This is a genomic window from Pseudomonas sp. DWP3-1-3b3 (genome assembly GCF_049896305.1).
GTDB classification, from domain to species: Bacteria; Pseudomonadota; Gammaproteobacteria; order Pseudomonadales; family Pseudomonadaceae; genus Aquipseudomonas; species Aquipseudomonas azotoformans_A.
The window spans coordinates 56,596-171,938 of sequence record NZ_JAFCUA010000006.1 but is presented as its reverse complement, the minus strand read 5'-3'; the positions used below and the strand labels follow the sequence as shown (position 1 = coordinate 171,938).

The 115,343-nt window shown below is 60.9% G+C and carries 102 protein-coding genes and 2 pseudogenes (2 of these 104 only partly in view); 46 read left to right on the top strand and 58 right to left on the bottom strand.

Annotated features, from left to right (window positions below):
- From ACP7BX_RS19875 to pilM, 9 genes and pseudogenes are all read right to left on the bottom strand, one after another.
- A protein-coding gene (locus ACP7BX_RS19875; RefSeq protein WP_177011634.1) for an FAD-dependent oxidoreductase crosses the window boundary here: on the bottom strand, positions 1-165 show its beginning. 1,254 nt of this gene lie to the left of the window's left edge; the window shows 165 of its 1,419 coding nt (coding positions 1-165); the start codon lies at positions 163-165; its stop codon lies off the left edge, out of view.
- Between the two features lie 32 nt (positions 166-197).
- The gene (gene gltB, locus ACP7BX_RS19870; RefSeq protein WP_038846427.1) at positions 198-4,643 is read right to left on the bottom strand and encodes a glutamate synthase large subunit; all 4,446 of its coding nucleotides are present in this window, start codon (positions 4,641-4,643) and stop codon (positions 198-200) included.
- Positions 4,644-4,996: 353 nt separating this feature from the next.
- Positions 4,997-6,562, bottom strand: coding sequence for an SPOR domain-containing protein (locus tag ACP7BX_RS19865; protein ID WP_426129364.1), 1,566 nt, complete (start codon positions 6,560-6,562; stop codon positions 4,997-4,999).
- 10 nt (positions 6,563-6,572) lie between these two features.
- Positions 6,573-7,673: a 3-dehydroquinate synthase gene (gene aroB / locus ACP7BX_RS19860; RefSeq protein ID WP_033897761.1), complete on the bottom strand. Its 1,101-nt coding sequence runs from the start codon at positions 7,671-7,673 to the stop codon at positions 6,573-6,575.
- Positions 7,674-7,798: 125 nt separating this feature from the next.
- Positions 7,799-8,317: a shikimate kinase AroK gene (aroK, locus tag ACP7BX_RS19855; RefSeq protein ID WP_016979191.1), complete on the bottom strand. Its 519-nt coding sequence runs from the start codon at positions 8,315-8,317 to the stop codon at positions 7,799-7,801.
- Between the two features lie 4 nt (positions 8,318-8,321).
- Positions 8,322-9,578, bottom strand: a pseudogene (locus ACP7BX_RS19850) (type IV pilus secretin PilQ); the annotation flags it as partial.
- A gap of 138 nt (positions 9,579-9,716) precedes the next feature.
- Entirely contained in the window at positions 9,717-10,676 is a 960-nt protein-coding gene (locus ACP7BX_RS19845) for a pilus assembly protein PilP (protein WP_426129366.1), read from the bottom strand.
- Positions 10,673-11,227 carry a PilN domain-containing protein gene (locus ACP7BX_RS19840; protein WP_177109920.1) on the bottom strand — a complete coding sequence of 185 codons (555 nt, stop codon included), beginning with the start codon at positions 11,225-11,227 and terminating at the stop codon, positions 10,673-10,675. The genes ACP7BX_RS19845 and ACP7BX_RS19840 overlap by 4 nt, the downstream gene beginning before the upstream one ends.
- A complete protein-coding gene (gene pilM, locus ACP7BX_RS19835; protein ID WP_426129368.1) occupies positions 11,224-11,877 on the bottom strand; it encodes a type IV pilus assembly protein PilM in 654 nt (217 codons plus the stop codon). The genes ACP7BX_RS19840 and pilM overlap by 4 nt, the downstream gene beginning before the upstream one ends.
- 221 nt (positions 11,878-12,098) lie before the next feature.
- On the opposite strand from pilM, the gene ACP7BX_RS19830 reads away from it, so the two are divergent.
- A complete protein-coding gene (locus ACP7BX_RS19830) occupies positions 12,099-14,558 on the top strand; it encodes a penicillin-binding protein 1A (RefSeq protein ID WP_426129511.1) in 2,460 nt (819 codons plus the stop codon).
- Between the two features lie 108 nt (positions 14,559-14,666).
- Here the strand turns inward: ACP7BX_RS19830 and ACP7BX_RS19825 are convergent, their stop codons facing one another.
- The 3 genes from ACP7BX_RS19825 to rpmE form a co-directional block, all read right to left on the bottom strand.
- On the bottom strand, positions 14,667-15,935 hold the full coding sequence (locus ACP7BX_RS19825; RefSeq protein ID WP_016979185.1) for a malic enzyme-like NAD(P)-binding protein: 1,269 nt from the start codon (positions 15,933-15,935) through the stop codon (positions 14,667-14,669).
- Between the two features lie 181 nt (positions 15,936-16,116).
- Positions 16,117-16,923 carry a thermonuclease family protein gene (locus ACP7BX_RS19820; RefSeq protein WP_426129371.1) on the bottom strand — a complete coding sequence of 269 codons (807 nt, stop codon included), beginning with the start codon at positions 16,921-16,923 and terminating at the stop codon, positions 16,117-16,119.
- Positions 16,924-16,937: 14 nt separating this feature from the next.
- Complete coding sequence (rpmE, locus tag ACP7BX_RS19815) at positions 16,938-17,168, bottom strand: 50S ribosomal protein L31 (protein WP_033897755.1); 231 nt, start codon at positions 17,166-17,168, stop codon at positions 16,938-16,940.
- Positions 17,169-17,383: 215 nt separating this feature from the next.
- Between rpmE and ACP7BX_RS19810 the strand changes: the two genes are divergently transcribed.
- The 10 genes from ACP7BX_RS19810 (at position 17,384) to ACP7BX_RS19765 (ending at position 29,978) form a co-directional block, all read left to right on the top strand.
- On the top strand, positions 17,384-19,603 hold the full coding sequence (locus tag ACP7BX_RS19810) for a primosomal protein N' (RefSeq protein WP_426129373.1): 2,220 nt from the start codon (positions 17,384-17,386) through the stop codon (positions 19,601-19,603).
- 110 nt (positions 19,604-19,713) lie between these two features.
- Positions 19,714-21,450 carry an arginine--tRNA ligase gene (gene argS, locus ACP7BX_RS19805; protein ID WP_038846408.1) on the top strand — a complete coding sequence of 579 codons (1,737 nt, stop codon included), beginning with the start codon at positions 19,714-19,716 and terminating at the stop codon, positions 21,448-21,450.
- 1 nt (position 21,451) lies between these two features.
- A complete protein-coding gene (locus tag ACP7BX_RS19800) occupies positions 21,452-22,153 on the top strand; it encodes an SPOR domain-containing protein (RefSeq protein ID WP_038846407.1) in 702 nt (233 codons plus the stop codon).
- A gap of 246 nt (positions 22,154-22,399) precedes the next feature.
- A complete protein-coding gene (gene hslV / locus ACP7BX_RS19795; RefSeq protein ID WP_003171209.1) occupies positions 22,400-22,930 on the top strand; it encodes an ATP-dependent protease subunit HslV in 531 nt (176 codons plus the stop codon).
- 36 nt (positions 22,931-22,966) lie between these two features.
- A complete protein-coding gene (gene hslU / locus ACP7BX_RS19790; RefSeq protein WP_095014380.1) occupies positions 22,967-24,304 on the top strand; it encodes an ATP-dependent protease ATPase subunit HslU in 1,338 nt (445 codons plus the stop codon).
- Between the two features lie 79 nt (positions 24,305-24,383).
- Complete coding sequence (locus ACP7BX_RS19785) at positions 24,384-24,761, top strand: gamma-butyrobetaine hydroxylase-like domain-containing protein (protein WP_177113902.1); 378 nt, start codon at positions 24,384-24,386, stop codon at positions 24,759-24,761.
- 249 nt (positions 24,762-25,010) lie between these two features.
- Complete coding sequence (gene phaC, locus ACP7BX_RS19780; protein ID WP_061434981.1) at positions 25,011-26,690, top strand: class II poly(R)-hydroxyalkanoic acid synthase; 1,680 nt, start codon at positions 25,011-25,013, stop codon at positions 26,688-26,690.
- A gap of 22 nt (positions 26,691-26,712) precedes the next feature.
- Complete coding sequence (phaZ, locus tag ACP7BX_RS19775; RefSeq protein ID WP_016979176.1) at positions 26,713-27,558, top strand: poly(3-hydroxyalkanoate) depolymerase; 846 nt, start codon at positions 26,713-26,715, stop codon at positions 27,556-27,558.
- An 89-nt stretch (positions 27,559-27,647) separates the two neighbouring features.
- Positions 27,648-29,330, top strand: a complete 1,683-nt coding sequence (phaC, locus tag ACP7BX_RS19770) for a class II poly(R)-hydroxyalkanoic acid synthase (protein WP_426129377.1) — start codon at positions 27,648-27,650, stop codon at positions 29,328-29,330.
- 27 nt (positions 29,331-29,357) lie between these two features.
- Positions 29,358-29,978, top strand: a complete 621-nt coding sequence (locus tag ACP7BX_RS19765; RefSeq protein ID WP_426129379.1) for a TetR/AcrR family transcriptional regulator — start codon at positions 29,358-29,360, stop codon at positions 29,976-29,978.
- A 13-nt stretch (positions 29,979-29,991) separates the two neighbouring features.
- Here ACP7BX_RS19765 and ACP7BX_RS19760 read toward each other — a convergent pair whose 3' ends face one another.
- Positions 29,992-30,666 (bottom strand): response regulator transcription factor, encoded by a 675-nt coding sequence (locus ACP7BX_RS19760; protein WP_256348950.1) that lies wholly within the window; start codon positions 30,664-30,666, stop codon positions 29,992-29,994.
- A 367-nt stretch (positions 30,667-31,033) separates the two neighbouring features.
- On the opposite strand from ACP7BX_RS19760, the gene ACP7BX_RS19755 reads away from it, so the two are divergent.
- From ACP7BX_RS19755 to ACP7BX_RS19730, 6 genes are all read left to right on the top strand, one after another.
- Positions 31,034-31,615 carry a fimbrial protein gene (locus ACP7BX_RS19755; RefSeq protein ID WP_426129381.1) on the top strand — a complete coding sequence of 194 codons (582 nt, stop codon included), beginning with the start codon at positions 31,034-31,036 and terminating at the stop codon, positions 31,613-31,615.
- A 63-nt stretch (positions 31,616-31,678) separates the two neighbouring features.
- Positions 31,679-32,455 carry a fimbrial biogenesis chaperone gene (locus tag ACP7BX_RS19750; RefSeq protein ID WP_426129383.1) on the top strand — a complete coding sequence of 259 codons (777 nt, stop codon included), beginning with the start codon at positions 31,679-31,681 and terminating at the stop codon, positions 32,453-32,455.
- 6 nt (positions 32,456-32,461) lie between these two features.
- Positions 32,462-33,217, top strand: coding sequence for a fimbrial biogenesis chaperone (locus tag ACP7BX_RS19745; RefSeq protein WP_426129385.1), 756 nt, complete (start codon positions 32,462-32,464; stop codon positions 33,215-33,217).
- A gap of 122 nt (positions 33,218-33,339) precedes the next feature.
- A complete protein-coding gene (locus ACP7BX_RS19740; protein ID WP_426129387.1) occupies positions 33,340-35,901 on the top strand; it encodes a fimbria/pilus outer membrane usher protein in 2,562 nt (853 codons plus the stop codon).
- Between the two features lie 43 nt (positions 35,902-35,944).
- Entirely contained in the window at positions 35,945-36,880 is a 936-nt protein-coding gene (locus tag ACP7BX_RS19735; RefSeq protein ID WP_426129389.1) for a fimbrial protein, read from the top strand.
- A 17-nt stretch (positions 36,881-36,897) separates the two neighbouring features.
- Complete coding sequence (locus ACP7BX_RS19730) at positions 36,898-37,425, top strand: fimbrial protein (RefSeq protein ID WP_033897742.1); 528 nt, start codon at positions 36,898-36,900, stop codon at positions 37,423-37,425.
- 62 nt (positions 37,426-37,487) lie between these two features.
- Here the strand turns inward: ACP7BX_RS19730 and ACP7BX_RS19725 are convergent, their stop codons facing one another.
- From ACP7BX_RS19725 to ACP7BX_RS19715, 3 genes are all read right to left on the bottom strand, one after another.
- On the bottom strand, positions 37,488-38,483 hold the full coding sequence (locus ACP7BX_RS19725) for a phasin family protein (RefSeq protein WP_426129392.1): 996 nt from the start codon (positions 38,481-38,483) through the stop codon (positions 37,488-37,490).
- A 12-nt stretch (positions 38,484-38,495) separates the two neighbouring features.
- Positions 38,496-38,918, bottom strand: a complete 423-nt coding sequence (locus ACP7BX_RS19720) for a phasin family protein (protein ID WP_095014374.1) — start codon at positions 38,916-38,918, stop codon at positions 38,496-38,498.
- 105 nt (positions 38,919-39,023) lie between these two features.
- Positions 39,024-39,299, bottom strand: a complete 276-nt coding sequence (locus tag ACP7BX_RS19715; protein WP_033897739.1) for a polyhydroxyalkanoic acid system family protein — start codon at positions 39,297-39,299, stop codon at positions 39,024-39,026.
- 144 nt (positions 39,300-39,443) lie between these two features.
- Between ACP7BX_RS19715 and ubiE the strand changes: the two genes are divergently transcribed.
- The 12 genes and pseudogenes from ubiE to ACP7BX_RS19655 all read left to right on the top strand — a co-directional run bounded on the left by ubiE (position 39,444) and on the right by ACP7BX_RS19655 (position 49,959).
- Positions 39,444-40,214 carry a bifunctional demethylmenaquinone methyltransferase/2-methoxy-6-polyprenyl-1,4-benzoquinol methylase UbiE gene (gene ubiE, locus ACP7BX_RS19710; protein WP_016972732.1) on the top strand — a complete coding sequence of 257 codons (771 nt, stop codon included), beginning with the start codon at positions 39,444-39,446 and terminating at the stop codon, positions 40,212-40,214.
- Positions 40,214-40,837, top strand: coding sequence for a ubiquinone biosynthesis accessory factor UbiJ (locus tag ACP7BX_RS19705; protein ID WP_426129394.1), 624 nt, complete (start codon positions 40,214-40,216; stop codon positions 40,835-40,837). Before ubiE ends, ACP7BX_RS19705 begins: the two co-directional genes overlap by 1 nt.
- Positions 40,834-42,438: a ubiquinone biosynthesis regulatory protein kinase UbiB gene (gene ubiB, locus ACP7BX_RS19700; protein WP_033897736.1), complete on the top strand. Its 1,605-nt coding sequence runs from the start codon at positions 40,834-40,836 to the stop codon at positions 42,436-42,438. The genes ACP7BX_RS19705 and ubiB overlap by 4 nt, the downstream gene beginning before the upstream one ends.
- Positions 42,439-42,479: 41 nt before the next feature.
- Positions 42,480-42,872 carry a phosphoribosyl-AMP cyclohydrolase gene (gene hisI, locus ACP7BX_RS19695; RefSeq protein WP_033897735.1) on the top strand — a complete coding sequence of 131 codons (393 nt, stop codon included), beginning with the start codon at positions 42,480-42,482 and terminating at the stop codon, positions 42,870-42,872.
- 2 nt (positions 42,873-42,874) lie between these two features.
- Positions 42,875-43,207: a phosphoribosyl-ATP diphosphatase gene (locus ACP7BX_RS19690; protein ID WP_003187881.1), complete on the top strand. Its 333-nt coding sequence runs from the start codon at positions 42,875-42,877 to the stop codon at positions 43,205-43,207.
- A gap of 26 nt (positions 43,208-43,233) precedes the next feature.
- Positions 43,234-43,512, top strand: a complete 279-nt coding sequence (locus ACP7BX_RS19685; protein ID WP_177113881.1) for a twin-arginine translocase TatA/TatE family subunit — start codon at positions 43,234-43,236, stop codon at positions 43,510-43,512.
- A gap of 10 nt (positions 43,513-43,522) precedes the next feature.
- The gene (gene tatB / locus ACP7BX_RS19680) at positions 43,523-43,927 is read left to right on the top strand and encodes a Sec-independent protein translocase protein TatB (protein WP_269132598.1); all 405 of its coding nucleotides are present in this window, start codon (positions 43,523-43,525) and stop codon (positions 43,925-43,927) included.
- The gene (tatC, locus tag ACP7BX_RS19675) at positions 43,924-44,712 is read left to right on the top strand and encodes a twin-arginine translocase subunit TatC (RefSeq protein WP_010213805.1); all 789 of its coding nucleotides are present in this window, start codon (positions 43,924-43,926) and stop codon (positions 44,710-44,712) included. Before tatB ends, tatC begins: the two co-directional genes overlap by 4 nt.
- A complete protein-coding gene (locus ACP7BX_RS19670; protein WP_426129397.1) occupies positions 44,709-45,416 on the top strand; it encodes a 16S rRNA (uracil(1498)-N(3))-methyltransferase in 708 nt (235 codons plus the stop codon). Before tatC ends, ACP7BX_RS19670 begins: the two co-directional genes overlap by 4 nt.
- A gap of 612 nt (positions 45,417-46,028) precedes the next feature.
- A pseudogene (locus ACP7BX_RS19665) lies at positions 46,029-47,087 on the top strand (methyl-accepting chemotaxis protein); the annotation flags it as partial.
- Positions 47,073-47,945, top strand: coding sequence for a methyl-accepting chemotaxis protein (locus ACP7BX_RS19660; protein WP_371317946.1), 873 nt, complete (start codon positions 47,073-47,075; stop codon positions 47,943-47,945). The pseudogene ACP7BX_RS19665 and the gene ACP7BX_RS19660, both read left to right, overlap by 15 nt.
- Before the next feature lie 106 nt (positions 47,946-48,051).
- Positions 48,052-49,959 (top strand): methyl-accepting chemotaxis protein, encoded by a 1,908-nt coding sequence (locus ACP7BX_RS19655; protein ID WP_426129399.1) that lies wholly within the window; start codon positions 48,052-48,054, stop codon positions 49,957-49,959.
- Here ACP7BX_RS19655 and ACP7BX_RS19650 read toward each other — a convergent pair.
- The 20 genes from ACP7BX_RS19650 to hutU all read right to left on the bottom strand — a co-directional run bounded on the left by ACP7BX_RS19650 (position 49,954) and on the right by hutU (position 74,685).
- Positions 49,954-50,688 carry an amino acid ABC transporter ATP-binding protein gene (locus tag ACP7BX_RS19650; RefSeq protein WP_038844774.1) on the bottom strand — a complete coding sequence of 245 codons (735 nt, stop codon included), beginning with the start codon at positions 50,686-50,688 and terminating at the stop codon, positions 49,954-49,956. The two genes, ACP7BX_RS19655 and ACP7BX_RS19650, sit on opposite strands and share 6 nt — an antisense overlap.
- Positions 50,681-51,640 (bottom strand): amino acid ABC transporter permease, encoded by a 960-nt coding sequence (locus ACP7BX_RS19645; RefSeq protein WP_061434965.1) that lies wholly within the window; start codon positions 51,638-51,640, stop codon positions 50,681-50,683. Before ACP7BX_RS19645 ends, ACP7BX_RS19650 begins: the two co-directional genes overlap by 8 nt.
- A 131-nt stretch (positions 51,641-51,771) precedes the next feature.
- Positions 51,772-52,569 (bottom strand): transporter substrate-binding domain-containing protein, encoded by a 798-nt coding sequence (locus tag ACP7BX_RS19640; protein WP_025999974.1) that lies wholly within the window; start codon positions 52,567-52,569, stop codon positions 51,772-51,774.
- Between the two features lie 219 nt (positions 52,570-52,788).
- A complete protein-coding gene (locus tag ACP7BX_RS19635; protein ID WP_426129402.1) occupies positions 52,789-53,589 on the bottom strand; it encodes a transporter substrate-binding domain-containing protein in 801 nt (266 codons plus the stop codon).
- 186 nt (positions 53,590-53,775) lie between these two features.
- On the bottom strand, positions 53,776-56,346 hold the full coding sequence (gene mdoH, locus ACP7BX_RS19630; protein WP_038844768.1) for a glucans biosynthesis glucosyltransferase MdoH: 2,571 nt from the start codon (positions 56,344-56,346) through the stop codon (positions 53,776-53,778).
- On the bottom strand, positions 56,339-58,075 hold the full coding sequence (locus tag ACP7BX_RS19625) for a glucan biosynthesis protein G (protein WP_314524565.1): 1,737 nt from the start codon (positions 58,073-58,075) through the stop codon (positions 56,339-56,341). The genes mdoH and ACP7BX_RS19625 overlap by 8 nt, the downstream gene beginning before the upstream one ends.
- Positions 58,076-58,342: 267 nt before the next feature.
- Positions 58,343-58,780 carry a D-aminoacyl-tRNA deacylase gene (gene dtd, locus ACP7BX_RS19620; protein WP_033897726.1) on the bottom strand — a complete coding sequence of 146 codons (438 nt, stop codon included), beginning with the start codon at positions 58,778-58,780 and terminating at the stop codon, positions 58,343-58,345.
- Entirely contained in the window at positions 58,777-59,748 is a 972-nt protein-coding gene (pip, locus tag ACP7BX_RS19615; RefSeq protein ID WP_033897725.1) for a prolyl aminopeptidase, read from the bottom strand. The genes dtd and pip overlap by 4 nt, the downstream gene beginning before the upstream one ends.
- A gap of 103 nt (positions 59,749-59,851) precedes the next feature.
- Complete coding sequence (locus tag ACP7BX_RS19610) at positions 59,852-60,787, bottom strand: alpha/beta hydrolase (RefSeq protein ID WP_426129405.1); 936 nt, start codon at positions 60,785-60,787, stop codon at positions 59,852-59,854.
- Positions 60,784-61,716 (bottom strand): choline ABC transporter substrate-binding protein, encoded by a 933-nt coding sequence (locus tag ACP7BX_RS19605; RefSeq protein WP_426129407.1) that lies wholly within the window; start codon positions 61,714-61,716, stop codon positions 60,784-60,786. The genes ACP7BX_RS19610 and ACP7BX_RS19605 overlap by 4 nt, the downstream gene beginning before the upstream one ends.
- A gap of 189 nt (positions 61,717-61,905) precedes the next feature.
- Positions 61,906-62,706, bottom strand: a complete 801-nt coding sequence (hutG, locus tag ACP7BX_RS19600) for an N-formylglutamate deformylase (protein WP_426129409.1) — start codon at positions 62,704-62,706, stop codon at positions 61,906-61,908.
- A gap of 12 nt (positions 62,707-62,718) precedes the next feature.
- Complete coding sequence (gene hutI / locus ACP7BX_RS19595) at positions 62,719-63,924, bottom strand: imidazolonepropionase (RefSeq protein WP_269132589.1); 1,206 nt, start codon at positions 63,922-63,924, stop codon at positions 62,719-62,721.
- A gap of 15 nt (positions 63,925-63,939) precedes the next feature.
- Positions 63,940-65,346: an amino acid permease gene (locus ACP7BX_RS19590; protein ID WP_314524557.1), complete on the bottom strand. Its 1,407-nt coding sequence runs from the start codon at positions 65,344-65,346 to the stop codon at positions 63,940-63,942.
- Positions 65,347-65,506: 160 nt separating this feature from the next.
- Positions 65,507-67,045, bottom strand: a complete 1,539-nt coding sequence (gene hutH, locus ACP7BX_RS19585) for a histidine ammonia-lyase (RefSeq protein ID WP_426129412.1) — start codon at positions 67,043-67,045, stop codon at positions 65,507-65,509.
- Between the two features lie 32 nt (positions 67,046-67,077).
- Positions 67,078-68,586 carry a histidine ammonia-lyase gene (gene hutH / locus ACP7BX_RS19580; RefSeq protein WP_426129414.1) on the bottom strand — a complete coding sequence of 503 codons (1,509 nt, stop codon included), beginning with the start codon at positions 68,584-68,586 and terminating at the stop codon, positions 67,078-67,080.
- Positions 68,587-68,731: 145 nt separating this feature from the next.
- Entirely contained in the window at positions 68,732-69,556 is an 825-nt protein-coding gene (locus ACP7BX_RS19575; protein WP_050572407.1) for a quaternary amine ABC transporter ATP-binding protein, read from the bottom strand.
- Complete coding sequence (locus tag ACP7BX_RS19570) at positions 69,553-70,404, bottom strand: ABC transporter permease (RefSeq protein ID WP_028615386.1); 852 nt, start codon at positions 70,402-70,404, stop codon at positions 69,553-69,555. Before ACP7BX_RS19570 ends, ACP7BX_RS19575 begins: the two co-directional genes overlap by 4 nt.
- A gap of 71 nt (positions 70,405-70,475) precedes the next feature.
- Positions 70,476-71,441, bottom strand: a complete 966-nt coding sequence (locus ACP7BX_RS19565; RefSeq protein WP_033897718.1) for an ABC transporter substrate-binding protein — start codon at positions 71,439-71,441, stop codon at positions 70,476-70,478.
- Between the two features lie 69 nt (positions 71,442-71,510).
- Entirely contained in the window at positions 71,511-72,956 is a 1,446-nt protein-coding gene (locus tag ACP7BX_RS19560; protein WP_314524550.1) for a cytosine permease, read from the bottom strand.
- Positions 72,957-72,999: 43 nt separating this feature from the next.
- A complete protein-coding gene (hutU, locus tag ACP7BX_RS19555) occupies positions 73,000-74,685 on the bottom strand; it encodes a urocanate hydratase (RefSeq protein ID WP_016979142.1) in 1,686 nt (561 codons plus the stop codon).
- Positions 74,686-75,138: 453 nt separating this feature from the next.
- On the opposite strand from hutU, the gene ACP7BX_RS19550 reads away from it, so the two are divergent.
- Complete coding sequence (locus ACP7BX_RS19550) at positions 75,139-75,537, top strand: hypothetical protein (protein WP_426129417.1); 399 nt, start codon at positions 75,139-75,141, stop codon at positions 75,535-75,537.
- Between the two features lie 42 nt (positions 75,538-75,579).
- Here the strand turns inward: ACP7BX_RS19550 and ACP7BX_RS19545 are convergent, their stop codons facing one another.
- A complete protein-coding gene (locus ACP7BX_RS19545) occupies positions 75,580-76,137 on the bottom strand; it encodes a HutD/Ves family protein (RefSeq protein WP_426129419.1) in 558 nt (185 codons plus the stop codon).
- A complete protein-coding gene (gene hutC / locus ACP7BX_RS19540; RefSeq protein ID WP_232920667.1) occupies positions 76,134-76,844 on the bottom strand; it encodes a histidine utilization repressor in 711 nt (236 codons plus the stop codon). The genes ACP7BX_RS19545 and hutC overlap by 4 nt, the downstream gene beginning before the upstream one ends.
- A gap of 147 nt (positions 76,845-76,991) precedes the next feature.
- On the opposite strand from hutC, the gene ACP7BX_RS19535 reads away from it, so the two are divergent.
- On the top strand, positions 76,992-78,356 hold the full coding sequence (locus ACP7BX_RS19535) for a formimidoylglutamate deiminase (protein WP_314524540.1): 1,365 nt from the start codon (positions 76,992-76,994) through the stop codon (positions 78,354-78,356).
- Between the two features lie 130 nt (positions 78,357-78,486).
- On the opposite strand, the gene ACP7BX_RS19530 is transcribed toward ACP7BX_RS19535, so the two are convergent.
- Complete coding sequence (locus ACP7BX_RS19530; RefSeq protein WP_038841684.1) at positions 78,487-79,056, bottom strand: lipocalin family protein; 570 nt, start codon at positions 79,054-79,056, stop codon at positions 78,487-78,489.
- 30 nt (positions 79,057-79,086) lie between these two features.
- Positions 79,087-79,341: a lipoprotein gene (locus ACP7BX_RS19525; RefSeq protein ID WP_033897714.1), complete on the bottom strand. Its 255-nt coding sequence runs from the start codon at positions 79,339-79,341 to the stop codon at positions 79,087-79,089.
- Between the two features lie 222 nt (positions 79,342-79,563).
- Between ACP7BX_RS19525 and ACP7BX_RS19520 the strand changes: the two genes are divergently transcribed.
- Complete coding sequence (locus tag ACP7BX_RS19520; protein WP_269132581.1) at positions 79,564-79,836, top strand: type II toxin-antitoxin system Phd/YefM family antitoxin; 273 nt, start codon at positions 79,564-79,566, stop codon at positions 79,834-79,836.
- Positions 79,833-80,156: a type II toxin-antitoxin system RelE/ParE family toxin gene (locus ACP7BX_RS19515; protein WP_426129422.1), complete on the top strand. Its 324-nt coding sequence runs from the start codon at positions 79,833-79,835 to the stop codon at positions 80,154-80,156. The genes ACP7BX_RS19520 and ACP7BX_RS19515 overlap by 4 nt, the downstream gene beginning before the upstream one ends.
- Positions 80,157-80,212: 56 nt before the next feature.
- Here ACP7BX_RS19515 and ACP7BX_RS19510 read toward each other — a convergent pair whose 3' ends face one another.
- The 4 genes from ACP7BX_RS19510 to ACP7BX_RS19495 form a co-directional block, all read right to left on the bottom strand.
- Complete coding sequence (locus ACP7BX_RS19510) at positions 80,213-81,223, bottom strand: class 1 fructose-bisphosphatase (RefSeq protein ID WP_133076478.1); 1,011 nt, start codon at positions 81,221-81,223, stop codon at positions 80,213-80,215.
- Positions 81,224-81,332: 109 nt separating this feature from the next.
- Entirely contained in the window at positions 81,333-82,688 is a 1,356-nt protein-coding gene (locus tag ACP7BX_RS19505) for a DUF3999 domain-containing protein (RefSeq protein WP_426129425.1), read from the bottom strand.
- Positions 82,688-85,738: a DUF2339 domain-containing protein gene (locus ACP7BX_RS19500; protein WP_426129427.1), complete on the bottom strand. Its 3,051-nt coding sequence runs from the start codon at positions 85,736-85,738 to the stop codon at positions 82,688-82,690. The genes ACP7BX_RS19505 and ACP7BX_RS19500 overlap by 1 nt, the downstream gene beginning before the upstream one ends.
- 84 nt (positions 85,739-85,822) lie before the next feature.
- Positions 85,823-88,273 (bottom strand): glycogen/starch/alpha-glucan phosphorylase, encoded by a 2,451-nt coding sequence (locus ACP7BX_RS19495; protein ID WP_314524533.1) that lies wholly within the window; start codon positions 88,271-88,273, stop codon positions 85,823-85,825.
- A gap of 240 nt (positions 88,274-88,513) precedes the next feature.
- On the opposite strand from ACP7BX_RS19495, the gene ACP7BX_RS19490 reads away from it, so the two are divergent.
- A complete protein-coding gene (locus ACP7BX_RS19490; RefSeq protein WP_017734855.1) occupies positions 88,514-88,948 on the top strand; it encodes a YkgJ family cysteine cluster protein in 435 nt (144 codons plus the stop codon).
- Between the two features lie 203 nt (positions 88,949-89,151).
- Here ACP7BX_RS19490 and typA read toward each other — a convergent pair whose 3' ends face one another.
- Positions 89,152-90,972, bottom strand: coding sequence for a translational GTPase TypA (typA, locus tag ACP7BX_RS19485; RefSeq protein ID WP_032890153.1), 1,821 nt, complete (start codon positions 90,970-90,972; stop codon positions 89,152-89,154).
- 139 nt (positions 90,973-91,111) lie between these two features.
- On the bottom strand, positions 91,112-92,566 hold the full coding sequence (gene thiI, locus ACP7BX_RS19480; protein ID WP_033897709.1) for a tRNA uracil 4-sulfurtransferase ThiI: 1,455 nt from the start codon (positions 92,564-92,566) through the stop codon (positions 91,112-91,114).
- Positions 92,567-92,900: 334 nt separating this feature from the next.
- Here thiI and glnA point away from each other — a divergent pair, with 334 nt between their 5' ends.
- The 5 genes from glnA to ntrC all read left to right on the top strand — a co-directional run bounded on the left by glnA (position 92,901) and on the right by ntrC (position 98,281).
- The gene (glnA, locus tag ACP7BX_RS19475; protein ID WP_016979133.1) at positions 92,901-94,307 is read left to right on the top strand and encodes a type I glutamate--ammonia ligase; all 1,407 of its coding nucleotides are present in this window, start codon (positions 92,901-92,903) and stop codon (positions 94,305-94,307) included.
- Positions 94,308-94,435: 128 nt separating this feature from the next.
- The gene (locus tag ACP7BX_RS19470) at positions 94,436-94,972 is read left to right on the top strand and encodes a chorismate mutase (protein WP_426129430.1); all 537 of its coding nucleotides are present in this window, start codon (positions 94,436-94,438) and stop codon (positions 94,970-94,972) included.
- Between the two features lie 77 nt (positions 94,973-95,049).
- Complete coding sequence (locus ACP7BX_RS19465; protein ID WP_426129432.1) at positions 95,050-95,475, top strand: cupin domain-containing protein; 426 nt, start codon at positions 95,050-95,052, stop codon at positions 95,473-95,475.
- Between the two features lie 287 nt (positions 95,476-95,762).
- A complete protein-coding gene (gene glnL, locus ACP7BX_RS19460) occupies positions 95,763-96,848 on the top strand; it encodes a nitrogen regulation protein NR(II) (protein ID WP_016979130.1) in 1,086 nt (361 codons plus the stop codon).
- On the top strand, positions 96,845-98,281 hold the full coding sequence (ntrC, locus tag ACP7BX_RS19455; RefSeq protein WP_071482613.1) for a nitrogen regulation protein NR(I): 1,437 nt from the start codon (positions 96,845-96,847) through the stop codon (positions 98,279-98,281). The genes glnL and ntrC overlap by 4 nt, the downstream gene beginning before the upstream one ends.
- Positions 98,282-98,676: 395 nt before the next feature.
- Here the strand turns inward: ntrC and ACP7BX_RS19450 are convergent, their stop codons facing one another.
- Positions 98,677-99,117, bottom strand: a complete 441-nt coding sequence (locus tag ACP7BX_RS19450) for a hypothetical protein (protein ID WP_426129435.1) — start codon at positions 99,115-99,117, stop codon at positions 98,677-98,679.
- On the opposite strand from ACP7BX_RS19450, the gene ACP7BX_RS19445 reads away from it, so the two are divergent.
- Positions 99,116-99,571 (top strand): tRNA (cytidine(34)-2'-O)-methyltransferase, encoded by a 456-nt coding sequence (locus tag ACP7BX_RS19445; protein ID WP_426129437.1) that lies wholly within the window; start codon positions 99,116-99,118, stop codon positions 99,569-99,571. The two genes, ACP7BX_RS19450 and ACP7BX_RS19445, sit on opposite strands and share 2 nt — an antisense overlap.
- Positions 99,572-99,692: 121 nt before the next feature.
- On the opposite strand, the gene secB is transcribed toward ACP7BX_RS19445, so the two are convergent.
- Genes secB through ACP7BX_RS19430 form a run of 3 tightly spaced genes read right to left on the bottom strand, consistent with a single transcriptional unit; the run spans position 99,693 to position 100,883 of the window.
- The gene (gene secB, locus ACP7BX_RS19440; protein WP_016979126.1) at positions 99,693-100,172 is read right to left on the bottom strand and encodes a protein-export chaperone SecB; all 480 of its coding nucleotides are present in this window, start codon (positions 100,170-100,172) and stop codon (positions 99,693-99,695) included.
- Between the two features lie 41 nt (positions 100,173-100,213).
- Positions 100,214-100,468: a glutaredoxin 3 gene (gene grxC / locus ACP7BX_RS19435; protein WP_033896917.1), complete on the bottom strand. Its 255-nt coding sequence runs from the start codon at positions 100,466-100,468 to the stop codon at positions 100,214-100,216.
- 1 nt (position 100,469) lies between these two features.
- Positions 100,470-100,883: a rhodanese-like domain-containing protein gene (locus ACP7BX_RS19430; protein WP_010213877.1), complete on the bottom strand. Its 414-nt coding sequence runs from the start codon at positions 100,881-100,883 to the stop codon at positions 100,470-100,472.
- A gap of 151 nt (positions 100,884-101,034) precedes the next feature.
- Here ACP7BX_RS19430 and gpmI point away from each other — a divergent pair, with 151 nt between their 5' ends.
- Positions 101,035-102,561, top strand: a complete 1,527-nt coding sequence (gene gpmI / locus ACP7BX_RS19425) for a 2,3-bisphosphoglycerate-independent phosphoglycerate mutase (RefSeq protein WP_426129439.1) — start codon at positions 101,035-101,037, stop codon at positions 102,559-102,561.
- Between the two features lie 215 nt (positions 102,562-102,776).
- Here the strand turns inward: gpmI and ACP7BX_RS19420 are convergent, their stop codons facing one another.
- Positions 102,777-103,289, bottom strand: coding sequence for a PBECR2 nuclease fold domain-containing protein (locus ACP7BX_RS19420; RefSeq protein WP_426129441.1), 513 nt, complete (start codon positions 103,287-103,289; stop codon positions 102,777-102,779).
- A 243-nt stretch (positions 103,290-103,532) separates the two neighbouring features.
- Between ACP7BX_RS19420 and ACP7BX_RS19415 the strand changes: the two genes are divergently transcribed.
- From ACP7BX_RS19415 to ACP7BX_RS19395, 5 genes are all read left to right on the top strand, one after another.
- On the top strand, positions 103,533-104,828 hold the full coding sequence (locus ACP7BX_RS19415) for a murein hydrolase activator EnvC family protein (protein ID WP_177111986.1): 1,296 nt from the start codon (positions 103,533-103,535) through the stop codon (positions 104,826-104,828).
- A gap of 30 nt (positions 104,829-104,858) precedes the next feature.
- Positions 104,859-106,175 (top strand): S41 family peptidase, encoded by a 1,317-nt coding sequence (locus ACP7BX_RS19410; protein ID WP_033896914.1) that lies wholly within the window; start codon positions 104,859-104,861, stop codon positions 106,173-106,175.
- 1 nt (position 106,176) lies between these two features.
- Complete coding sequence (locus tag ACP7BX_RS19405) at positions 106,177-106,962, top strand: divergent polysaccharide deacetylase family protein (protein WP_426129444.1); 786 nt, start codon at positions 106,177-106,179, stop codon at positions 106,960-106,962.
- A 66-nt stretch (positions 106,963-107,028) separates the two neighbouring features.
- Positions 107,029-108,615 (top strand): serine protease, encoded by a 1,587-nt coding sequence (locus ACP7BX_RS19400; RefSeq protein WP_426129446.1) that lies wholly within the window; start codon positions 107,029-107,031, stop codon positions 108,613-108,615.
- 87 nt (positions 108,616-108,702) lie between these two features.
- Positions 108,703-109,995 (top strand): Vps62-related protein, encoded by a 1,293-nt coding sequence (locus ACP7BX_RS19395; protein ID WP_426129448.1) that lies wholly within the window; start codon positions 108,703-108,705, stop codon positions 109,993-109,995.
- Here ACP7BX_RS19395 and ACP7BX_RS19390 read toward each other — a convergent pair.
- From ACP7BX_RS19390 to ACP7BX_RS19360, 7 genes are all read right to left on the bottom strand, one after another.
- Positions 109,948-110,703: a substrate-binding periplasmic protein gene (locus tag ACP7BX_RS19390; protein ID WP_426129450.1), complete on the bottom strand. Its 756-nt coding sequence runs from the start codon at positions 110,701-110,703 to the stop codon at positions 109,948-109,950. The two genes, ACP7BX_RS19395 and ACP7BX_RS19390, sit on opposite strands and share 48 nt — an antisense overlap.
- 67 nt (positions 110,704-110,770) lie before the next feature.
- Positions 110,771-111,541, bottom strand: coding sequence for an imidazole glycerol phosphate synthase subunit HisF (hisF, locus tag ACP7BX_RS19385; protein ID WP_003171107.1), 771 nt, complete (start codon positions 111,539-111,541; stop codon positions 110,771-110,773).
- A 9-nt stretch (positions 111,542-111,550) separates the two neighbouring features.
- Complete coding sequence (gene hisA / locus ACP7BX_RS19380; RefSeq protein ID WP_177001720.1) at positions 111,551-112,288, bottom strand: 1-(5-phosphoribosyl)-5-[(5-phosphoribosylamino)methylideneamino]imidazole-4-carboxamide isomerase; 738 nt, start codon at positions 112,286-112,288, stop codon at positions 111,551-111,553.
- A 39-nt stretch (positions 112,289-112,327) separates the two neighbouring features.
- Entirely contained in the window at positions 112,328-112,585 is a 258-nt protein-coding gene (locus ACP7BX_RS19375; protein ID WP_012721747.1) for a DUF2164 domain-containing protein, read from the bottom strand.
- Positions 112,586-113,224 carry an imidazole glycerol phosphate synthase subunit HisH gene (gene hisH / locus ACP7BX_RS19370; protein WP_314524518.1) on the bottom strand — a complete coding sequence of 213 codons (639 nt, stop codon included), beginning with the start codon at positions 113,222-113,224 and terminating at the stop codon, positions 112,586-112,588.
- Positions 113,224-113,817, bottom strand: coding sequence for an imidazoleglycerol-phosphate dehydratase HisB (gene hisB, locus ACP7BX_RS19365; protein WP_003218037.1), 594 nt, complete (start codon positions 113,815-113,817; stop codon positions 113,224-113,226). The genes hisH and hisB overlap by 1 nt, the downstream gene beginning before the upstream one ends.
- Before the next feature lie 248 nt (positions 113,818-114,065).
- Positions 114,066-115,343: the 3' portion of an OFA family MFS transporter gene (locus ACP7BX_RS19360; RefSeq protein ID WP_033896905.1), read on the bottom strand. 384 nt of this gene lie beyond the right edge of the window; only the last 1,278 of its 1,662 coding nucleotides appear in the window; the start codon falls outside the window, past its right edge; the stop codon is at positions 114,066-114,068.

The window sequence follows — 115,343 nt, the reverse complement described above, 5'->3', positions numbered from 1 at the left end:
GTTACCGCAACCCAGGCAGCGGTGGGCCTGGTCGGCCGAGTGCTGGGGTTTGAAGGGTTCGTAGATTTCCACGAACTCTTTCTTGCGTTGACGCAACAGTTTCTTCTTCGGATCTTTGCGCCCGACATCGATGAACTGGAAGTCGTTATTCAGACGTTCAGCCATGTTAAAACCTCATCAAACTCTTCAGGCGCATATCACTGCGGGTTGGCACGGATGCTGGAAAGCAACGATTTCAGGTTGGCAGCCTTGGGCTTGACCAGCCAGAAACGACGCAGGTAATCATCGAGGTTTTCGGCGAGGTTGCGGCCCCATTCGCTGCCGGTCTCCTCGACGTACTCGTCCAGCACGTGCTGCAAGTGGTTCCGGTAGGACTCCATGGCTTCGCCGCTGATCCGCTGGATCTCGACCAACTCGTGGTTGACCTTGTCGACGAAGGTATTGTCCTGGTCGAGCACGTAGGCGAAACCGCCGGTCATGCCCGAACCGAAGTTGTAACCGGTCTTGCCCAGTACCGCGACAAAGCCCCCGGTCATGTACTCGCAGCAGTGATCGCCAGTGCCTTCCACCACGGTATGGGCACCGGAGTTACGCACGGCGAAACGCTCACCGGCGGTGCCGGCGGCGAACAGCTTGCCACCGGTGGCGCCGTACAAGCAGGTGTTGCCGATGATGGCACTGTCCTGGGTCTTGTAGACGCTGCCTTTAGGCGGAACGATCACCAGCTTGCCGCCGGTCATGCCCTTGCCCACGTAGTCGTTGGCGTCACCTTCCAGGTACATGTGCAGGCCGCCGGCGTTCCACACGCCAAAGCTCTGGCCCGCAGTGCCTTTGAAGCGGAAGGTGATCGGCGCCTTGGCCATGCCCTGGTTGCCGTGCTTGCGCGCGATTTCGCCGGAGATGCGTGCGCCGATGGAACGGTCGCAGTTGCAGATATCCAGGGCGAATTCGCCACCGCTGGCATCGTTGATCGACGAACCGGCGATTTCCACCATCTTCTCGGCCAGCAGGCCTTTGTCGAAGGGCGGGTTGCGCTCGACGCCGCAGAACTGCGGTTTGTCGGCCGGAATGTGATCGCTGCCCAACAGCGGCGTCAGGTCCAGGTGATGTTGCTTGGCGGTCTGGCCTTCGAGGATTTCCAACAGGTCGGTGCGACCGATCAGCTCTTCGAGGGAACGCACGCCCAGCTTGGCCAGCCACTCACGGGTTTCTTCGGCGACGTAGGTGAAGAAGTTCACCACCATGTCGACGGTGCCGATGTAGTGATCCTTGCGCAGCTTCTCGTTCTGAGTGGCGACGCCGGTGGCGCAGTTGTTCAGGTGGCAGATGCGCAGGTATTTGCAGCCCAGGGCGATCATTGGCGCAGTGCCGAAGCCGAAGCTTTCGGCGCCGAGGATCGCGGCCTTGATCACGTCGAGGCCGGTTTTCAGGCCGCCGTCAGTCTGCACCCGCACTTTGCCGCGCAGGTCGTTGCCGCGCAGGGTCTGGTGGGTTTCGGCCAGGCCGAGTTCCCACGGTGCGCCCGCATACTTGATGGAGGTCAGCGGCGATGCGCCGGTGCCGCCGTCGTAACCGGAGATGGTGATCAGGTCGGCATAGGCCTTGGCCACGCCAGCGGCAATGGTGCCCACGCCGGCTTCTGCCACCAGCTTCACCGAGACCAGCGCCTGCGGGTTGACTTGTTTCAAGTCGAAAATCAGCTGCGACAAGTCTTCAATCGAGTAGATGTCGTGGTGCGGCGGAGGCGAGATCAGCGTCACGCCCGGCACTGCGTAACGCAGCTTGGCGATCAAACCATTGACCTTGCCGCCTGGCAGTTGACCGCCTTCGCCAGGCTTGGCGCCCTGGGCCACCTTGATCTGCAGCACTTCGGCGTTGACCAGGTATTCCGGGGTCACACCGAAACGGCCAGTGGCAACCTGCTTGATTTTCGAGCTCTTGATGGTGCCGTAGCGCGCCGGGTCTTCACCGCCTTCGCCGGAGTTGGAACGCGCACCCAGGCGGTTCATGGCTTCGGCCAGGGCTTCGTGAGCCTCAGGCGACAAGGCGCCCAGCGAGATACCGGCAGAGTCGAAGCGCTTGAGGATCGACTCCAGCGGCTCGACTTCGCTGATATCCATCGGCGTGTCCAGGGTCTTCACCTTGAACAAATCGCGGATCATCGACACCGGGCGGTTGTCCACCAGCGAGGTGTATTCCTTGAACTTGGCGTAGTCGCCCTGCTGCACGGCGGCTTGCAGGGTATTGACCACGTCCGGGTTGTAGGCGTGGTATTCGCCACCGTGCACGAACTTGAGCAGACCGCCTTGCTGGATCGGCTTGCGCGCGCTCCAGGCTTCGGCTGCCAGAGCTTTTTGCTCGGCTTCGATGTCGACGAAACGCGCACCCTTAATGCGGCTTGGCACGCCACGGAAGCTCAGGTCGCAGACTTCTTCAGACAGGCCAATGGCTTCGAACAGTTGCGCGCCGCGATAGGACGTGACGGTGGAGATGCCCATTTTCGACAGGATCTTCAGCAAGCCCTTGGTGATGCCCTTGCGGTAGTTCTTGAACACCTCGTAGAGGTCGCCCAGCACTTCACCTGTACGGATCAGGTCACCCAGCACTTCGTACGCGAGGAATGGGTACACCGCCGAGGCGCCGAAGCCGATCAGCACCGCGAAGTGATGCGGGTCGCGGGCGGTGGCGGTTTCCACAAGGATGTTGGAGTCGCAGCGCAGGCCTTTTTCGGTCAGGCGGTGGTGCACTGCGCCGGTCGCCAAGGAAGCGTGGATCGGCAGCTTGCCTGGGGCGATATGGCGGTCGGTCAACACAATCTGGGTACGACCGGCGCGCACGGCTTCTTCGGCCTGGTCAGCGACGTTGCGCACAGCGGCTTCAAGGCCGAGGCTTTCGTCGTAGTTCAGGTCGATGATCTGGCGGTCGAAGCCTGGGCGATCCAGGGTCATCAACGAGCGCCACTTGGCCGGGGACACGACCGGCGAGCTGAGGATCACGCGGGAGGCGTGCTCAGGCGATTCCTGGAAGATGTTGCGCTCGGCACCGAGGCACACTTCCAGGGACATCACGATGGCTTCGCGCAGCGGGTCGATCGGCGGGTTGGTCACCTGGGCGAACTGCTGGCGGAAGTAGTCATACGGCGTGCGCACGCGCTGGGACAGCACGGCCATCGGCGTGTCATCGCCCATGGAACCGACCGCCTCGTAGCCTTGCTCGCCGAGCGGACGCAGCACCTGGTCGCGCTCTTCGAACGTGACCTGATACATCTTCATGTATTGCTTGAGCTGGTCGACATCGTAGAAAGCCGAACCGTGGTCGTTGTCTTCCATGGTCGCCTGGATGCGCAGGGCGTTCTTGCGCAGCCATTGCTTGTACGGGTGACGCGACTTCAAGCGGTTGTCGATGGCGTCGGTGTCGAGGATCTGACCGGTTTCGGTGTCCACGGCCAAAATCTGGCCAGGGCCCACGCGGCCTTTTGCGATAACGTCTTCAGGCTTGTAGTCCCACACGCCGATTTCCGACGCGAGGGTGATGAAGCCGTTGGTGGTGGTGACCCAACGCGCCGGGCGCAGACCGTTACGGTCAAGCAGGCACACCGCGTAGCGGCCGTCGGTCATGACCACGCCGGCCGGGCCGTCCCACGGCTCCATGTGCATCGAGTTGTACTCGTAGAACGCACGCAGGTCCGGGTCCATGGTTTCGACGTTCTGCCACGCTGGCGGAATGATCATGCGCACGCCACGGAACAGGTCGATGCCGCCGGTGACCATCAGTTCGAGCATGTTGTCCATGCTGGAGGAGTCGGAGCCCACGCGGTTGACCAGCGGGCCGAGCTCTTCCAGGTCCATCAAGTCGTTGGCGAACTTGGTGCGACGGGCCACGGCCCAGTTGCGGTTGCCGGTGATGGTGTTGATTTCGCCGTTGTGGGCGAGGAAGCGGAATGGCTGGGCGAGCGGCCATTTCGGCAGGGTGTTGGTGGAGAAGCGCTGGTGGAACACGCAGATTGCGGTTTGCAGGCGCTCATCGCTCAGGTCTGGATAGAAGGCGGTGAGGTCCGCCGGCATCATCAGGCCTTTATAAATGATGGTCTTGTGCGAAAAGCTGCAGATGTAGTGGTCGGTGTCGGCGGCATTGGAAACCGACGAACGACGACGCGAGGTGAACAGCTTGATCGCCATGTCCTGGTCGCTCAGGCCTTCGCCTGCGATGAACACTTGTTCGATCTGCGGCAGGCGCTCGTTGGCCAGGCGGCCGAGTACGCTGGTGTCGATCGGCACTTTGCGCCAGCCGACGAGTTGCAGGCCGGCGGCCAGGATCTCGCGGTTCATGTTCTCGCGAGCGGCTTCGGCCTTGACCGGGTCCTGGTTGAAAAACACCATGCCCACGGCGTACTGCTTGGGCAGGTCGACCGCAAATTGCTCTTTTGCGACAGCGCGCAGGAACTGGTCGGGCTTTTGAATCAGCAAGCCACAACCGTCACCGGTCTTGCCGTCGGCGTTGATCCCACCGCGGTGGGTCATGCAGGTCAGGGCCTCGATGGCCGTTTGCAAAAGGGTATGACTGGGCTCGCCCTGCATATGGGCTATCAGGCCGAAACCGCAGTTATCCTTGAATTCATCGGGTTGGTACAGACCTGCTTTCATAGACACTTTCTCACCAGGCTGCCTCTTATATCGAGGCAAATTTCTTTTCAATTCAACCGGTTACCTTCCACGCCGAACGTACGCCGGCTTAGCGGGGGCAAAAGGGAGGTCATTGTACACACCGACACAGACGCTCACAAATTTAGCGACGAAATGTCGCAAATCTATGTCGCATTTATGAAAGGTTTAAAGCGATATGCTGTGCTAGTCAAAACTTTTTTAATTCTGACCGCTACGACTCAAAAGCTACTGTGACGCAGACACCACAAAGCGCGCGGTCTCTAGAGACTGCACGCACTTGCGGTTATTTTTTGAGGTGCCGGGAGGGCGGCCTGGGTAAGGCCGCCGGATCTTCAGCGAGTTGTTGCGAGTTCTTGTTGAACGCTGGCAACAGTGCGAGGCCAAGGTTTACCAGCCTGAACCTTCGCTGGCAAGGTTTTGATCGCAGAATCGGCGGCTGCACGGTTGGAGAAGTTGCCGTAGGTGATCACGTAGAGAGGCTTGCCGTTGAGCACTTTCTTGAAATAACGGTACTCGCCGCCCTGCTCTTTCACGAACGCTTGGGCGTTGGCTTCGGAGCTGGTGCCGAGAATCTGCACCACGAAGTTGCCGGTTGGCTGGCTGGCGTACCAGCTGCTACCAGCGGCGCCGGCTTTGGCAACGGTGGCGGCCGGTTTTTCAGCAGGCTTGGCAGCCGCAGCCGGTGCTGGCTTGGCGGCTGGCGCAGGCGCGACCGGCTTGGTCACAGGCGCTGGCTTGGCGGTGGCGACAGTCGGTGCCGGAGTCGGCTTGGCAACCGCAGCCGGCTGGCCCGCTGGCACGCCCGCAGGCGGCGCAGTGGTGGTCACGGTAGGTGGTGTGGCGCTGGAGCCTTCCAGCGGCACGCCGTCGTCGCCTTCGGAGATGCCACCGGCTTCTTCGGCGAGCGGACCGCGCATCACAGGCTGGCCGACCATCGGCAGGTTGGTCGGCTGGCCGGAGTTGGCGAACTCGACGTTTGGCGTGGGCTTGCCCAGTGGCAACTGCGCCTGTTCGGTTGGCGCGCCGGCCGTGGTCGGTGCCTTGCTGCGGCCTGGAATCAACCAGGCGGCGGCGACAGCGACCACGACAACGGCGGAAATAGCCAATACGTGTTTCTTAGGCATAGTGAACCCCATCTTTGGACGCTTGACCGCAGTGCGGCTGGCAATCATGGCTTCGATCATGGCATCGCGGGCAACCTGGTTGATGGTGCCAGGCCAGCCGTCGGAGCTTTCGTGAATATCAGAGATCTGCTGAGCGGAGAAAAGTTCGATACCGGCCCCTGCGCCTTCCAGGCGCTGAGCCAGGTATTCGCGGGTTTCTTCCTCTTCGTACGGCTGCAGCTCGATGACGTGGAACAGCTCCTGGTCACCGCTGATCTGCTCCAGCTCGGCGATCAGCGACGACTCACCAAACAGGAACACGTGCGGGCGACCTTCCGGCGTACCGGCTGCCAGCGCCAGCAGCGCTTCCAGGGCGGATTCGTCGAGCTGCTCGGCGTCATCCACCAGCAGGTAGACTTCCTGGCCGGTCAGGCCCAGCTGCACCACTTGCTTGAGGATCGCATTCGGCTCGGCAGTCGCCACGTCCAGCGCCTGGGCGACTTGGCGCAGAACCCCCGCCGCATCACCGGCACCACGGGCCGACACCACCACACTCTGCACCGACTGCTTGTTGGTGCTGGCCACCAGGGCCTGGCGCAGCAAGGTCTTGCCGCTGCCCAGCGGGCCGGTCACTACCAGCAGCAGTTGGCTGTAACGCGCGAGGTGGTGCAGCTGGCCGAGCACTGGCTTGCGCTGGGCCGGGAAAAATTTGAAGCCAGGCACCCGTGGAGCAAAAGGGTCGTGGCTTAACTGGTAATGGCCGAGGAACGCCTCGTCGGCATGCAAACTAGTCATCGGGATCTTATTAACCTTTAAGCTGGGCCAGGGCGCGGTAATCCGCTCCCAGCGTGGCCTGTAAAATCTCTTTCGGATAATCGTCGGTCACCACCGCTTCGCCCATGTGGCGCAGCAGCACCAGTCGCAGTCGACCGTCGATCACTTTCTTGTCTATTGCCATATGTTCGAGGAAATCCGCCTCAGTCATCTCCTCCGGCGGGATCACCGGCAAACCGGCGCGCTGGAACAGGCGGATGCCGCGATCACGCTCCTCGGCGCTGATCCAGCCCAGGCGCTGCGACATCTCCAATGCCATCACGGTGCCAGCCGCTACAGCCTCCCCGTGCAACCACACACCATAGCCCATGTGGGTTTCGATCGCATGGCCGAAGGTGTGGCCCAGGTTGAGGGTGGCCCGTACACCGGACTCCCGTTCGTCGGCATTCACCACCAGCGCCTTGGCGGCGCAGGAGCGGGAAATCGCTTCGGTGAGTGCTACTTGGTCAAGGTTGCGCAACGCGTCGACGTGTTCTTCCAGCCAGGCCAGGAACGGTTCGTCGCAGATCAACCCGTACTTGATGACTTCCGCCAGGCCCGCCGACAACTCGCGCGGCGGCAAGGTATTGAGGGTCGCGGTGTCGATCAGCACGGCCTGAGGCTGGTAGAACGCGCCCACCATGTTCTTGCCCAGCGGATGGTTGATGCCGGTCTTGCCGCCCACCGACGAATCGACCTGGGACAGCAACGTGGTCGGCACTTGGATAAAGTCCACGCCACGCTGGTAACAGGCCGCCGCAAAGCCGGCCATGTCGCCGATCACACCGCCGCCCAGGGCGATCACGGTGGTGCGGCGGTCATGACGTGCGGTGAGCAGGCCATCAAAGATCAGTTGCAGGGTTTCCCAGTTCTTGTGGGCTTCGCCGTCGGGCAGGATCACGGAGATCACCGAATAGGCCGACAGGCTGCGGCTCAGACGCTCAAGATACAGCGGCGCGACCGTTTCGTTGGAGATGATCGCCACTTGCCGCCCGGCAATATGCGGTGCGAGCAACTCGGGCTGGTCCAGCAGACCTTCGCCAATATGGATCGGGTAGCTGCGCTCGCCTAGATCGACCTTAAGTGTCTGCATGTGTCCCCGCGTTAGAGATATTGTGACGACCGATGACGTCACGTTCTGACGTCACCTGATGGCTCTACGCCACACCCCGCAGGGTGATAGCGCGCCGCCGAGAATAGCGCATTTCGAGCCGGGCTTTAACGGGGTGGCAGCCGTTGCAGGCGCTCAAGAATGTCGAGGACCACCATCCGAGGTGGCCGCTCATCGGTTTCTACCACCAGATCGGCGATTTCCCGATACAGGGGATCGCGCAGCGTGAGCAGGTCCCGCAGGGTTTTTTCCGGGTTGGCCGTGCGCAGCAACGGGCGATTGCGATCGCGGGCGGTGCGGCCCACCTGCTGCTCGACCGACGCATGCAGATAGACCACCCGACCACCGGCATGCAGCGCGCGACGGTTTTCTTCACGCATCACTGCGCCACCGCCGGTCGCCAATACCACGCCGTCGAGGCCGCACAGCTCGGCGATCATCGCCTGCTCGCGGTCACGAAAGCCCAGTTCGCCTTCCTTATCGAAGATCCATGGGATATTGGCACCCGTGCGCAATTCAATTTCCTTGTCGGAATCTTTGAACGGCAGGCGCAGCTCTTTGGCCAGCAAACGGCCGATGGTGCTTTTTCCAGCGCCCATCGGTCCTACAAGAATCAAATTTCGCACAGAATCAACGACTCACAGCAATCGCCTGGTTATTCATAATACGCGGAGTCAGGAATACCAGCAGCTCGGATTTTTTCTCCGCCATCACATCGCGCCGGAAAAGGCGGCCAAGATACGGCACATCGCCCAAAAATGGCACTTTATCTACCACTTTGCTTTGGGTATTGGAGAAAACCCCGCCGATGACGATGGTCTCGCCATCCTTGACCAGCACCTTGGCGTTGACCTCGTTCTTCTTGATCGGTGGTACGTCGTTGAGTTTGTTCAGGTAGTCGGGCTCATCCTTGGTGACCTTGACCTCCATGATCACGCGGTCATCGGGAGTGATTTGCGGGGTGACTTCCAACGATAGCGAGGCCTCCTTGAACGATACTGACGTAGCACCGCTGGAGCTGGACTCCTGATAGGGAATCTCAGTGCCCTTGAGGATCCGCGCGGTTTCCTTGTCGGACGTGACCACCTTGGGTTGCGAGACGATTTCACCGTTGCCGGTTTTCTCCATGGCGGTGAGCTCCAGGTCCAGCAGCAGGTTGTCGGTGATGTAGGCGATGCCGAGGCCCGAAGTGCCGGTGAGCGACCCCAAGTCCACGAAAGGCGAACTGGGTGGATTTTCCGGCGGTTCCGAGCCTTCAGGCTGAGGTTTCGGAATGCCTCCCGCGCCCCAGTTACCGCGATTGAGCCGGCCACCCCAACGTGCGCCCAGGCTTTTGTCGTAATCGACATTGGCCTCGACAATCCGCGCCTCGATCATCACCTGGCGTACCGGAATATCCAGCTGTGCCACGATCCGCCGCAGCTCTTCCAGCCGCTCAACGGTCTGGTAGGCGATGATGTTGTTGGTGCGATCATCCACCGCCACCGAACCTCGCTCATCGGTCACGCCTTCAAGGCCGGTGACCGACTGGAACAACTTGGCCAGGTCCGCCGCCTTGGCGTAATTGACTTGCAGCAGCTCCCGGCGCAACGGCGCCAATTCGGCCATCTGCTTGCGCGATTCCAGCGTGAGCAGCTCACGCGCAGCCAGCTCTTCGGCTGGCGCCACCAGCAACACACCGGCCTTCACCCGCTTGTCCAGGCCCTTGGCTTGCAGCACCAGGTCCAGCGCCTGATCCCAGGGCACCTCCTTGAGACGCAGGGTGATCGAGCCTTGCACATCATCGCTGGCAACCAGGTTGAGGCCCGCCACATCGGCAATTTGTTGCAACGCGGTGCGCAACTCGATGCTCTGGAAGTTGAGTGTGATCTTATCGCCTGTGTAGGCGCGCAGTGTGCCGACGCCGGGTGGCGGCAACTGGATCAGATCTACGCGATTGGGCACAGCGGCAGCCATCGGTGCCGTGAACGCTATCCATAGCGCCACACCGAAGGACGAGAAAGTCCTTTTCATTGTTTGATTCCGTTATGAGTTGATGTTTAACAACAAGGTTCGCGGGCGTTCCAGCCATGCACCCTGACCATCGGGAAACAGCTCGACCAGTTCTATAGCGCGCTCATGGATGGCCGTGATCCGACCATGATCCGGCCCCAGATAGTCCCCGACCGCCAGGCGATGGACCTTGGAGGCAGCCCGTAGCAAGGCAAAAACCTGCACCCCACGGGACAGCGTGCCGACCATTTCAAACTGGTCAACCGCGAGGCTTTCCAGCACGCCACGCGGTCGGGTGAGATCCGGCGCCCGGGCCGGCCGCCCCTTCACAGGGTCGACCTGCGCTGCGAGCAGTTGAAATGGATCACGCAACCCCGACAAGTCGTAGGCAAAAAGCTGTCGCGGTACACGCTGCCCGCCGCCCTGCGCATGCCAGTAAGTCTTGACCAGCAGTTCCAGACGCAGCAGCTTGCCATCACGCCGCAGGGCCAAATCGTGCACCGTAGCGATGCGCGACAGGCTGCCCAGACCCGTGAGGAACATTGCCAGGTCGTGATAAGTGCCCATGACGCCGACCTGCACGGGTTGTTCGTGAAAGAACGGCTGAGACTCCTCATCCAACGGCGTGACGCTCTCGACCAGCAAGCCATTGGCCAGTGCCAAGCGCGCGATATCTTCGAGCAAGCCAGGCATTTCGGACTCGCCGGGCAACGCCTGCGTTAGTTCATTGACCTTAACTTGCATCCGTTGAAGCTGCTGTGCGCGCGCTTCAAGGCTGGCGGCCAGGCCAGTCTTGTGTGCGATTTGCTGTTGTAGGGCCACTTCCCGCGCTTCGATCTGGCGCAACCGCTCCCGCGAAGGGCTCAGGTACACAAGGTCGCCCACCACAAACACCACGCCCGCCAGCGCACAGCCCAACAGGGCCTTGCCAGGTAGGGGCCATTTTGCAGCGTTGTGAGTGAGTGCGGAAAGATTGAGCCTTGGCAGGCTCAAGGTTGAGCCTCGGAGGACTCTCCCTGACGCACCATCAGCTGGAATTCATTGTTACCGCGCGCGCCATCCGTTCGCACATGCTGCAGACGCGTGGAATGGGCACCTTCCGCCGCCTCCAGGCGACGCATCAACTGGGCGATGTCCTGGCTGGACTCAGCGCTGCCGCTGATACTGACCGTATCGCCCTTGGCCACCACTTCATGCAGGTGCACGCCGTCGGGGACCGCGCGCGCCAGTTGGTCCAATAGCTGCGCGCCTGGCGAGCGGGCATCGTGCAGGTCTTGCACGACCTTCATGCGCTGGGCCAATTGCTGGCTTTGCTCCTGCAGATCGTCGATGGTCTTGATGCGTGAATCCAGGCCGATGACCTCCTTGCCCAGATGGTCATTGCGGGTCACTTGACGATCGATGGCCTGGTCGATGACCTGGTCCGCCAGCCACACGGCCGCGAGCGCCGCACAGGCGAACGCCAGCAAGCACGCCAGTAGATACTTGCGTCGCCGCTCTGCCAGCGCTTGACGCCAAGGCAGTAGGTTGATTCGTGTCTTCAAGCGAAACTCCTCAGGGCCAACCCGCAAGCAATTCCCATCCCCTGGGCATCCACGGCCCATTGTGCACCATCGACGCGATGGCTCGGCGTGAAGCTGGCGAAATCCTGACGGCAAGCGCGCGCCAATGCAAACGCTTCGATATCGATCACCTTCGGCACCAGCCCCGCCAGGGTCAAAACCGCCTCGCGGGCCTCCACGTGTTCCTTCAAGCATGCAGCCAGCAGTACCTCGACCCGACTCGGATCCAGGGCCGTCGGCCCGCGCACTTGAAAGTCGATAGCCACATCATCCAGCGGATAAGGAATGTACTGGTCCGCCTCCATCTGGATCATCCAGGTCATCTCATCATCTGAGAGCCCGGCGTCCATCTCGATCATCCGCGTGATCACCGAGGGCCCGGACACCGCAGCGACAGCACCACGAACCGAAGTCGACAACCGCGACCACGCGCTGCGCAGGGCGCGCCCTACGCCCTCGAGATCCAGGAAGGTGCCGTCGACTACCGCTTGCGCCGGCAGCGCCTGCGTGACGTAGCCTTGAACGTTGTAGCCTGAAGCTGAACGGCCCAGCTCGATCAAGCGGATGGCCGTGTCATTGATGTCGACACCCAGCAAGGTACCGCCTTTTCCCGTGAAAAATCCCTTTCCCATAAAACTCCCTAAAGCTTTACCTGTCATACCGCCTGATTGCCGCTGGGCGCCATGCATTCGGTCGACTTGTTGAACAGGTGCGAATGACGTCCCAAGTCGAAAAATGCTTTAATGCCCAGCGTTTTTTCCCGCTTTTTATCTGCAGCTCGGGTCGATCCATCGTTTGCCATGCATGCCCCGACGCCTAACTCATTCTTTTCTCTGGAAATCCAAAAGCCTTGATTCGTCTGCTGAAGTTTTTCGGGTACTCCATTGTCGCCATCGTTTGCGGGCTGCTGCTCGTGCTCAGCGGGGCCTACCTCTACCTTAGTCCGGGTTTGCCCTCGGTAGAGGCCCTCAGAAGTATCCAGTTGCAGATTCCTTTGCGGGTCTACAGCAGCGATGAAAAACTGATCGCGGAGTTCGGCGAAATGCGCCGCACACCGATCCGTTTTGCCGATATTCCGCCCAATTTCATCAGCGCCCTTTTGTCAGCTGAAGACGATAATTTTGCCAACCACTATGGCGTCGACCCCAGCAGCCTGGTGCGTGCGGCGACACAACTGGTAAAAAGCGGACACATCCAGTCCGGCGGCAGCACCATCACCATGCAGGTGGCGAAGAACTTCTTCCTTACCAGCGAGCGCAGCTTTTCGCGCAAAGCCACCGAGATCCTCCTGGCGCTGCAAATCGAACGCCAGTTGACCAAGGACGAGATCCTCGAGCTGTACGTCAACAAGATCTACCTGGGCAACCGTGCCTACGGCATCGAGGCGGCTTCGCAGGTCTACTACGGCAAGTCCATCCGTGACGCCAGCCTGGCGCAGATGGCGATGATTGCCGGCCTGCCCAAGGCCCCTTCACGCTTCAACCCCCTGGCCAACCCGGCGCGCAGCAAAGAACGCCGCGACTGGATCCTGGGCCGCATGTACAAGCTGGGCAAGATCGACCAGGCCGCTTACGAAAGCGCCATCGCCGAACCGCTGAACGCCAGCTACCACGTGCCGACGCCGGAAGTGAACGCGCCTTATATTGCTGAAATGGCGCGCGCCGAGATGGTTGGCCGCTATGGCAGTGAGGCCTACACCGAAGGTTTCCGGGTGACCACCACGGTGCCAAGCAACCTGCAGGAAATCGCCAATGACTCGGTGCATTCCGGCCTGATCACCTACGACCAGCGCCACGGCTACCGTGGCCCTGAATCACGCCTGCCAGGCAAGACCCTGAGCGCTTGGACCACCGAACTGGGCAAGCAGCGCGCCATCAGTGGCCTGGAGCCGGCTATCGTCACCCAGGTGAAGAAAGACGGCGTACAGGTGCTGACCCGCACCGGCGAAGCCCATGTAGCGTGGGACAGCATGAAATGGGCACGCCCGTTCCTGAACACCAACAGCATGGGCGCGCTGCCCAAGCAGCCCTCTGACGTGGCGCAAGTGGGTGACTTGATCCGCGTGCAACGCCAGAAGGACGACAGCCTCAAGTTCAGCCAAGTGCCGCTCGCCCAGGGCGCACTGGTGTCGCTGGACCCGCAGAATGGTGCAATCCGCGCTCTGGTCGGTGGCTTCGCCTTCGAGCAAAGTAACTACAACCGCGCCACCCAGGCCAAGCGCCAGCCGGGTTCGAGCTTCAAGCCGTTCATCTACAGCGCCGCGCTGGACAATGGCTACACCGCCGCCAGCCTGGTCAACGATGCGCCGATCGTGTTTGTCGACGAGTACCTGGACAAGGTGTGGCGCCCGAAGAACGACACCAACACCTTCCTCGGCCCGATCCGTATCCGCGAAGCGCTGTACAAGTCGCGTAACCTGGTATCGATCCGCTTGCTGCAGGCCATGGGCGTCGGCAAGACCATCGACTACATGACGCGCTTTGGCTTCAACAAGTCGGACCTGCCGCCAAACCTGTCCCTGGCCCTGGGCACCGCGACCCTCACACCGATGGAAATCGCCACCGGCTGGAGCACCTTTGCCAACGGCGGCTACAAGATCGCGCCGTACCTGATCGACAAGATTGAAAGCCGTAACGGCGACACCCTGTTCACCGCCAACCCGCCGCGAGTGCCGGGGGATGTGGTCAATGGCGTGGCGGCGACGGATGGGCTGGCGGCCCCAAGCAATGGCGGTATCACCATTGAGCCGACGCCAGGTGCCGCACCTGCCACCAACGCTGCCGCCACCGAGCCGCAGGCGCCTGCCGTGGCCGAGCGCATCGTGGATGGCCGTACCACCTACATCCTCAACAGCATCCTGGAAGACGTGATCAAGAAGGGCACCGGCCGCCGCGCCTTGGCCCTGGGCCGTTCGGATATCGCGGGCAAGACCGGTACCACCAACGAATCCAAGGATGCCTGGTTCTCCGGTTACAACGCCGATTACGTGACCACCGTGTGGACCGGCTACGACCAACCGGAAAGCCTGGGTCGCCGCGAGTTTGGTGGCACCGTCGCGCTGCCGATCTGGATGAGCTACATGGGCGCCGCCCTGAAGGACAAGCCGCCGCATACCCAGCCTGAGCCGGAAGGTATCCTCAGCCTGCGCATCGACCCGGTGAGTGGCCGTGCAGCGTCGCCAAGCACGCCGAATGCATACTTCGAACTGTTCAAGAGCGAAGACACGCCGCCGTCGGTCAACGAGCTGGGCAATGGCGTTGTGCCAGGCAGCCCACTGCCGGCGGATGAGGCGGCGCCGATTGATCTGTTCTGAGGTGGGAAGCAGGGCTCACCGCAAGAGCCTGCTCAGCACAAAATGATTCGCCACAAAAAAGCCCCGACTCGCAAGAGCCGGGGCTTTTTGTTGGTGCGCTACAACGGCTTAGCCGTTGAACACATCATCCACGCTCTGGAGCGGGTAGTGCTTCGGATACGGCAGGGTGGCCACACCGGTCTCGATGGCGGCTTTGGCCACGGCATCGGAGATCAGGGTGATCAGGCGCTTATCCATTGGTTTCGGAATGATGTACTCACGACCGAATTCCAGCTTGATACCACCGTAGGCGTCGCACACTTCCTGAGGCACCGGCAGCTTGGCCAGTTCGCGCAGGGCGTTGGCGGCAGCCACTTTCATCTCTTCGTTGATGCGCTTGGCGCGAACGTCCAAGGCACCACGGAAGATGAACGGGAAGCCCAGTACGTTGTTGACCTGGTTCGGGTAATCCGAACGGCCGGTCGCCATGATCACGTCGCTGCGGGTGGCGTGCGCCAGTTCCGGAGAGATTTCTGGATCAGGGTTGGAGCAAGCAAATACGATTGGGTTGGCCGCCATGGACTTGAGGCCTTCGGCGCTCAGCAGGTTCGGGCCGGACAGGCCGACGAACACGTCTGCACCGTCGAGGGCGTCAGCCAGGGTGCGCTTGTCGGTCGCATGAGCGAACATCGCCTTGTACTGGTTCAGGTCGGTACGCTCGGACTGGACCACGCCCTTGCTGTCGACCATGAAGATGTTTTCCAGCTTGGCGCCCATGCTCACCAGCAACTTCATGCAGGAGATGGCCGCAGCGCCAGCACCCAGGCAGACGATCTGTGCGTCAGCCAGGGTTTTGCCAGCGATTTCCAGGGCGTTGATCATGCCGGCCGCAGTAACAATCGCGGTGCCGTGCTGGTCATCGTGGAATACCGGAATGTCGCACTGTTCGATCAGGGCCTTTTCGATCTCGAAGCACTCAGGTGCCTTGATGTCTTCCAGGTTGATGCCACCGAAGGTGATGGAAATGCGCTTGACCGTGTCGATGAAAGCCTGCGGGCTTTCGGAGTCGACTTCGATGTCGAAAACGTCGATGCCGGCAAAGCGCTTGAACAGCACGCCTTTACCTTCCATGACTGGCTTGGAAGCCAATGGGCCGAGGTTACCCAGGCCCAGAATCGCGGTGCCATCGGAAATCACTGCAACCAGGTTGCCTTTGCCGGTGTACTTGTACGCCAGTTCAGGGTCGCGGGCGATTTCACGTACGGGCTCGGCAACACCAGGGCTGTAGGCCAGCGACAGGTCGCGAGCGGTGGCAGTGGCTTTGGTGAGCTCTACACTCAGCTTTCCTGGACGAGGATGGGCATGATATTCGAGAGCGGCAGTTTTCAAATCAGACATATCGGCATTCCGCTTTTACTGTTGGTCGACGGACCGCCGAGGATACGCGTGTCGCAAAGTCCCTACAAGACTGGGCAGTCACAGGTGTCAAGGGCCCTGCGCTACGACTTTCGGCCAAGAGCCACGGGATACAAGGGCTCAACTGTTCACAATCGACTAAAAAAATGTCTACAATTTTTTCTTAATCAGTCGATTTGAGCATGCTGGGGTCCGTCAATGGCAGCACCCAACGTGCGTGGCCGTTTTTCAGGCCACCGCGTTTGGCACGATCTTGCACCCAGCCACGCGCCTCGATTGTCTTGCCTTGCAGACCACTTAGGGTTGCAGAGTCGAATTGTTTGACGAGGTCGGGTGCAATGCGTAATACCAGTGAACCCTGCAATTCGATCCAGATTCCGCCGCGATTGCGTTCGATCTCGCTCACCTGGCCGCTGACCAAAGCAAAGCCGGATTGCTTGAGCTGCGCTACGTTTTGCACCGGCGATTGCCGCCACAGGCCCAACCGCGCATGACGGGCGCTATTTTCAGCGGCCTGCTGGCAGTCGACAAGATCGACGTTGGGCGCAACACCTACCTGAAAGCCCAGGCCTTCGGCCAGCAGCCGCGCCTCAAGATTCTCGCCATCCGCGCCGTACAGGTGGGCCAACGTGCGGCCATAGCGGTCCTTGCTCTCGCGCCCAGGCACCAGCCCGACGCGACCGTCGCTCGCGTCGACCAATACCTGTAAACGCTGGCGGGCGGCAACTGCGTAAGGCTCGTCGGGGCGGCCTTTCTTGCCTGTTTCCGGGGCATTGAGGCCGATCATCCGCACGCTGCGGCCATCCGTGAGGCGCACCGTGTCGCCATCCACCACGCGCCGCACTTCTACCGGGACCAAGGAGGCCGGCGCGGGGCAAAACACCTCGGCCTGGGCAGCCGACAGCCAAATCCCAGGCACAAAAAAGGCGCCCACAAGGGACGCCTTTTTCAACAGCTTGCAAAAGCCCATAAGGCTTTTGAGCCTTACTCTGCTGGAGTAGCAGGCTTCTTGCCGAAAGCACCAAAGCGATCTGCGAAGCGCTGTACACGGCCGCCGGTGTCCAGAGTTTTCTGCTTACCGGTGTAGAACGGGTGGCACTCGTTGCATACGTCAGTACCCAGTGGCTTGCACAGGTTCGAACGGGTCTGGAACTTGTTGCCGCAGCTGCAAGTTACGTCGATGACTTCGTACGCTGGATGGATATCGGCTTTCATGGCACTTCCTCGGGCTAGCGTGCCGCCACTCGACACTATTGTCGAATACCGCACGTAATTAGGCCGCGGATTCTACCAGACCTTTTTAATCGCGCAAGCCGCGTATCCGGCTGAAAACCGCCTTTCATCAGAAAACCGTGGCATACCCAAGCCTTCCCCTGTCTGCTAGGCTCCCGCCCCTGCGCCACCGCCTGCCTTTATATGAGACTCCCCGCGTGCCCGACGCCATTTTGCGCCTAGCCCTGCCCTCGCCCCTGCGCCGCCTGTTCGATTACCGGGCCCCGGCCGGCGTGCTGCGGGCGCAGTTGCAGCCGGGCATGCGCGTGCGCGTGCCGTTTGGCCGGCGCGAAATGATCGGCATATTGGTAGAGGTCGCGGACCACAGCGAAGTCCCGGCGGAAAAGCTCAAGCCTGCGCTGGCCATGCTCGACGCCACCCCACCGCTGCCGCCTGCCCTGTTCAAGCTGTGCCTGTGGACCGCCCAGTATTACCAGCACAGCCTCGGCGATACGCTCAGTTGGGCGCTGCCAGTACTGCTGCGCCAGGGCGAACTGGCCGAAGCGCGCCAGGAACGTTTCTGGTCGATGGTGCCCGGTGCGCGCCTCGACGACCCGCGCATCGCCCGCGCCCCGCGCCAGCGTGAAGCCCTGGCGACACTGGCCCAGCACCCCCATGGCGTCGCGCATCAGCTGTTAAGCAAGCTGATGCTGAGCAAAGACAGCCTCGACCTGTTGCTCGCCAAGGGCCTGGTGCAGGTGGAAATCCGCAAGCACGCCCCGGATGCCCGCCACGAACACTGGCTGGCCCAACCGGAACTGCCGCTGAACCCCGAGCAACGCGCCGCTTATGAAGCGATTCGCGCCGGCTTCGACAGTTTCCATGCGTTCCTGCTGGCGGGCGTCACTGGCAGCGGCAAAACCGAAGTCTATCTGCAGTTGATCCGCGAGACCCTGCAAGCCGGCAAACAGGCGCTGGTGCTGATCCCCGAGATCAACCTGGGCCCACAGACCCTGGCGCGCTTCGAACAGCGCTTCAACGCGCGCATCGCGCTGGTGCACTCGGCAGTCAATGACCGTGAGCGTCTCGAATCCTGGCTGGCCGCACGGGATGGCGAGGCCGACATTATTATCGGCACCCGCTCGGCGCTGTTCACGCCGATGAAAAACCCTGGGCTGATCATCATCGACGAGGAGCACGACGGCTCCTATAAACAGCAGGAAGGCTTGCGTTACCACGCCCGCGACCTGGCGCTGGTACGCGCGCGCCAGGAAGACATCCCGATTGTGCTGGGTTCGGCCACGCCATCCCTGGAGAGCTTGCACAACGCCTACACCGGGCGTTACGGCCTCCTACGCCTCAACGAGCGCGCGGGTGGCGCCAAGCAACCCAAATTCCTGCGCCTGGACGTCAAAAGCCGTCCGCTGGACAGCGGGATTTCCGGGCCGATGCAACAAGCCATCGGCCAGACCCTCGCCGCTGGCCAACAGGTCCTGGTATTCCTCAACCGGCGCGGTTTTGCACCGACCCTGCTGTGCCACGACTGCGGCTGGATGTCCGAATGCGAGCGCTGCGATGCGCGCATGACCGTGCACCAGCGCTACGGCGAACTGCGTTGCCATCACTGCGGCCATGTGGAACGCGTACCGCGCCACTGCCCGCAGTGCGGCAAAGTCGACCTGCGACCGGTGGGCGCCGGCACCGAACGGGCTGAAGAGCGCCTGGGCATTCTGTTCCCGGATTACCCGGTTTTGCGGGTCGACCGTGACAGCACCTCGCGCAAGGACGCGATGAACCAGCTGTTCGCGACCATCCAGAAAGGCCACCCATGCATCCTGATCGGCACGCAGATGCTTGCCAAAGGGCACCACTTTCCACGGGTGACCCTGGTGTCGATCCTGGATGCCGATGGCGGGTTGTTCTCCGGGGATTTCCGCGCCAGCGAGCGCATGGCGCAGTTGATCGTGCAGGTCGCCGGTCGTGCGGGCCGGGCCGAAGAACCCGGCCGGGTGATCATCCAGACTCACCTGGCCGACCATCCACTGCTGATCCAGCTGACCGAACAAGGCTACTTCGCCTTCGCCGAGCAGGCGCTGAGCGAACGTCGCGCGGCGGGCCTGCCGCCGTTTTCCCATTTGGCTCTGCTGCGCGCCGAAGCCCACAAGCCAGGGCAAGCAGAGAGTTTTCTGGATGAGGCGTGCAGCGCCGCCGAATGTTTGCTCGGCGAACTGGGCCTGAGCGGCATCGAACTGCTCGGCCCGGTGCCCGCCCCGATGGAGCGCCGCGCCGGGCGTTATCGCGCTCAGCTACTCTTGCAGGCAACCTCGCGCGCGCCCCTGCATCGACTATTAAGTAGCTGGTTGCTTGCCCTGGAGCAAATGCCCAGCGGTCGCCAAGTGCGATGGTCGTTGGACGTAGACCCGGTAGATTTGTATTAAGCCTGGCCATAGGTCCCGCGAAGGTTGGCAAGCCCGCCCTCGCCACGGATAATGCCCAGTTTTTCCACCTGCGCATCGCGCGCCGCCGCTTGCGGTCGAAAGAGAACACCATGAAAGACACCATTCGCCAGCTGATCCAACAAGCCCTCACCCAACTCGTCAACGAAGGTGTGTTGCCTGAAGGCCTGACGCCGGCGATCCAGGTGGAAAACACCCGCGACAAGACCCACGGTGACTTCGCCAGCAACATCGCGATGATGCTGTCCAAGCCTGCGGGCATGAAGCCGCGCGACCTGGCAGAAAAAATCATCGCCGCGCTGCCGGCCGACGAAAGCGTGACCAAGGCTGAAATCGCCGGCCCTGGCTTCATCAACTTCTTCCAGAACACCCAGGCCCTGGCTTCGCGCCTGGATGCTGCCCTGGCCGACGCCAAGATCGGCGTGCGCAAGGCCGGCCCGCTGCAACGCGTGGCGATTGATCTGTCGGCACCGAACCTGGCCAAAGAGATGCACGTGGGCCACCTGCGCTCCACCATCATCGGCGACGGCGTGGCGCGGGTCCTGGAATTTCTCGGCGACACCGTGATCCGTCAGAACCACGTGGGCGACTGGGGCACCCAGTTCGGCATGCTGATGGCCTACCTGCAGGAAAACCCGATCACCAGCAACGAGCTGTCGGACCTGGAAAACTTCTATCGCGCCGCCAAGAAGCGCTTCGACGAATCCGAAGAATTCGCCGACCGCGCCCGTGGCCTGGTGGTCAAGCTGCAAGCCGGCGACAAGGAATGCCTGGAGTTGTGGAACCGCTTCCGTGAGATTTCCCTGTCCCACTGCCAGGAAATCTACGAGTTGCTCAACGTCAAGCTGACCATGGCCGACGTGATGGGCGAAAGCGCCTACAACGACGACCTGATCAACGTGGTCAACGACCTCAAGGCCAAAGGCCTGCTGGTAGAAAGCAACGGCGCGCAGTGCGTGTTCCTCGAAGAGTTCAAGACCGCCGAAGGCGAACCGCTGCCGGTGATCATCGTCAAGGCCGATGGTGGCTATCTCTACGCCACCACTGACCTGGCCGCCGTGCGCTACCGCAGCGGCGTGCTCAAGGCTGATCGCGCGCTGTATTTCGTTGATCAGCGCCAGGCCCTGCACTTCCAGCAGGTGTTCGAAGTGGCGCGTCGCGCCGGTTTCGTCACCCACCCGATGCACATGGAACACATGGGCTTCGGCACCATGAACGGCGCCGATGGCCGCCCGTTCAAGACCCGTGACGGCGGCACCGTGAAGCTGATCGACCTGCTGACCGAAGCCCAGGAACGTGCCTACAACCTGGTGAAGGAAAAGAACCCGGAGCTGGCCGAGGCCGACCTGCGCAACATCGCCCGCGTGGTGGGCATCGGCGCGGTGAAATACGCCGACCTGTCCAAGCACCGCACCAGCGACTACAGCTTCAACTTCGAGCTGATGCTGAACTTCGAAGGCAACACCGCGCCGTACCTGCTCTACGCCTACACCCGTGTGGCGGGCGTTTTCCGCAAGCTGGGCAAGGACTTCAGCGAAGTCGAAGGCCAGATCGTGCTGGACGCCCCGCACGAACAGGAACTGGCCGCCAAACTGGCGCAATTCGGCGAAGTGCTGAACAGCGTCGGCGAGAAAGGCACGCCGCACATCCTGTGCACCTACCTGTACGAAGTCGCCGGCCTGTTCTCCAGTTTCTACGAGAACTGCCCGATCTTGACCGCCGACGACGAAGCCCAGAAGCAAAGCCGCCTACGCCTCGCCGCGTTGGCGGGACGGACCCTCAAGCAAGGCCTGGAACTGTTGGGCCTGGAAACTCTGGAGCGTATGTAAGTTGGCTGCCAAGAAAAAACCTGCACCCAAGCGCGGCGCCAGCCGCTACCAGGCCCCGGCGAAGAAGCCTATTCCAGGCTGGTTGTGGATGGCGATCGGCCTCACCGTCGGCGCGTTTATCGTGTTCCTGATGAAGCTGGATCCGGGCAAGGGCGATGACGTCAAACGGGTCAAGCAGGAACAGCAGAAGGCCACGAAAATGGCCGAAGCCAACAAGACGGCGCCAAGCCCGACCGCACCTGTGAAGCCGAAGTACGACTTCTACACACTGCTGCCGGAATCGGAAGTGATCGTGCCACCCGACGCCGTGCCGGAGAAAACCCTGCCGACGCCACAGGTGCCGACCACCCCGGTCACCCCGGCGGAAGCGGCGAAAATCGACACGGCGCGCGCCCAGGCCGCGCTGGCCGGCATTACGCCGCCGCCAGCACCGCCGGTTGCCGAGACCAAAGCCGCGCCGGTGACGAAGTTCTTCCTGCAAGCGGGCTCGTTCCCGAAACAGGCGGATGCGGATCGCGTGCGGGCGCAGATCATTCTGCTGGGCCAGTCGGTGACGGTTGAGTCGGGTACGGTGAAGGAGGCGACCTGGTATCGCGTGCTGGTGGGGCCGTTCAGCAACCGTGAACAGTTGACTGTGGCGCAGAAACAACTGGCTGGCGCGGGCTTTAGCAACCTGTTGTTACAACAACGCCAGAGCCGCTGAGCCTAAGAGCACAGCAGGATCCATGTGGGAGCGGGCTTGCTCGCGAAAGCGGTATTTCAGTCAGTATTTTCGGCGACTGACCCACCGCATTCGCGAGCAAGCCCGCTCCCACAGTTTGTTTTGCGGCGTGTCAGAAAGATAAACACCACTCGTCCACCCTCCCGTCCTACAGTTGAAATCCCCACCACCACCCCCATATCAGTTTCCATCAGGGCATTTTCGCCCCGCTGCGTGGAGACTCTCCCCTTGACCACCATCGTTTCAGTACGTCGCCACGGCAAAGTCGTCATGGGCGGCGACGGCCAGGTTTCCCTGGGTAATACCGTGATGAAAGGCAACGCCAAGAAAGTGCGTCGCCTGTACCACGGCCAGGTTCTCGCAGGCTTTGCCGGCGCCACCGCCGACGCTTTCACCCTTTTCGAGCGTTTCGAAGGCCAGCTAGAGAAACATCAGGGCCATCTGGTGCGCGCTGCGGTTGAACTCGCCAAAGAATGGCGCACAGACCGCTCCCTCAGCCGCCTGGAAGCCATGCTGGCCGTCGCCAACAAAGACGCGTCCCTGATCATCACCGGCAACGGCGATGTGGTTGAGCCTGAACATGGCCTGATCGCCATGGGTTCCGGCGGTGGCTACGCCCAAGCGGCCGCCAGCGCACTGTTGAAGAAAACCGACCTGTCGGCTCGCGAAATCGTCGAGACCGCCCTGGGCATCGCCGGTGATATCTGCGTGTTCACCAACCACAACCAGACCATTGAGGAGCAGGACCTCGCCGAGTAAGCCGTAGGCTTATTCCGCTTGAGGCCGCCAAACACTATGTCCATGACTCCCCGCGAAATCGTCCATGAACTCAACCGCCATATCATCGGCCAGGACGATGCCAAGCGCGCCGTAGCCATTGCGCTGCGTAACCGCTGGCGCCGGATGCAACTGCCCGAAGAACTGCGCGTTGAAGTAACGCCCAAGAACATCCTGATGATCGGCCCGACCGGCGTCGGTAAAACCGAAATCGCCCGCCGCCTGGCCAAGCTGGCCAATGCACCGTTCATCAAGGTCGAAGCCACCAAGTTCACCGAAGTGGGCTATGTGGGCCGCGACGTCGAGTCGATCATCCGTGACCTGGCCGACGCCGCCTTGAAAATGCTGCGCGAACAGGAAGTGACCAAGGTCAGCCACCGCGCCGAAGACGCCGCCGAAGAACGCATCCTCGACGCCCTGCTGCCACCGGCACGCATGGGTTTCAACGAAGACGCCGCGCCGGCCTCGGACTCCAACACCCGCCAGCTGTTCCGCAAGCGCCTGCGTGAAGGCCAGCTGGACGACAAGGAAATCGAGATCGAAGTCGCTGAAGTCTCCGGCGTCGACATCTCCGCCCCGCCTGGCATGGAGGAAATGACCAGCCAGTTGCAGAACCTGTTCGCCAACATGGGCAAGGGCAAGAAGAAAAGCCGCAAGCTCAAGGTGAAGGAAGCGCTGAAACTGGTGCGCGACGAAGAAGCCGGGCGCCTGGTGAATGAGGAAGAACTCAAGGCCAAGGCCCTGGAAGCGGTCGAGCAGCACGGCATCGTGTTTATCGACGAGATCGACAAGGTGGCCAAGCGCGGCAACTCCGGCGGTGTCGATGTGTCCCGCGAGGGCGTACAGCGCGACCTGCTGCCGCTGATCGAAGGCTGCACGGTGAACACCAAGCTGGGCATGGTCAAGACCGACCACATCCTGTTTATCGCCTCCGGTGCGTTCCACCTGAGCAAGCCAAGCGACCTGGTCCCAGAGCTGCAAGGCCGCCTGCCGATCCGCGTGGAGCTCAAGGCGCTGACCCCAGGCGACTTCGAGCGCATCCTCAGCGAGCCGCACGCATCGCTCACAGAGCAATACCGTGAGCTGCTGAAAACCGAAGGCTTGGGTATCGAGTTCCAGGCGGACGGCATCAAGCGCCTGGCGGAGATCGCCTGGCAGGTCAACGAGAAGACCGAGAACATCGGTGCCCGTCGTTTGCATACCTTGCTGGAGCGGCTGCTGGAGGAAGTGTCCTTCAGTGCTGGCGACCTGGCTGGCGCGCAGAATGGCGAAGTGATCAAGATCGACGCTGACTACGTCAACAGCCACTTGGGCGAATTGGCACAGAACGAAGATCTGTCGCGCTACATTCTGTAGAGTTCAAGCTGTAAGCTACAAGCGACAAGTTGACCCCATTCAACTTGAAGCTTGTAGCTTGCAGCCCAAGGTCTTCCCAATGTCAAAATTTCCCACCGCTGTAAACCTGCACAAAACCTCCAACACCCTCGGCCTCACCTACGGGCCCGACGAGGTGTACCAACTCCCCGCCGAACTGCTGCGCACCCACTCGCCTTCCGCCGAGGTCCAGGGGCACGGCAAACCCATCCTGCAATTCGGCAAGCTCAATGTGCGGTTGATCAAGATCGAACCGGCCGGCCAGTACGCACTGAAATTGACCTTCGACGACGGTCATGACAGCGGACTGTTCACCTGGGACTACCTCTACCAACTCGCCGTGCGCCAAGACGCGTTGTGGGTCGATTATCTGGCCGAACTCAAAGCCGCCGGCAAAACCCGCGATCCGGATCAGTCGGTCGTACGGCTGATGCTCTAGCACAGGCCTCTTGCTCTTTAGAGGGCATTTTCTAATTTCATCTGCTTGAATGCCCTGTCGCGTGACCAACGATTGGTCCGCTTGCGAAAAAAATTAAACTCGGGTAACCAATGGAGCTGGCAAGTTCCCTGCATTTGACGATGCGGTATCAACGGTCACCCGAGTCGCAGTACCAGGCTTGTGTTGTGTATCGAAACTGGGTGCGCAGCGGTCCCCGGTACTCGTCTTTCGGACAATGGAGCGTCGTAGATGAGTAACAAGAACAACGATGACTTGAAACGCCAGGCCTCGGAAAACACCCTGGGGCTCAACCCGATCATCGCGTTACGTAAAAAGGATTTACTCGCCTCGGCGAAGATGGTGCTGACCCAAGCCATCAAACAACCACTGCACAGCGTCAAGCACGTCGCGCATTTTGGCGTCGAGTTGAAGAACGTGATGTTCGGCAAATCCGCGTTGGTGCCCGAGAACGACGACCGTCGTTTCCAGGACCCGGCCTGGAGCCAGAACCCGCTCTACAAACGCTACCTGCAAACCTACTTGGCGTGGCGCAAGGAACTGCACGACTGGATCGGCGACAGCAACCTGTCGGAACAGGACATCAGCCGCGGCCACTTCGTGATCAACCTGATGACCGAAGCCATGGCCCCCACTAACAGCGCGGCCAACCCGGCGGCGGTCAAACGTTTCTTTGAAACCGGCGGCAAGAGCCTGCTCGATGGCCTGTCCCACCTGGCCAAGGACATGGTGCATAACGGCGGCATGCCGAGCCAGGTCAACATGGGCGCCTTTGAAGTGGGCAAGACCCTGGGCACGACCGAAGGCGCCGTGGTGTTTCGCAACGACGTGCTGGAGCTGATCCAGTACAAGCCGATCACCGAACAGGTGCACGAACGCCCGCTGCTGGTGGTGCCGCCGCAGATCAACAAATTCTATGTATTCGACCTGAGCCCGGAGAAGAGCCTGGCGCGCTTCTGCCTGCGCAATAACCAGCAGACTTTTATCGTCAGCTGGCGCAACCCGACCAAGGCCCAGCGCGAGTGGGGCCTGTCGACCTATATCGAGGCGCTCAAGGAAGCGGTGGATGTGGTCACGGCGATTACCGGCAGCAAGGACGTCAACATGCTCGGCGCCTGTTCCGGGGGGATCACCTGCACCGCCCTGCTCGGCCACTACGCAGCGCTGGGAGAGAAGAAGGTCAACGCCCTGACCCTGCTGGTGAGCGTGCTGGACACCACGCTGGACACCCAGGTGGCACTGTTTGTCGACGAACAGACTCTGGAGGCGGCCAAGCGCCACTCCTACCAGGCCGGCGTGCTGGAAGGCCGCGACATGGCCAAGGTGTTTGCCTGGATGCGCCCCAACGACCTGATCTGGAACTACTGGGTCAACAACTACCTGCTGGGCAATGAGCCGCCGGTGTTCGACATCCTGTTCTGGAACAACGACACCACGCGTCTGCCAGCGGCTTTCCACGGTGACCTGATCGAGCTGTTCAAGAACAACCCACTGGTGCGCGCCAACGCACTGGAAGTGTGCGGCACGCCCATCGACCTCAAGCAGGTCACCGCCGATATCTATTCCCTGGCTGGCACCAATGACCACATTACGCCGTGGCAGTCGTGCTACAAATCGGCACAGCTGTTTGGCGGCAAGGTGGAGTTCGTGCTGTCCAGCAGCGGGCATATCCAAAGCATCCTCAACCCGCCGGGCAACCCCAAGGCGCGCTACCAGACCAGCGACAGCCTGACGGCGAAGCCGCTGGAATGGCAGGAGAATGCCACCAAACACACCGACTCGTGGTGGCTGCATTGGCAAGCCTGGCAGGCGGAACGGGCGGGTAAGTTGAAGAAAGCGCCGACAAGCCTGGGTAACAAAACCTATGCGGCGGCCGAAGCAGCGCCGGGCACTTATGTACACGAACGATAATCCTCACCCGTAGGGTAAGCCCATGCCGCAACCGTTCATCTTCCGCACCATCGACCTGGATGGCCAGACCATCCGCACGGCGGTGCGCCCGGGCAAGCCTCACTTGACGCCGTTGCTGATCTTCAATGGCATCGGTGCCAACCTTGAGTTGGTGTTTCCGTTCGTCCAGGCGTTGGACCCGGACCTGGAAGTGATCGCCTTCGATGTGCCCGGCGTGGGCGGTTCCTCCACGCCCAATCGACCGTACCGTTTTCCCGGCCTGGCCAAGCTCACCGCACGTATGCTCGATTACCTGGACTATGGCCAGGTGAACGCGGTGGGTGTGTCCTGGGGCGGCGCGTTGGCACAGCAGTTTGCCTACGACTACCCGGAGCGCTGCAAGAAGCTGATTCTGGCGGCCACGGCGGCGGGTGCGGTGATGGTGCCGGGCAAGCCGAAAGTGTTGTGGCTGATGGCAAGTCCGCGCCGTTACATCCAACCGTCCCACGTGGTGCGCATCGCGCCGATGATCTACGGCGGCTCGTTCCGCCGCGATTCGAAACTGGCCGCCGAGCACGCGAGCAAAGTGCGCTCGGCCGGCAAGTTGGGCTACTACTGGCAGCTGTTCGCCGGGTTGGGCTGGACCAGCATCCACTGGCTGCACAAGATCCGCCAACCCACCCTGGTGCTGGCCGGGGACGACGACCCGCTGATCCCGCTGATCAACATGCGCATGCTGGCCTGGCGCATCCCCAATGCACAGTTGCACATCATCGATGACGGCCACCTGTTCCTGATCACCCGGGCGGAAGCCGTGGCGCCGATCATCATGAAATTTCTCGAAGAGGAGCGCATGCGCGCGGTGATCCATCCGCGACCGGCCGTGTAAGGACTACACCGCCGCGCAACTTGCCAGGAACCGGCTATGGTTCTGAATTGGCGTGCCTGTTTGATGGCTTGACGAAGGAGTGTTGGCTCATGCGAGAAAGACCCGTGACGAACCCGGCGCCCCCCCCTGCCGCGTTCATCAATGCGCAAAATGCGATCACCGGCCTGCGCGGTCGGGACCTGCTGTCGACCCTGCGCAGCGTGGCCGCCCATGGCTTGCGCAACCCGGTGCATACCGCTCGCCATGCCTGGGCGTTGAGCGGTCAACTGGGCCGCGTGTTGCTCGGTGAAACCGTGCACGAACCCAACCCCAACGACGGCCGCTTCACCGACCCCACCTGGAAACTCAACCCGCTGTACCGGCGTAGCCTGCAAGCCTATCTGAGCTGGCAGAAGCAAACGCGCCACTGGATCGATGACAGTTCCCTGAGCGCCGATGACCGCGCCCGAGCGCATTTTGCTTTTTCGTTGATCAACGATGCGGTCTCACCTTCCAACACCCTGCTCAACCCGCTGGCGATCAAGGAGTTGCTCAACTCCGGCGGCAACAGCGTGGTGCGCGGCGTGACCAACCTGTTCGAAGACCTGCTGCACAACAATGGCCTGCCGCGCCAGGTGAGCAAGCACGCCTTCGAGGTGGGCAAGACGGTCGCCACCACCCCAGGCTCGGTGGTGTTTCGCAATGAGCTGCTGGAGTTGATCCAGTACAAGCCCATGAGCGAAAAGCAGTACGCCAAGCCGCTGTTGATCGTGCCGCCGCAAATCAACAAGTACTACATTTTCGACTTGAGCCCGGCCAACAGCTTTGTACAGTACGCCCTCAAGAATGGCCTGCAGACCTTTATGGTCAGCTGGCGCAACCCGGACGTGCGCCATCGCGAATGGGGCCTGTCCACCTACGTGGCCGCGCTGGAAGAAGCCCTCAACGTCTGCCGCGCGATCACCGGCGCCCGTGAGGTCAACCTGATGGGCGCCTGCGCCGGTGGCCTGACCATCGCCGCGCTGCAAGGCCACTTGCAAGCCAAGCGCCAGCTGCGCCGCATCTCCAGCGCCAGCTACCTGGTGAGCCTGCTGGACAGCCAGATCGACAGCCCCGCCACCCTGTTCGCCGACGAGCAGACCCTGGAAGCCGCCAAGCGCCGCTCCTATCAGCAAGGCGTGCTGGACGGCCGCGACATGGCCAAGGTGTTCGCCTGGATGCGCCCCAATGACCTGATCTGGAACTACTGGATCAACAACTACCTGCTGGGCAAGGAACCGCCGGCCTTCGACATCCTGTACTGGAACAACGACAACACACGCCTGCCCGCCGCGCTGCACGGCGACCTGCTGGACTTTTTCAAACACAACCCGCTGAGTCATCCCGGTGGCCTGGAAGTGTGCGGCACGCCGATCGACTTGCAGAAGGTCACGGTGGACAGCTTCAGTGTGGCGGGCATCAACGACCACATCACGCCATGGGACGCGGTGTATCGCTCTACCCAGTTGCTGGGCGGCGAGCGGCGCTTCGTGTTGTCCAACAGCGGGCATATCCAGAGCATTCTCAACCCGCCGGGCAACCCCAAGGCCAACTACGTCGAGAACCCCAAGCTGAGCAGCGACCCGCGCGCCTGGTACTACGACGCCAACCACGTCGAAGGCAGTTGGTGGCCGCAATGGTTGGAGTGGATCCAGCAGCGCTCCGGCGTGCAACGGGAAACCCTCACCGCCCTGGGCAACCAGAATTACCCACCGATGGAAGCGGCGCCCGGCACCTATGTGCGGGTGCGCTGAGCTCAACGATCACATTAAGAAGACTGGATGAAGACCCGCGACCGTATCCTTGAATGTGCCCTGCAGTTGTTCAACCAGAAGGGCGAGCCGAATGTGTCGACTATGGAGGTGGCCAATGAAATGGGGATCAGCCCCGGCAACCTCTACTACCACTTCCATGGCAAGGAACCGTTGGTGCTCGGGTTGTTCGAGCGTTTCCAGAATGAGTTGGCGCCCCTGCTCGACCCTCCGGCGGACGCGCAACTGGAAGCCGAGGATTACTGGCTGTTCCTGCACCTGATCGTCGAGCGCATGGCGCATTACCAGTTCTTGTTCCAGGACTTGTCGAACCTGGCGGGGCGCCTGCCAAAGCTGGCCAAGGGCATTCGCAACCTGCTGACGGCGCTCAAACGGACCTTGGCGTCTCTGCTGGCGCGGCTCAAGGCCGCCGGGCAATTGGTCAGCGACACCCAGGCGCTGGGGCAGTTGGTTGAGCAAATCACTATGACCTTGCTGTTCTCCCTGGATTACCAGCGGATTCTCGATCGCGAAGGTGAGGTGCAAGTGGTGATCTACCAGATCATGATGCTGGTGGCGCCCCATCTGCAGTCCCCGGCACGACAGGCCACGGAACAATGGGCGTCGCGGTATCTGGACAATCCGATTTAAAGACTCATTGAAATCAATCAGGTCGACCAAACTGCTTAGTGAACATGAAAAGTTCACTGTCGGTCCTGATCCCCAGTTTTCGATAAGCCGATTGTTTTTGTGTACTGATGGTACTTGCACTGCGCGAAAACTTTGCCGCAATTGAATTCACGGACATGCCATCCAAAAAACAACGCAATACTTCCTGTTCTTTGGGCGTTAAAGATCCACTTAATCGCAACGGCATAGCCGTTTCAAGTTTCGACTCGATAGTCATCTGCCGCAAAGCAGATTCCCCCTCCTGCAATACCGACAACATGCCGCGTTGCAGGTAAATCCGCCCTTGGGCGACGGTTCGAATAGCCACGACCAATTCCGTGAGCTGTTGGGTCTTGCCCAGCACCCCCAGGCTTCCAGCCTTCAACGCCAGCGTGACCCTTGCACGTGTGCAGTGCGACGACACCACGAGCACCTTGCAGCGCTTAAAGCGCCGGCTCAGCATCTGGATCAGGCTGAGGCCATCGATGTCCGACGGCCCCAGCGTAAAGTCCATCACCACCACATCCGCGGGTCGCTGTGTGAGCGCATCCAGTAACGCCCTGGACGTGCCGAAGGAGCCGATAACGTCCAGATCGGTCTCTTTGCGCAGGCCCAGTTCGATCCCCTGTCGAACCATCTCGTGATCATCCAACAACATGATGGTGTGCATATCGGCCACCAGAAAGTTCGCCCAAGTAGGTACAACTTAGTTCAAATACGCTCCTTGCACGAACAGGGTATAGCGCAGCTTTTTTCATGATTCAACATAGAAAAGCAACTCGACCCGCCCTTACAACTTAATCCTACCTATATGCCTTACACCTGATTCTTACAGACGCAGACCCATACAATTGTTTTAATTAATATTTTGGACTTCGAACAATTACGAGATAAATCTCGTTACATCTCTATGGGCATCGTTAACGTTCCCAGCCAAATTAGAGCTCCCCGCAATTCGGTAAAAAAACGAAACAAATTACCGATGCAGCACATCACTGTGCGGCGGGTTACGCAAATAACTCACGATTGGGAGCTCTATGAAAGTCAACGCTTTCTCCACCCTTGCCGCAGCACTTGCCTTGGCTGCGGCCGTTTCGCAAACGGCACACGCCGCCAATGACGGGACCATCAATTTCACCGGGCTGGTGAACGATACGACCTGCACCATCGAGGGCGCAGCGCCGGGCACGGGTGCCGTGGTCAAAGACGTCAACCTTGGCGGTGTGTCTGCCGCACGCCTGGCGAAGCCGGGTGATCGCGCCAACCTCACCGGCTTCACCATTCGCATTGGTGCGCCTGGCGAAGGCGGTTGCACCAACGGCCGCACCGCGATGGTTGCATTCGACCCCACCAGCCCGGCCATTGATGTGGCGACCGGGCGCTTGAACATCGACGGCCACGATGACCCGTCCGACACCACCAACGCCAAGAACGTCCAGGTTGAAGTGACGAACCGGAACGGCTCGCCGATCAACGTCTACACCGAGAAATCCGAAGGCGTGGTGATCGCCGACAACCAGGCGGTCATCCCACTGGCCGCGCAGATGTACGCCAGCGGTGCCGCGACTGAAGGCACGGTCAAGACGCGCGTCGGCTTCATGGTCGTGTACGACAACTAAACCGCAAGCGGGCCTGCAGTTGCCAGGCAGGCCCATCCGCCTGATTCGTAGAGAACATTGAGCATGAAAAAGCTGGTCTGCCTCGCGCTTGCCACCTGGGGTATCGCAGGGTTACTGCTACACGCATTTCCCGCCCAGGCTGGGGTCATTATTTATGGCACCCGCGTGATCTACCCCGCCGATCAGCAGGAAGTGGTCGTGCGCCTGGAAAACAAAGGTGACCGCCCGGCCCTGGTACAGACCTGGCTGGACACGGGCGATATCCGCTCCACGCCAGCCACGGCGCAGACACCGTTTACCCTTTCGCCACCGATCTTCCGCATCGAGCCGCACCAGCAACAGGCGCTGCGCCTGCGCTATTCCGGGGAGGGCGCGGCCGCCGACCGCGAAAGCCTGTACTGGCTGAACGTGCTGGAAGTCCCGCCGCTGACCGCCGGTGCCGAACAGAACAACCAGATCGAATTGGCCTTCCGCACCCGCTTGCGAGTGTTTCTGCGACCGCAGGCATTGCCCTACTCGGTGGGCAGCGCGGCGTCCAAGTTGCAATGGAAACTGGTTGCCCACCACCAGGGCTATGCCCTGCAAGCGACCAACCCCACGCCGTACCATGTTTCCCTGAGTTCAGTGGTCTTGGTGAGCGAAGGAAGGCGTTTCGGCAAAGCCGCCAACAAGGAAGTCAATGACAGCCTGATGATGCCGGCCGGCGACGTGAAAGTATTCGCGCTGCCGTCGCTGCGCGAACGGCCTAACGGTGCGCTCAAGGTCGAATTCACCGCCGTCAGCGACTTCGGTGCCCGCGTGCGCCACTCGGCAGACCTTACACCTCCAGTCGCCGGGTAATAGACCATGAACGCCGTTTTCGCTTCACACCTCTCGGCTCGCCTCATCGCGTTGGCCTTTGCACTGCTGAGCGCCGCCGCACAGGCCAGCGTGGTCATCAGCAGCACCCGGATCATCTACCCACAAAACGACAAGGAGGTGACGGTCAGGCTGGAAAGCAAGAACCAGGCGCCCGTGCTGATCCAGGTCTGGCTCGACGGCGGTGACGAACACTCCACCCCGGATCGGGCCACGGTGCCGTTTATCGCCACGCCGCCGATCTTTCGCATGGAGCCGGGCAAGCAACAGGTTCTACGCCTGGCGTACACCGGCGACAGCCTGCCGACGGAACGGGAAAGCCTGTTCTGGTTCAACCTGCTGGAGGTGCCCGCGCATTCCCAGGAGGCCAATCAGCTGCAACTGGCCTTCCGTTCGCGGATCAAGCTGTTTTTCCGGCCACCGAACCTGCCCTATGGCGTTGACGCTGCCCCCGGAAAACTGCAATGGCGGCGTGAGTCGACCGAGCACGGCCAGGCCCTGGAAGTCTATAACCCCACGCCCTATCACGTGACCTTCGAGCAGGTCGACGTGCTGGACGCTCAGCAGCGTCATGCACGCAAGCCCTCGGCTTCAGGTGTCGGGAACATGGTGCCGCCTGACGGTCGCACGCGCTTTGAACTGCCCAGCCTCAAAAAACCGCCGGGCAGCGCCGCCACGGTGGAGTTCCAGACGCTCGACGACTACGGCGTGCGCAGCACCCACAGCAGCCCGCTCTCGACATGACCCACACGGCCAGTCTGGCCAACGACTGACCTCACTGCACACGTTCGTCTGATGCCCATTTCTCGGGGCAGGGCTTTGCTTTGCCTGAATTCGGACAGCGCCCATTTTTGGAAAGGGTACACATGAGTCTGAACATCCACGCCAGCCCGAACAGCTGGCTCCTTGCACGTCATCGTTGGACGCTGATGACGCGCTGCCTTTGGCTGCTGAGCAGCGCCTATGCCGTGGGCGCCCAAGGTGCCGAGAACGTCGGGTTCAACCCCGCCTTCTTTCCGGATGGCGTGGGCGGCCGGCAGGTCGATATCGCCAAATTCAGCCAGGGCAACGTGGTGCTGCCCGGCAGTTACCGCACCGACGTTTATCTCAATGGCCAATGGATCGGGCGCGAAACCCTAGCGTTCGTCGCGGTCAAGGGCCGGGACGCTGCACAGATGTGCCTGGAGCGCGACGCCGTGCTCAGGTTTGGCATCGACTTGGAGGCGCCGCACAATCAACCCGCCGAAGCCGGTCAGGCGCCTATTCCCGCATTCGCCCCCTGCGAAGACATTGCAACCTACCTGCCAGGCAGCACCGCTCAATTCGACTCGGGCGAAAACCGCCTGACGTTGCAGGTTCCACAGATCTACCTGGCGCGTAAAGCGCGCGGGTATGTCGACCCCAAACACTGGGACGGCGGGGTCGATGCGGCGTTTGTGCGCTACAACGCCAACACCTTCACGACGCGTACGAATGGTCGCTCCATCGACTCTCATTACTTGGGCCTGAACACCGGGCTCAACCTGGGTGACTGGCACTGGCGCCACAACGGCAGCTTCAGCCAGACCGACGCCGTCGCGGGCTACCAGAGCAGCAGCACCTATGTGCAGCGCGAATTGAGCCCGTTGCGATCACAGCTGATGGTCGGCGAGATCTATACCCCAGGCCAGTTGTTCGACAGCGTGCGCCTGCGTGGTGCCAGCCTGTTCAGCGATGATCGGATGCTGCCGGATTCCCAGACCGGCTTTGCCCCGGTCGTGCGCGGCATCGCCGAGACCAACGCGCGGGTCACCGTGCGTCAGCGCGGTGTGTTGCTGGATGAAGTGTCGGTCGCACCTGGCCCGTTCGTGCTCAACGACTTGTTTGCCACCGGCTATGGCGGTGACTTGACCGTCACAGTGACCGAGGCCGATGGCCGTCAGCGTGAATTCATCGTGCCGTTCGCCGCCAACGCCAACCTGTTGCGCACCGGCCACAGCCGCTATTCGCTGAGCGCCGGCCTGCTCGACGAAATCGGCCTGCGCCATCCCCCCAGGCTGATGCAAGCCACTTACCAGCACGGCCTCAGCAACCTGCTGACCGGCTACACCGGGGCGGTGGCGGGTGACGACTATCTATCGCAGCTGCTGGGGGCGGCGTTCAACACATCGTATGGCGCACTGTCCCTTGACCTGACCCACTCGAACGCAGCGCTGCCAGGCCACGGCGCTCGCCAAGGGCAAAGCCTGCAGTTGCGCTACAGCAAGAACTTCACCGACACCGGCACCCACTTTGCCCTCGGCGCCTATCGCTACTCCACACAAGGCTTTCTGAGCGTCGCCGACGCTGCACGGGTTCGCGACCTCGCCATCGACGGCAACAACCTGGACAACGTCTCGCGCCTGCGCGACCGGATGGACATCAGCCTCAACCAAGGCCTGGCGAACGGCACGGTCTACCTGACCGGCTCCTCGCAAAACTACTGGAACCGCAGCAGCGGCAACCTGACCTTCACCACCGGCTACAGCGGCAGTTGGAAGGGCTTGCACTACACCGTCAGTGCCCAGCGCAGCAAGGATCTGCTGAGCGAGCGGGTCGACAAACAAGTGGAACTGACCCTGAGCCTGCCCCTGGGCAGCGACGCTCGCGCACCCACTCTGACCACCACCGCCTATCGCGGCGATCAAAGCAGCGGTGAGCGGATGAACCTCGGCGGCACCCTGGGCGAACGCAGCCAATTCAGCTACGGCGTGGGCGGCAGTCGCACGCAGGGCAGCAGCAACTCAGTGACCGCCGACATGAAATACCAGGCCAGCCATGGCGTGCTGTCCGCAGGTTTCGGACAAAGCAAAGCCTACCGTGCGACCTCCCTGGGCATGACCGGCGGCATTGTCGCCCACGCCGATGGCGTGATTTTCGCCCCGGAACTGGGCGACACCCTTGGCATCGTCCAAGCGCCTGACGCGCACGGTGCGCGGATCAATGGCAACCACGGCGCCCAGGTCGGCAAGCGCGGTTATGCCGTGGTGCCCCACCTCACGCCCTATCGCCAGAACGTGGTCGAACTGGACCCCAAGGACCTGTCCGTCGACGTAGAGCTCAAGACCGCCGCGCAAAACGTCGCACCCCGTGCGGGTGCGGTGGTGAAGCTGCAATTCGACACGGTCAGCGGCCAGGCGATCTTGATCACAGCCCTGCGCGAGGACGGTAGCTCGCTGCCATTCGGTTCGGATGTGTTCGATGAAGAGGGTGCCAGCGTGGGCATTGTCGGGCAAGGCGGTAAAGCCTTTGTGCGCGTCTCTCGCCCGCAGGGGCAACTGAAGGTCAAGTGGGGGGCCAATGCCTCTTGCCGGTTGCAATACGGCGTGGGTCCGCAGCGGAGGCCGGAGGGCGGCAACCGTTTGCGCCATCTGGACGCAGGCACTTGCCAAGCCGCGGCCAACGGTTGATCAGGCGCGCTCGAACGCCCTATTTCTTACGACGGGACTGAAGATGAAACACTCCATCAAATTCGTTTTGACAGTACTGAGCCTGCCGCTGACCGCCCAAGCGTATTGCGATCGGTATCCAGACTCGACGCTGAGCCTCAACCTGCCGGCGACCATCACGGTGCCGGACAGTCTGCCTGACGGGAGCCTCATCACCAGCCAGGCATTCAGCGGTCCTTCTCCGGCCTTCGTCGCCAATTGCCCTGTGGCTGTGCGCCGATGGTATGTCGGGCGATACCCGGACCAGCGATACCCAGGCTCCCTCATCTACCGCACAGAAGTCCCCGGTATTGGCGTACGCATTTCCCTGACGTGGGCCGACGGCGCCAACGAAGCGTTCTTCGCCATTCACACCCAGCCGCCCCAGCAGGTATACGGCAAGATCCCCAGCTACACCTCTGCGACGGCACACTTTTACAAAATGGGGCCTGTCACAGACGGAACGATCCCGGCCGGAAACCTCTGGGAGCACCGCTGGATACACACCCCAGAGGTTTATCGACTTGACCTCGGCAACTCGGTGCGTTTTGTCAGGCCTGCCGCCACCTGCGACCTGGCCGCCGGTGACGTCAACCGCACGATCACACTTCCCACGATACAAGCCAGCGCCTTGAAGGACGTCGTCTACGCCGGCGTACATGACTTCGAGCTGACCGCCCAGTGCAGCGACGCGGCCAACGTCACCTTCCGTTTCAGTGGCACTCCGGCGCCGGGCAACCCCCTGCTCTTCGACAACACCGGCACTGCCGGCGGCGTAGACCTGTGGCTGTACTCACGCCTCAACGGCGTGCCCCAGACCATCAGCGCCAACGAGGAACGCACCGTGGCCGTGTCCGGCGACCGCGCGGTCTTGCCACTGGGCGCCGCGTATCACAAAAACGGCACGGTCAGCCAAGGCTCCCTGGCCAGTACCGCCACCGTCAACATCACCTACAACTGAAACCTGAGGAAAACCCGATGTACCTACGCAGCATTCCCCTCCTGTTGGCAATGACCGGCGGGCTTGCCAGCTTCAGCGCCCAGGCCGCGACAACCGGCACCTTGACCTTTGCCGGGCAGGTCGACGCCGGCACCTGTAACCTGGCCGCCGGCGACGAGAACCGCACCATTACCTTGCCAACCATCAAGATCTCCGACCTGGACGCGACCCCCTCCGCCGGGCAGCTCGATTTCGAGGTCTCCGCCGACTGTGAATCCGATATCCGCAACGTGATCTTCCTGTTTACCGGCACGCCCTCAGCGGGTAACGGCGAGTTATTTGCCAATACCGGTGGCTCGAAAGGCACCGCGCTATTACTGGCGCATCGCGCACCCGCGCTTTCAACCATTCCGGCCAATGGCACCCCTGACCAGCGCAGCCGAACGGTTGCAACCAGCGGCAACAAAGCTGTCCTTGCACTTGCAGCGGCTTACCATAAAACCGGTGAAGCCATCACTCAAGGCAGCTTGGCCAGCGCTGTGACCGTGTCTATCACTTACAACTGATACAGACGCAAAAAAAATGCCCGGCCTTTGCAGGCCGGGCATTTTTTGTGTCCTGGGGAAAATCAGGACTGACTGGATGGCGTCGGGGTTGCCGGCGTTGCAGTCGGGGTCACAGCAGCAGGGGTCGGTGCGGACACCGAGTTGGCTGTGGAAGCGGTCGGCGCCGTAGCAGGCTTGGCCGCAACAGCAGGCTTGGGTGCTGCTGGTTTTTTTGCTACCGCTGGCTTCTTCGCGGCGGCTGGTTTTGCTGCTGGCTTAGCTGCAGCAGGCTTGGCAGCCGGTTTAGCGGCGGCCGGCTTGGCTGCAGGTTTCGCGGCGGCTGGCTTGGCAGCGGGTTTTGCAGCGGCGGTTTTGGCCGCAGGCTTGGCGGCTGGTTTGGCGGCGGCCTTGGCTGCTGGTTTGGCGGCCGGCTTGGCAGCAGCTTTAGCGGCAACTGGTTTAGCGGCAGGCTTGGCAACCGGCTTGGCAGCGGCGGTTTTTGCCGCTGGCTTGGCGGCTGGTTTAGCCGCCGCTTTGGCAGGAGCCTTGGCAGCGGGTTTGGCAGCCGGCTTGGCGGCCGCTTTTACCAGAGGCTTGGCGGCAGTTTTCGCAGCCGGTTTGGCCGCTGCGGTTTTAGCCGCAGGCTTGGCAGCCGGTTTGGCAGCAGCCGTTTTCGCGGGAGCCACTTTAGCGCCGGTCAGTTTTTCGATTTGCTTGGTCAGGGTATCGACCTTGCTGTGAAGCGTCTTCAGCTCTGCCTTGCTCGGCACGCCCAGTCGCGAAATGGCACTGTTGAGGCGCTTGTCGAAAGTTTCTTCCAACTTGCCCCACGTGTCAGAAATGCTCGACTTGGCGGAGCCGGCAGTTGCCTTGGCGGCTTCAACTTTTTTACCAACCGTGGTTTTGGTCAACTTCTCGGCCTTCTCGCCGTCCTTGACCAAAGTCTCGAAGTATTTGCCGCCGTCACTGCTAACCTTCGAGTACACGCCTAAACCAGCAAGCCAGATCTTACGGGAATATTTTTCAACTTCCCCGACCCACGAGCTGCCTTCTTTCTGAGTAGTCTTTTTAACAGCCATCCCGATGTCTCCTTAGTGTTTACGCGCGACACGTTCTAGCAATGTCGTCAGCTCTTCGAGCTTAGCAGAGAGTGTCTCAACGTCATGTTTAGACGCAATGCCGATTCGATTCAAGGCACTGGCAACGCGAGTATCAAAAGCTTTTTCAACTTTATCCAGCTGAACTTCTACCAGACCTTTGACGGCGGAGACATTACTCTTTACTTGGTCAATCTGACTGTTGGCGGCCTCAAGTTGTTCAACTGCAACTTTTTTACCTTTACTTTCAACATGTTGACCGGTCTTAACCAGCTCTTTGAAATACTCGCTGCCTTCGCTTCCAACCTTGGCGTAAGCACCAAGTCCTGCCAGCCAGATCTTGCGGGCGTAGGATTTAACCTCGCTCAGGGTAGTGATCTGGGCGTCGATTTTTTTCTTCAGGATAACTTTGGCCATGGTGCACCTCACGCAGATTAGGGGGGAGGAACGGCCCGCAGGAGTTGAGGGCTTGGGCACAAAGTAGGCTGGAAAATTAGAATCGGCACCCTAAGAACAGACGGATCACACCAAGGCTTTATCCAGGGCTTTTTCGATTTCGGACTTGATGGTGCCACTCATGGCCGACATCAACAGGCCCAGTTCCACATCGATGCGCAACGAATCTTCAGTGACTAATACCGTGCCCTTAACCCCCGAACGCTTGAGGTTCAAGGTATCGCCGGACCACGACGGCTCCAGGCCATATTGCTCTTTGAGTTTGTGCGCCAACTTGTCGGCCTTCGCCCGCGCGCCCTCTTTACCCAGTGAATGTGCGCGCTCAACGGTTATACGGGCCATTGCAATGACTCCTCTTTATAGGGACGTGAATACCTTCGATGCGGCAAAAGGTCTCGGTGACCACCCATCTTACCTGCAGCCTTGCCAAGACAAAGCAGGCCTTGGGGATTATCATGTCCCGCATTCTCTTTTGGTGACAGCGATATGACTGATCAGCGCAAAGGCAGCGATGCCGAACCCACCACTCACTTCGGCTTCAAGAACGTCCCGGAAAGCCAGAAAGCGGAAAAAGTCGCTGAGGTGTTCCACTCCGTCGCGGCCAAGTACGACCTGATGAACGACGTGCTGTCGGGCGGCATGCACCGCCTGTGGAAGCGCTTCACCATCGAGTTGTCGGGTGTTCGCCCTGGCAACCGTGTGCTGGACATCGCCGGCGGCACGGGCGACCTGGCGGCCAAGTTCTCCAAGCTGGTGGGCCCGACTGGCCAAGTGGTACTGGCCGACATCAACAGCTCGATGCTCAAGGTTGGGCGCGATCGCCTGCTGGATAAAGGCGTGGCCGGCAATATCGAGTTCGTCCAGGCCGACGCCGAGAAGTTGCCGTTCCCGGACAACCACTTCGACTGCGTGACCATCGCCTTCGGCCTGCGCAACGTCACCCATAAGGAAGACGCGATCCGCTCGATGCTGCGCGTGCTCAAGCCGGGTGGCCGTTTGCTGGTGCTGGAGTTCTCCAAGCCGACCAACGCGGTGATGTCCAAGGTCTACGACACTTACTCGTTCGCCTTTATGCCGCTGGTGGGCAAGCTGGTGCTCAACGACCCGGACAGCTATCGCTACCTGGCCGAATCGATCCGTATGCACCCGGACCAGGAAACCCTGAAGTCGATGATGGTAGAAGCTGGTTTCGACCGGGTGACCTACCACAACATGACCTCGGGTATCGTCGCCCTGCACCGTGGCATCAAGCCCTGATGTTGCTCGCAGGCCTTCTCGCCAGCGTTGAACACGGCCTCAACCGTGTGCTGCGCCTGGACAGCACCGCCCTGGCGCGGCTTGCGCACCTCAATGGCAAAGTGATTGCCGTCGACTGCCGCAGCCCCGCCTTGCAGCTGTTTATCCTGCCCAGCGATGAAGGCCTGATGCTCGCGACCCAATGGGCCGCCGACGCCGATTGCACCCTGCGTGCGCCGGCGTCGAGCCTGTTGCACCTGGCCTTGAGCCGCAACAAGACCGCCATCCTGCACAGCGCCGACGTGGAGCTGGAAGGCGACAGCTCGGTGCTGATGGACCTGGCTGCCGTGCTGCAGGACCTGGAACTGGACTGGGAATACGAGCTGTCACGCTGGATCGGCCCCGTCGCCACCCAGTTGATCAGCGGGCACCTGCGAAGCCGTTCGCGCTGGTATCAGCAAGGGTTCGCCAGCCTCAACCAGAACCTCGCCGAATACCTGAGCGAAGAATCGCGCACCCTGGTCGGAGAACGGGAAGCGCAAGCGCGCTTTCGTGAACTCGACAAGGCCAAAATCGACCTGGAACGCCTCGAGGCACGCTTCGAGCGCCTGAGCCGTTCCCTTGATCCAAGCGATAACGCATGAAGCTGCTCGCCGTCCGCCGTTTGTTTCGTATCCAGCGCGTCGTAATCCGCTACCAACTCGATGACCTGCTGTTCGCCCTGCCCCTGCCGTGGTTCCTGCTTGCGGTGCGCTATGTGCTGCCGTGGCGCTGGTTCCCGCGCAAAAAGCTGGAGCTCAGCCGTGGCGCACGCCTGCGCCTGGCCTTGCAGGACCTGGGGCCGATCTTCATCAAGTTCGGGCAGATCCTCTCGACCCGCCGCGACTTGCTGCCTGAAGACATCGCCGACGAACTGATGCTGCTGCAGGACCGCGTGCCGCCGTTCGACTCCCAACAGTCGATGGCGCTGATCGAAGAACAATTGGGCAAGAAGATCAGCGAAGTCTTCAGCCGCTTTGACGTCGAGCCTCTCGCCTCGGCGTCCGTGGCCCAAGTGCACGCAGCGCAGCTCAAGACCGGCGAAGAAGTGGTGGTTAAGGTGATCCGCCCCGGCCTCAAGCCGATCATCGGCCAGGACCTGGCGTGGCTGTTCATCCTCGCCCGCGCCGCCGAGCGTTTCTCGGCCGATGCGCGCCTGCTGCACCCGGTGGACGTGGTCGCCGACTACGAAAAAACCATCTACGACGAACTCGACCTGCTGCGCGAAGCCGCCAATGCCAGCCAGCTCAAGCGCAACTTCGAAGGCTCGCCCCTGCTGTATGTGCCGCAAGTGTATTGGGACTGGTGCCGCCCGAAAGTGCTGGTGATGGAGCGCATCTACGGCGTGCAGGTCACCGACCTCGCAACCCTGGCCGACCAGCGCACCGACATGAAGATGCTTGCCGAGCGCGGCGTCGAGATCTTCTTCACCCAGGTGTTCCGCGACAGTTTCTTCCACGCCGACATGCACCCCGGCAACATCTTCGTCAGCACCGTGAACCCGTGGAGCCCGCAGTACATTGCGATCGACTGCGGCATCGTCGGCAGCCTGACCCCGGAAGACCAGGACTACCTGGCCCGCAACCTGTTCGCCTTCTTCAAGCGCGACTACCGCCGCGTGGCGCAGTTGCACATTGATTCCGGCTGGGTGCCGGCAGAAACCAAGCTCAACGAATTCGAAGCAGCGATACGCACCGTGTGCGAGCCGATCTTTGAAAAACCGTTAAAAGATATTTCTTTTGGTCAGGTGCTGATGCGCCTGTTCCAGACCGCGCGGCGCTTCAACATGGAAGTGCAGCCGCAGTTGGTTTTGTTGCAAAAAACCCTGCTGAACATCGAAGGCCTGGGCCGCCAGTTGTATCCGGACCTGGACCTGTGGAACACCGCCCAGCCGTTCCTCGAACGCTGGATGCGCGAGCGCATGAGCCCGAAAACCGTGCTGGGCAACCTGCATAGCCAGATGGAACAACTGCCGCACCTGGCCAACATGACCCGCGACCTGCTGGAGCGCATGTCCCAGCCCCACGCCAAGGACCCGGCGCCGCCCTGGAAGCAGCGCAAGGACGACTGGTTCCTGCGCCTGCTGGGCGCTGCGCACCTGGTCGGCGGGGTGATGCTGGCCATCGGTGGCCCGCTGAACCAACTGGGCCACTGGCCGGCTGGCATCATGGTCGCCGTGGGTGTTTATCTGATCGTGCGTCGATAGCCAATCCGGTTATACACTGTCGCAAATTGCCGGAGCCGAACATGAAAGACTGGCTGGACGAGATCAAGTGGGACAGTGACGGCCTGGTGCCGGCCATTGCCCAGGACTACAAGACCGGGCGCGTGCTGATGATGGCCTGGATGAACCGCGAGGCCCTGAGCCTCACCGCCACTGAGCAGCGCGCCATCTACTGGTCACGCTCGCGTGGCAAACTGTGGCGCAAGGGCGAAGAGTCCGGGCACGTGCAGACCCTGCACGAGATGCGCATCGACTGCGACGCCGACGTGGTGATCCTCAAGGTCGAGCAGATCGGCGACATCGCCTGCCACACCGGCCGTCACAGCTGCTTCTATCGCGTTTTCGAAAATGGCGAATGGAAAGTGGTGGAGCCGGTGCTCAAAGACCCCGACGCCATTTACTCGGCAGGACACTAGACATGAGCGATACCCTGAACCGCGTGGCCCAGGTGCTGGAAGACCGCAAAGGCGCGGATGCCGACAGCTCCTACGTCGCCAGCCTGTACCACAAGGGCTTGAACAAGATCCTGGAAAAGCTCGGCGAAGAATCCGTCGAGACCATCATTGCAGCCAAGGACGCGCAAATCAGCGGTGATTACAGTGATGTAATCTACGAGACCGCTGACTTGTGGTTCCATAGTCTGGTCATGCTCGCCCAACTGGGGCAGCATCCGCAGGCTGTGCTGGATGAACTGGACCGACGCTTCGGCTTGTCCGGGCATGCCGAGAAAGCCTCGCGCCCGTCCGCCTGAATAACTAAGACTTGAGGATTTGCAGCATGGGCATTTTTGACTGGAAACACTGGATCGTCATTCTGGTGGTGGTGGTACTGGTGTTCGGCACCAAGAAACTCAAAAACCTGGGCACTGACGTGGGCGAGTCGATCAAGGGCTTCCGAAAAGCCATGAACGACGACGAAAAACCCACCGACCCGGCTGTAAATCCGGTGCCTCCGGCGCAGCCTGTGCACCCGCAGGCCACCCAGCCGATCACCGAGCGTCGCACCTTCGACGTGCAGGCTGAGAAAGTCGAAGAGCCGACCCGCAAAGACTCGTGAGCACTGACTAATGTTTGGTATCAGCTTCTCTGAACTGCTGCTCGTCGGCCTCGTGGCCCTGCTGGTACTGGGGCCGGAACGCCTGCCCGGTGCCGCACGCACGGCCGGCCTGTGGATCGGGCGCCTGAAACGCAGTTTCAACGCCATCAAACAGGAAGTTGAACGGGAAATCGGCGCGGACGAGATCCGCCGGCAACTGCACAACGAGCACATCCTGTCGTTGGAGCAGGAGGCCCGCAAGATTCTGTCGCCGGTGCAGGAGCCCGCCAAACCGGCGGAGCCTGTGGCTGAAAACAGCATTGCACCCGTTGCCGAAGCCGCCCCCGTGGCACCGATCGCGCCCACCGAGCCTGCGCCGACGCCCACTGCGTCGCCCGCGCCCCATGACCCTACATTGCCGCCGCGAGCCCCATGAGCGCTGATAAACCGGAAAACGACCAGCATATGCCGCTGGTCTCGCACCTCACCGAGCTGCGTACCCGCCTGCTGCGTTGCGTAGCGGCCATCTTCATTATCTTTGCCGGGTTGTTCGCCTTTACCCAGCAGATCTACACCTTCGTCTCCACGCCGCTGCGCCAGTACCTGCCGGCCGGTGCGACGATGATCGCCACCGATGTGTCGTCGCCGTTCCTCACGCCGTTGAAGCTGACCATGATGGTCTCGCTGTTCCTGGCGATCCCGGTGATCCTGCACCAGATCTGGGGCTTTATCGCGCCGGGCCTGTACAAGCATGAGAAGCGCATCGCCGTGCCGCTGCTGGTGTCGAGCATCCTGCTGTTCTACACCGGCATGGCGTTCGCCTACTTCCTGGTGTTCCCGCTGATCTTCAAGTTCTTCGCCGCCGCCACCCCGGCCGGCGTGGAAATGATGACCGACATCACCAGCTACCTCGACTTTGTGATGACGCTGTTCTTCGCCTTTGGCGTGGCCTTCGAAATCCCGGTGGCCGTGGTGCTGCTGGTGTGGATCGGCGTGGTCAACGTGGCGTACCTGAAGAAGATCCGCCCGTACGTGATCATCGGCTGCTTCGTGGTCGGCATGATCCTCACGCCACCGGACATCTTCTCCCAGACCCTGCTGGCCGTGCCGATGTGGATGCTGTTCGAGATCGGCATCCTGTTCAGCGGCTTGATCAGCAAGCGCGGCGAACACCCGGATGACCAGCCCGACGACGACCAGCCGCCAGCGACCCAGCCGTGAACCTGCTGCTCCTTGAAGAGGCCGACTTCATCGCGGCCGACCGTGTGGTGCTGCGTGATCGACGCCTGGTGCACATGCAGGAAGTCCACCGCGCCGCCGTCGGCGACAGCCTGCGTGTTGGCCGCATCGGTGGACTGATGGGCAATGCGCAACTGCTGCGCCTGGAAGCCACCGAAGGCGAGCTGCACGTCAGCTTCGACCAGCCGCCACCGGCCAAACTGCCACTGACCCTGCTGCTGGCCCTGCCACGCCCGAAGATGCTGCGCCGGGTGTTGCAGACCGTGGCCGCCATGGGCGTGCCCAAGGTGGTGCTGATGAACAGTTACCGCGTCGAAAAGAGCTTCTGGCAAACCCCGTTCCTGGAACCCGAAGCGATTCGCGAGCAACTGATCCTCGGCCTGGAACAGGCGCGGGACACGATCCTGCCCGAGATCATCATCGAAAAACGCTTCAAGCCCTTCGTCGAAGACCGCCTCCCGGCCATGACCGCGGGCACCCTGGGCCTGATCGGCCATCCCGGTGATTACCCGGCCTGCCCACGCGGCCTGGACGAGCCGGTAACCCTGGCAATCGGCCCGGAAGGCGGCTGGATTCCCTACGAAGTGGACCTGCTGACCAAGGCCGGCTTACAGCCCGTGCAGCTCGGCGCCCGCATCCTGCGCGTCGAAACCGCCGTCACCGCCCTGCTCGCCCGGCTCTTCTAACATCAGTATCGACACACCGCTATAACCCCCCTAACCACGATGCGAAGCGAGCCGCTCTTGATCTTGATCTTGATCTGGCTTTTGATCTTAGGCGCCCCGTCAAAACGCTGGCCGGAATTCGGCAGGGATTTGGGGGGTAAACCGGCAGGGATGCCGGTTTAGCCGCCCCGCGCCATGGATGGCGCGTGGCGGCGGCCCCCCAAATCCCTGTCGGATTACGGGCACACCGAGCGTGAGCGAGGTGCCGAGTGTTGGGGCGAAGCGTTTTTGGTTACTTTTGGCGCTCTTCCAAAAGTGACCCGCCGTAAGGGCGGAACCAATAGCAGTCGTTACCCAAATAACGGATATGTACTCGGTCTGATCCCAAATCCAGGCCGGCTGTCAGGCCGCCTTCGCAGGCAAGCCAGCTCCCACATTTTGATCGCGGCGCAACAGTTAGAGAGCGGTCGGCTGCCAGGCCGCTGACGGGAGCAAGCTCCCTCGCCACAGGTCCAGCGCCATACCCCGAGCTGCCGCAGACGCCATCACCGGCAAGCCGGCGCCTACAGAATATTCCCAACCTGCCGATAACCTTTGAATAAGTCCAAGCCTTGTTCCAGGGGAGTTCGCAGCATGTATCGTTGGTTAGCCGAAAAGCTGGGGAATGTGGGTGTCAATCGCAAGCTGGGCGTAGGCTTTGGCTTGGTGTTGATCCTGACGTTGTTGATCACCTTCACCGGCTGGACCGGCCTGGGCGACGTGATCAGTCGCGGTGACAAGCTGGGCTATATCTCCAGCCTCAACGGCCTGACCAAGGACCTACGCCTGGCGCGCCTGGACTTCGAAATGCGCCGCGGCGAACAAGGCACCGACGCGGTCAACAACTTGATCACCAAACTGGACAGCGGCCTGAAAACCGCCGCCGACCTGATCGAGCAACCTGACGACAAGGCCCTGGTGGAACAGCAACAAGACGCCTTGAACCAATACAAAAAGGCCTTTGCCGCCATGGTCCAGGCCGGGCTGAAGCGTGAAGGTGCCCGCAGCAAACTGGGCGACACCGCCGACAATGCCGTGGCGAAGATCAGCGAGGTCGAAAAAAGCCTGCTGCAAGGCGACAGCGTCACGCAGTTCAACAGCGTGGTCGACCTGAGCAAGCTGATTCAGCAAGCGCGCTTCCAGGTGCGTGGCTACACCTACAGCGCCAAGGTCGAGGCTGAACAGCCGGCCCTCGATGCCATTGATAACGCCATCAAGAAGATCACCGAACTGGAAGGCCAACTGCCCGCGCAGTACCAGGCCAACCTGCAGCAGGCCAGCACTTCGCTGCAAGCCTACCGCGCGGCCGTCAGCCAGTACCGAGACTCCCAGACCGCCGCCGCCGAGGCGCTGAAAATCATGAGCGCCCAGGGCGACATCCTGCAGGCCCACAGCGAAAAACTCACCACCTCGCAAACCGTGGTGCGCGACACCGACGCCGCGCAGGCCAAACAACTCTTGCTGCTGGCGACCGTGCTGGCGTTGATCTTCGGCCTGGTGGCCGCCTGGGCGATCACACGCCAGATCGTCATCCCGCTGAATCAGACCCTCAAGGTGGCCGAACGCGTCGCCTCCGGCGACCTGAGCCACAACCTGACCTCCACGCGCCAGGACGAACTGGGCCAGCTGCAACGCGCCATGCAAAGCATGACCGTCGGCCTGCGCGAGCTGATCGGTGGTATCAGCGACGGCGTCACCCAGATCGCCAGCGCCGCCGAGCAATTGTCGGCTGTGACCGAACAGACCAGCGCCGGAGTCAACAGCCAGAAGGTCGAGACTGACCAGGTTGCCACCGCCATGAACGAAATGGCCGCGACCGTGCAGGAAGTGGCGCGTAACGCCGAGGAGGCCTCCGAAGCCGCCGTCGCGGCTGACCAGCAGGCCCGTGAAGGCGACAAGGTGGTCGGTGAAGCCATCGCCCAGATCGAACGCCTGGCCACCGAAGTGGGCAACTCCACGGTCGCCATGGGCGACCTGAAGCGCGAAAGCGACAAGATCGGCAGCGTGCTCGACGTGATCAAGTCCGTAGCCCAGCAAACCAACCTGCTGGCCCTCAACGCCGCGATTGAAGCCGCGCGCGCCGGTGAAGCCGGGCGTGGCTTCGCCGTGGTGGCGGACGAAGTGCGCAGCCTGGCCCAGCGCACCCAGAAGTCCACTGAAGAGATCGAAGAGCTGATCGTCGGCCTGCAAAGCGGCACTCAACAAGTAGCGACCATCATGGACAACAGCCGTGGCTTGACCGACAGCAGCGTCGAACTGACCCGCCGTGCCGGCAGTGCCTTGGCAAGCATCACCCGCACAGTCTCGACCATCCAGGCGATGAACTCGCAGATCGCCACGGCCGCCGAGCAACAAAGCGCAGTGGCGGAAGAGATCAACCGCAGCGTGTTGAACGTGCGCGATGTGTCGGAACAGACCTCGTCGGCCAGTGAAGAAACCGCTGCATCCAGTGCCGAGCTGGCCCGCCTGGGGATTTACCTGCAAACGCTGGTGGGGCGATTCCGGATCTGATCCAAAATTTGTGAAACGTCCTACGTAGTTATCAGCCCAGCATTACACCGAATCGAATTAGCGTTTCCTTTGTTGCGAAACGCTTCTTCAGATTCGGAGGTTCATCATGTTTTCTTGGCTGACTCGCTGGCTGGTCAATGCCAGTGTCCGACTCAAACTCGCCCTGGGTTTTGGTCAGGTGCTGATCCTCAGTTCCATCATCGCCCTGACTGGCTGGCAAGCCTTGAATGCCGTGCTATTTCGTTCAGGCAACCTGACCGAGCTGGGCAAGCTGGCCGCGGTGGCAGAAGCCATGCGCGCCGACCGTATCGTGTACCGCACCCTGACGGACACCGCCAGCCTGGGCAAAATGAAATTGCAGATCGAAAAAATCGACCAGCACCTCGACTACCTGCAAAACCACCTGAAAGACCCAGCCGACCTGCAACGTATCCAGGAAGCGAAGGGCTTGGTGTCCAGCTTCAAAACGGCACTCGTTGAACTGGCGCCACTGATCGAACAGCGCGAAACCACCCGGCCTGTCCTGCGCAAATCCGCCCTACAGGCCAGCGATACCCTCGCCCAATTAGCCAGTGAACTACCCGACCAGCAGGATCAAAAAGCACTCGATGCCATCGAGAACCTGCGGCAAACCATGGAGCAAGCTGAAGAGCGTGCCCGCAACCCTGCCTGGGCTGCCGAATCGCTACAAGCCTATGTCGAAGTGCTCGGTACAACACTCGATGCTCTGGACATCGCTCAAGCCGCCGTCACGGAGCTGCCCGTAGACTCGGCGCTGCTCAAAACCGACCTGGCCAATTACCGCGCGCAGTTACTGGCGCTCAAGGACGCTCAAGTCACGACTGAAACCGTGCAGAACCGCTTCGAGCAACAACTCAACCAGTTGCTCGAAAAAACCGACCGGGTGAGCGAGGGGCAAATCGTCAAGCGTGACAGTGAGGCGCAACAGACTCGCCTGTTGCTGGTGAGCGTCACGGTTGCCGCACTGTTGCTGGGTGCGCTGGCGGCCTGGTGGATCGCCCGGCAAATCGCCCTACCGTTGCGTCAGGCCTTGGCCGCGGCGAACCGCATCGCCGAGGGCAACCTGAGCGACAACCTGGTGGTGGAGCGTCGGGATGAACTCGGCCAACTTCAGCAAAGCATCGCGCAAATGTCTCGCAACCTGCGCAGTCTGATCAGCGGCATCGGTGACAGCGCCCGGCAGATCGCCAGCGCTGCCACACAGCTGTCGACGGTCACCGAACAGACCCGCAACGGGGTCAGTCACCAAAGGGACGAAACCGACCAGGTGGCCACCGCGATGAATGAAATGCTCGCCACTGCCCAGGAGGTCGCGCGACATGCCGAACAAGCCTCGGCGGCGGCCAGGGAGGCCGATGAACAAGCCACGGCTGGCGACAAGGTTGTCGGGCAGGCCGTGGAGCAGATTGGTCATCTGGCCCACGAAATGGCGCGCGCCAGCCAAGCGATGATTGCACTGCAACAGGAGAGCCAAAAGATCGGGGGCGTGCTGGACGTGATCAAGTCCGTGTCGCAGCAGACCAACCTGCTGGCCCTGAACGCCGCCATTGAAGCCGCGCGGGCCGGCTCGGCAGGCGAAGGGTTTGCCGTGGTCGCCGACGAAGTGCGCAGCCTGGCCCAGCGCACCCAAGCATCCGCTGAAGAGATCGAAGGGCTGATACTCGGGTTGCACGCCGGTACTCAGCAAGTGGCCGACATCATGGACGGCAGCCGTGCCCTGACTGACTACAGCGTCGACCTGAGCCGTGATGCGGGCGATGCCTTGGGGGCAATTATCCGCACAGTCTCGATCATCCAGGAAATGAACCCACAAATTGCCGCTGCCGCCGAGGAACAGAGTGCAGTGGCGGAAGAGATCAATCGCAGTGTGTTGAAGGTGCGCGATGTATCCGAACAAACCGCCGCCGCCAGTGAAGAGACGGCGGCGGCGAGTGTTCAGCTGACCCGGCTGAGCCTGGATCTACAAGCGCTGGTGGGCAAATTCAGGCTATAGGACCTGGCGCAGGAAGGCCTGGGCTCGCGGATCTTTCGGCGCATCGAAGAACTCGGCCGGTGCGGCGTCTTCCAGCAACTTGCCATGGTCGAAAAACAGCACGCGGTCGGCCACTTCACGGGCAAAACCCATTTCGTGGGTGACACAGACCATGGTCATGCCTTCCAGGGCCAGGGTCTTCATCACGTCCAGCACTTCGCCGACCATTTCCGGGTCCAGTGCCGAGGTGGGCTCGTCGAACAGCATGACCTTAGGGTCCATCGCCAAGGCTCGGGCAATCGCGACGCGCTGCTGCTGACCGCCAGACAAGCGTGATGGAAACTCATTGGCCTTCTGTGCAATCCCGACCTTTTCCAGCAACGCCAGAGCCTTGGCCTCACGCTCCTTCTTGCTGCGCTTGCGCACGACTTTCTGCGCCAGGCACAGGTTTTCCAGCACGGTCATGTGCGGGAACAGGTTGAAGTGCTGGAACACCATGCCGACTTCGCGGCGATAGGCATTTACGTCGGTCTTCGGGTCGGCCAGTTGCAGGCCGTCGATGCTCACTGAGCCCGAGTCGAATTCTTCCAGCCCATTGAGGCAACGCAGGAAGGTGGACTTGCCGGAGCCGGACGGGCCGATCACCACCAGCACTTCCCCCTTGGCCACTTGGGTGGTCACGTTGTCGACCGCGCGGACCACCTGCCCACGGGTGTCGAAGACTTTTACCAGATCGCGGACTTCAATCACTTTGCGCGAGCCTCCGCTCAAGCCGGCTGGCCATTTTCGACAGCGGCAGGTTGATCAGCAGGTACAGGCCTGCGACGCAGAACAGGATTTCAAACGGCGAGAACGAGGTGGTGATCACCTCACGGCCGCTCTTGAGCAGTTCGGTAATCGCAATCACCGAGACCAGCGAAGTGTCTTTCACCAGGCTGATAAATTGTCCAGCCAATGGCGGTAGCACGCGTTTGAACGCCTGCGGCAATACCACATGGCGCATTGACTGGCTCGCGCTCAGGCCCAGGGAGCGGGCGGCTTCGTTCTGGCCACGGGTAATGGACTGCACGCCAGCGCGGACGATTTCCGCCACGTAGGCGCCGGTGAACAGCGATAGCGCCGCGATCCCGGCAAATTCACGGGACAGGTTGAGCACCGTGCCGATGAAGAAATAGAAAATGAAGATCTGCACCAATAGCGGCGTACCGCGTACCAGTTCGACGTAGATCGTCGACAAATCTCGTAAGGTCGGGTTGCTGGACAAGCGGCACAGCCCGGTCGCCAGGCCGATGATCAAGCCAAGGATGCCAGAGACCACCGACAGCCACAGTGTGGTCCACAAACCCCACATCAGCGGGCCCAACGCCCAATGGCGGGTCACGCCGACCACATCGCCTTCGGCCACATCGTCGCCACGCGCCACTTGCAGGCTGTTATCGGCAACGGTCAGCTTTTGCTCGGCGCCCGCGTCGTTGCGCAAGGTCACTTCGGCGATATCGCCTTTGCGTACCAGCTCGACCACCGTGGAGATATCAGCGGCGCGCTGGGACGTTTCAGCCTGGTAGGCGAAGTATTGCGGTACACGGTTCCAGCGCCACTCGTAGGACATCAGCGACGTGGCGTAGTACAAGGCGCCAGCCAGGCCGACCAGCACGACCACGGTCAGCAGGTGCCAGGGCCATTGGGCTTTTTTCTGTTTCATTTCACTTTCCGCGATTTGTGTTGCCTGTGAGGCCGCCATCGCGGGCAAGCCCGCTCCCACATTTTGATTTGTGAACACCGTCAAAGGTGGGAGCTGGCTTGCCTGCGATACAGGCAACTCGGTCTAAAGCCTTATTCCATGTCCTTGAGCCACTCGGAGCTCTTGAACCACTTGTCATGGATGCGATCGTAGGTGCCGTCGTTGCGGATCTGGTGCAGGAAGTTGTTGATGAAGTTGATGCTGTCGTAGTCGCCTTTCTTCAGGCCGAACGCCAGGGGTTCGAAGGTGAAGGGTTCTTCCAGGTAGACCAGCTTGCCGTTACCGACCTTTTTCTCGGCCACAACGTTGTACGGCGCGTCGTACACAAAGGCATCGGCCTTGCCGTTGACCACGTCCAGCACGCCTTCCTGCTCGTTGTCATAGCCGTGGTACTTGGCCTTGGAGATCAGCTTCTTGGCCACCATTTCGCCGGTGGTACCGAGCTTGGAGGTCAGGCGGTATTTCTCGTCGTTCAGGTCTTTGTAGGACTTGATGGTGCCTTCCAATTCCTTGCGGATCAGCAGGGTCTGGCCGACCACGATGAAGGGTTCGCTGAAGTTCAGGCGCAGGTTGCGTTCCTGGGTCAGGGTCATGCCGCTGCCGATCATGTCGAACTTGTTGGTCAGCAGGGCCGGGATGATGCCGTCGTAGCCGGTGGAGATCGGCTCGAACTTGACGCCCATGGACTTGGCCATGGCCTTGAGGATGTCCACTTCGAAACCGATGATTTCGCCGCGCTTGTTGGTCATCTGGAACGGCATGTAGGTCGGGTCCATGCCGACTTTCAGCGTGCCGCGCTTGACCGCATCATCGATGGCACCGGCCTGGGCCGCATTGACCGCGACCAGCGCGGTGACGCCAAGCAGCAGCATCGAAAGATACTTTTTCATCATCAAGTCCCCTGAACGATTCTTATGAGGTCGGCGCGCAAACGGGCTGCACCATTTCGGGGTGCGATCCTAACCCACTCGCCTGCTGTCACAAAGGTTTCAAGGCTATTTGTTGTCGGCGTATGTCGGAAAAGCCCCACAACCGCGCAGCAAAGGGCAGATGTAGACACGTGCAAGGTCGATGGAAGCAACGGCTTGATGTGTAAGCAGTTATGACTTTCAGTCGATCTCCGCCAGCCAGGCGGTGTCTTTAAACCACTTATCATGAAGACGATCGTAGGTGCCGTCCTGGGCAATCTGGTTGAGAAAATGGTTGATCCAGTTGAGGCTGTCGAAATCGCCTTTTTTCAAGCCAAACGCCAGGGGTTCGAAGGTGAACGGTTGCTCAAGCGCCAGTAGCGTGGTGTTTTCCGGGCGGTTCAGGGCGATCAGGTTGTAGGGCGCGTCATAAATAAAAGCATCTGCCTTGCCCTGTACCACTTGGCGTACTCCTTCCTCCGGTGTGGAGAAGCTACTGAGTCGGGCCGCCCCTAGAAACCGTCGCGCCGCCAGCTCGCCAGTGGTGCCTTCGGTGGTGGCGATCCGGTAGCTGGCGTCGTCCAGGTCTTCGACACTGCTGACCTTGCCCGCCAGGCTCGGGTGCAACAGCACGGACTGGCCGACCACAATGAACGAATCGCTGAAGTTCAGCTTGAGGTTGCGCTCCTGGGTGACCGTCATGCCGCTGCCGATCAGGTCGAATTTCTTCGCCTGCAACCCCACCACCAGCTCGGTGTAGGGCACCGCGACCAGCTCAAGTTGCACACCCAGTGCTTGGCTCATGACGTTGAGCAGGTCAATTTCAAAGCCGATGATTCGCCCCTGTTTGTCGGTCATTTCGAAAGGCACATAGGTGGGTGTGGTGCCGACCTTCAGCACGCCGCGTCGTACGGCGTCGTCAATCGCGCCGGCCTGCGCCAACCCCATGTGAATCAATGCGGCAGCGCTTAGCAGCAGCGCCAAACAATAGCCTTTGCTCATGAATACCCCTGTGGCAAGTCCAAATCCGGGGCGATGCTAACTCAGTCACGGGCACGGCAATATGCCTTGGACGAGGGACTTTTGTTTCGAAAAAACAGGAGGTTAGCAGGGGACAGGAAGGAGCGAAAAACGCCGTAGGACCAGCGCTTGGAACGCCCCCGAGGAGAACCCTCGGGGGCGTCTGAATCAGGCCGGTTGGGCCTGGGACGACAGCGGTTGCAACGGTAGCAACGGCGCGTGTGGATCAGCCTTGATCGAGTCACGCCAGGCGGCGAGCCACTCGGCATGGCCTTCGTTCCAGACGTGCTCATGCAGGCGAGCCAGGGCGACCGGGTCGCTCAACAGGGCCAGGCGTTCACCGTTGTTGAGGCCGGCCGGGCCGACTTTCAACGCGTGACGCACACGTTCGGTACGCAGGTACTCGATCGGCTCCGCTTCACGGTGACGCGAGGTCGCCAAGGCGCAGGCCAGGGCGTTCTGCTGCGGGTCGACCACCGAGCGCACGAAGCCATCGTTCAGCGCGTGCCAACGGTTTTCGTGGGTGTACTGCTCGGTCGACAGCAACGCTTGCGGCGGATTGTATTCCTCGGGGATCAGGAACAGGCTCTCGTCGCGGGACTTGAGGCCCAACCCGACACGGCTGGAGATCACCGACACCGGGATCGACAGCATCAGCGACCCCACGATCGGCACCAGCCACCACAGGAAGCTCGGGTTCAACCACACCACCAGCAGGGCCCACAGGAAGCCCAATACGGTTTGCGGACCGTGGCGCTTGACCGCTTCGCTCCATGGGGTGGAGTCGTCGTCACGCTGCGGCGAGTTCCAGGTTGCGGCCCAGCCGAGGAACGCGGCGAGTACGAAGCGGGTGTGGAAGATCATCCGCACCGGCGCCAGCAGCATGGAGAACAGCATCTCCAGCAGCATCGACAACGTCACCTTGAACTTGCCGCCGAACTCTTTCGCGCCCTTGGCCCAGATCAGGATGATGCTCAGCAGTTTCGGCAGGAACAGCAGCACGATGGTGGTGGAGAACAGCGCCACCGCCTTGTCCGGATGCCATTGCGGCCACAGCGGGTACAACTGGCGTGGCGCCATGAAGTACTGCGGTTCCATCAGGGTGTTCACCGCCAGCAGGGCCGTGGACAGCACCAGGAACAGGAACCACAACGGCGCCGACAGGTAGGACATCACGCCGGTCAGGAACACCGCACGGTGCACCGGGTGCATGCCCTTGACCAGGAACAGGCGGAAGTTCATCAGGTTGCCGTGGCACCAGCGGCGGTCACGCTTGAGTTCGTCCAGCAGGTTCGGCGGAAGCTCTTCGTAGCTGCCCGGCAAATCGTAGGCAATCCACACGCCCCAGCCGGCACGGCGCATCAGCGCCGCTTCGACGAAGTCGTGGGACAGGATGGAACCGGCGAACGCGCCTTTGCCCGGCAACGGCGCCAGGGCGCAGTGCTCGATGAACGGCTTCATGCGGATGATTGCGTTGTGACCCCAGTAGTGGGATTCACCCAGCTGCCAGAAGTGCAAGCCGGCGGTGAACAGCGGGCCATACACGCGGGTAGCGAACTGCTGCATGCGCGCATACAGGGTGTCCATGCCCGACGCACGCGGCGCGGTCTGGATGATCCCGGCATCCGGCGTGGCTTCCATCAATCGCACCAGACTGGTCAGGCATTCGCCGCTCATCACGCTGTCCGCGTCGAGCACGACCATGTACTTGTAGTCACCGCCCCAACGACGGCAGAAGTCGTCGAGGTTGCCGCTCTTGCGCTTTACGCGACGGCGGCGGCGGCGATAGAAGATCTTGCCGAAGCCACCGGCTTCGCGGCACACGTCGAGCCAGGCTTGCTGTTCGGCGATGCAGATGTCGGCGTCATTACTGTCGCTGAGTACGAAGAAGTCGAAGCGGTCCAGGTCACCGGTGGCGGCGACCGATTCGAACGTGGCGCGCAAACCGGCGAATACCCGAGGCACGTCTTCGTTGCATATCGGCATCACCAGCGCGGTACGGGCGTCTTTCGGAATCGGCTCGTCACCAGCACTTTTACCGGAGATCCGGTATTTATCGTGACCAGTCAGCAATTCCAGGAAGCCCATCAACGCGGTCCAGAAACCGGCCGACACCCAGCAGAACAGGATCCCGAACATGATCAGGATGCTGGTTTGCAAAGCGTATGGCAGTACCTGGGTGGCGGTTTGCAGCAGGGTCTGGTTGCGGATTTCGTCGAAGTCGACCAGCGACCAGCCCTGGTACGGCATGATGCCTTTCATGTACCAGCCAGCCACGATGGTCTGGCCGAGCATCAGCACCAGCAGGATATAACGACGGATCGAACCGACGGTACGCCAGCGCGCGGCCGGCAATACACGCTCATCCTTCGGCGGGGCCGGAGGATTGCTGCGCCCGGTGAGTCGGCGCCAGCCGCGCACCAGGATATTGGTGCGCCACGGCTCCGGCACCACACGGGTACGACGGATTGGCGGCGTGGCCTTCAGGCACACACGGCCAGCGGCGTCGAGCGCCAGCATTTCGGCGTCTTGCAGCTCTTCGGCCGTGTTGAGGGTCAACCGCGTGCCAACCGACGCCTGGGCGGCGTCGACCGGCGCGTCGAAGGTCGAGGACGACAAGCGTTCGTGCAACTCGGTGAAGGATGTGCAGCCCGCCAATTCGGCGCGCTGCTCAGCGGTCATCGGTAGATGCGCCAGATACTCCTGCAGAGTTTCTGGCTGGACTTGAGAATTACTCATCGGCAGGCAACTGATAGCTCCAGGTTTCGGTCAGGACTTGTTCGGTCTTGATCGGCTCCGGCGTGGCTGGGGCAGCTTCTGGCTGCTTGGCTTCCTTGTCTTTGGCGTCTTTCTTGGCCTGCTTCTCGTGTTGCTTGGCCAGGACCTTGTCGGCCTTGAGCACGTGGCTCGAGTCCTGCTCAGGAGCCGGTGGCGGAACGTCCTGCACCAGCGCAGCGCGCATTTCGGTCGGCTTGCCTGCGTCCTTGATCTTCATACGCAGGGTCAGGCGCCAGCCTTTGGTGTGTTCGTTGTAGCGCACGCTGTTCTCAACCAGTTCGGCGTTGTCGCCGACACTCACCTGGCTGCGCACCGGGGCATCCGACGGCAGGGCCTTGAGGGACGGGCCCTCGAAGTCCACCAGGTAGGCCACGCTGCCGTCAGGCTGGCGGATCAGGTTGGATTGCTTCACGTCACCGGTAGAACGCAGGGTCTGCTTGACCCAGGCGCTGTCGCTTGGGTGCAGGGATTTTTCGTCCATGGTCCAGTGCAGGCGGTAGGCAACGTCGAGCGGCTGGCCCACTTCCGGCAGTTTTTCCGGGCTCCAGAATGCAACGATGTTGTCGTTGGTTTCGTCAGCCGTCGGGATTTCCACCAGGTTGACGGTGCCTTTGCCCCAGTCGCCTTCAGGCTCGATCCAGGCGCTTGGGCGCTTGTCGTAGTTGTCGTCGAGGTCTTCGTAGTGGCTGAAGTCGCGACCGCGTTGCAGCAGGCCGAAACCTTTCGGGTTCTCTACGGTGAAGTTGCTGACCGACAGGTGTTTAGGGTTGTTCAGCGGGCGCCAGATCCACTCGCCGTTGCCGGCATGGATCGACAGGCCGCTGGAATCGTGCAGCTCACGACGGTAGTTGAGCACTTTGGAAGGCTGGTTCGCGCCGAACAGGTACATGCTGGTCAACGGGGCAACGCCCAGTTTGCTGACCTTGTCGCGCAGGAACATCTGGGATTTCACGTCGACAATGGTGTCGGTGCCCGGACGCAGGATCAGGCGATACGCGCCGGTCGCCCGTGGGGAGTCCAGCAGTGCAAAGATCACCAGTTGTTTCTCACCCGGCTTTGGACGCTCGATCCAGAACTCGGTGAAACGCGGGAATTCTTCGCCGGACGGCAATGCGGTGTCGATCGCCATGCCACGGGCAGACAGGCCGTACGCCTGGCCCTTGCCGACCACGCGGAAGTAGCTCGCGCCCAGCATGGTCATGATTTCGTCTTGTTTGTCGGCCTTGTTGATCGGGTACAGCACACGGAAGCCGGCATAACCCAACTGTTCGGTGGCTTTGGGATCAAACTTCACGTCGCCAAAATCGAAGCGTGTCGGGTCGTATTTGATTTCCTGGACGCTGTCGGCGGTGACTTCGTTGATTTTCACCGGTGTATCGAAGTGCATACCCTGGTGATAGAAGGACAGCTTGAACGGGGTGTTTTGATCGGCCCACTCGGCTTTTTCGTTGCGGAAACGAATCTTCTGGTAGTCCGCGAACTTCATTTCGCGGAATTCGTTCGGCAGATTGCTGCGCGGAGCTTCGTATTTCTGCCCGGCCAGCTCTTTTGCCTTGGCCGACACATCATCCAGACTGAATGCCCACAGTTGACCCGCGCCGAACAGGCAAAACAGGGCGGAGCCCGTCACCAGTGCGTTTCGTAACCGTTTGGCAGACAATTTTGGTGCATTACAGGGACTAACAATCACGAGCAACCCTCGCCGAAAACAGATCAAAAAACCAACGGCCAGCTATCTATATGCCAGGTTGGCGAGCATTGTTCCGACTCCCCTGGGGCAAAATGATTCCCCATGGGTTGTCGGACAAGTCTCTACCTAAGTCAAAAATGGACCAAACAACGCTGATCCCCGTAGCGCGCGATTATCTAGTAGCCCGCGAAACAACGCATCAGGGATAACGAAGTATTTGTAGCGAAACCCTGCGTTTTTAGGCATTAAAAGTCGTTTTTAATACATTCACGTCTGCAAGAGGAAGGTCACAGGGCCATCATTGACCAAATGCACCTGCATATCGGCGCCAAAACGCCCCGACGCCACCTTGCCATGCAATTGTTGCGCTTGTAACAGCAAGTGATCAAAAAGCGCCGCTCCCAGAGCCGGCGGGGCCGCTGTGGAGAAGCTTGGCCGCAGCCCGCTCTTGGTATCCGCCGCCAAGGTGAACTGCGACACCAGCAGCAAACCGCCGTCGATATCCTTCAACGACCGGTTCATCTTGCCTTCGTCGTCGCTGAACACCCGATAGTTCAACAGCTTGTGTAACAGCTTATCGGCACTCTCCGGCGTATCCGCAGGCTCGACGGCCACCAGCACCAGCAACCCCTGGTCGATGGCGCCGACGATTTCGCCCGCGACCTCGACCCGGGCGCCGCGCACCCGTTGCAGCAGGCCCTTCATGCTTCTTCGGGCGGCAGGTCGAGCAATCGACGTGCCATCTGGCTGGTCGCCCGCACCAAGGCATCGGTGATGCCGGGTTCGGACGCGGCATGGCCGGCCTCGCGAATCACCTGCAACTCACTGTTGGGCCACGCCTGGTGCAACTCCCAAGCGTTATCCAAAGTGCAAATCATATCGTAGCGCCCGTGAATGATTACGCCAGGCAGATGGGCGATCTTGTGCATATCGCGGATCAGCTGGTTGGGCTCCAGGAACGAATTGTTGGTGAAGTAGTGGCACTCGATCCGCGCGATGGACAGGGCGCGTTGTGGCTCGGAAAACCGCTCCACATGCTGCGGGCTCGGGCACAGGCCGAGCATGCGCCCTTCCCAACCGGACCAGGCCTTGGCCGCGTGCATCTGGGCGATCTGGTCGTTGCCGGTGAGGCGTTTGTGGTAGGCCGCGATCATGTCGTGACGCTCTTCCGGCGGGATCGGCGCGATGTAGTCCTGCCAGTAGTCCGGGAACAGGCGGCTCGCGCCTTCCTGGTAGAACCAATGGATGTCCTGCGGCCGGGCCAGGAAAATGCCGCGCACGATCAGGCCGAGCACACGCTCGGGATGGGTTTGCGCGTAGGCCAGTGACAGGGTCGAGCCCCACGAACCGCCGAACAGCACCCATTTGTCGATGCCCAGGTGCTCGCGGATGCGCTCAAGGTCGGCGACCAGGTCCCAGGTGGTGTTGTTTTCCAGGCTGGCGCGCGGGGTGGAGCGCCCGCAGCCACGCTGGTCGAAGGTGACGATGCGGTACAGGTTAGGGTCGAAATAGCAACGGCTCTGGGCATCACAACCGGAACCCGGGCCACCATGGATAAAGACGACGGGCAAGCCTTCGGGGGAGCCACTTTCATCGACGTACAGCGTGTGGATGTCATCGACGGCCAGATCGTGCCGGGCGTGGGGTTTGATCTGCGGGAACCAAGTCTGCATTGCGCGCTCCGTAAGGGGTCGGGTTCATCCCTGGGGGGACGTCTTTTATTTTGCCGTCTGGCACTATAAACCCGAATTGTGCAATGAGCATGTCCTAGAGCACTTAGACCTGTGTCAGCCCTTCGCTCCCCAGGTAGTCCAGCAGGTAGTCGTAGAGCCGGTCCACTTCCGGCGCTTGCCGCCGCGCCCGCAGGCAGCCGTGTACCAGGCCTTTGCCGGGATACAGCACGGCGGCCACGCCTGCCGCCTGCAGACGTTCGGCGTAGAGCATGCCGTCGTCGCGCAGCGGGTCGAACTGGGCCACGGCGATGAACGCCTTGGGCAAACCGCTGAAGTCTGCGGCCAGCAGCGGCATGGCGTAGGGCGACGGTTTGCCGCCGCCCTGCAGGTACAGCGCCAGGTAGCCATCGGTGTCGGCGCTGCTGAGCAAGGGCGCGTCCATGCAGTCACGCCGCGATGGCAAGTCGCAGGGGCCGCCCAACCCCGGATAGATCAAGACCTGGGCTCGCGGTAACGGTTGCCCGTCGTCACGTAATCCCATACACAATGCTGCCGCCAGGTTGCCGCCTGCACTGTCGCCCATGACCACCAGGCGCCGAAGGTCGATGGCATACGGCGCGTGCCTCGCCTGGATGGCGTGCCACACGGCGCGACAATCCTCATAAGCGGCCGGGAACGGGTGTTCGGGCGCCAGCCGGTAATCGATGGCGATCACCAACACCTGCAACGTCGTAGCCAGTTCGAAGCAGATGAAATCGTGGGAATCCAGCCCGCCGACGACCCAACCGCCGCCATGCATATAAAGGAGGCAAGGCCAGCCATCAGCAGGAGCCGGCGAGGCCGGCAGATAACTGCGCACGCCGACGCCAGCCAAGGTCAAGTCCTCGACCTGCAAGCCTTCGGGTTTCGCCGGGGTGAATGTCCGGCACATGCGGTCATAGTTTTGGCGCAACCCCGCCAGCGACGAGTCGTCGCTGGTGAAGGACTCCGTCTTCTCCACGAACGCTGCCAGTTCTGGCGAGATCGGGTATCGACTCATTTAAGACTCGCCTGCACTGCCGCCGCCCCATCGCTGCCATCGAACGCCTTGACCCCAGCCAGCCAGCGCTGCAAATCCTCGGGGTGATCACGCAGCCATTGCTTGGCCACGTCCTGCGGCGATTTGCGCTCCATGATCGGCACCATCAACTGGCTTTCCTGGGCGGCAGTGAAGGTGAGGTTTTCCAACAGGCGATTGGCGTTGGGGCAGCGCTCGGCAAAATCCGGCGCGGTGACGGTGGAGACGGTGGCGCGGCCTTCGTCGGGGCCGAATACGTCTTCACTGCCGGTGAGATAGGCCATTTTCATATTGATGTTCATCGGGTGCGGGGTCCAACCGACGAACACCACGAATTCCTTGCGATTCACCGCGCGCTGCACCGCTGCCAGCATCCCGGCTTCACCGGAGGCAACCAACTTGAAGCCGCCAAGGCCGAAGCGGTTGGTGTCGATCATTTTCTGGATATCGGTGTTGGCACCGCTGCCCGGCTCGATGCCATAGATCTTGCCGCCGAGCTTGTCCTTGAAGCGGGCGATATCGGCGAAGGTCTTCAAACCCGCATCCGCCACGTATTGCGGCACGGCCAGGGTGGCCTGGGCGTCGGCGAGGCTCGGTGTATCGAATACTTTGACCTGCTTGGCCGCCAGGAACGGCGCGATGTTGTTGTCCATCGCCGGTTTCCAGTAACCGAGGAAGATATCCAGGCGCTTGTCGCGGATGCCGGCAAAGATGATCTGCTGCACGGCGCTGGTCTGCTTGCTGTCGTAGCCGAGGCCATTGAGCAGCACGTCGGCCATGCCGGAAGTGGCGACCACGTCGGTCCAACTGACCACGCCCATGCGGATGTTCTTGCAGGAGGCCGGTTCGGCGGCCATGGCGTGTGCACTGAACAGTGCGGCGCCGATAAGGCTCAACAAGGTTTTTTGCATGGGGGCGGTCTCACTTGGCTGTTGTTATTCCACAACCTTAACCAGTGGGGCCTGGGTCAACACGAACTGGGGCGACGGGCAGTTGCACTGGGGCGACTGTGCGGCCGTCATCGCGGGCAAGCCCGCTCCCACATTTTGACCGTGTAAACGCGATCCAATGTGGGAGCTGGCTTGCCTGCGATGGCTATTTCAGCCGTAACGCTGTTGCCCCCAGGCTAACAACCCTTCGAGCAATTGCTTCAGCACCACCCGCGTCGGCTTGGCCAGATCCGCTCGATACCGGAACGGCTCGAACTCTTCCATATAGGCGCTCTGGCACAGCTCCAGCTGCACCGCGTGGATATCCTGGGCCGGGTCACCGTAATGCCGGGTGATATGGCCGCCCTTGAAACGCCCGTTCAAGACATGGGTGTACTGCGGATACGCCGCGCAAACGGCTTCCAACTGGCTGGCCAGCTCCGGATCACAGGCGGCGCCGTTGAAGGTGCCAAGGTTGAAGTCCGGCAGTTTGCCTTCAAACAGATGCGGGATGACCGAGCGGATCGAGTGCGCATCGAACAGCAAGGCGTAGCCGAACTCGGCCTTGAGCCGCGCCAGTTCTTCCTGCAGCGTGCGGTGATACGGGCCCCAAATTTTCTGCAAGTAACTGGCGCGCTCGGTCTCGTTCGGCTCCAGCCCCTCGCGGAACAAGGGTACGCCGTCGAACAGCGTCGCCGGATACAGCCCGGTGGTGGCGCCGACATACAGCGGCTTGTCGTCGGATGGCCGGTTCAGGTCGATCACAAATCGGGAATATTCTGCCGACAAAGTGCTGGCACCCAGTTCCTCGGCAAAGTCATACAGCGTGGGGATATGCCAATCGGTGTCCGGCAGGCTTTGCGCCTCGGGAATCAACCCCGCCTCGACAGCAGGCGTCAGGCGCAGGCCGGCGTGGGGCATGCTGATCAGCAGCGGCACACGGCCTTGTTTGAAGTTCAGAACCTTATCCACGAACAGTACTCCTCAAACAGTGACGTCGACGCCATGGCGCACGACGCGTTTATCCAGCTCGCCGCCCAGCCAATAGGCCAGGTCGGCAGGACGATCAATCTGCCAGGCGACGAAGTCCGCGACCTTGCCCACTTCAAGGGAGCCGTGGCTGTCGCCCATGCCCAGTGCGGTCGCCGCATGTTGAGTGGCGCCCGCCAAGGCTTCTTCCGGGGTCATGCGGAACAGTGTGCAGGCCATGTTCAGCATCAGGCGCACCGACAGCGCCGGCGAGGTGCCGGGGTTGAGGTCGCTGGCGATGGCGATTTTCACGCCGTGCTTGCGCAGGGCGTCCATCGGCGGCAACTGGGTTTCGCGCAGGAAGTAGAACGCGCCCGGCAGCAGCACCGCGACGGTGCCGGCAGCGGCCATGGCGATGGCGTCTTCTTCGGTCATGAACTCCAGGTGGTCCGCCGACAGCGCCTGGTAGCGCGCCGCCAGGCTGGAGCCGTGCAGCGACGAGAGTTGCTCGGCGTGCAGTTTCACCGGCAGGCCGAGTTGCCGGGCAACCTTGAACACGCGCTCCACCTGCTCGGTGGAAAACGCCAGGTATTCACAAAACGCATCCACCGCGTCCACCAGCCCTTCCGCCGCCAAGGCCGGCAGCATTTCGGCGCAGATGTGCTCGATGTAGTCGTCGGCGCGGTCCTTGTATTCCGGCGGCAAAGCGTGGGCCGCCAGGCACGTGGCGCGCACGCTGACCGGCAGCGCTTCACCGAGGCGACGGGCGACGCGCAGCATCTTGCGTTCGTTGGCCAGGTCCAGACCGTAGCCGGACTTGATCTCCACGGTGGTCACGCCATCGCGTAGCAGACTGCGCAGGCGTTTTTCAGCGCTGGCAAACAGCTCATCTTCCGTCGCGGCACGGGTGGCGCGCACGGTGCTGGCAATACCGCCGCCCTTGGCCGCGATCTCGGCGTAGCTCACGCCTTCGAGGCGTTGCTCGAACTCGCCGCTGCGGTTGCCGCCGAACACCGTGTGGGTGTGGCAGTCGATCAGCCCGGGGGTGACCCACGCGCCTTGCAGGTCATGCACCTGGGCGTAATCCGCCGTGGGCGCCTGGCTGCGGGGGCCGATCCACTCGATGAGCGAACCGACGGTCACCATGGCGGCATCCTCGATGATCGAGTATTTGCCCTGTGCCATGGTTGCGACGTGGCAGTGTTGCCAAAGCGTTTTCATCAACGCCTCCCTAGATTAACGATGAGACAAAGCCGGGTCGTAATGGACCTTGGCCGCTTGCCCGGCAGCGGGCTTGACCCACAGCAGGTAAGCCACCACCAGCAGCACGATCCACACAGCACCGACCAGCAAAGCGGCCTGGGTGTCCGGGAAGTAACCCAACACGCCAAACACGAACAGCATGAACACAATGGCGGCCGCCGGCGCATAGGGCCAGAACGGCACGGGGAATTTCAGTTCGGCCACCTGCTCTTTAGTCATCGAACGGCGCATGGCGACCTGGGTGAACAGGATCATCAGCCACACCCACACGGTGGCGAAGGTGGCAATCGAGGCGATCAGCAGGAACACGTTTTCCGGGATCAGGTAGTTGAGCACCACACCGCCGAGCAGCGCCGCGCCCATCACCACCACGGTCATCCACGGCACGCCGTGCTTGGACAACTGCGCAAAGCCTTTGGGCGCCTGCCCTTGCTGGGCCAGGCCGTACATCATGCGGCCGGCGCCGAAGATGTCGCTGTTGATCGCCGAAACGGCCGCCGAGATCACCACGATATTGAGAATGGTCGCCGCCGAGCCGATGCCCAAGTTGCTGAAGATCTGCACAAACGGGCTGCCCTGGCTGCCGATTTGCGGCCATGGATAAATGGCCATCAGCACAAACAAGGTCAGCACGTAGAACAACAGGATGCGCAGCGGCACCGCGTTGATCGCCTTGGGGATCACGCGCTGTGGGTCCTTGGCTTCGCCGGCGGTGATGCCGATGATTTCGATGCCGCCAAAGGCGAACATCACCACCGCGAACGAGGCGATCAGGCCGCCGATGCCATTAGGCATGAAGCCGCCGTGGGCCCACAGGTTGCTGAGGCCGCTGGCCTGGGTTTCACCGGCCGAATGAATGCCAAACAGCATGATGCCGAACCCGCCGAGGATCATCGCCACGATGGCGCCGACCTTGAGCAGCGACAGCCAGAACTCCATTTCGCCAAACACTTTGACGTTGCACAGGTTCAGGCCGCCGATCAAAAACACAATGCCGAGCACCCAGACCCAACGCGCGACGTCGGGAAACCAGAAGCCCATGTAGATACCGAAGGCGGTGACGTCGGCCAGGCAGACGATGATCATTTCAAAGGCGTAGGTCCACCCGAGGACGAACCCGGCCATAGGGCCAAGGTAAGTGCTGGCGTACTGGCCGAAGGAGCCGGAAACCGGATTGTGCACGGCCATTTCGCCGAGGGCGCGCATCACCATGAACACGGCGGCGCCGCCGATCAGGTAGGCCAGCAGCACGGCCGGGCCGGCCATTTGGATGGCGGAGGCAGAGCCATAGAACAGCCCGGTGCCGATCGCGGAACCGAGTGCCATGAAGCGAATATGTCGGGCGCTGAGCCCGCGTTTCAAACCCTTTTCCTGATGCATTTCTCGTCCCTAATTATTTTTATCCTGAGAAAGTTTTGCGCTGCGAACGCTCAACTGTGGGAGCTGGCTTGCCTGCGATGGCGGTGTATCAGTCACCCACTTTTTAACTGACAGATAGCTATCGCAGGCAAGCCAGCTCCCACCTGGATCTGCGTCAGCCTTAGAGACTCGGCAGCAGCTTGGCCGGCACCAGCTCATTCAGGCAGCGGCTGGCCAACAACTCGCTGGCGGCGTTGATGTCCGGTGCAAAGAAACGGTCCTTCTCATAGAACGCCACTTTATCGCGCAGAATCCCGCGCGCTTTTTCCAGCGCAGGCGAGGTTTTCAGGCCTTCGCGCAGGTCCAGGCCCTGGCACGCGGCCAGCCACTCCACGGCGAGAACGCCACGGGTGTTCTCGGCCATTTCCCACAGCCGCTTGCCCGCAGCCGGGGCCATCGAAACGTGGTCTTCCTGATTGGCCGAGGTCGGCAGACTGTCGACGCTATGGGGATGGGCCAGCGCCTTGTTCTCGCTGGCGAGCGCGGCGGCAGTCACCTGGGCGATCATGAAGCCGGAGTTCACACCGCCATTGCCCACCAGGAACGGCGGCAATTGCGACATGTGCTTATCCATCATCAGCGAGATACGACGCTCGCTGAGCGAACCGATTTCAGCGATGGCCAGCGCCATGTTGTCGGCCGCCATGGCCACCGGTTCGGCGTGGAAGTTACCGCCGGAAATCACGTCACCTTCGGCGGCAAAGACCAGCGGGTTATCCGATACGGCGTTGGCTTCTACCACCAGCACCTCGGCGGCCTGGCGGAATTGCGTCAGGCACGCGCCCATGACTTGCGGCTGGCAACGCAGCGAATACGGGTCCTGAACCTTGTCGCAGTTCTGGTGCGACTGAGACACCTGGCTGCTTTCACCCAGCAGGTGACGATAGGCCGCCGCCGAATCGATCTGCCCACGCTGGCCGCGTGCGGCATGAATGCGTGCGTCGAACGGTGAGCGCGAACCCAGCACCGCTTCCACGGTGAGCGCGCCACATGCCAGGGCACCGGCGAACAGGTCTTCGCCTTCGAACAGGCCACGCAGGGCGTACGCGGTGGACACCTGGGTGCCGTTGAGCAGCGCCAGGCCTTCTTTGGCGGCGAGGGTCAGCGGCGTCAGGCCGGCGACCTTCAGCGCTTCGGTGGCTTCCAGCCATTCGCCCTTGTAGCGCGCCTTGCCTTCGCCCAGCAGCACCAGGGACATGTGCGCCAAGGGCGCCAGGTCGCCGGACGCACCGACTGAACCTTTCAGCGGAATATGCGGGTACACCTCGGCGTTGATCAGCGCGATCAGCGCGTCGATCACCTGCCGGCGGATCCCGGAGAACCCACGGCTGAGGCTGTTGACCTTGAGTACCATGACCAGCCGCACCAGCGCATCGCTGATCGGCTCACCGACACCGGCGGCGTGGGACAGCACCAGGGAACGCTGGAGGTTTTCCAGGTCAACACTTGCGATGCGGGTCGAGGCCAGCAGGCCGAAACCGGTGTTGATGCCGTAGGCGGTGCGGTTCTCGGCGAGAATCTGCTCCACGCAAGCAACACTGGCGTCGATCTGCGTCGTGGCGCTGTCATCCAGACTGAGGGTTACCGGCTGCTGGTAGATGGCTCGCAGTTGGGCAAGGCTCAGTTGGCCTGGAATCAGGTTTAGCGCAGTCACATTCATACTCCTTTTGAATTGTTCTTTTGAATAAGGCTTCAGTGCAAATTCGGTAAGTCGGTGCTTTTGAGCAGTTGGGCAGCGGCCGCAATGTCCGGCGCCAGCCAGCGGTCCTGCTCGTAGGCCGGGACCACTTCACGCAACAGGCGCCAGGCGCGGTCAGTGCCAGCGCCAAAGCGTTGGTCCTTGAGGAACTCGAACGCCTGGGCCGCCAGCAAGTACTCGATGGCGAGGATCTGCGTCACGTTGGCCAACACCTGGTGCAGCTTGAGCGCGGCATTGGTGCCCATGCTCAGGTGGTCTTCCTGCAAGCCCGAGGTGACAAAGTTGTCGAGCACCGCTGGTTGAGCCAATTGGCGGTTTTGCCCACACAGCGAAGCGGCGACGTACTGCACGATCATCATCCCGGAGTTGACCCCAGGGTTGCTCACCAGAAACGCCGGCAAGCCGCTGACGTGCGGGTTGATCAAGCGGTCCAGGCGGCGTTCGGCCACCGAGCCGATCTCGGCCATGGCGATGGCGAGCATGTCCGCCGCCAGAGCCACGGATTGTCCGTGGGGGTTGGCCTGGGACACCACGCGGTAATGGTCCGGCGTGCCGAGTACCAGCGGGTTGTCGGTGGCGCTGTTAAGTTCGGTCTCTATCTGGCGGGTGGCGTGCTCCACCTGGTCGCGGGCCGCGCCGTGGATCTGCGGGATCGAACGGATGCTCAAGGCGTCCTGGGTGCGAATGCCCTTGCTGCTGGCGATCACTTCACTGCCATCGAGCAAGGCGCGCAGGTTGATGCCGACGTGTTGCATGCCAGGGTGCGGTTTTAAGGCGATGATCTCTTCGTCAAACGCGTCGATCTGGCCGCGCTGGGCTTCAAAACTCATGGCGCCGATCACGTCGGCCCACTGCAGCAAGTGATGGGCGTCGGCCAGGGCGAGGCAGCTCAGGCCGGTCATGCACGGCGTGCCGTTGACCAGGCACAGGCCGTCCTTGGCGCCGAGCACGACCGGGTGCAAACCTTCCGCGCTTAACGCCTCTTGAGCCGGAACGATGCGGCCTCGGTAACTCACATTGCCCACGCCCAACAAGGCCACGCCCACATGGGCCATGTGGGTCAGGTAACCCACCGAACCCTGGGACGGCACTTGCGGTGTGATGCCGTGGTTGAGCAACGCCAGCAACGAGTGCACCACCTGCGGATGCAGGCCGGATTTGCCGTGGCTGTAGTTGATGATCGCCGCGCAGATGATCGCGCGGGTCTGCTCGTCGCTCAACACCGGGCCAACGCCACAGGCATGGCTCAACAAGGTATTGCGCGACAGCTGGCTGAGTTGCTCACCCGCAAGCGACACATTGCACAGCGCGCCCAGGCCGGTGTTCACGCCATAGGCGCGCTCACCGCTGGTGACAATGCGTTGCACGATGGCCTGGGCATTGTCGATGCGCGCCCAGGCCTGGCCCGAGAGTTCAAGCACCGCGCCGTGGCGGGCGACGGCGACGACGTCCTGCCAGCGCAGTGGCGTATCGGCGATGGTAATTTTTGTTGCCTGGGACATCTTCATACCTTCTTCAATTCTTGTGCAGCTTTACCGGCCTATTCGCGGGCAAGCCCGCTCCCACATTTGATCGGGTTCACACACTTCAAATGTGGGAGCCGGGCTTGCCCGCGATAGCGCCAGCCGGTTCACCACATAATTCGGATCAGACCACCGCCGCCCGCCGCTGAACGAACCGATCCACATATTCATCCGCCGGCGAATGCAGGATCTCCCGAGGGGTGCCGACCTGGATCAGCTTGCCGTCCTTGAGGATCGCAATGCGGTTGCCGATGCGCACGGCCTCGTCGAGGTCGTGGGTGATGAACACGATGGTTTTGTGCAGGGTCTTTTGCAGCTCCAGCAACTGGTCCTGCATCTCGGCGCGGATCAGTGGGTCGAGTGCACTGAAAGCCTCGTCCATCAGGATGATGTCGGTGTCGGCCGCCAAGGCGCGGGCCAGGCCGACGCGCTGGCGCATGCCGCCGGAGAGCTGGTGCGGGTATTTGTTTTCGTAGCCCTTGAGGCCCACGGTTTCGATCCAGTGCAGGGCGCGTTCGGCGCAGACCTGCTTGGTTTCGCCACGCACTTTCAGGCCGTAGGCGACGTTGTCGAGCACGCTCTTGTGGGGCAGCAGGCCGAAGCTCTGGAACACCATGCTGATCTTGTGCCGACGAAATTGGCGCAGGGCTTCCATGTCCAGTTGCAGGATGTCTTCGCCGTCCACCAGGATCGCGCCGCTGGTGGGGTCGATCAAGCGGTTGAAGTGACGCACCAGCGTGGACTTGCCGGAACCCGACAGGCCCATGATCACGAAGATCTCGCCAGTGCCGATGCTCAGAGACAAATCGTTAACGCCGACCACGCAGCCGGTCTCGGCCAGCACCTGGTCCTTGGTCTTGCCCTGGCCGATCAGCGACAGCGCATCCTTGGAGCGGGCGCCGAAGATCTTGAAGACGTTTTTAACTTCGATTTTGCTGACAGTAGTCATTTGCTCGCCTCATGCCGTGGACGACCATAGGCCTGGGTAATGCGGTCGATGACCACTGCGAGAATCACAATCGCCAGCCCGGCTTCGAGGCCACGGCCGACGTTGAGGGTCTGGATGCCGACGAGCACGTCTTCACCCAAGCCTCGGGCGCCGATCATCGAGGCGATCACCACCATCGACAGCGCCATCATGGTGGTCTGGTTGATCCCGGCCATGATGCTCGGCAACGCCAGCGGCAGTTGCACGCCGAACAGTTGCTGCCAGCGGTTGGCACCAAAGGCGTTGATGGCTTCCATGACTTCGCCGTCGACCTGGCGAATCCCTAAGTCGGTGAGGCGGATCAGCGGCGGCGCGGCGTAGATCACGGTGGCGAAAATCGCCGGGACCTTGCCCAGACCGAACAGCATCAGCACGGGGATCAGGTACACGAAACTCGGCATGGTCTGCATGATGTCGAGCAGTGGCATCAGCACCGAGCGCAGGCGATTGCTGCGTGCGGACAGAATGCCCAGTGGAATGCCGATCAGCACCGAAATCACCGTGGCGACCATCATCAAGGCCAGGGTCTGCATCAGCTTGTCCCACAGGCCAACCGCGCCCACCAAGAACAGCAAACCGACGATCACCGCCGTGGTCACCACCTTGCGGGTGGCGTGCCAGGCGACGCCGCCGACGATGGCCAGCATCAGCCACCAGGGCGCTGCGCGCAGCAGCCCTTCCAGGTTGACGATGGCCCATAGCAGGGTGTCGGAAATGTGCCGGAACACATCACCGTAGTTGGTGACCAATGAGTCCACCCAACCGTTGACCCAGTCGGCGATGGAAAACGTAAAACTCTCAGGAAACATATCGTGCTCTCGATCCAGTGGGTTGTGGCCAGGCGCCCAGCTGCCCCTCAGGGTAGCCGGGCACGCTTGACCTACAAGGCCGCGTCGATTTTCTTGGCTGCGTCGTCGCTCACCCAGGCGTGCCAGACTTCAGGATGTTCCTTGAGGAAAATTTTCGCCAGTTTTGGCGACTCAATTCGCTCCTTGGCCATGCGACCCAGGTTCTGGTTCAGCAGGTCGATCGGCAGGTTGACCTTTTCCAGCACGGCCACCAGTTCCGGGGCTTGCTCGTGGAAGGTCTTGGACAGGCCGACCTTGATGCTCACGCTCTTATCCACACCGGGTTTTTCTTCCAGCTTGACCAGGTCGACCTGGCCCATCAGCGGGGTGGGCGACCAGTAGTAGAACAGGATCGGCTCGCCACGCTTGTAGCTCGACAACACCGCTGCATCCAACGCCGGGCCGGTGCCTGGGCGGAAGTTGGTGTAGGAATTTTCCAGGCCGTAGCTTTTCAGCATTTCGCTGTTGTCCAGCTCGCAGGTCCAACCGGCCGGGCAGTTGTAGAAACGGCCTTTGGAGGGCTCTTCCTGGTCCTTGAACACCGAGGCGTACTTGGCCAGGTCAGCAATGTTTTTCAGGTCGGGGGCCTTGGCTTCCAGCTTGCGTTTGGCATCGCCTTCGATCACATAACGCGGCACGTACCAGCCTTCGATGGCACCGACTACCGGGGCGCCGACGCCGACGACTTTGCCGGCCTTCTCGGCCTTGTTCCAGACCTCACTGCGGCCCACCCACTCTTCGGCGAAGATCTGGATGTCGTTGCTGCTCAGGGCGTTTTCCATGGTGATGGAGTTGCCCGGCAGGCTGTCGGTTTTGCAGTCGTAGCCTTTTTCCAGCACGGTTTGCAGGATGTCGGTGAGCAACATGCCGCTTTCCCAGTTCAGGCCTGCGAATTTCACCGGCTTGCCGGATTCGCACCAGCCGGCCGCCTGGGCGCCAGCGCTTGCCAGCAAACCTGCAGAGAGCAGGGTGGCCATCAGGGTCTTATGCATTTTCATTGTTGTGACGCTCCCAATCTTGAAATGGATTACGGCAGTCAGTAGGCATCCTGCCCTGTCCACGTCCCATCAGGCTTGTGTCGCCAGCCCGTTTGTTCTTGGTATAGCGCCCTGCTCTGTTGGCAGGATCAGTTGATCGGGCACCGTGCCGTGCCATTTTTTCGCACACAGGTAATACAGCGCTGCCGGCAGTACCAGACCGATGATCCAGGAAATGTCCACATCACCCAGCGCGGCCACCAAAGGACCGGTGTAGAACTTGGTGGAGATGAACGGCAATTGCACCAGCACGCCGAACACGTACACGCTGATCCCCAGCAGGTTCCAGCGACCGTAGCGACCGTTCGGATCGGCCAGCGCCGGCACGTCATAACGCTCACGGGTGATGCAGTAGTAGTCCACCAGGTTGATCGCGCTCCAGGGCGTGAAGAACGCCAGCAGGAACAGGATGAAAGACTTGAACGCACCGAGGAACGAATGCTGGCCGAGCAAGGCGATCAAGGTCGCGGTGCCGACAATCGCCAGCACGAACACCAGGCGTTGCAAGCGCGTGACCTCCAGGCGGCCACGGAAGCCGCTGATGATGGTCGCGATGCACATGAAGCTGCCGTAGGAGTTGAGCGTAGAGATGGTGACCTTGCCGAACGCGATGCTGAAATACAGCAGCGCCGCAGTGGCCCCAGTGCCACTCAAGCCGACGATGTAGGCCACTTCGTGACCGGCGAATTGCCCGTTGGACATGGCCGCGGCAAATACGCCGAGGACCATCGCCACCTGCGCGCCAATCACCGAGCCGGCACCGGCGGCGAGAAAGGTTTTTACCGAAGAGGTCTTGCTCGGCAAATAGCGCGAGTAGTCCGCCACGTAAGGGCCGAAAGCGATCTGCCAGGACGCCGCAAGCGACACCGCCAGCAGGAAACTGCTCCAGCTGAAGTGGCGGATCTGCAGGAGTGCGCCCACGTCGGTCTGGCTCATCAGACGGCTGAACAGGTAGACAAAGGCAATCACGCCAATGACGCTGGCAACGCGACCGATGAAGTGGATCACCCGATAACCGAGCACCGTGACCAGCACGATGACACTGGCGAAAATCAAGATGCCGGTGCTGTCGCTGACCCCAAACAACTGGCCCAGCGCCTGACCGGACAATACCGTGCCGGTGGCGGTGAAGCCGAGGTACATCAGGCACACCAACACGATCGGAATCGCGGCGCCATACACGCCAAACTGCACCCGGCTGGAGATCATCTGCGGCAGGCCCAGCTTGGGCCCTTGCGCCGCATGCAACGCCATCACGCCGCCGCCGATCAGTTGACCGACCAACAGGCCGATCAACGACCAGAACACATCACCGCCCAGCACCACGGCCAAGGCCCCGGTGACAATCGCGGTGATCTGCAGGTTGGCACCCATCCACAGGGTGAACTGGCTCAATAGACGACCGTGTCTTTCCGCTTCCGGGATGTAGTCGATCGAACGTTTCTCGATCAACGGGGTGGTGTCATTTGCAGCCATGGATGTTCAACCTCTGATGGATTGTTGTCAGGGGGGTGCTGGCTTACTTGATCATCGGCAGGTTCAAGCCCTGCTCCTTGGCGCAATCAATCGCGATCTGGTAGCCGGCGTCTGCGTGACGCATCACCCCGGTGGCCGGGTCGTTGTGCAGTACTCGGGCAATACGCTCGGCCGCTTCGTCGGTACCGTCGCAGACGATGACCATGCCGGAGTGCTGGGAGAAGCCCATGCCCACGCCGCCGCCGTGGTGCAGCGAAACCCAGGTCGCGCCGCTGGCGGTGTTGAGCAAGGCGTTGAGCAGCGGCCAGTCGGACACGGCGTCGGAGCCGTCCTGCATGGCTTCGGTTTCGCGGTTCGGGCTGGATACCGAGCCGGAGTCCAGGTGGTCACGGCCGATCACTACCGGTGCCGACAGCTCGCCGCTGCGTACCATTTCGTTGAACGCCAGGCCGAGCTTGGCGCGCTGGCCCAGGCCCACCCAGCAGATGCGCGCCGGCAGGCCCTGGAAGCTGATGCGCTCGCGCGCCATGTCCAGCCAGTTGTGCAGGTGAGCGTCATCGGGGATCAGTTCTTTGACCTTGGCGTCGGTCTTGTAGATGTCTTGTGGGTCGCCGGACAGTGCCGCCCAACGGAACGGGCCGATGCCACGGCAAAACAGTGGACGGATATAGGCCGGGACGAAACCTGGGAAGTCGAAGGCGTTTTCCACGCCTTCTTCCTGGGCCATCTGGCGGATGTTGTTGCCGTAGTCGAAGGTCGGGATGCCTTGTTTCTGGAATTCCAGCATGGCTTTGACGTGAACAGCCATCGACTGCTTGGCGGCCTTGATCACAGCAGCCGGCTCGGTCTTGGCGCGGGCGCGGTATTCGTCCCAGGTCCAGCCGGCTGGCAGGTAGCCGTTGAGTGGGTCGTGGGCGCTGGTCTGGTCGGTGACCATGTCCGGGCGCACGCCGCGCTTGACCAGTTCCGGCAGGATTTCTGCGGCGTTACCCAGCAGGGCAATGGAGATGGCCTTGCCTTCTTTGGTGTACTTGGCGATACGCGCCAAAGCATCGTCGAGGTCGGTGGCTTGTTCGTCGACGTAGCGGCTGTTGAGGCGGAAGTCGATGCTGACCTGCTGGCACTCAATGTTCAGCGAGCACGCGCCGGCGAGGGTTGCGGCCAACGGTTGCGCGCCGCCCATGCCGCCGAGACCGGCGGTGAGTACCCAACGGCCAGTCAGGTCGCTGTTGTAATGCTGGCGACCGGCTTCGACGAAGGTTTCGTAGGTGCCTTGGACGATGCCCTGGCTGCCGATGTAGATCCAGCTGCCAGCGGTCATCTGGCCGTACATGGCCAGGCCCTTGGCATCCAGTTCGTTGAAGTGTTCCCAGCTGGCCCAGTGCGGCACCAGGTTGGAGTTGGCGATCAGTACACGCGGGGCATTGCTGTGGGTCTTGAACACGCCGACCGGCTTGCCGGATTGCACCAGCAGGGTTTCGTCGTCATTCAGGTTAGTGAGGCTCTCGACGATCTGGTCGTAGCACTCCCAGTTGCGCGCCGCACGGCCGATACCGCCGTACACCACCAATTCTTTCGGGTTCTCGGCCACTTGTGGGTCGAGGTTGTTCATCAGCATGCGCAGCGGCGCTTCAGTCAGCCAGCTTTTGGCGGTGAGCTTGTTACCGTGGGCGGCACGGATTTCGACGTCGCGGTATTTTGTAGGCTTGGCTTTAGAAAAATCGGTCACTGCTGGACTCCTCGGCACGATGCGCGAACATGGATGGTGCGAAGGAGAGTCTTACGCACACATCTTTACTTGTACATACAAGCATATGCAATCAAGCGGCCAACTTTAGAAAGGCGTCATCGGGATTTTTTGTAAAGGGGTGTGCAAGCCTTGGAAATTGAGGCTTTGAGGCTTGATGAAATTTCTTGCAGACGTTTCTTGCCGGGAGAGGGGTTTGTCACCACAACGCAGCGTTGCGCCGCATTGGGGCATTCGGTAACAAAATGGTGCGCACGGTTGGGAAGCGAGGGTGGGCATGCGTAGCAGTGAAATAGCGCGCCTGGCCTGCCAGGCAAAAGGCGCGTCCCAACGACGATTTTTCTGAGTTATCTGTAGCCCAGCAAAAACGGATTTTTTCGTATATTCAGTGGTTTAGAGTCGGCTTTCACACACCCAACCCATGGAAGACTTATCGTGACCACTCTAAAACGGGCAGGCATTTTTATCGTACTCATGGCGACCAGCATGGCTGCAGTCCAAGCCATTGCCGCCACCTTTACTGCGACCCTTGATAAAACAGGAAAAGTTACTGCGCAGTCACCCAAGTGGATCAAGGACGTGAAACTCACCGCCCAAGCTGATTACTTCTCCGATTACAAAGTCAGGTTTGTGCCGGGAGTGTTCAAGGACGCGCCACGGTTTTGCACCGTGTCGGTGACGGACGTCAGCTCCAATGATCACATTTTCTACGGCCACGCCAAGTTGGGGAGCGTCCCGGCGATCAACTACGTCAACGTTTTAACGCTGAAAGTGGGGGACAACAAACCCGCTGGCGATTCTTCGATGGGCTTTCAACTGATGTGCGTTAAGTAAACCTATTTCCCCACACGGACTGAGCGCCGGTCATACAAGCGCTCAGCGGTTGCTCAGTTCGATAACGCAACAGCGACCACTCACGGCAACCTCCAGCAGGTCAGTGTTACCGTCCACTTGCAGGCAGTCGTGATGACCAAGTTTCTGGCCCAGCACCTTCACTTCATCCGCAACACTGAACACCAGCACCGTCTGCGCGGTGCTGAAGAAGCGCTGTTCGCCATCGATCCATTGCAGCCGTGCGTGGTAGCGCTGGGGCGAATAGATCAGGTTGAAGTCGCGGATCGGCCCGGTGATCAAACGGCATGACACCTGGCTGTCACCCTTGAACGCAAAGGCTTGCAGCGGTAACAACCCGCGTTGTTCTTCGCCGTCTACGGTCAACACCATGCCGGCGCCCTGGATCACGGTGATCACGCGCTGGTAGCCGGCAAAAGTAGAGAAGCCGCCGGATTCCGCGATATCTGCAATCGACAAGCGCCAACCAAAGCCATCCAGCCCTGTACCGGCATCACGGGTGATTTCTTCGGTGCTGCCGCCGCCGTTTTTCCAGGGCATGCGTACGTAATCGGCGGCGCGCCAGACTTTTACGGAACTCATTTACTGAAGCGTCCTTCCAGGCTGTGACGGGAACCGGGGTGGATCAAACGCGCGGCGGTCACCGGCTGGCGGCCCGACCAGGTGCGTCGGCGAATCAACAGGCACGGCTCGGTGGGTTCGATCTGCAGCAGCTTGCACTCGGCAGCGTCGGCAAGGATGGCTTCGACCACGTGCTCGCCTTCGGTCAGCGGCGCTACTTGGTTCAGGTAGGCGTACGGCGTTTGCTGGGTGAAATCCTGTTGCAGATATTCCGGCGCGACCAGGGCGTTGACGAAACGGTCTTCGATTTGCACGGGAATATCGTTTTCGAAGTGCACGATCAACGAATGGAAAACGCGCCCGCCTTCACGCATCTCCAAGGCGACGGCGCGCTCGGAACCGGCAGCCTCTTCGCCCAGGTGGATGACCTGGCAGGTATGCCGATGACCGCGGGAGGCGATCTCATCGGCGATATTGTGCACTTCGAACAGGGCTGACTGGCTCTTGGGCTCGGCGACAAAGGTGCCGACACCTTGCATGCGCACCAACAAACCTTCAGCGGTGAGCTCGCGCAGGGCGCGGTTGATGGTCATGCGGCTGAAACCCAGCTGGCTGACCAGTTCGCTCTCCGACGGCACGCGGTAATGGGGCGGCCAGTTGCCGTTGAGAATCTGCTGGCTGATCATCTGTTTGACGCGGGCATACAAGGGCGCCGGACTTTCGTCCATGTGGGCAGCCAGCGAAGACTTGGCAGGCGGAGTCGGCACAGGGAATCCTTGCAGGGGGAAAAGATGCATAGATTGCCGGAGTTTACCGAGCAGGCAAACGTCTGTATATGTATATACAAATAAACACACGACCGGGGTGCCTTGATCATGTCCGCTTTCTTTGCCGAACGCGCGCTGCTGCCTAATGGATGGGCCAATGATGTACGTCTTGAAGTCAGCGCCGATGGGCGGCTGACAAAGGTTGAGGCCAATGCCAGCGCAGAGGGTGCCGAACGGCTGAGAGGCCCGGTGTTGGCGGGTATGCCGAACCTGCATTCCCATGCGTTTCAACGCGCCATGGCGGGTTTGGCGGAAGTTGCTGGCAACCCGAATGACAGTTTCTGGACCTGGCGCGACCTGATGTATCGCATGGTGGGCAAGATCAGCCCGGACCAATTGCAGGTGATCGCGCGCCAGCTGTATATCGAAATGCTCAAGGCCGGCTACACGTCGGTAGCCGAATTTCACTATGTGCACCATGACGTCAGCGGCCAGCCGTATGCCGATCGCACGGAACTGTCGCGACAGATCAGCCAGGCGGCGGCCAGCAGCGGGATTGGCCTGACATTGCTGCCCGTGCTGTACACCCACTCGGGGTTTGGCGGCCAATCGCCTAATGACGGCCAGCGGCGGTTTATCAACAGCACTGAAAACTACCTGGACCTGCAGGCGCAGTTGAAACCCCTCCTCGCCGCGCATCCGGCGCAGCAGTTGGGGCTGTGCTTCCACTCGTTGCGCGCAGTCACGCCGCAGCAGATCAATGATGTGCTGGCCGCCAGCGACAAGGCGTGCCCGGTGCATATCCACATCGCCGAACAGCAAAAGGAAGTCGACGACTGCCTGGCCTGGAGCGGCAAACGCCCGCTGCAATGGCTGTATGACAATGTTGAAGTGGATGAACGCTGGTGCCTGGTGCATGCCACTCATGCCGATGCGGATGAAGTCGCACGCATGGCCAAGAGCCGCGCGATTGCCGGCTTGTGCCTGACCACTGAGGCCAACCTGGGTGATGGGATCTTCCCGGCTGTGGACTTTCTGGCCCAGGGCGGACGCATGGGTATCGGCTCCGACAGCCATGTGTCATTGAGCGTGGTAGAAGAGCTGCGCTGGTTGGAATATGGTCAGCGCCTGCGCGATCAGCGGCGTAATCGTTTGTATCGAAGTGATCAGCCGATGGTCGGCCGTACGCTGTTTGACGCCGCGCTGGACGGCGGTGCCCAGGCATTGGGCCAGCCGATTGGTCGGCTGGAAGTGGGCAAGCGTGCGGATTGGATAGTGCTGGATGGCAATGACCCCTACCTGGCCACGGCGACTGAGGATGGGATTCTCAACCGCTGGCTGTTCGCGGGCGGCGATCGGCAGGTACGGGATGTGCTGGTGAATGGAAAGTGGGTGGTGCGCGATGGGCATCATGCCGGTGAGGAAGAAAGCAGCCGGGCGTTCACGCAAGTCTTGAGAGATCTACTGGGCTAACCAGCGACACATAACAAATGTGGGAGCTGGCTTGCCTGCGATACAGGCACCTCGGTGTATCAGTTACACCTCAGTGACGCTATCGCAGGCAAGCCAGCTCCCACATTTTTTGATCGGCGGTGACCCAGGGTTATTGTGAGGTCTTCGCCATCTGCTTGTCCGACGTACGCCAGATCAACCGCGTGGTGTCATACCCCTGCTGCCGCGCCCTGCTCAGCAGGTCTTCGCGGGTGTCCGCACTGACCGTCGGCGTGCGCGACAATATCCACATGTACCGCCGGCTCGGGCTGCCCACAATCGCGGTCTTGTAGTCATCACTGACGTACAGCACCCAGTAATCGCCCTTGGCGACGCCCGGCAACAGCGCGGTGAACCAATTGTTGAATTCCACCCAGAGCTTGTCGGTCTTGCCCGGCACTTGCGGGGTGGCGGTGCCTTTGGCTTCTTCCCACTTCCATTCGGTCGTCAGGCAGCGGTTGAACACCGACATGTCGCCATCGGGCAGCAAGGTGTAACGGGCTTCGGACTGCGCGCAGTTGCGCTGGAAGTACATCGGCAATCGAGCCAACTCATACCAGGTGCCCTGGTAACGCTTGAGGTTGACGTTGCTCGCTGTCTTGGGTTGCAGATCATCGCCAGAATGGCTGGCGCAGCCCGCCAAAAACAGGCTGGCACAAAGGAACAAAACAAAACGGATCATTCTTCTTCTCCCGCAGGCTCTCGCCCCGGTTTACTTCAGGCCTTGCCCGGAAAACATCAGAACCTTGTCACCGGCATATTGAACGCTGATAAAGCTGTTTTTATCGCCCCAGGTGCAACTGGACATACCCAGCGCGCCGGAGCAATCGGTTGGCTTGCCCAGCAACGACTCCACTTCAGCCTTGGCCATGCCAGCCGACAATTTTTGATAATTTTCTTGGTTGACCTTGCTGCAAGCGGCCAACAGCACGCAAAAAGCCAGCAAAGCGAGACGGCGTAACGACATGGAAAAACTCCTGGAGGGACGAAGCAGCGTGGGTATCTGCCAGAAGCTTAGAAGGGAAAAGAGGTGTCTGGTTCCCGATGAGGGGTGGTATTTATTTTTTCTGTGAACGGGCCCTTTTCTCCGTATTTTCGAGCGCGAAAATATCAACCTTTCATCGGACGCGCTCTTTAGAAGACCGAATAAAGACTAAAATCAGTCCCATCGTCGCGCGAGGGTCTTACCGTGAAATTCTCATCCCAGATAAAACCGATCAGTTACCTGAAAAGTCATACCGCCGAAATCGTCAAGACACTCTCTGAAAGCCGCGAGCCGCTGGTTATCACCCAAAATGGTGAAGCCAAGTTGGTCGTGATGGATGTGAAGAGTTTTGAGGAACAGGCAGAAACCATGGCGTTATTAAAGCTGTTGGCCTTGGGCAACCGTCAGATTGAATTGGGGCAGTTCCAGGAGATGGAGGACGTGTTCGCTGAACTGGACAAGGACGACGCCCAATGACCTTCAGGGTTGTGATTCTCCACTCGGCAAAAAAAGACCTCAAGGACATCAAGTCATACCTCATCCGGCAGTTTTCGTCATCGACCTGGCAGCAGTCCTATGACGCTTTGAAACAAGCCATTCGCCGCCTTGAGACTCAACCCTATGCAGGCTCGATCCCCGAAGAAATCGAGACGCTGAATCTCAGCCATTACCGACAAGTGGTTAGCGGCATGAACCGGATCATCTACGAGATCCGTGATCAAACCGTCTTTGTTCATATCATCGCCGACACTCGCAAAAGCCTGCAGGCGCTGCTGCTAAAACACCTCATCCAATAAACAAAAAACCCCGGAACGCTGACAGCACTCCGGGGTTTATTTCTTAGCTCAAGGTCTTACGCCTTGTGATACGCCGTCACCCGCTCAACTTCTTCCTTCGAACCCAGGAACACCGCCACACGCTGGTGCAGGCCTTCAGGCTGGATGTCGAGGATACGCTGGTGGCCATCGGTGGACGCGCCGCCCGCTTGCTCAACCAGGAAGGACATCGGGTTGGCTTCGTACATCAGGCGCAGTTTGCCCGGCTTGGACGGCTCGCGGCTGTCGCGTGGGTACATGAACAGGCCACCACGGGTCAGGATACGGTGCACGTCGGCAACCATTGCGGCGACCCAGCGCATGTTGAAGTTTTTCTTCAACGGGCCTTCTTCGCCGGCCATCAGTTCGCCCACGTAGCGAGTCACAGGTTCTTCCCAGTGGCGCTGGTTGGACATGTTGATCGCAAATTCCTGGGTAGAAGCAGGAATGGTGATGTCTTCGTGGGTCAGTACGAAGCTGCCCATTTCGCGGTCCAGGGTGAAGCCTTTAACGCCGTCGCCCAGGGTCAGCACCAGCATGGTTTGCGGGCCGTAGATAGCATAGCCGGCAGCAACCTGTTGGGTGCCTGGCTGCAGGAACGCTTTCTCGTTCAGCGGCTCGTTCTGGCTCAGGTATTCGTTCGGGCAACGCAGTACCGAGAAGATGGTGCCAACCGGAGCGTTGATGTCGATGTTGGACGAACCGTCCAGTGGGTCGAACACCAGCAGGTAGGCGCCTTTCGGGTATTTGCCCGGGATCTGGTAGGCATTGTCCATTTCTTCGGACGCCATGCCGGCCAGGTGACCGCCCCATTCGTTGGCTTCGAGCAGAATCTCGTTGGAGATCACGTCGAGCTTCTTCTGCACTTCGCCCTGCACGTTTTCGGTGCCCATGCTGCCCAGGACACCACCCAGTGCGCCTTTGGACACGGCGTGGCTGATTTCCTTGCAAGCACGCGCCACCACTTCGATAAGGAAGCGCAGATCGGCAGGCGTGTTGTTGCTGCGGGTCTGCTCAATCAAATAGCGACTCAAGGTAACGCGGGACATGTAAGGCTCCGGAAAAGGGGGGGCTTGAAAACCCGCGCAGTTTAACGCGAGTCGGGGCGTATTTCCTCCTATCAGAGGATTTAAACCCAATAGAGTTCATGGACTTTATTTAACGTGCCACCGGCGGCTTGCGCAGCAAACTGTAGGCCATGGCGCCCAGTGCCGCCACGCCGAGCAGCAACACGGCCCAGAGGCCGAGTTTTTTCCAGTCTGTTCCGGCATCGGCAGCGGGCGCGACGGCGGGCGGCGCAGTGGCGATTTCCCCGGTGACCGTTGCCTGCCCCAACGTCTTGAGACGCTCGGCGCTGTAGTCGGGGATCAAGGTCGAGAGCGGAAGGTTCGCCGCCTTGGCCGACGCATTGCCCAACGCCAGGGTGAACGGCGGCTCACCCCGCGCCAGGAACACCAGCTGTGTGGCACGTACCGCAAAACGCAGCGCCGGCGCTTCGACACCCAGGCCGCCACCGCGCTCATCAACGGTCAACTTGAGCTCTGCAACCGTCTGGCCCGGCAGCTGCAATTCATCCTGCACCACGTCCCGGCCATTCTGGGTCAGGCGATACAGCAGGCCATTGCTCAGGGGCTGCCAGGCCTGTTTGCTGTCCCGGCGCCCCGCCAGCGTCACGGGCGCCAAAGTGTTGGGTTGTTTCAACTCGATGCGCAGCCGCTCAAGACTCAGCCCCGTGGGCAACTGCCAGCTGTATTCCCCGGCCTTGAGCCGCGTGCCCGCCAAGGGTTGCGACCATACCAATGGCAGGGGCAAGTGGCTGCGGGTGGCGCTCACCAACTGGGCAGAGGTCAGCAATGGCGCCGCCTGGCCTTGCCAGACCAGGCGCAGGTAACGCGCCGATTGCCCCGGCAGGCTCACGTCATGCTGCTCGACCCGTTCGTCGGCAAATGACAAACGCGCCACTTGCCCATCGCCCCAGGCTTGCCAGTGCTGCAAGTCATCACTGGCTTCAATACTGAAACGCTGGAAGCCTTCTTGCTCATGGCTCCAGTCCAGGCTCAATTGCTGCAAAGGCGCCTTGATTGCACTGGCGTCCAACACCCAGCCGCGCAGCACTTGCTTGCCGGGCTTAGGCGCAGAGGATGGTGTGATTTCCACCAAGGTGCCTGTGGTGGTGGCCTTCATCACCACGTCGGGCAAGGCTTGCTCGGTATCGGCAGCGTACAGCGGGAACCACTTCACGTCGGTGACGTTGCGAGTCTCGGAGCGTTGCGCGGACTGGCGCGGCAGCGCATAGGCCTGGGGTTCACCGGCAGCGTTGAACACCCGCACATCGCTGAGATCGGCCTGGCGTGCATTCAGTTGAACCGTCAATGGCAGCTCCAGGCGATACCAGGGACCCGTGCCGCTCACGGCCAGCGGCACTTGGGTGGCGAAATCCGCCGGACGCTCTTGAGCAAACGCCGCCGAGCACAGCATCCACACCGTCAACCCACTCAGACTCAGCTTGCCCATCAAGAAGACGCTCCCTCAGTTTCAACGCGTTTGGGCGGCAGCGGCGCAAAGTAGCCCACCACCAGCAACAAACCGCCCACGCCGATAAACGACACAATCCGCGCCAAGCCGCCACGATTGCTCAGTTCGACAAAGAACAGCTTGGCCACCACCACCGCAATCAGCGCCGCGCCGATCAGCCACACTTCGCGGCGATGACGCAGGTGGCCGCCGATCATCAGGCCGAGGGCGATCAAGGTCCAGACGATCGACAGGCCCGCCTGCACCAGCATGGACTCGAGCAGCGCATCCAGATGAAACGGCACGCCGCCCCAATGGTGGGCGGTACGCATCACCAGCGCGGTAAAGAAGGCAAATAGCGAAATGCCTGCCACGCCCTGAGCGATCAACTCGACACGCGGCCCGCGCTGCGGCGCCACACTGCGCGACCACAGGTAAATGCCCAGCAGCGCGAACAGCAGGCCCAGGTCCAGCGGATTGAGCAGCGGCACATAGGGCAGCGGCTTGGCCGTGCCGTCACTGAAGATATTTGCCAGCCAGAACCAACCGAGCATCAGCACCGCCAGGGGCAATGCGGCGAGCACGCGGTACTCCCTTGGGTACGCGCAAACTGGCCACGGCCAACTGCGCGGCGCGGCGGCCAGCACCAGGTACAGGCTTGGCAGGATCGCCCAGCCCAGCCAGCGCCAGGCGTTGTATTCGCTCGACAGCACCAGCAAGCCGTAGCGCAGTTCCAGCGCCAGCACGCCGATCAGCATCCAGCAGCCCAATACATGAGCCGCGCTCAAGACTTTTCCAGGCACCAGCGCCGCCAAACGTCGTAGCGAGATGAAATGCACCGTGAACACCGCCAGCCAGGCCAGCCAGCCGAACTGCGCGGCCGGGTGGTAATACTCGGTCCACGCGCCCCACAACACCAGGCCCGCCGCAGGCATCAGCAACGTGCTGGCGATACCCAACGCCACCCAGCGCAAACGCAGCGCCAGTGTTGTCCAGATCACCCCGCTCAGCGCAGCCGCCAGCAGCAACAGCGCAGCGTGCAAAGGTGCAGGCGCCAAGCGCCACACTTCAATGATCACCGCCAACGCCCACCAGGCCACGCCCCAGGCCAGCAGACCTGCGGACAAACGGCCACGGGGCAAGCGCCAAGCGCCGAGCATTGCTGCCAAGGCAATGATCATCGGCGTCCAGGCATTGTTCACCGGGTCGAGGGCAAAGAGCGCGCCCGCAAGGACTTGCACAGCAATGCCACAGCGCACCACCACGGGCGAGCCGATTCGCTGGCCCGCCCACACGGTCGCAAGGCCAGCAACCGCCCAACCGACGATGCTGCCCTGGGTTGAAAACAACAGCGGCGCCAGCAGGTAGGCGCAACCCAGGCCGAGTACGGCGAACCCTGGAGCGCCGAGACGCTCCCAACGGCGAGTCTGCTCCGGCGCGGCTTTGTGCAGTTGATAAAAGCTGAACAACAATGCCGCGCCCAGCAACAACGCCCCTAGTGGAGGCCCCTGCAGCAACGTGTCCTGGCCATCGCGCAGCTCGCTGAGGAAGGCGAGCAGCGAACCCAGTTGCAGCAACAAGGCGAAAGCCCGCGCCACAGGGCGATGCTGGCGCAGACCGAGCCAGAAGATCCCGGCGCCTTCGACAGCCCACGCCGCAGCCGTCCAGCGCGCATCGAGCCCCAAGGGGATGGCCAGGCTGGCGAAGATCACGCCTAGGGCCAGGCAGGTTTCCGTCAGGAGCACGGCGCGCCCGCCACTCAGTACACGGGCCAAGACCATGTAAAGGATGCCCAGGCCCAGCGCACTGAACGCCGCGGCGAACTCAAGGTGTTGCACCAGCGCGAACTGCAAGCCAAAGCCCACCAGCGGCGGGCCGAACAACAAGGTGCCGTCGACATAGTCGCCCTTGCGCCATTGCGCACCCAGGCTGTCGCCCTCGCCCGCCTCCAGCAATGTGCGCCGGGCGTACAACAGGCCGATGGCCAGGTACATCGCGAAAAACAGGATCAGGAACGGCTCGGTGCTCCACAACAGCTCCGGCGTGTAGGAGCGCATGCCCCAGGCGAAACCAATCCCGAAGGTGCCCACAAAACCGATCACGTTCAGCAGGCGCCAGGCTTTGAACCAGGCAATCGCGAGAATGCCGGCGTTGAGCAACGCAAAGTAGCTGAACAGCGCCACATGGCTTCCGGCGCCGGTCGATACCAGGATCGGCGCCGCAAAACCGCCCAACGCCGCCGCACAGGCCAGGCCGAGCGCATCCTGGGTGATCGCCAGGATCGCCGAAAATACCGTGACGGCGACCAGCAACCCCATTGCCGCGCCGGGATCGATCAGCGAGTGCAAACGCATCGCCGCAAACACCGTGAGGTACAACACCGCAATCCCCGCGCCTTGCAGCATCAAGCCGTAGTTGCTGTTACGCAGCCGCAGCCACCAGCCCAGGCCCAGCAGGCCCAGCGCAGCGGCGGCAACACCGGCGTAACGCAGCTCGATCGGCACCACCATACCTTCGGTGGCGTAACGCAGCAGGAAGGCCAGGCCGAGGAACAACAGCACCACGCCGACGCGCAGCACGGTGTTGCCACCGAGCAGCCAATTGCGCGCACCCTCGATGGCGCGTTCGATCAGGTTGGGGCCGCGAGGGGTTGCGGGTTCTTTAGGCGTCGGCGCCGGCGTCCACACGTCATCCAACAACGGCTGGCTTGGCTCAGGGACCAGGGCAACGGGTGCCAATTCGGCAGGCAGCTCCCACACCAATTCGGGCGACTTGCCGACAGGTGCCGATTCGGGAACAGAGGGTTCAACCCTCATGCTGCTTGCAGGCGCAGGGACTTCCAACTGCCGCAGGCGTTCGCCCAGAGCAATCAGCGACTTCTGCGTGGTTTCCAACTGACGTGCCTGCTGGTCCGCCTTGGCCGACAGCTGCGCCAGGCGAATCGCCTGGCCAATGCCTAACCCGAGCAGCGCACCCATGCCCGCATCACTGAACGACTCGTCGAGCGTCCAGCCGAGCACCAGGCCAATCAGCATGAAAATCCATTGCATGGTCGATATTCCTAAGCAAACCGAGGCCTAGTATATCGACACGGCCCAACAGAGGTTGGGCCTTGGGGCACAGATCTGGAAAACTCAGTCGAGGGCTTTCCAGATCTCCGTGGCGTACTCCCTAATCGTACGATCCGAACTGAACCAGCCCATACGCGCCGTATTCAACACCGCCGAACGCCACCAGGCCTTGGAATCATGCCAATGCGCCTCGACCCGCGCCTGGGCGTCCCAGTACGAATCGAAGTCGGCACACACCAGGAAGCGGTCGTAGTCGATCAGCCCATCGATCAACCCTACGTAGCGGCCCGGATCATCCGGCGAGAACACCCCGCCCCGGATCGCTTGCAGCACGTCGTTCAAGCGGTGAGACGCCGCGATATCAGGACCTGCGTTGAACTCACCCGCGTGTTTACGGGCTTCAACCTGCTGCGCACTGAGGCCGAAGATAAACATGTGCTCGGCGCCCACACGCTCATGCATTTCCACGTTGGCGCCGTCCATGGTGCCGATGGTCAGCGCGCCGTTGAGGCCGAATTTCATGTTGCTGGTGCCCGACGCTTCGAAGCCGGCAGTGGAAATCTGCTCTGACAAGTCCGCCGCCGGGATGATGCTTTCCGCCAGGCTGACGTTGTAGTTGGGCAGGAACACCACCTTGAGCAAGCCGCGAACGGTCGGGTCGTTGTTGACCGTGCGGGCGATGTCGTTGGTCAGTTTGATGATCAGCTTGGCCTGGTGATAACTGGCCGCCGCCTTGCCGGAGAAGATCTTCACCCTCGGCACCCAGTCGGTGCCCGGTTCAGCACGGATCGCCTGGTACAACGCCACGGTGTGCAGCAGGTTGAGCAGTTGACGTTTGTATTCGTGGATGCGCTTGACCTGCACGTCGAACATCGCCGCCGGGTTGACCGCAATGCCCAGGCGCTCATGAATGATGTCCGCCAGCGCCCGCTTGCTGTGCAAACGCTGCTCGGCAAAGGCCTTGCGGAACGTCTGTTTTTCGGCAAATGGCTCAAGCTCCACCAGCCGCTCTTCGGGCTTGTCGAGAATGTCCGGGCCGAGCGCTTCCACCAGCATGGACGTGAGCTTGGGGTTGGCCTGGTACAGCCAGCGGCGGAAGGTAATGCCGTTGGTTTTGTTGTTGATGCGCTCCGGGTACAGCTTGTGCAGCTCGGAGAACACGGTGCTGCGCATCAATTGGGTGTGCAAGCCGGACACACCGTTGACGCTGTGGGAACCGAGGAACGCCAGGTTGCCCATGCGCACGCGACGACCGTTGTCTTCTTCGATCAGGGACACGGCGCGCAGCACGTCAAAGTCATGGATGCCTTTGGCGCGCAGCGAATCGATGTGCTGGGCGTTGATCAGGTAGATGATCTGCATATGCCGGGGCAGCATGCGTTCCATCAAGCCTACAGGCCAGGTTTCCAATGCCTCAGGCAACAAGGTGTGGTTGGTGTAGGAAAGGGTTTCGACAGTGACATCCCACGCGGCTTCCCATGGAATGTCGTGCAGGTCCACCAACTGACGCATCAACTCGGCCACGGCAATGGACGGGTGGGTGTCGTTGAGCTGGATCGCGGCATGTTCGCCCAGGCTCAGCACCGAGCCGTGCATGTTCTTGTGGCGGCGCAGCAGGTCTTGCAGGGAGGCGGCGACGAAGAAATATTCCTGGCGCAGGCGCAGTTCCTGCCCCGCTTCGGTGCTGTCGGCCGGGTAAAGCACTCGGGAGATGCTTTCGGCACGCGCTACTTCAGCGACGGCGCCCAGGTGGTCACCGGCGTTGAAGCGCTCCAGGTGCAGGTCTTCCACCGCACGGGCACGCCACAGGCGCAGGGTATTGACGCTGGCGCCGCGCCAGCCGACCACCGGCGTGTCATAGGCGATGGCGCGCACGGTTTCATTGGGGGTCCACCGCTGAACCATCTTGCCGGTGCCGTCATCCAGGGTTTCGACGCTGCCACCAAAGCCGATCGGGTACACCACTTCAGGACGTTCGAATTCCCAGGGGTTGCCGAAGTCCAGCCAGTGCTCGGTCTGCTCCTGTTGCCAACCATCGACAATCGCCTGGCGGAACAGGCCGTGTTCATAGCGGATGCCATAACCGTGGCCGGCAATGCCCAGGGTCGACATGCTTTCCATGAAACACGCTGCCAGGCGGCCCAGGCCACCGTTGCCGAGCGCCGCATCGGGCTCCAGCAGGCGGATGCGTTCCAGGTCGACACCCAGCTCCGAGAGTGCTTCGCGGGCAATCTCCAGCACGCCGAGGTTGCTCAGGCTGTCATAGAGCAAACGGCCGATGAGGAATTCCAGGGAAAGGTAGTAAACCCGCTTCTGGCCTTTGCGGTAGATGCGCCGGGTGTGGTCCATCCAGTGATCGACCATCTGGTCGCGCGCGGCCAGGGCAATGGCTTCAAACCAGTCGTGGTCGAAGGCGTGATCCGGGTCCTTGCCCACCGCGTAGGTGAGTTTGGTCAAGACGGCATCGCGAAATGCGGCTACCTCTGCTTCTCGTGCAAGTGGTTCCTGAGACATCAATTGCGACCTCGGGCGAGATAGAAGGAGTTGCTAGAGCCTAGACGGTCTGACAGACGGTAGACGCTCTGGTTCGGCACTTTTTTAACGCATTTACCTTTGCAGGGTTTTGATGCATTGGCCGTGCCTGCTTTTGGCAAACGCGCGCCTTCTGGCCGAAACCCACAAAATATTGTTCAAAAAATCACCAATCCCGGTATGATCGCGCGCCCGGATACCGCCCCACCTTTTGGAACCCTGATGAAGCCTCAATTGATCGCCGCCGCGGAACTCGACCGTCTCGAAACGTGGCAGAAATATTCCGCGCACATGTGCGGTGGTTGCGTGTCCAGCTGCTGCACGCTGCCGGTGGAAGTGAAGGTCAAGGACCTGATCCGCATTGGCCTGGTCGATGAGTTCGAACTCGGCGATCCTGCGAAGAACATCGCCAAGCGGCTGCAGAAGGAAGGCATCGTCGAGCGCTTCAATTCCAAATCCGAGATTTTTACCCTGCAGCGCATGAGCAACAACGATTGCCTGTTCCTGGATCGTAAGACGCGCTTCTGCACTATTTATGACAAGCGCCCGGATACTTGCCGCAATCACCCGAAAATCGGGCCGCGCCCAGGGTATTGCGCGTACAAGCCAAAGGAAGTGGTGCGCGAGACCAAGTTCAAGACCCTCGACAAGTTCTGATCCCAATTTTGTATTGCTTGGACTACCGCTTTCGCGAGCAAGCCCGCTCCCACATTTGAACGCATTCCAAAGTTGGAACTCGGTCGAATGTGGGAGCGGGCTTGCTCGCGAAGGGGCCAGTACAGCCACTACACAAACTGCAGGCACAAAAAAACGCCCCCGGCCTTTCGACCGGGGGCGTTTTTCATTCAGCCTGAGTTAACTCAGTTCTTGGCTTTCTTGGCAGCGCGGGTACGCTCGCCTTCGTCCAGGATCTTCTTACGCAGGCGGATCGACTTAGGCGTGACTTCGCACAGCTCGTCGTCCTGGATGAATTCCAGGGCCTGTTCCAGGGTGAAGCGAACAGGTGGAACCAGAGCGATGGTTTCGTCTTTGCCCGAAGCACGCATGTTGTCGAGCTTCTTGCCTTTGGTTGGGTTGACGCCCATGTCGTTGTCACGGCTGTTCAGACCAACGATCTGACCGTTGTAGATCTCTTGACCGTGTTCAACGAACAGCTTGCCACGCGCCTGGAGGGTTTCCAGGGAGTAGGTCAGCGCCTTGCCGGTTTCTACCGATACCAGAACACCGTTCTGACGGCCGGACATGTCGCCGGACTTCATGGTGTCGTAGCGATCGAAGATCGAGGTCAGGATGCCAGCACCGTTGGTCAGGGTCAGGAACTGGTTACGGAAACCGATCAGACCACGAGCAGGGATGTTGTATTCCAGACGTACACGGCCTTTGCCATCCGGCACCATGTTGGTCAGGTCGCCTTTACGCAGACCCATCTCTTCCATCACCTTGCCCTGGGATTCTTCCGGGGTGTCGATGGTGACGTTTTCGAACGGTTCCTGCTTCACGCCGTCAACCTGACGGATGATCACTTCTGGACGACCAACGCCCATTTCGAAGCCTTCGCGACGCATGGTTTCGATCAGTACCGAGAGGTGCAGCTCACCACGGCCGGAAACCTTGAACTTGTCAGCCGAGTCGCCTTCTTCAACGCGCAGAGCAACGTTGTACAGCAGCTCTTTGTCCAGACGTTCCTTGATGTTACGGGAAGTCACGAACTTGCCTTCTTTACCGCAGAAAGGCGAGTCGTTTACCTGGAAGGTCATGGAAACGGTTGGCTCGTCAACGGTCAGAGGCTTCATGGCCTCGACGTTGTCCGGCTGGCACAGGGTGTCGGAGATGAACAGGGAGTCCATGCCGCTCACGCACACGATGTCGCCGGCGAAAGCTTCTTCAACGTCGATACGGTGCAGACCGTGGTGACCCATCAGCTTCAGGATACGACCGTTACGCTTCTTGCCGTCGGCGCCGATAGCGACAACCGGGGTGTTCGGCTTGACGCTACCACGAGCGATACGGCCAACACCGATAACACCCAGGAAGCTGTTGTAGTCCAGTGCCGAGATTTGCATCTGGAACGGGCCGTCACGGTCAACTTTCGGCGCTGGTACGTTGTCGACGATCGACTGGTACAGCGGGGTCATGTCTTCAGCCATGTCGGTGTGTTCCAGACCGGCAATACCGTTCAGGGCCGAGGCGTAGACGACTTTGAAGTCCAACTGTTCTTCGGTGGCACCCAGGTTGTCGAACAGGTCGAAGATCTGGTCCAGAACCCAATCCGGACGCGCACCTGGACGGTCAACCTTGTTGATGCACACGATCGGACGCAGGCCGGCTTCGAACGCCTTTTTGGTCACGAAACGGGTTTGCGGCATAGGGCCGTCTTGAGCGTCAACCAGCAGCAGAACGGAGTCAACCATCGACATTACGCGTTCTACTTCGCCGCCGAAGTCGGCGTGGCCCGGGGTGTCCACGATGTTGATGTGGTAGCCGTTCCAGTTGATAGCGGTGTTTTTAGCCAGGATGGTAATACCGCGCTCTTTTTCCTGGTCGTTGGAGTCCATCACGCGCTCGTCGTTGAGCTCGTTGCGCTCCAGGGTGCCGGATTGACGCAGGAGTTTGTCTACCAGGGTGGTTTTACCATGGTCAACGTGAGCAATGATGGCGATGTTACGTAGATTTTCGATCACTTGTGTATCTCGATCAGAGGATTCGGTGTGCTGACAGGTCGTGGCAGCGATTAACAGTAGAGTCAGGCCTTGCCGTTACAGCTTGACGGCAGAGTCGGGGGGCCGGTGACGCAGGCCACAGGCAAACAGCCCCGGGCTCTTAGCTCGGTCGATAAACGCGCACATTGGCATGCCCCTCACTGAGCAAATGGTGGGCATGCAGGCGACTCATCACGCCTTTGTCGCAATACAGCAGGTACTGACGGCTGTTATCCAGTTCCTTGAAACGCGCGTTCAGTGCGTAGAACGGCAGCGTTTGCACGTCGATGCCAGCGATTTCCAGCGGCTCATCTTCAGCGGCATCCGGGTGACGGATGTCGATGACGATCTGGCCGGCCAGGGCTTCGCTGACTTCTTCGATCTTCACATCCTGGCCCAGTTCGTCGATCACGCGATCGATCGGGACCAGCTTGGCGTTCTCGAGCGCACGCTCCAGAATCGCCATGTCGAATTCTTTCTCTTCATGCTCCACGCGGTGACGCTTGGCGTGGGTCTTGGGATTCACCGAAATGACCCCGCAATACTCAGGCATGTGCTTGGCGAAGTCGGCGGTGCCGATTTCTTCTGCCAGGTCGATGATGTCCTGCTTGTGACTGGCGATCAGCGGGCGCAACACCAGCTTCTCGGTAACGCAGTCGATGATCGACAGGTTCGGCAGCGTCTGGCTGGACACCTGGGAGATCGCCTCACCGGTCACCAGCGCGTCGATCTGCAAGCGGTCGGCAATCTGCGACGCGGCGCGCAACATCATACGCTTCAATACCACGCCCATATGACCGTTATCGACTTTGCCGAGAATTTCGCCCAGCACTTCTTCGAACGGTACGCTCACAAATAGCACGCGTTGGGAGCTGCCGTACTTCTTCCAGATAAAGTGCGCGACTTCCATCACGCCCAATTCGTGTGCACGCCCGCCCAGATTAAAGAAGCAGAAGTGGCTCATCAGGCCACGGCGCATGATCTGGTAGGCCGCCACCGTGGAATCGAAACCGCCGGACATCAAGACCAGGGTCTGTTCCAGGGCGCCCAGCGGGTAGCCGCCGATACTGTTGTGCTGGCTGTGAATGACAAACAACCGTTGGTCGCGAATTTCCATGCGCACTTCAATTTGCGGCGCTTTCAGGGAAATTCCGGCGGCGCCGCACTCGCGACGCAACTTGCTGCCGACGTATTTTTCGACGTCCATGGAGCTGAAAGTGTGCTTGCCGGCACGCTTGCAGCGCACCGAAAAGATCTTGCCTTCCAGCTCGCTGCCGTAGTGCTGTTTGCACTTCTCGGTGATGTCGTCGAAGTCGCCCAGCGGGTACTCATCCACCTGCAGGAAATGCGCGATACCCGGCATGCAGCTCAGGCGCTCGGTCATGTCCTTCAAGGCTTTGGGCTCGGTGACACGGGTTTCCAGCTCGAGGTTGTCCCACACGCCGTTCACCACCACAGCCGGGTCCAGATCGCGGAGCACGGCACGGATGTTCTTGGCCAATTGACGGATGAAACGCGTCCGTACCGGTCGGCTTTTGATGGTGATCTCGGGGAAGACTTTTACGATTAATTTCATGGAAACAGCGCGCGCCGGGCCTGCTGAAAAAGGGGGGCGCGGATTATAGCGGAAATCGCTCAAGGTTTAACCAGTTAATATGCATCGCAAGCGCAACGCACTAAAGAGGTGCATTTGTATGCCTTTGCGCTACATTGCGGTGCGCTATTTTTGGGCTTTTGTCGCAATGCACCTTTATAGGGGCGTTTTTGGAGCAGAAAACCCATGTTGGCGCACTGGCATGCAATTTGCTCTCTTGTGAGGCAGGTTGCCATGGCGGACTATCCGCGCCGGCATCACCCACATTCTAAGGGCTAACTCCACTACCCCAGCCCGAAGCCACCCGGAGGACACTATGTCGAAGTCGGTTCAACTCATCAAAGATCATGACGTTAAATGGATTGATCTGCGCTTCACGGACACCAAAGGCACTCAGCACCACGTGACCATGCCGGCTCGCGACGCGCTGGATGAAGCTTTCTTCGAAGAAGGCAAAATGTTCGACGGTTCCTCCATCGCTGGCTGGAAAGGCATCGAAGCCTCCGACATGATCCTGATGCCGGACGACAGCACTGCCGTACTCGACCCGTTCACCGAAGAGCCGACTCTGATCCTGGTCTGCGACGTGATCGAGCCTTCGACCATGCAAGGCTACGACCGCGACCCACGTGCGATCGCCAAGCGTGCCGAGGAATACCTGAAGTCCACCGGTATCGGTGACACTGTATTCGTAGGCCCAGAGCCAGAATTCTTCATCTTCGACCAGGTTAAGTTCAAGTCCGACATCTCCGGCTCCATGTTCAAGATCTACTCCGAACAAGGCTCCTGGATGTCCGACCAGGACGTGGAAGGCGGCAACCATGGCCACCGTCCAGGTATCAAAGGTGGTTACTTCCCAGTTCCGCCGTTCGACCACGACCACGAAATCCGTACCTCCATGTGCAACGCCATGGAAGACATGGGCCTGGTCATCGAAGTGCACCACCACGAAGTGGCCACTGCCGGTCAGAACGAAATCGGTGTGAAGTTCAACACCCTGGTTGCCAAGGCTGACGAAGTACAGACCCTGAAGTACTGCGTACACAACACTGCAGTCGCTTACGGCCGTACCGCTACCTTCATGCCTAAGCCACTGTACGGCGATAACGGTTCGGGTATGCACGTTCACCTGTCCATCGCCAAAGATGGCAAGAACACCTTCGCTGGCGAAGGTTATGCCGGCCTGTCCGACACTGCCCTGTACTTCATCGGCGGTATCATCAAGCACGGTAAGGCCCTGAACGGCTTCACCAACCCGTCGACCAACTCCTACAAGCGTCTGGTCCCAGGTTTCGAAGCACCGGTAATGCTGGCCTACTCGGCGCGCAACCGTTCCGCTTCGATCCGTATTCCTTACGTGTCCAGCCCTCGCGCTCGCCGTATCGAAGCCCGCTTCCCGGATCCAGCAGCCAACCCATACCTGGCCTTCGCTGCCCTGGTCATGGCTGGCCTGGACGGTATCCAGAACAAGATCCACCCTGGCGACGCCGCCGACAAAAACTTGTACGACCTGCCGCCTGAAGAGGCCAAAGAGATCCCACAAGTGTGCGGCAGCCTGAAAGAAGCCCTGGAAGAGCTGGACAAGGGCCGTGCGTTCCTGACCAAAGGCGGCGTGTTCAGCGACGACTTCATCGACGCTTACATCGGCCTGAAAAGCGAAGAAGAAATCAAGGTTCGCACCTTCGTACACCCACTGGAATACGAGCTGTACTACAGCTGCTGATCCGGTAGCGCTATTTAACGTAGCGTGATGAAAAAGACCTCCTTCGGGAGGTCTTTTTTTGCCTGACATAAAAGCCTGACACCCTCACTATTGAGACCTCACCCAACTGCCCGACAAGGAAACCGACCTTGAACCTGCGAATCGCCTTTGCCCTGTTCTTGATCAGCGCCAATGCCTCTGCGGCGCCCGCCACGCTCGCCCCGCTGCTCAACAGCATCGCCGAACGCCTGGAGATCGCCGACCAGGTAGCCCTGAGCAAATGGGACAGCCACAAGCCTGTAGAGGACAAAAAGCGCGAACAAGAAGTGATCGCCAGCGTCGTCGCCCAAGCACCGAGCTACACATTGGCGCCTGCCGCCGTCGAGCAGTTTTTCGCGGCGCAGATCGAGGCGAACAAACTGGTGCAGTACACCCATCTGTCTGACTGGCAGTTTCAGGGCAAGGCGCCTGACGATCCGCGCCCGGACCTGGTGAAACAGATCCGCCCGCAGTTGGACGAACTGCAAAAACGCCTGCTGCAGCAATTGGCGGACTTCACCCCACAGCGCACCGACCCACAGTGCCCACAGTGGCTGGCCGAAGCCGTGCATGAGCCGCTGAACGATCCGTTGCGTCAACTGGCGATGATCCGTGCCACGGCGGAGCTCTGCGTTCGACCTACCTGATTTGAAGAACCGTCCTGCATCTTCACCTGGGCCGACAGCCATAGCCTGAGCGTTCACTCACTGAACAGGATGGAACCATGGACACCTTCAAGTGCTTGATTGCAGCAGCGATGGGTTTATCGTTGCTGGGCTGCGGCACGCAGGCAAAGGATGTGGCACAGATCGAGAAAGAGGTTTTGCTTGAACGCAGCGAGTCGTGGGATGGCACGCCCTACAAAGCCTACCCTTCCGGCCCGCCGCAGCTCACGCTGATACGCCTGAAGATCCCTGCGCGCACACAACTGCCCTGGCACACCCACCCCATGCCCAATGCCGCCTATATCGTTTCGGGTGAGTTGACCGTTGAAGCCCGCAGCAGCGGGGCTACACGCACCTTGAGGCAAGGCCAAACCCTGGCCGAGATGGTGGGCACCGAGCATCGCGGCGTCACCGGAGACACCCCGGTGGAGCTTCTGGTGTTTTACGCGGGAGCACCCGGCATGCCGCTGTCAGAGCAACACTGACCGCTGCGGATCGTTTTCACCTCATATAGAAAACGGTCCGCTCACCACTTCCTGAACAACCTTCACAAAACCGCACTATATTGGTGCGATAGGCTGCACCCTTCCCACCTGTCCAGCCCATTTTGGTTCGAAACTTCCCGAGCAAGCTGGCAGAACGCCACAGTTTCGCGCCTAAAACCCCCATTTCAGGGCTCGCACGCTTCTTTTCGGAGCCTTGGTTTGGTTTTTGCATTTTCCTTGTATCAGCGTGTGCCTCAAGCCCGCGCCTTGCTCCAAAAGAGGTCCTGATGACCATCAGCGATGCACTGCACCGTTTGCTACTCGACAACCTGACCACCGCGACCATCCTGCTCAATGACGACCTGCGTCTTGAGTACATGAACCCGGCGGCGGAGATGCTCCTGGCTATCAGCGGCCAGCGCAGCCATGGGCAGTTCATCAGCGAATTGTTCACCGAGTCGGCCGAAGCCTTGAGTTCGTTGCGCCAGGCGGTGGAGCAGGCACACCCGTTCACCAAGCGCGAGGCGATGCTCACGGCCCTTACCGGCCAGACGTTGACCGTCGACTACGCCGTGACCCCGATCCTGAGCAACGGCGCCACCCTGCTGCTGCTGGAAGTGCATCCCCGTGACCGCCTGCTGCGTATCACCAAGGAAGAAGCGCAGTTGTCCAAGCAGGAGACCAGCAAGATGCTGGTGCGCGGCCTGGCCCATGAGATCAAGAACCCACTCGGCGGCATCCGTGGCGCGGCGCAGTTGCTGGCCCGCGAGCTGCCGGACGAGAACCTCAAGGACTACACCAACGTCATCATCGAGGAGGCCGACCGCCTGCGTAACCTGGTGGACCGCATGCTCGGCTCCAACAAGCTGCCGTCGCTGGCGATGACCAACGTGCACGAAGTGCTGGAGCGTGTCTGCCAACTGGTCGAGGCCGAAAGCCAGGGCTGCATCACCTTGGTGCGCGACTATGACCCGAGTATTCCGGATGTACTGATCGACCGTGAACAGATGATCCAGGCGGTGCTCAATATCGTACGCAACGCCATGCAGGCCATCAGCAGCCAGAACGAGCTGCGCCTGGGCCGCATCAGCCTGCGCACCCGCGCCCTGCGCCAGTTCACCATCGGCCACGTGCGCCATCGCCTGGTGACCAAGGTCGAGATCATCGACAACGGTCCGGGCATTCCTGCGGAACTCCAGGAAACCATTTTCTTTCCCATGGTCAGCGGCCGCCCGGACGGTACCGGGCTGGGCCTGGCCATTACCCAGAACATCATCAGCCAGCATCAGGGCCTGATCGAATGTGAGAGCCATCCTGGCCACACCACCTTCTCGATCTTTCTGCCACTGGAACAAGGAGCCCCATCGACATGAGCCGTAGTGAAACTGTCTGGATCGTCGATGACGACCGTTCTATCCGCTGGGTCCTCGAGAAAGCCTTGCAACAGGAAGGCATGACCACCCAGAGCTTCGACAGCGCCGACGGGGTGATGAGCCGCCTGGCGCGCCAGCAGCCCGACGTGATCATCTCCGACATCCGCATGCCCGGCGCCAGTGGCCTGGACCTGCTGGCGCGCATCCGCGAACAGCACCCGCGCTTGCCAGTGATCATCATGACCGCGCACTCGGACCTGGACAGCGCTGTCGCGTCCTATCAGGGCGGCGCCTTTGAATACCTGCCCAAGCCGTTCGACGTGGACGAGGCGGTGGCGCTGGTCAAGCGCGCCAACCAGCACGCCCAGGAACAGCAGAGCCAGGAAGCTCCACCCACACTGACCCGCACCCCGGAAATCATCGGTGAAGCGCCGGCGATGCAGGAAGTGTTTCGCGCCATCGGGCGCTTGAGCCATTCCAACATCACCGTGCTGATCAACGGCGAATCGGGTACCGGTAAAGAGCTGGTGGCCCACGCCCTGCACCGCCACAGCCCACGGGCGGCCTCGCCGTTTATCGCGCTGAACATGGCGGCTATCCCGAAGGACCTGATGGAGTCCGAGCTGTTCGGCCACGAAAAAGGCGCGTTCACCGGCGCGGCCAACCTGCGTCGTGGGCGTTTTGAGCAGGCCGACGGCGGCACCTTGTTCCTCGATGAAATCGGCGACATGCCGGCCGATACCCAAACCCGCCTGCTGCGCGTGCTGGCGGATGGTGAGTTCTATCGGGTGGGTGGGCACACACCGGTCAAGGTCGACGTGCGCATCATCGCGGCAACCCACCAGAACCTGGAAACCCTGGTTCACGCCGGTAAATTCCGTGAGGACTTGTTCCACCGCCTTAACGTGATCCGCATTCACATTCCACGGATGTCGGACCGTCGCGAAGACATTCCCACCCTGGCCCGCCATTTCCTCAGCCGCGCCGCTCAGGAGCTGGCCGTCGAGCCGAAGCTGCTGAAAAGCGAAACCGAGGAATACCTGAAGAACCTGCCGTGGCCCGGCAACGTGCGCCAGCTGGAGAACACGTGCCGCTGGATCACGGTGATGGCGTCCGGGCGCGAAGTGCACATCAGCGACCTGCCGCCGGAGCTGCTGAGCCTGCCACAGGATTCGGCGCCGGTGACCAACTGGGAGCAGGCCCTGCGGCAATGGGCCGACCAGGCCCTGGCACGCGGCCAGTCGAACCTGCTGGACAGTGCCGTGCCGGCGTTCGAGCGGATCATGATCGAAACCGCCCTGAAGCACACCGCCGGTCGCCGTCGCGATGCCGCCGTGTTGCTGGGCTGGGGCCGCAATACCCTGACTCGCAAGATCAAGGAGCTGGGGATGAAGGTCGATGGTGGTGACGATGATGAAGGCGATGAAGGCTAAAGGTGCACCGCTTCAATGCACCATGAACCGGCATTGGGCATGGATCCAACCTATGAGACTTCGGCCTCACTGATAAAAATCTAAAAGCCAAAAACACCAAAGCCCCGTATTCCGGGGCTTTGCGCTTTCTGGAGAAATTTTTTGGCACACTTTGCCGACTCTGGCACGCGCCCTGCAATAACCCCTGTACTACCCAGTTTCGGGGACCTTGGTACAGGCAGGCCGAGAATCCCCTCTTTACACCCGGAGTGCTTGATGCGAATCGCGTCGCGCTCCACACCGCTTTGGGGAACCTCGGTACAGGCAGGCCGGGGATTCCCTCTTTAACACCGAAGCTTTAAAAGCTTCACCCCGTTTTGGGAGCCCTGGTACAGGCAGGCCGGGAACTCCCTCTTTTATTGCTCTTGGAGATGGATCTCCAGCCGCCAGCGGCCTTCAGCTTTCTCCCCTTTCCATTCCCCACGCAACGGCCGAGCCGCCACCAGGTTCAGTAACAGGCCGCCATCGGTCTTGCGCACGCGCCAGTTCACATCCTTGTCATTGATCTTGAGTTGCCCACTGGCAGCCTTGCCTTGCGCGTCGAACAGCAGCGCCACGGTGCCGTCGATATGCTCGCCGTGCAGCTTGGGTTCGCTGTTGAACCACACCACTACGCCGTCCGCTGCGGTCTCGACCTGTTGCAACTCGACTGGGTCTGGCGTGGTCAGACGGCCGATCATCAGGCCCACCATCAAGCCAACAATTGCCAAAGAGCCCATGACCCGTGGCATTAGCTTCGGTCTTGGGTCCTCTTCGGGGGTAGAATGCAGCGCATCTTTACCTTCGGAGCCGTGCATGTTTCACGTCATCCTTTTTCAACCAGAAATTCCGCCGAATACCGGCAACGTTATCAGGCTGTGCGCCAACAGTGGCTGCCACCTGCATTTGATCGAGCCTTTGGGCTTCGACATGGACGACAAGCGCCTGCGCCGTGCCGGGCTGGACTACCATGAGTACGCCACGCTCCAGCGCCACGCAGACCTGGCCAGCTGCCTGGAAAGCCTGGGCCACCCACGGTTGTTCGCGTTCACCACCAAGGGCTCACAGCCGTTCCATGATGTCAGCTTTACCGAAGGTGACGCCTTCCTGTTCGGCCCGGAAAGCCGGGGCCTGCCGGCGGAGGTGCTTGACGCGCTGCCCGACGGTCATCGCCTGCGCTTGCCGATGCGCGAGGGCTGCCGCAGCTTGAACCTGTCGAACACCGTTGCCGTCGCCGTTTACGAAGGCTGGCGCCAACTCGGCTTCAAATAACACCGCAAAACAAATGTGGGAGCGGGCTTGCTCGCGAAAGCGGTGTGTCAGTCGCTGAAGATATCGACTGAAGTACCGCATTCGCGAGCAAGCCCGCTCCCACATTTTTTACCGCGTCGACTTATTGAACGGTCGACGAACCTTCACTTTGCATGCGCTGCAGCTCTTGAGCGTACAGGGCATCGAAGTTCACCGGAGCCAGCATCAGCGCCGGGAACGAGCCACGGGTGACCAGGCTGTCCAGGGTCTCGCGGGCATACGGGAACAGGATGTTCGGGCAGAACGCGCCCAGGGTGTGGCTCATGGACGCTTCGTCCAGGCCCTGGATCAGGAAGATACCGGCCTGTTGCACTTCAGCGATGAAGGCCACTTCTTCGCCGTTCTTGACGGTCACGGAGAGGGTCAGCACCACTTCGTGGAAGTCACCTTCCAGAGCTTTTTGGCGGGTGTTCAGGTCCAGCGCGACGCTTGGGGTCCATTCCTGGCGGAAGATGGCCGGGCTTTTCGGCGCTTCGAACGACAGGTCACGCACGTAGATGCGCTGCAGCGAGAACTGTGGCGCTTGGGCTTCTGCAGCTTCGGTGTTCTGTTGGTCAGTCATCGCAGATCCTTGTGATCTTGGGGTCTTTTAGGGTTTAGGAGTCAGACGAGCAGCAGCGCATCGAGTTTACCGGCGCGCTCAAGGGCGAACAGGTCGTCGCAACCACCGATGTGCCTGGCGCCGATCCAGATCTGCGGCACGGACGTGCGCCCCGCCTTCTGGGCCATTTCGGCGCGCACCTGAGGTTTGCCGTCGACCTTGATTTCTTCGAAGGCAACGCCCTTTTTCTCAAGCAGGGCCTTGGCCCGCATGCAGTAAGGGCACCAATCGCTGGAATACACGACAACCTGGCTCATATCACTTCACCAGCGGCAGGTTATCGGCGCGCCAGCTGCTGATGCCACCGGACAGCTTGGCCGCGGTGAAACCGGTCTTGAGCATTTCGCGAGCGTGGGTGCCGGCGTGCTGGCCTTGGGCGTCGACCAGGATGATGGTCTTGGCCTTGTGCTTTTCCAGCTCGGCCAGGCGCGCGATCAGCTTGTCCTGCGGAATGTTCAGGGCACCGACGATGTGGCCGGTGGCGAAATCCTTGGCTGGGCGGATGTCCACGACAACGGCCTCGTCCTTGTTGACCAGCGCGGTCAGCTCCGCCGTGCTCAGGCTGCGGCCACCGCGGCTCAATTCGTGAGCGATCAGCAGCGCCAGCAGAATGACGAAGGCACCCACAAGCAGATAGTGGGCAGTGGCAAATGCAATCAGGTGATCAACCATCAAGGAGGTTCCAGGGCGTTAAAATGGCGGTAAGTATACACAGCCGTCAGGGGGGGCCAACCCCCGTAAAGCGGTGACGTGGTCGGAACTTCGCTTTAAACTGCCACTCCCTTTTCAATTGTCTTCCTTTATTACCGCCGCGAGAGGATCTATGACTACTACGCCTAAACCTTTGGTCCTGATAATTCTCGATGGCTTCGGACACAGTGAAAGCCACCACGACAACGCGGTATACGCGGCCAAGAAGCCGGTACTCGACCGCCTGACCACTACTGTACCCAACGGCCTTATCTCCGGCTCGGGCATGGACGTAGGCCTGCCGGACGGCCAGATGGGCAACTCGGAAGTCGGCCACATGAACCTCGGCGCCGGACGAGTGGTATACCAAGACTTCACACGCGTGACCAAAGCGATCCGCGATGGCGAGTTCTTCGAGAACCCGACCATCTGCGCCGCGGTAGATAAAGCAGTGGCGGCTGGCAAGGCCGTGCACTTCATGGGCCTGCTGTCCGATGGCGGCGTCCACAGCCACCAGGACCATCTGGTGGCCATGGCCGAACTGGCCTTCAAGCGCGGCGCCGACAAGATCTACCTGCACGCCTTCCTCGACGGCCGCGACACCCCGCCGAAAAGCGCGCAGTCGTCCATCGAACTGCTCGACGCCACCTTCGCAGCGCTGGGCAAAGGCCGCATCGCCAGCCTGGTGGGCCGTTACTTCGCCATGGACCGTGACAATCGTTGGGACCGCGTCTCCCAGGCCTACAACCTGATCGTCGACGGCCAGGCCGAGTTCCACGCCGCCACCGCCCAGGAAGGCCTCGAAGCCGCCTACGCCCGTGGCGAGAGCGACGAGTTCGTCAAGGCCACCACCATCGGTGAGCCGGTGAAGGTAGAAGACGGCGACGCCGTGGTGTTCATGAACTTCCGCGCCGACCGCGCCCGCGAGCTGAGCCGTGTGTTTGTCGAGGACGGTTTCAAGGAATTCGAACGCGCCCGCCAGCCGAAAGTGCAGTACGTGGGCCTGACCCAGTACGCCGCCAGCATCCCGGCCCCCGCCGCTTTTGCAGCAGGCACGCTGGATAACGTGTTGGGCGACTACCTGGCGAAAAACGGCAAGACCCAGTTGCGCATTGCCGAAACCGAAAAGTACGCCCACGTGACCTTCTTCTTCTCCGGCGGCCGCGAAGAGCCGTTCCCAGGCGAAGAACGCATCCTGATCCCATCGCCAAAGGTCGCCACCTACGACCTGCAGCCGGAAATGAGCGCACCGGAAGTCACCGACAAGATCGTCGACGCCATTGAACACCAGCGTTACGACGTGATCGTGGTCAACTATGCCAACGGCGACATGGTCGGTCACAGCGGCAACCTGGAAGCCGCGACCAAGGCCGTGGAATGCCTGGACCTGTGCGTCGGCCGTATCGTCGATGCCCTTGAAAAGGTCGGCGGCGAAGCGCTGATCACCGCCGACCACGGCAACTGCGAGCAGATGTCCGACGAATCCACCGGCCAGGCCCACACCGCCCACACCACCGAGCCAGTGCCGTTCATCTATGTCGGCAAGCGTGATTTCAAGGTGCGTGATGGCGGCGTGCTAGCGGATGTGGCGCCGACTATGCTGATGCTGATGGGGTTGGAGAAGCCGGTGGAGATGACTGGCACCTCAATCCTGGTCTGAAATATTTCAGGGGTTGCTCAATGCGAGCAGCCCGTCAATAATAGACCTGAGCGCGAAACCAGTTGCCTCCAGCGGCGATAACTGGCGTAGGAACCCCGTCGATGGCTGGACATCAGCGTAGGGTGAGACCTCCACACCCCCGCTTGAGGGTGTGTATATGAATATCAAGCACGTCATTTAGGGCAGTTCTCTCGAACTGCCCTTTTTTTTGCCTGCTATAAAAGTTGGTAGCGCCTGTAGATCAGTTCGCCATGACGGTGCTTGTTCAAGGCCTTGGCATCGGTCTGCATGAAATTCCACAGCAGATTGCCTGCCTGGATATTCACAACTACCAGCATTTGCCGTTTGGTTTCATAAGCGCCAATGAAGGCCAAACGAGTCGAGCCATCACTGTAAGCGACACGCCAAATTTCCAGAGGCCCGGTCAGTGTATCCAGCGCGAACTTTACATATCGCTCTCTGGCATCTTGTCGCTTTTCAACTATGTGCCGCAGGGTTACACGCCGGATCAACACTTCTCCCAACGGAGAAACGATACGAATTTCTGAGGACGCTGAATCGGCAAATCCCAAGTTGGAAGCCACGACTTCAACAGCATCAGCAATGTCCTTGCCTGTCGTCACTTCCTCAAGCGAACAGGACCGAAGAGCCCGGTCGAGGCTACGCAAGTCGGGCAAGCCGTGATCAAGCCAAGTTTTCTGGCCTTTGAGTTCATGAATACGGGGCATTACCGATCTGGCCGACTACCTTATGTGCGGGTTCGAGAGTCTATTCCCAGAACCAAAACTCCGTTCAAGCGGAGCGTTTCAAGGCGTTTCGTCGATTTTGTTTAAACCCTTAAACCAACCGATTAAATCGCCCTGAACGGCTTTTTATGACGAACGCCTCAAAGCAGTTGGCTTTGAGGCGTTTTTTTTGCTGCGCTTGGCGGGCATACTAGGCCGTCCATTTCCCTGGTGTCGCCCGCCTCTATGCTTCGCGCCTTGATTACCCTTGCTCTTGTCTGCCTGCTCCAACCGGCGTTTGCCGATGAGCGCGCACAAACCCAACAACAGTTGGACGCTACGCGTCAGGACATTACCGAGCTGAAAAAACTGCTCGGCAAGCTCCAGGAAGAGAAATCCGGGGTGCAGAAAGACCTGCGCGGCACGGAAACCGAGATGGGCAAGCTGGAGAAGCAGGTCCAGGAGCTGCAAAAAGAATTAAAGAAGAGCGAGTCGGAACTGGAGCGACTCGACGCTGAGAAAAAAAAACTCCAGAGCGCACGCGTTGAACAACAACGCCTGATCGCGATCCAGGCCCGTGCCGCCTACCAGAACGGCCGCCAGGAATACCTCAAGTTGCTGCTCAACCAGCAAAACCCCGAGAAATTCGCGCGCACCCTGACCTACTACGACTATCTGAGCAAGGCGCGCCTGGAGCAGCTTAAAAGCTTCAATGAGACCCTGCGCCAGTTGGTCAACGTCGAGCAGGAGATCGCCAACCAGCAATCCCAGCTGCAAGACCAGAAAGTCGCCCTCGACACTCAGCGCAACGAATTGGACAAGGTCCGCAAGGAACGCCAACTGGCCTTGGCCAAACTCAATGATGACGTAAAGGCCCGTGACGCCAAGCTGCAGGCCCGTGAGCAGGACCAGGCCGACCTGGCCAAGGTGCTCAAGACCATCGAAGAAACCCTGGCCCGCCAGGCACGTGAGGCCGAAGAAGCGCGGCAGAAAGCGCTGATCGCCCAGCAGGAAGCCGAAAAAAAGCGCCAGCGTGAGGCCGAACTGGCTGCCACCTCGGACGCGCCGGCACCGCGTAAACCGGCGCGTGCAGCGCCTGGCCCGCTGGTTTCCAGCGCCGGTGAGAACTTCGGCGGCCCTTTTGCTTCAGCCCGCGGCAAACTTCCATGGCCCGTTGATGGTCGATTACTGGCACGCTTTGGGGAAACCCGTGGCGATGACACCCGCGCGAAGTGGGATGGCGTGATGATCAGCGCCTCCGCCGGCAGCCAGGTGCACGCCGTCCACGGTGGGCGCGTGGTGTTTGCCGATTGGCTGCGCGGCGCCGGTTTGTTGGTGATTCTTGACCACGGTAATGGCTATTTGAGCCTTTACGGCCACAATCAGACTTTACTCAAGTCGGCAGGTGATGTTGTAAAAGCCGGTGAATCCATCTCCACTGTCGGTAACAGTGGTGGCCAGGACACCCCGGCGCTGTACTTCGCTATTCGTCAGCAGGGTCGCCCGAGCGATCCTGCACAATGGTGCCGTTCCCAAGGATAGGGCTGCATCTACATTAGGAGTTCGTTCGACATGCTGCATTTGTCCCGCCTCACTTCGCTGGCCCTGACGATCGCCCTGGTGATCGGCGCGCCTCTGGCATTTGCCGACCAGGCCGCTCCGGCGGCACCTGCTGCCTCGGCCGCGACCACCAAGGCGCCGTTGCCGCTGGACGAACTGCGCACCTTTGCCGAGGTCATGGACCGGATCAAAGCCGCGTATGTCGAACCCGTAGATGACAAGACCCTGCTGGAAAATGCCATCAAGGGCATGCTCAGCAACCTCGACCCGCACTCCGCCTACCTGGGCCCGGAAGACTTCGCCGAGCTGCAGGAAAGCACCAGCGGTGAGTTCGGCGGGCTGGGCATCGAAGTGGGCTCCGAAGACGGCAACGTCAAGGTGGTCTCGCCGATTGATGACACCCCGGCGTCCAAGGCCGGCATCCAGGCCGGCGACTTCATCGTGAAGATCAACGGCCAGCCGACCCGTGGCCAGACCATGACCGAAGCCGTCGACAAGATGCGCGGCAAGATCGGCCAGAAAATCACACTGACCCTGGTACGCGACGGCGGCAACCCGTTCGATGTGACGCTGACCCGCGCGACCATCGTGGTCAAGAGCGTGAAGAGCCAGCTGCTGGAGTCGGGCTACGGCTACATCCGCATCACCCAGTTCCAGGTCAAGACCGGCGACGAAGTGGCCAAGGCCCTGGCCAAGCTGCGCAAGGACAACGGCAAGAAGCTCAACGGCATCGTGCTCGACCTGCGCAACAACCCAGGCGGCGTGCTGCAGTCGGCGGTGGAAGTGGTCGACCACTTCATCACCAAGGGCCTGATCGTCTACACCAAGGGCCGTATCGCCAACTCCGAGCTGCGCTTCTCGGCCACCGGCAACGACCTCAGCGAAAACGTGCCCCTGGCCGTGCTGATCAACGGCGGCAGCGCCTCGGCCTCGGAGATCGTCGCCGGCGCCCTGCAAGACCAGAAACGCGGTGTATTGATGGGCACCACCAGCTTTGGCAAAGGCTCGGTGCAAACCGTGCTGCCGCTGAACAACGACCGTGCGCTGAAGATCACCACCGCGTTGTACTACACGCCGAATGGCCGTTCGATCCAGGCCCAGGGCATCGTGCCGGACATCGAGGTGCGCAAGGCCAAGATCACCAACGAGATCGACAGCGAGTATTACAAAGAGGCCGACCTGCAAGGTCACCTGGGCAATGGCAACGGCGGCGCCGACCAGCCAACCGGCAGCAGCAAGAAAGCCAAGCCGATGCCGCAGGACGACGATTACCAGTTGGCCCAGGCGCTGAGCCTGCTCAAGGGCCTGAGCATCACGCGCAGCCGTTGATATGCGTTTTGCCCTGATCATCGCTGTGCTGTGCAGCCTGGCTGGAGTCGCCCACGCGACCCCGGCCAGCGAGCCATCCAAAGCCTACCTGACCCTCATCATCGACGACCTCGGGCAAAACCTGCCCCGGGATCGTCGTGTGCTGGCCCTGCCTGGGCCGGTGACCACGGCCATCATGCCCGACACGCCCCACGCCGCCGAATTCGCCCGCGAAGCCCACAAGGCTGGCAAGATCGTGATCCTGCACATGCCCATGGACCCGGCCACCGGCCCGTTCGCCTGGCACCCCGAGCTGCCTATCGAAGAACTCGGCAAGCGCCTGGACGCGGCGTTCAAGGCCGTGCCCTACACCGCCGGCATCAACAACCACATGGGCAGCCGCATGACTGCGCAACCCGCCGCCATGGCCTGGTTGATGGCTGAACTGCAACGGCGCAACAAGTTTTTTATCGACAGCCGCACCAGCGCGCAAACTGTGGCGGCGGCCGAGGCCCAGAAGATTGGCCTGGCCCATGTTTCACGGGATGTATTCCTGGATGACGAGCGCACTGAAGCGGCAATCACCACGCAGTTGCAAACCGCGATCAAGTTGGCCCACAAGCAGGGTTCAGCGGTGATGATCGGCCACCCGTATCCGCAGACGTTGGCGGTGCTGGAGCGCGAACTGCCCAAGCTCAAGGCTCAAGGTGTCGATTGGATCGATATCAAGCTGATGATCAGTGTGCGCAGTAATCAAGCGATGGCCGGGCATGGCAAGGGCGGCATCTACCGGCCCGCCACTAGATAAATACCACTCGCGCCACACTTGCACCCTGAATAGTGAGCCCTTCAGTTCACTCTTACAGGACGTTTCATGAACATCACCCCCATGGTTCTTTCCGGGCTGCTGCTCGGGTATATGGCGGGCGCCGCTGTTGCGGCCCCCAAGGATTTCGGCGAAGGCCTGACTAACGCAAGCCCGGCACGCCTGCTCACAAACGCCCACCAAGAGCATAGCCACTGGAACAGCGTTGGCCGCATCAGGAACGAATCCCAGACCCTGTGCACCGCTACCTTGCTGGATACCCGCGACGACACCGGAAAATCAGGCCCGGCGTACGTGCTCACCAGCAGCCACTGCCTGCATCGCCTCAATGGGCCTGTGCAGAAAGACCTGCCGATCAAAGGCAGCGCCAGCTTCAACTATTTCGACGACACCCTGGAGTCGCTCAAGACCTACCCGCTCAAGACGTTGAAATGGGGTAGTAGCCAGGGCATGGACCTGGCGATTGTCGAGTTGCAGGCCTCGCTGGCAACCCTGCTCAAAGACGGCATCAACCCGCTCAAGCTCGCCGATGAGGTTCCCTCCGATGGTAACGAAATCCTCGCCCTGACCGCGCCAGAATGGGACACCTTGCATCTGTCTGCATGCTCCCAGCAAAGCTCCCAAGAGCTGGTGGAGCAACCTTTCGTATGGCGTGTCACCATGAAAAACCAATGCAAGGGCATCACCCTGGGCAGCTTTGGCGGGCCTTTGCTTGATCGTGCCAGCAACACCGTGTTCGGCATTCTCAGCACCAGCACCATTGGCCAGTCCGAAGAACACAAGTGCCAGCGCGACGCGCCCTGCGAGATCAGTAACGGACAGCCTGCCTGGCATGCCGACACCAACTACGGCAGCCCGGTAACTTTCCTGAACAGGTGCTTTTCTGCCGGGATATTGCGGCCCGACAGCGAGCACTGCGACCTCTTCCCAACAACCACAATCACCTTCAAAAACCCGGAACCGATCCAGCAATACTTCATCAAGAAGTCCGACCGCAAAGGCCCGGACATCGTGCCGCGGTGGAACCTGAAGTTCACCACCAATACGCCGTTTTATCGCTACAAACCCACGCGCCATGCACTAGACTGCGAAAACCCGGTGCACTACAGCTCGCCCATAGCTGCCGACAAGGCGTTTATCGACGACGCCATCGGCCCGCAAACCGGCATGCACATGCTGTGTATCGTCGGCGTAACGTCCGCTGAGCAACAGGTGACCAACGGCATGATGCGAAATGCGTTAACCCTAGCGGTTGAACTCGCCGAGCCCGGTCCAGCGCGCACCCCCAACCTCTCGATCAACCTCGATAAACATGGGCTGCAGGCCTATACCGTGAGCTGGCACCTGGCCCCGCCGTTCATGCAGCGCTACACCTACAAGCATGGCCCGGCGGCGACCACCGACTGCCTGCGCCCTGTTGGCTATCTGCCGATCCCCCACGTGCCCTTGGTTGACGAAGACGAAGATGAGCCCATCGATCTGGTACACCCGCTTAACGACACGCCAGAAACGCTACCCGATAAGTTCGTACGATTGCTCACCGTAAAAAGCACACCGATCAAGATTTGCACCTACGCATTCGACCAGGCAGACCAACCTTCGACCCTGCGTGTCGACCTGCTAAAACCTCGCTGAAACCTGGCGGCAACGCTAAATAGCTACCGCTTGCCGCCAGTTGAACTGCACGATAGTTGGGGCTCTCATCTACTGGAGAGCCTTCCAATGAACCCTCTGCAATTCAATGACCTGCTCATCAGCTTCACCAGCGAATTCCTGCCCCTGTGGAACGACAAGGGATCAGGCGCGCACAACGCCATCGGCTTATGGCGCCCCAGCACAGCGTCCGACGCACTGAACCCGTTTTTTTCCTTGGGCGACATTGCGGTCAATCACTATCGCAACATCAATCAAAGCAAAGTCGTCGCCGTGGTCAGCGACGCCAACAAGGTCGATGGCACAGCGCTGCGCCCGCCAGTGGATTACCAGTTGGTATGGCACGACGAAGGCACCGGTGCACTCAGCAACGCATCTATCTGGCGCCCAATACCACCGCAAGGCTATGTGGCGATGGGGCTGGTGTACGGCGTTAACTACGACAAACCCTCGCTCCATGCCGTGCGCTGTGTACGCGAAGATCTGGTGGTAACGTCCAACGTGGGCGAACTGATCTGGAATGACAAAGGCAGCGGTTCCGCCAGCGATTTGAGCACATGGTCGATCACGCCTCCCGATGCATCGGCGGGAGAAATCTACTTGGCTCCCGGCACGTTCGTCGCCAATAACAGCTATGCCAGGCCAGGCTTTGCGCCGTATTCCCTACGCCTGGCACTGACCGCGCAGCTCAACGACCTGCCGCCAACGCCCGTTCTCGTCGGAACTGAAAGCCCTATCCTTGAAGAAACCACGCCTATCCTCCAGGTATGCGAGATCCCATGGTTCTGTGTGAAAGACCCAGAATTGACAGCAGTCGAACAGCTTCGGTCGTCACCGGTTTATCGGCTGGAGCGCACCGATCGCCACGTGTTCGCAGGCTTCGGGCACAACACTGAGGCAACCAGCCAGCCATTCATGTGGACCGCCACCAAAGGCGAGCTGGGAGGCAATGCGAAGGCCTTGGCCTTCAATACAAACGTCGACCTGAGCCGAGAGTGGCCCGTGTACGCCCCCGCCTTTGATCCGGCCTTCACGGCGCATCTGGACCGCGAGTTCACCCATACGCAACGCTCGGCGAAAGGCTGGAGCCAACAGTCGCCACTGGAAATCATCACCTACATTGCGCCGAACAAAGCCGTCGCGGCCTACCTTCTGCACAGTGAATACCGGCTGTTACGCCAGGACGGCAGCCAAGTGTCAGGCACCGTCAGCTATACCAATGGGGATCACGTTTACCTGAGCGAATCCCAAGAGACCGAGCCGCAACCCGAAGAGACACTTGAACCCTTGAGCCCCCCTCAAGCCCAGCCTGAGCTAGAGGTAACGAGCTACGATCTGTTCGACGACACCCTCACCCCGTAACTGATCGAGTGCCGCCTGAAGCCTGGTCACCACCTCATCCGGCACGTCTTTGTTCAGCGCCAGATACAACTGGGCACTGTTGAAACGCAGGACCGTTTTGAGTTGAGTTACCCCGACCTGGCGGGCCAGGTAACGGCCCGCCGGATCACCGGTGGCCCACAGGTCAATCTGACCATCCACCAGTTTTTGCGCGTTGTCCTGGTCACGCAGCGCAACGACCGGGTTGAGCCCCTGCTTCTCCAAGGTCTCGGCGATGGCATCGCCTTTGTACGCGCCAATCTTGTAGCGCCGTGCGTGCTCAAGGTCGGCCAACTGGATCTTGCTGTCAGCCTTGGCCAGCAACACCCAGTCGTCCGGACCGATGGGGCCGACCCACTTGAACAGGGCTTCACGATCCGGCAGGCGCGCCATCACGAACACGCCGTAACCCGGTTTTTCCAGGGCGAGTTTGTAGATGCGCTCCCAAGGAAATCGCAGGGTGAGGTTGTAGGAAATGCCGGCACGCTTGAAGGTTTCGCGCACGATGTCCACGGCAATGCCTTCGATGTTGTCTTCCTTGGCGAAGTTCTTGCCGTTTTTCGCCATGTTGTACGGCGGGAAGTTTTCCGTCAGCAACACCAGGGAAGTGTCAGACGGCTCCTCGGCGTGGGCCGGGCCCGCCAAAAGGATGGACGTACTGGCGAGGGCAAGCAGAAGATGTTTGAACATGAAGGGCTACCGGAATCCATGGCAAGCGCAGAGAGTGCCGCGCACTTGCCATGGTGTCCAGCAGCATTCAGCGAACGACGATACCGCGCGCCGCCATATAGGCTTTTGCCTCGGGAACGGTGTATTCGCCAAAGTGGAAAATACTCGCCGCCAGCACTGCACTGGCGTGGCCTTCGATGACGCCGTCGGCCAAGTGTTGCAGGTTGCCGACGCCGCCGGAGGCGATCACCGGAATACCCAGCGCATCACTGATGGCCCGCGTCACGCCCAGGTCGAAGCCGTTTTTCATGCCGTCCTGGTCCATGCTGGTCAGCAGGATTTCACCCGCGCCCAGGCCTTCCATCTTCATCGCCCACTCCACCGCATCCAGGCCGGTCGGCTTGCGCCCGCCATGGGTGAAAATCTCCCAGCGCGGGGTTTCGCCCGGGCCGGAAACCTTTTTGGCGTCGATGGCGACCACGATGCACTGCGAGCCGAAGTGCTGCGCGGCTTCGCCGACAAACTCCGGGTTGAACACCGCGGCGGTGTTGATCGAGACCTTGTCCGCGCCGGCATTGAGCAGGTTGCGGATGTCTTGCACGGTGCGCACGCCGCCGCCCACGGTCAACGGGATGAACACCTGGCTGGCCATGCGCTCCACGGTATGCAGCGTGGTGTCGCGGCCATCGACGCTGGCGGTGATGTCGAGAAAGGTAATCTCGTCGGCACCTTGCTCATCGTAGCGACGGGCGATTTCCACCGGGTCGCCGGCGTCGCGGATGTTCTCGAACTTGACGCCCTTGACCACGCGACCGTTGTCGACGTCCAGGCAAGGGATGATGCGTTTGGCCAGCGCCATGGTCAGTCCTCAGCCGTTGTAGGCGTCGCAGTAAGCCTGGGCTTCGGCAACGTCCAGAGTACCTTCGTAGATCGCACGGCCAGTGATTGCGCCGATGATACCGGGGGCCTTGGCGTCCAGCAGCGACTTGATGTCGCCCAGGTTGTGGATACCACCCGAAGCGATCACCGGGATCTTGGTCGCAGCGGCCAGCGCGGCGGTGAACGGTACGTTGCAGCCCTGCATCATGCCGTCTTTGGCGATGTCGGTATAAACGATGGCGGACACGCCGTCGGCTTCGAATTGCTTGGCCAGGTCGATCACTTGCACCGTGCTGATTTCAGCCCAGCCATCAGTGGCGACAAAACCGTCCTTGGCATCCAGGCCCACGATCACTTTGCCAGGGAACGCGCGGCAAGCTTCGGCAACGAACGCAGGATCCTTCACGGCCTTGGTGCCGATGATCACGTAGCTCACGCCGGCCTTGACGTAGTGCTCGATGGTTTCCAGGGAGCGGATACCGCCGCCGATCTGGATCGGCAGGTTCGGGTAGCGCTTGGCAATCGCGGTCACTACTTCGCCGTTGACTGGCTGGCCTTCGAAGGCGCCGTTCAAGTCCACCAGATGCAGACGACGGCAGCCCCCATCTACCCATTTGGCAGCCATGCTCACCGGGTCATCGGAGAACACGGTGGAGTCTTCCATGCGGCCTTGGCGCAGACGGACGCAAGCGCCGTCCTTGAGATCGATAGCGGGGATAATCAGCATCTGGCAAACCTTATTCGATATTCAGCAATGCTTGGGAAATCAGGGTTTCTCAAGCGACCACAGGTCGCTTTCGATGCTTTCGAACCTTTCTTTAAGGAGCGTCTGCGTATCGAAAATCGCCCTGTTGTAATAATGCGGAGCCACTTCGGTGGTGAACAGCTCAAGAATCTCGGCAACCTCGAACGAGCCCAATTTGAGCTCGAAGCGGTCCTCCATGAAGCGCTTGATCTTGAGGGTAGCCTCACTCTCCTGTTCAGGCGTGAGGTTCAAGACCGGCTGCTTCGGCTTCCTGGCCATTTACCAGCGCCCGTTCCAGGCGGCGAAGTTCTGCAGCAATTGCAGGCCATGGGTATGGCTCTTCTCCGGGTGGAACTGCACGGCAAAGCGCGAACCCTCGGCCAACGCGGCGGCGAAATTGACGCCGTAGTGACCGCCACCCACCACCTGGCCGGGCTGACCGGCGGCGATGTAGTAGCTGTGCACGAAGTAAAAACGCGCCAGGTCCGGAATGTCGTGCCACAGTGGGTGGTCGACGGTCTGGCTGACTTCGTTCCAGCCCATGTGTGGGACTTTCAAGTGAGCGCCGTCTTCGTGCAGGTCCTTGCCGAAGAACTTCACCTGGCCTGGGAACAGGCCGATGCAGTCGACGCCGTCGTTCTCTTCACTGCGGTCGAGCAAGGCTTGCATGCCCACGCAGATGCCGAGGAACGGACGGTCCTGGCTGACTTCGCGCACCAGGCTGTCAAAGCCCAGGCGGCGGATCTCGGCCATGCAATCGCGAATCGCACCGACGCCGGGAAACACCACCCGGTCGGCTTCGCGAATCACGTTGGCATCGCTGGTGATCAGCACCTTGCCGGCCCCTACGTGTTCGAGGGCCTTGGCCACCGAGTGCAGGTTACCCATGCCGTAATCGATAACCGCGACCGTCTGCATTACAGGACGCCCTTGGTCGAGGGCATTTGCCCGGCCATGCGGTCATCCAGCTCGACAGCCATGCGCAGCGCGCGGCCGAAAGCCTTGAACACGGTTTCGATCTGGTGGTGGGTGTTGGTGCCGCGCAGGTTGTCGATGTGCAGGCTGACGAGTGCGTGGTTGACGAAACCCTGGAAGAATTCCTGGAACAGGTCGACATCAAAGCCGCCCACGGTAGCGCGGGTGTAGGGCACGTGCATCTGCAGGCCTGGGCGGCCGGAGAAGTCGATGACTACGCGCGACAGCGCTTCGTCCAGCGGGACATAGGCGTGGCCGTAGCGACGGATGCCTTTTTTGTCGCCGATGGCCTTGGCAAACGCCTGGCCGAGGGTGATGCCCACGTCTTCCACCGTGTGGTGGTCGTCGATGTGCAGGTCGCCTTTGCTGACGATATCCAGGTCGATCAGCCCGTGACGGGCGATCTGGTCCAGCATGTGCTCAAGAAAAGGTACACCGATATCAAATCGGGCCTTTCCGGTGCCATCCAGGTTGATCGAGGCTTTGATCTGGGTTTCCAGAGTGTCGCGCTCGACGGACGCCTTACGTTCGGCCATCACCAGCTCCGCAAAATCATTGGGCGAAAAAGGCAGCCATTATAGGGGCGCGGGCGCTAAACAGAAACATCGGAGGAGATAAGACTGATGGAGTGTCGGGGATAGACATGTGCATACATGTGAGAACCAGCTTTTGTGGGAGCTGGCTTGCCTGCGATGCAGGCACCTCGGTTTTTCAGTTTCTCCGAGGTGATGCCATCGCGGGCAAGCCCGGCTCCCACAGGAGCCGCCCACAAAGGTTTGCGGTGTTAGTGGAACAGTACCGCCGTCTTCTGCAGGGTCACCCACACACCCCACGCCAACGGAATACCCACCACCAGCCACGCAGCGATTGCCAACGGCACGGTGCCAGGGGCGGCTTTCCACTCCAGGGAAGTGGTCGCGTCCGCGCCTTTGTCATGGCCCAGCGCCTGTTCGGCAGCCAGTTCGGCATCGGTCATGAAGTACTTGTCGGCCACTGGACGAACCAGCAGGTTGCAGATGAAACCCAGCACCAGCAGGCCAGCCAGGATGTACAAGGTGATGTCATAGGCAGCGGCGCGTTCAACGCCGATGCTCAGTTGATACTCACGCAGGTAGTTCACCAGCACCGGACCCAGCACACCCGCCGCAGCCCAGGCTGTCAGCAGGCGACCGTGGATCGCACCGACCATCTGTGTACCGAACAGGTCGGCCAGGTAGGCCGGAACGGTCGCAAAACCACCGCCGTACATCGACAGGATGATGCAGAACGCCGCCACGAACAGCGCCACGTTGCCCAGGTGACCCAGGTTCGGGATCAGCGCGTACAGGGCAAAGCCCAGGGCGAAGAACACGAAGTAGGTGTTTTTACGGCCCAGGTAGTCGGAGAACGACGCCCAGAAGAACCGGCCACCGATGTTGAACAGGCTCAACAGACCGGTGAAACCTGCGGCGATGGCTGCGATGGAAGCCAATTGGCCCGCATCCAGTTGGCCGAATGGCACATCCACACCCAGCAGCTTGCCGCCAAACACTTCCTGCAGCAGTGGCGAAGCCATGCCGAGGATGCCGATACCGGCGGAGACGTTCAGGCACAGCACCAGCCAGACCAGGCGGAATTGCGGGGTTTTCCACGCCACGTTCACGTGCACGTGACGGTGGGTGATCATCGCGTTGCTGGCTTTTTTCGCCGGCGCGGTCCAGCCCTCAGGCTTCCAGCCGGTCGGCGGAACGCGGTAGGACAAGGCGCCGCCGATCATGAACACGAAGTAGATCGCAGCCATCACCAGGAAGCTCTGCCACACGCCCACGCTGTCTGGGGTGGCGAAGTGGCCCATCAGTGCTGCTGCCAACGGGGCACCGACCATCGCGCCACCGCCGAAGCCCATGATCGCCATGCCGGTGGCCATGCCACGCTTGTCCGGGAACCACTTGATCAGGGTCGACACAGGCGAGATATAGCCCAGGCCCAGGCCGATACCGCCGATGACCCCGGAGCCGATCCACATCAGCCAGATCTGGTGGGTATAGATACCCAACGCCGAGATCAACAGGCCACCGCACCA

Excerpts from the sequence above, each read along its gene's own strand:
- gltB (WP_038846427.1), bottom strand. The coding sequence starts at position 4,643 with ATGAAAGCAGGTCTGTACCAACCCGATGAATTCAAGGATAACTGCGGT.
- ACP7BX_RS19865 (WP_426129364.1), bottom strand. The coding sequence starts at position 6,562 with ATGACTAGTTTGCATGCCGACGAGGCGTTCCTCGGCCATTACCAGTTA.
- aroB (WP_033897761.1), bottom strand. The coding sequence starts at position 7,673 with ATGCAGACACTTAAGGTCGATCTAGGCGAGCGCAGCTACCCGATCCAT.
- pilM (WP_426129368.1), bottom strand. The coding sequence starts at position 11,877 with ATGGGAAAGGGATTTTTCACGGGAAAAGGCGGTACCTTGCTGGGTGTC.
- ACP7BX_RS19825 (WP_016979185.1), bottom strand. The coding sequence starts at position 15,935 with ATGTCTGATTTGAAAACTGCCGCTCTCGAATATCATGCCCATCCTCGT.
- ACP7BX_RS19820 (WP_426129371.1), bottom strand. The coding sequence starts at position 16,923 with ATGGGCTTTTGCAAGCTGTTGAAAAAGGCGTCCCTTGTGGGCGCCTTT.
- rpmE (WP_033897755.1), bottom strand. The coding sequence starts at position 17,168 with ATGAAAGCCGATATCCATCCAGCGTACGAAGTCATCGACGTAACTTGC.
- argS (WP_038846408.1), top strand. The coding sequence starts at position 19,714 with ATGAAAGACACCATTCGCCAGCTGATCCAACAAGCCCTCACCCAACTC.
- hslU (WP_095014380.1), top strand. The coding sequence starts at position 22,967 with ATGTCCATGACTCCCCGCGAAATCGTCCATGAACTCAACCGCCATATC.
- ACP7BX_RS19785 (WP_177113902.1), top strand. The coding sequence starts at position 24,384 with ATGTCAAAATTTCCCACCGCTGTAAACCTGCACAAAACCTCCAACACC.
- phaC (WP_061434981.1), top strand. The coding sequence starts at position 25,011 with ATGAGTAACAAGAACAACGATGACTTGAAACGCCAGGCCTCGGAAAAC.
- phaZ (WP_016979176.1), top strand. The coding sequence starts at position 26,713 with ATGCCGCAACCGTTCATCTTCCGCACCATCGACCTGGATGGCCAGACC.
- phaC (WP_426129377.1), top strand. The coding sequence starts at position 27,648 with ATGCGAGAAAGACCCGTGACGAACCCGGCGCCCCCCCCTGCCGCGTTC.
- ACP7BX_RS19765 (WP_426129379.1), top strand. The coding sequence starts at position 29,358 with ATGAAGACCCGCGACCGTATCCTTGAATGTGCCCTGCAGTTGTTCAAC.
- ACP7BX_RS19760 (WP_256348950.1), bottom strand. The coding sequence starts at position 30,666 with ATGCACACCATCATGTTGTTGGATGATCACGAGATGGTTCGACAGGGG.
- ACP7BX_RS19755 (WP_426129381.1), top strand. The coding sequence starts at position 31,034 with ATGAAAGTCAACGCTTTCTCCACCCTTGCCGCAGCACTTGCCTTGGCT.
- ACP7BX_RS19750 (WP_426129383.1), top strand. The coding sequence starts at position 31,679 with ATGAAAAAGCTGGTCTGCCTCGCGCTTGCCACCTGGGGTATCGCAGGG.
- ACP7BX_RS19745 (WP_426129385.1), top strand. The coding sequence starts at position 32,462 with ATGAACGCCGTTTTCGCTTCACACCTCTCGGCTCGCCTCATCGCGTTG.
- ACP7BX_RS19740 (WP_426129387.1), top strand. The coding sequence starts at position 33,340 with ATGAGTCTGAACATCCACGCCAGCCCGAACAGCTGGCTCCTTGCACGT.
- ACP7BX_RS19735 (WP_426129389.1), top strand. The coding sequence starts at position 35,945 with ATGAAACACTCCATCAAATTCGTTTTGACAGTACTGAGCCTGCCGCTG.
- ACP7BX_RS19730 (WP_033897742.1), top strand. The coding sequence starts at position 36,898 with ATGTACCTACGCAGCATTCCCCTCCTGTTGGCAATGACCGGCGGGCTT.
- ACP7BX_RS19725 (WP_426129392.1), bottom strand. The coding sequence starts at position 38,483 with ATGGCTGTTAAAAAGACTACTCAGAAAGAAGGCAGCTCGTGGGTCGGG.
- ACP7BX_RS19720 (WP_095014374.1), bottom strand. The coding sequence starts at position 38,918 with ATGGCCAAAGTTATCCTGAAGAAAAAAATCGACGCCCAGATCACTACC.
- ACP7BX_RS19715 (WP_033897739.1), bottom strand. The coding sequence starts at position 39,299 with ATGGCCCGTATAACCGTTGAGCGCGCACATTCACTGGGTAAAGAGGGC.
- ubiE (WP_016972732.1), top strand. The coding sequence starts at position 39,444 with ATGACTGATCAGCGCAAAGGCAGCGATGCCGAACCCACCACTCACTTC.
- ACP7BX_RS19705 (WP_426129394.1), top strand. The coding sequence starts at position 40,214 with ATGTTGCTCGCAGGCCTTCTCGCCAGCGTTGAACACGGCCTCAACCGT.
- ubiB (WP_033897736.1), top strand. The coding sequence starts at position 40,834 with ATGAAGCTGCTCGCCGTCCGCCGTTTGTTTCGTATCCAGCGCGTCGTA.
- hisI (WP_033897735.1), top strand. The coding sequence starts at position 42,480 with ATGAAAGACTGGCTGGACGAGATCAAGTGGGACAGTGACGGCCTGGTG.
- ACP7BX_RS19690 (WP_003187881.1), top strand. The coding sequence starts at position 42,875 with ATGAGCGATACCCTGAACCGCGTGGCCCAGGTGCTGGAAGACCGCAAA.
- ACP7BX_RS19685 (WP_177113881.1), top strand. The coding sequence starts at position 43,234 with ATGGGCATTTTTGACTGGAAACACTGGATCGTCATTCTGGTGGTGGTG.
- tatB (WP_269132598.1), top strand. The coding sequence starts at position 43,523 with ATGTTTGGTATCAGCTTCTCTGAACTGCTGCTCGTCGGCCTCGTGGCC.
- tatC (WP_010213805.1), top strand. The coding sequence starts at position 43,924 with ATGAGCGCTGATAAACCGGAAAACGACCAGCATATGCCGCTGGTCTCG.
- ACP7BX_RS19660 (WP_371317946.1), top strand. The coding sequence starts at position 47,073 with ATGCAAAGCATGACCGTCGGCCTGCGCGAGCTGATCGGTGGTATCAGC.
- ACP7BX_RS19655 (WP_426129399.1), top strand. The coding sequence starts at position 48,052 with ATGTTTTCTTGGCTGACTCGCTGGCTGGTCAATGCCAGTGTCCGACTC.
- ACP7BX_RS19645 (WP_061434965.1), bottom strand. The coding sequence starts at position 51,640 with ATGAAACAGAAAAAAGCCCAATGGCCCTGGCACCTGCTGACCGTGGTC.
- ACP7BX_RS19640 (WP_025999974.1), bottom strand. The coding sequence starts at position 52,569 with ATGAAAAAGTATCTTTCGATGCTGCTGCTTGGCGTCACCGCGCTGGTC.
- ACP7BX_RS19635 (WP_426129402.1), bottom strand. The coding sequence starts at position 53,589 with ATGAGCAAAGGCTATTGTTTGGCGCTGCTGCTAAGCGCTGCCGCATTG.
- mdoH (WP_038844768.1), bottom strand. The coding sequence starts at position 56,346 with ATGAGTAATTCTCAAGTCCAGCCAGAAACTCTGCAGGAGTATCTGGCG.
- dtd (WP_033897726.1), bottom strand. The coding sequence starts at position 58,780 with ATGAAGGGCCTGCTGCAACGGGTGCGCGGCGCCCGGGTCGAGGTCGCG.
- pip (WP_033897725.1), bottom strand. The coding sequence starts at position 59,748 with ATGCAGACTTGGTTCCCGCAGATCAAACCCCACGCCCGGCACGATCTG.
- ACP7BX_RS19610 (WP_426129405.1), bottom strand. The coding sequence starts at position 60,787 with ATGAGTCGATACCCGATCTCGCCAGAACTGGCAGCGTTCGTGGAGAAG.
- ACP7BX_RS19605 (WP_426129407.1), bottom strand. The coding sequence starts at position 61,716 with ATGCAAAAAACCTTGTTGAGCCTTATCGGCGCCGCACTGTTCAGTGCA.
- hutI (WP_269132589.1), bottom strand. The coding sequence starts at position 63,924 with ATGAAAACGCTTTGGCAACACTGCCACGTCGCAACCATGGCACAGGGC.
- ACP7BX_RS19590 (WP_314524557.1), bottom strand. The coding sequence starts at position 65,346 with ATGCATCAGGAAAAGGGTTTGAAACGCGGGCTCAGCGCCCGACATATT.
- hutH (WP_426129412.1), bottom strand. The coding sequence starts at position 67,045 with ATGAATGTGACTGCGCTAAACCTGATTCCAGGCCAACTGAGCCTTGCC.
- hutH (WP_426129414.1), bottom strand. The coding sequence starts at position 68,586 with ATGTCCCAGGCAACAAAAATTACCATCGCCGATACGCCACTGCGCTGG.
- ACP7BX_RS19575 (WP_050572407.1), bottom strand. The coding sequence starts at position 69,556 with ATGACTACTGTCAGCAAAATCGAAGTTAAAAACGTCTTCAAGATCTTC.
- ACP7BX_RS19570 (WP_028615386.1), bottom strand. The coding sequence starts at position 70,404 with ATGTTTCCTGAGAGTTTTACGTTTTCCATCGCCGACTGGGTCAACGGT.
- ACP7BX_RS19565 (WP_033897718.1), bottom strand. The coding sequence starts at position 71,441 with ATGAAAATGCATAAGACCCTGATGGCCACCCTGCTCTCTGCAGGTTTG.
- ACP7BX_RS19560 (WP_314524550.1), bottom strand. The coding sequence starts at position 72,956 with ATGGCTGCAAATGACACCACCCCGTTGATCGAGAAACGTTCGATCGAC.
- ACP7BX_RS19545 (WP_426129419.1), bottom strand. The coding sequence starts at position 76,137 with ATGAGTTCCGTAAAAGTCTGGCGCGCCGCCGATTACGTACGCATGCCC.
- hutC (WP_232920667.1), bottom strand. The coding sequence starts at position 76,844 with ATGGACGAAAGTCCGGCGCCCTTGTATGCCCGCGTCAAACAGATGATC.
- ACP7BX_RS19535 (WP_314524540.1), top strand. The coding sequence starts at position 76,992 with ATGTCCGCTTTCTTTGCCGAACGCGCGCTGCTGCCTAATGGATGGGCC.
- ACP7BX_RS19530 (WP_038841684.1), bottom strand. The coding sequence starts at position 79,056 with ATGATCCGTTTTGTTTTGTTCCTTTGTGCCAGCCTGTTTTTGGCGGGC.
- ACP7BX_RS19525 (WP_033897714.1), bottom strand. The coding sequence starts at position 79,341 with ATGTCGTTACGCCGTCTCGCTTTGCTGGCTTTTTGCGTGCTGTTGGCC.
- ACP7BX_RS19515 (WP_426129422.1), top strand. The coding sequence starts at position 79,833 with ATGACCTTCAGGGTTGTGATTCTCCACTCGGCAAAAAAAGACCTCAAG.
- ACP7BX_RS19510 (WP_133076478.1), bottom strand. The coding sequence starts at position 81,223 with ATGTCCCGCGTTACCTTGAGTCGCTATTTGATTGAGCAGACCCGCAGC.
- ACP7BX_RS19505 (WP_426129425.1), bottom strand. The coding sequence starts at position 82,688 with ATGGGCAAGCTGAGTCTGAGTGGGTTGACGGTGTGGATGCTGTGCTCG.
- ACP7BX_RS19500 (WP_426129427.1), bottom strand. The coding sequence starts at position 85,738 with ATGCAATGGATTTTCATGCTGATTGGCCTGGTGCTCGGCTGGACGCTC.
- ACP7BX_RS19495 (WP_314524533.1), bottom strand. The coding sequence starts at position 88,273 with ATGTCTCAGGAACCACTTGCACGAGAAGCAGAGGTAGCCGCATTTCGC.
- ACP7BX_RS19490 (WP_017734855.1), top strand. The coding sequence starts at position 88,514 with ATGAAGCCTCAATTGATCGCCGCCGCGGAACTCGACCGTCTCGAAACG.
- thiI (WP_033897709.1), bottom strand. The coding sequence starts at position 92,566 with ATGAAATTAATCGTAAAAGTCTTCCCCGAGATCACCATCAAAAGCCGA.
- glnA (WP_016979133.1), top strand. The coding sequence starts at position 92,901 with ATGTCGAAGTCGGTTCAACTCATCAAAGATCATGACGTTAAATGGATT.
- ACP7BX_RS19465 (WP_426129432.1), top strand. The coding sequence starts at position 95,050 with ATGGACACCTTCAAGTGCTTGATTGCAGCAGCGATGGGTTTATCGTTG.
- glnL (WP_016979130.1), top strand. The coding sequence starts at position 95,763 with ATGACCATCAGCGATGCACTGCACCGTTTGCTACTCGACAACCTGACC.
- ntrC (WP_071482613.1), top strand. The coding sequence starts at position 96,845 with ATGAGCCGTAGTGAAACTGTCTGGATCGTCGATGACGACCGTTCTATC.
- ACP7BX_RS19445 (WP_426129437.1), top strand. The coding sequence starts at position 99,116 with ATGTTTCACGTCATCCTTTTTCAACCAGAAATTCCGCCGAATACCGGC.
- ACP7BX_RS19450 (WP_426129435.1), bottom strand. The coding sequence starts at position 99,117 with ATGCACGGCTCCGAAGGTAAAGATGCGCTGCATTCTACCCCCGAAGAG.
- secB (WP_016979126.1), bottom strand. The coding sequence starts at position 100,172 with ATGACTGACCAACAGAACACCGAAGCTGCAGAAGCCCAAGCGCCACAG.
- grxC (WP_033896917.1), bottom strand. The coding sequence starts at position 100,468 with ATGAGCCAGGTTGTCGTGTATTCCAGCGATTGGTGCCCTTACTGCATG.
- ACP7BX_RS19430 (WP_010213877.1), bottom strand. The coding sequence starts at position 100,883 with ATGGTTGATCACCTGATTGCATTTGCCACTGCCCACTATCTGCTTGTG.
- gpmI (WP_426129439.1), top strand. The coding sequence starts at position 101,035 with ATGACTACTACGCCTAAACCTTTGGTCCTGATAATTCTCGATGGCTTC.
- ACP7BX_RS19420 (WP_426129441.1), bottom strand. The coding sequence starts at position 103,289 with ATGCCCCGTATTCATGAACTCAAAGGCCAGAAAACTTGGCTTGATCAC.
- ACP7BX_RS19415 (WP_177111986.1), top strand. The coding sequence starts at position 103,533 with ATGCTTCGCGCCTTGATTACCCTTGCTCTTGTCTGCCTGCTCCAACCG.
- ACP7BX_RS19410 (WP_033896914.1), top strand. The coding sequence starts at position 104,859 with ATGCTGCATTTGTCCCGCCTCACTTCGCTGGCCCTGACGATCGCCCTG.
- ACP7BX_RS19405 (WP_426129444.1), top strand. The coding sequence starts at position 106,177 with ATGCGTTTTGCCCTGATCATCGCTGTGCTGTGCAGCCTGGCTGGAGTC.
- ACP7BX_RS19400 (WP_426129446.1), top strand. The coding sequence starts at position 107,029 with ATGAACATCACCCCCATGGTTCTTTCCGGGCTGCTGCTCGGGTATATG.
- ACP7BX_RS19395 (WP_426129448.1), top strand. The coding sequence starts at position 108,703 with ATGAACCCTCTGCAATTCAATGACCTGCTCATCAGCTTCACCAGCGAA.
- ACP7BX_RS19390 (WP_426129450.1), bottom strand. The coding sequence starts at position 110,703 with ATGTTCAAACATCTTCTGCTTGCCCTCGCCAGTACGTCCATCCTTTTG.
- hisF (WP_003171107.1), bottom strand. The coding sequence starts at position 111,541 with ATGGCGCTGGCCAAACGCATCATCCCTTGCCTGGACGTCGACAACGGT.
- hisA (WP_177001720.1), bottom strand. The coding sequence starts at position 112,288 with ATGCTGATTATCCCCGCTATCGATCTCAAGGACGGCGCTTGCGTCCGT.
- ACP7BX_RS19375 (WP_012721747.1), bottom strand. The coding sequence starts at position 112,585 with ATGGCCAGGAAGCCGAAGCAGCCGGTCTTGAACCTCACGCCTGAACAG.
- hisH (WP_314524518.1), bottom strand. The coding sequence starts at position 113,224 with ATGCAGACGGTCGCGGTTATCGATTACGGCATGGGTAACCTGCACTCG.
- hisB (WP_003218037.1), bottom strand. The coding sequence starts at position 113,817 with ATGGCCGAACGTAAGGCGTCCGTCGAGCGCGACACTCTGGAAACCCAG.